Origin of the sequence: Nannocystis pusilla, assembly GCF_020073745.1 — a bacterium.
Taxonomy (GTDB): domain Bacteria; phylum Myxococcota_A; class Polyangia; order Nannocystales; family Nannocystaceae; genus Nannocystis; species Nannocystis radixulma.
Genome location: NZ_JAIRAU010000023.1, coordinates 1 through 115,343, shown reverse-complemented (window position 1 = coordinate 115,343; position 115,343 = coordinate 1). Strand labels below are relative to the sequence as shown.

At 71.3% G+C, this 115,343-nt stretch carries 80 protein-coding genes, 16 tRNA genes and 1 pseudogene (1 of these 97 running past the window's edge); 60 read left to right on the top strand and 37 right to left on the bottom strand.

Annotated elements, in window-relative coordinates:
- Together K7C98_RS17440 and K7C98_RS17435 are read right to left on the bottom strand one after the other, a co-directional pair.
- Positions 1–1,951: the 5' portion of a serine/threonine-protein kinase gene (locus K7C98_RS17440; RefSeq protein ID WP_224192802.1), read on the bottom strand. The gene continues 953 nt to the left of window position 1, outside the view; 1,951 of the gene's 2,904 nt are visible here — the first part of the coding sequence; it begins with the start codon at positions 1,949–1,951; its stop codon lies off the left edge, out of view.
- Positions 1,952–2,069: 118 nt separating this feature from the next.
- Positions 2,070–3,317: an OprO/OprP family phosphate-selective porin gene (locus K7C98_RS17435; RefSeq protein ID WP_224192801.1), complete on the bottom strand. Its 1,248-nt coding sequence runs from the start codon at positions 3,315–3,317 to the stop codon at positions 2,070–2,072.
- Positions 3,318–3,421: 104 nt separating this feature from the next.
- Here K7C98_RS17435 and K7C98_RS17430 point away from each other — a divergent pair, with 104 nt between their 5' ends.
- Entirely contained in the window at positions 3,422–4,426 is a 1,005-nt protein-coding gene (locus K7C98_RS17430; RefSeq protein ID WP_224192800.1) for an ABC transporter substrate-binding protein, read from the top strand.
- A gap of 225 nt (positions 4,427–4,651) precedes the next feature.
- Here K7C98_RS17430 and K7C98_RS17425 read toward each other — a convergent pair whose 3' ends face one another.
- Positions 4,652–6,040, bottom strand: a complete 1,389-nt coding sequence (locus K7C98_RS17425; protein ID WP_224192799.1) for a HAMP domain-containing sensor histidine kinase — start codon at positions 6,038–6,040, stop codon at positions 4,652–4,654.
- 234 nt (positions 6,041–6,274) lie between these two features.
- Here K7C98_RS17425 and K7C98_RS17420 point away from each other — a divergent pair, with 234 nt between their 5' ends.
- Complete coding sequence (locus K7C98_RS17420; protein ID WP_224192798.1) at positions 6,275–6,745, top strand: DUF1348 family protein; 471 nt, start codon at positions 6,275–6,277, stop codon at positions 6,743–6,745.
- A 25-nt stretch (positions 6,746–6,770) separates the two neighbouring features.
- Here the strand turns inward: K7C98_RS17420 and K7C98_RS44855 are convergent, their stop codons facing one another.
- Positions 6,771–8,771 carry an IgGFc-binding protein gene (locus tag K7C98_RS44855; RefSeq protein WP_224192797.1) on the bottom strand — a complete coding sequence of 667 codons (2,001 nt, stop codon included), beginning with the start codon at positions 8,769–8,771 and terminating at the stop codon, positions 6,771–6,773.
- 852 nt (positions 8,772–9,623) lie between these two features.
- Here K7C98_RS44855 and K7C98_RS17410 point away from each other — a divergent pair.
- The 4 genes from K7C98_RS17410 (at position 9,624) to K7C98_RS17390 (ending at position 14,448) form a co-directional block, all read left to right on the top strand.
- Positions 9,624–10,178 (top strand): superoxide dismutase family protein, encoded by a 555-nt coding sequence (locus K7C98_RS17410; protein ID WP_224192796.1) that lies wholly within the window; start codon positions 9,624–9,626, stop codon positions 10,176–10,178.
- 115 nt (positions 10,179–10,293) lie between these two features.
- Positions 10,294–11,982, top strand: coding sequence for a metallophosphoesterase (locus K7C98_RS17405; protein ID WP_224192795.1), 1,689 nt, complete (start codon positions 10,294–10,296; stop codon positions 11,980–11,982).
- A gap of 112 nt (positions 11,983–12,094) precedes the next feature.
- Entirely contained in the window at positions 12,095–14,140 is a 2,046-nt protein-coding gene (locus K7C98_RS43690; protein WP_263429579.1) for a chondroitinase-B domain-containing protein, read from the top strand.
- Between the two features lie 41 nt (positions 14,141–14,181).
- Positions 14,182–14,448, top strand: a complete 267-nt coding sequence (locus K7C98_RS17390; protein WP_224192794.1) for a hypothetical protein — start codon at positions 14,182–14,184, stop codon at positions 14,446–14,448.
- A 90-nt stretch (positions 14,449–14,538) separates the two neighbouring features.
- On the opposite strand, the gene K7C98_RS17385 is transcribed toward K7C98_RS17390, so the two are convergent.
- Entirely contained in the window at positions 14,539–15,519 is a 981-nt protein-coding gene (locus K7C98_RS17385; protein WP_224192793.1) for a hypothetical protein, read from the bottom strand.
- Positions 15,520–15,665: 146 nt separating this feature from the next.
- On the opposite strand from K7C98_RS17385, the gene K7C98_RS17380 reads away from it, so the two are divergent.
- From K7C98_RS17380 to K7C98_RS17360, 5 genes are all read left to right on the top strand, one after another.
- A complete protein-coding gene (locus K7C98_RS17380; protein WP_224192792.1) occupies positions 15,666–16,220 on the top strand; it encodes an RNA polymerase sigma factor in 555 nt (184 codons plus the stop codon).
- Positions 16,210–16,635 carry an anti-sigma factor family protein gene (locus tag K7C98_RS17375; RefSeq protein ID WP_224192791.1) on the top strand — a complete coding sequence of 142 codons (426 nt, stop codon included), beginning with the start codon at positions 16,210–16,212 and terminating at the stop codon, positions 16,633–16,635. Before K7C98_RS17380 ends, K7C98_RS17375 begins: the two co-directional genes overlap by 11 nt.
- 49 nt (positions 16,636–16,684) lie before the next feature.
- Positions 16,685–17,938 carry a S41 family peptidase gene (locus K7C98_RS17370; RefSeq protein ID WP_224192790.1) on the top strand — a complete coding sequence of 418 codons (1,254 nt, stop codon included), beginning with the start codon at positions 16,685–16,687 and terminating at the stop codon, positions 17,936–17,938.
- Between the two features lie 262 nt (positions 17,939–18,200).
- On the top strand, positions 18,201–19,493 hold the full coding sequence (locus K7C98_RS17365; protein WP_224192789.1) for a right-handed parallel beta-helix repeat-containing protein: 1,293 nt from the start codon (positions 18,201–18,203) through the stop codon (positions 19,491–19,493).
- Between the two features lie 183 nt (positions 19,494–19,676).
- Complete coding sequence (locus K7C98_RS17360) at positions 19,677–23,597, top strand: serine/threonine-protein kinase (RefSeq protein WP_224192788.1); 3,921 nt, start codon at positions 19,677–19,679, stop codon at positions 23,595–23,597.
- A gap of 39 nt (positions 23,598–23,636) precedes the next feature.
- Here K7C98_RS17360 and K7C98_RS17355 read toward each other — a convergent pair whose 3' ends face one another.
- Complete coding sequence (locus tag K7C98_RS17355) at positions 23,637–24,221, bottom strand: hypothetical protein (protein ID WP_224192787.1); 585 nt, start codon at positions 24,219–24,221, stop codon at positions 23,637–23,639.
- A 923-nt stretch (positions 24,222–25,144) separates the two neighbouring features.
- Between K7C98_RS17355 and K7C98_RS17350 the strand changes: the two genes are divergently transcribed.
- Together K7C98_RS17350 and K7C98_RS17345 are read left to right on the top strand one after the other, a co-directional pair.
- On the top strand, positions 25,145–28,498 hold the full coding sequence (locus tag K7C98_RS17350; RefSeq protein ID WP_224192786.1) for a protein kinase domain-containing protein: 3,354 nt from the start codon (positions 25,145–25,147) through the stop codon (positions 28,496–28,498).
- 175 nt (positions 28,499–28,673) lie between these two features.
- Positions 28,674–29,636 carry an ADYC domain-containing protein gene (locus K7C98_RS17345; RefSeq protein WP_224192785.1) on the top strand — a complete coding sequence of 321 codons (963 nt, stop codon included), beginning with the start codon at positions 28,674–28,676 and terminating at the stop codon, positions 29,634–29,636.
- A gap of 153 nt (positions 29,637–29,789) precedes the next feature.
- Here K7C98_RS17345 and K7C98_RS17340 read toward each other — a convergent pair whose 3' ends face one another.
- The 4 genes from K7C98_RS17340 to K7C98_RS17325 form a co-directional block, all read right to left on the bottom strand.
- Complete coding sequence (locus K7C98_RS17340) at positions 29,790–30,779, bottom strand: hypothetical protein (RefSeq protein ID WP_224192784.1); 990 nt, start codon at positions 30,777–30,779, stop codon at positions 29,790–29,792.
- Between the two features lie 65 nt (positions 30,780–30,844).
- Entirely contained in the window at positions 30,845–31,249 is a 405-nt protein-coding gene (locus tag K7C98_RS17335; RefSeq protein ID WP_224192783.1) for a hypothetical protein, read from the bottom strand.
- A 77-nt stretch (positions 31,250–31,326) separates the two neighbouring features.
- Complete coding sequence (locus K7C98_RS17330; RefSeq protein ID WP_224192782.1) at positions 31,327–33,630, bottom strand: hypothetical protein; 2,304 nt, start codon at positions 33,628–33,630, stop codon at positions 31,327–31,329.
- 15 nt (positions 33,631–33,645) lie between these two features.
- Positions 33,646–34,542, bottom strand: coding sequence for an SIR2 family protein (locus K7C98_RS17325; protein ID WP_224192781.1), 897 nt, complete (start codon positions 34,540–34,542; stop codon positions 33,646–33,648).
- Between the two features lie 148 nt (positions 34,543–34,690).
- Here K7C98_RS17325 and K7C98_RS17320 point away from each other — a divergent pair, with 148 nt between their 5' ends.
- Positions 34,691–37,990 (top strand): hybrid sensor histidine kinase/response regulator, encoded by a 3,300-nt coding sequence (locus K7C98_RS17320; RefSeq protein WP_224192780.1) that lies wholly within the window; start codon positions 34,691–34,693, stop codon positions 37,988–37,990.
- A 102-nt stretch (positions 37,991–38,092) separates the two neighbouring features.
- Here K7C98_RS17320 and K7C98_RS17315 read toward each other — a convergent pair whose 3' ends face one another.
- Entirely contained in the window at positions 38,093–38,269 is a 177-nt protein-coding gene (locus K7C98_RS17315) for a hypothetical protein (RefSeq protein WP_224192779.1), read from the bottom strand.
- A gap of 107 nt (positions 38,270–38,376) precedes the next feature.
- Between K7C98_RS17315 and K7C98_RS17310 the strand changes: the two genes are divergently transcribed.
- The 5 genes from K7C98_RS17310 to K7C98_RS17290 all read left to right on the top strand — a co-directional run bounded on the left by K7C98_RS17310 (position 38,377) and on the right by K7C98_RS17290 (position 42,593).
- Entirely contained in the window at positions 38,377–39,522 is a 1,146-nt protein-coding gene (locus K7C98_RS17310) for a hypothetical protein (RefSeq protein WP_224192778.1), read from the top strand.
- A 43-nt stretch (positions 39,523–39,565) separates the two neighbouring features.
- Positions 39,566–40,114: an RNA polymerase sigma factor gene (locus K7C98_RS17305; RefSeq protein WP_224192777.1), complete on the top strand. Its 549-nt coding sequence runs from the start codon at positions 39,566–39,568 to the stop codon at positions 40,112–40,114.
- Positions 40,092–40,802: a hypothetical protein gene (locus K7C98_RS17300; RefSeq protein ID WP_224192776.1), complete on the top strand. Its 711-nt coding sequence runs from the start codon at positions 40,092–40,094 to the stop codon at positions 40,800–40,802. The genes K7C98_RS17305 and K7C98_RS17300 overlap by 23 nt, the downstream gene beginning before the upstream one ends.
- Positions 40,803–41,011: 209 nt before the next feature.
- Positions 41,012–41,209, top strand: coding sequence for a PEP-CTERM sorting domain-containing protein (locus tag K7C98_RS17295; protein ID WP_224192775.1), 198 nt, complete (start codon positions 41,012–41,014; stop codon positions 41,207–41,209).
- Positions 41,210–41,327: 118 nt separating this feature from the next.
- Positions 41,328–42,593 (top strand): serine hydrolase domain-containing protein, encoded by a 1,266-nt coding sequence (locus K7C98_RS17290; protein WP_224192774.1) that lies wholly within the window; start codon positions 41,328–41,330, stop codon positions 42,591–42,593.
- A gap of 55 nt (positions 42,594–42,648) precedes the next feature.
- Here the strand turns inward: K7C98_RS17290 and K7C98_RS17285 are convergent, their stop codons facing one another.
- A complete protein-coding gene (locus K7C98_RS17285) occupies positions 42,649–43,179 on the bottom strand; it encodes a GNAT family N-acetyltransferase (RefSeq protein ID WP_224192773.1) in 531 nt (176 codons plus the stop codon).
- A 464-nt stretch (positions 43,180–43,643) separates the two neighbouring features.
- On the opposite strand from K7C98_RS17285, the gene K7C98_RS17280 reads away from it, so the two are divergent.
- From K7C98_RS17280 to K7C98_RS17270, 3 genes are all read left to right on the top strand, one after another.
- The gene (locus K7C98_RS17280; protein ID WP_224192772.1) at positions 43,644–44,888 is read left to right on the top strand and encodes an adenylate/guanylate cyclase domain-containing protein; all 1,245 of its coding nucleotides are present in this window, start codon (positions 43,644–43,646) and stop codon (positions 44,886–44,888) included.
- A 238-nt stretch (positions 44,889–45,126) separates the two neighbouring features.
- Positions 45,127–47,178: an NAD-dependent DNA ligase LigA gene (ligA, locus tag K7C98_RS17275; protein ID WP_224192771.1), complete on the top strand. Its 2,052-nt coding sequence runs from the start codon at positions 45,127–45,129 to the stop codon at positions 47,176–47,178.
- A 162-nt stretch (positions 47,179–47,340) separates the two neighbouring features.
- The gene (locus K7C98_RS17270) at positions 47,341–48,246 is read left to right on the top strand and encodes a LysR family transcriptional regulator (protein ID WP_224192770.1); all 906 of its coding nucleotides are present in this window, start codon (positions 47,341–47,343) and stop codon (positions 48,244–48,246) included.
- Here the strand turns inward: K7C98_RS17270 and K7C98_RS17265 are convergent.
- A complete protein-coding gene (locus K7C98_RS17265; protein WP_224192769.1) occupies positions 48,236–49,258 on the bottom strand; it encodes an MBL fold metallo-hydrolase in 1,023 nt (340 codons plus the stop codon). The two genes, K7C98_RS17270 and K7C98_RS17265, sit on opposite strands and share 11 nt — an antisense overlap.
- Before the next feature lie 307 nt (positions 49,259–49,565).
- Between K7C98_RS17265 and K7C98_RS17260 the strand changes: the two genes are divergently transcribed.
- From K7C98_RS17260 to K7C98_RS17250, 3 genes are all read left to right on the top strand, one after another.
- Positions 49,566–51,056 (top strand): hypothetical protein, encoded by a 1,491-nt coding sequence (locus K7C98_RS17260; protein ID WP_224192768.1) that lies wholly within the window; start codon positions 49,566–49,568, stop codon positions 51,054–51,056.
- Between the two features lie 178 nt (positions 51,057–51,234).
- A complete protein-coding gene (locus tag K7C98_RS17255) occupies positions 51,235–51,948 on the top strand; it encodes a molybdopterin-dependent oxidoreductase (protein ID WP_224192767.1) in 714 nt (237 codons plus the stop codon).
- Between the two features lie 265 nt (positions 51,949–52,213).
- A complete protein-coding gene (locus tag K7C98_RS17250; RefSeq protein ID WP_224192766.1) occupies positions 52,214–55,948 on the top strand; it encodes a serine/threonine-protein kinase in 3,735 nt (1,244 codons plus the stop codon).
- Here the strand turns inward: K7C98_RS17250 and K7C98_RS17245 are convergent.
- The 6 genes from K7C98_RS17245 to K7C98_RS17220 are packed head-to-tail and all read right to left on the bottom strand — an operon-like array spanning position 55,945 to position 63,092.
- Positions 55,945–59,577 (bottom strand): NAD(P)-binding protein, encoded by a 3,633-nt coding sequence (locus K7C98_RS17245; RefSeq protein WP_224192765.1) that lies wholly within the window; start codon positions 59,575–59,577, stop codon positions 55,945–55,947. The genes K7C98_RS17250 and K7C98_RS17245 overlap by 4 nt on opposite strands.
- On the bottom strand, positions 59,570–59,989 hold the full coding sequence (locus K7C98_RS17240; protein WP_224192764.1) for a hypothetical protein: 420 nt from the start codon (positions 59,987–59,989) through the stop codon (positions 59,570–59,572). Before K7C98_RS17240 ends, K7C98_RS17245 begins: the two co-directional genes overlap by 8 nt.
- Positions 59,979–61,007, bottom strand: coding sequence for a hypothetical protein (locus tag K7C98_RS17235; RefSeq protein ID WP_224192763.1), 1,029 nt, complete (start codon positions 61,005–61,007; stop codon positions 59,979–59,981). Before K7C98_RS17235 ends, K7C98_RS17240 begins: the two co-directional genes overlap by 11 nt.
- Positions 61,004–61,297, bottom strand: a complete 294-nt coding sequence (locus tag K7C98_RS17230; RefSeq protein ID WP_224192762.1) for a hypothetical protein — start codon at positions 61,295–61,297, stop codon at positions 61,004–61,006. Before K7C98_RS17230 ends, K7C98_RS17235 begins: the two co-directional genes overlap by 4 nt.
- A complete protein-coding gene (locus tag K7C98_RS17225) occupies positions 61,294–61,911 on the bottom strand; it encodes a hypothetical protein (RefSeq protein WP_224192761.1) in 618 nt (205 codons plus the stop codon). The genes K7C98_RS17230 and K7C98_RS17225 overlap by 4 nt, the downstream gene beginning before the upstream one ends.
- A complete protein-coding gene (locus K7C98_RS17220) occupies positions 61,908–63,092 on the bottom strand; it encodes a polyprenyl synthetase family protein (RefSeq protein WP_224192760.1) in 1,185 nt (394 codons plus the stop codon). The genes K7C98_RS17225 and K7C98_RS17220 overlap by 4 nt, the downstream gene beginning before the upstream one ends.
- Before the next feature lie 107 nt (positions 63,093–63,199).
- Between K7C98_RS17220 and K7C98_RS17215 the strand changes: the two genes are divergently transcribed.
- The 7 genes from K7C98_RS17215 (at position 63,200) to K7C98_RS44850 (ending at position 72,084) form a co-directional block, all read left to right on the top strand.
- Entirely contained in the window at positions 63,200–64,720 is a 1,521-nt protein-coding gene (locus tag K7C98_RS17215; protein WP_224192759.1) for a sigma 54-interacting transcriptional regulator, read from the top strand.
- A 159-nt stretch (positions 64,721–64,879) separates the two neighbouring features.
- Positions 64,880–65,572, top strand: coding sequence for a hypothetical protein (locus K7C98_RS17210; RefSeq protein ID WP_224192758.1), 693 nt, complete (start codon positions 64,880–64,882; stop codon positions 65,570–65,572).
- A gap of 37 nt (positions 65,573–65,609) precedes the next feature.
- The gene (locus K7C98_RS17205) at positions 65,610–66,776 is read left to right on the top strand and encodes a hypothetical protein (protein ID WP_224192757.1); all 1,167 of its coding nucleotides are present in this window, start codon (positions 65,610–65,612) and stop codon (positions 66,774–66,776) included.
- 11 nt (positions 66,777–66,787) lie between these two features.
- On the top strand, positions 66,788–67,954 hold the full coding sequence (locus K7C98_RS17200) for a hypothetical protein (protein WP_224192756.1): 1,167 nt from the start codon (positions 66,788–66,790) through the stop codon (positions 67,952–67,954).
- 740 nt (positions 67,955–68,694) lie between these two features.
- Positions 68,695–69,855 (top strand): sigma-70 family RNA polymerase sigma factor, encoded by a 1,161-nt coding sequence (locus tag K7C98_RS17195; RefSeq protein WP_224192755.1) that lies wholly within the window; start codon positions 68,695–68,697, stop codon positions 69,853–69,855.
- 305 nt (positions 69,856–70,160) lie between these two features.
- Positions 70,161–71,387: a PAS domain S-box protein gene (locus K7C98_RS17190; RefSeq protein ID WP_224192754.1), complete on the top strand. Its 1,227-nt coding sequence runs from the start codon at positions 70,161–70,163 to the stop codon at positions 71,385–71,387.
- A gap of 172 nt (positions 71,388–71,559) precedes the next feature.
- A complete protein-coding gene (locus K7C98_RS44850; protein ID WP_224192753.1) occupies positions 71,560–72,084 on the top strand; it encodes a DUF3565 domain-containing protein in 525 nt (174 codons plus the stop codon).
- A 20-nt stretch (positions 72,085–72,104) separates the two neighbouring features.
- Here the strand turns inward: K7C98_RS44850 and K7C98_RS17180 are convergent, their stop codons facing one another.
- From K7C98_RS17180 to K7C98_RS17160, 5 genes are all read right to left on the bottom strand, one after another.
- Positions 72,105–73,241: a hypothetical protein gene (locus K7C98_RS17180; protein WP_224192752.1), complete on the bottom strand. Its 1,137-nt coding sequence runs from the start codon at positions 73,239–73,241 to the stop codon at positions 72,105–72,107.
- 29 nt (positions 73,242–73,270) lie between these two features.
- Positions 73,271–74,011 (bottom strand): hypothetical protein, encoded by a 741-nt coding sequence (locus K7C98_RS17175; protein ID WP_224192751.1) that lies wholly within the window; start codon positions 74,009–74,011, stop codon positions 73,271–73,273.
- 5 nt (positions 74,012–74,016) lie between these two features.
- Positions 74,017–76,416: an SAM-dependent methyltransferase gene (locus K7C98_RS17170; RefSeq protein WP_224192750.1), complete on the bottom strand. Its 2,400-nt coding sequence runs from the start codon at positions 76,414–76,416 to the stop codon at positions 74,017–74,019.
- 25 nt (positions 76,417–76,441) lie between these two features.
- The gene (locus tag K7C98_RS17165; RefSeq protein WP_224192749.1) at positions 76,442–78,292 is read right to left on the bottom strand and encodes a hypothetical protein; all 1,851 of its coding nucleotides are present in this window, start codon (positions 78,290–78,292) and stop codon (positions 76,442–76,444) included.
- A 108-nt stretch (positions 78,293–78,400) separates the two neighbouring features.
- Positions 78,401–80,074 carry a hypothetical protein gene (locus tag K7C98_RS17160; RefSeq protein WP_224192748.1) on the bottom strand — a complete coding sequence of 558 codons (1,674 nt, stop codon included), beginning with the start codon at positions 80,072–80,074 and terminating at the stop codon, positions 78,401–78,403.
- 780 nt (positions 80,075–80,854) lie between these two features.
- Between K7C98_RS17160 and K7C98_RS17155 the strand changes: the two genes are divergently transcribed.
- Positions 80,855–81,931: a peptidoglycan DD-metalloendopeptidase family protein gene (locus tag K7C98_RS17155; RefSeq protein ID WP_224192747.1), complete on the top strand. Its 1,077-nt coding sequence runs from the start codon at positions 80,855–80,857 to the stop codon at positions 81,929–81,931.
- Between the two features lie 21 nt (positions 81,932–81,952).
- Here the strand turns inward: K7C98_RS17155 and K7C98_RS17150 are convergent, their stop codons facing one another.
- The 5 genes from K7C98_RS17150 to K7C98_RS17130 all read right to left on the bottom strand — a co-directional run bounded on the left by K7C98_RS17150 (position 81,953) and on the right by K7C98_RS17130 (position 88,435).
- Entirely contained in the window at positions 81,953–83,389 is a 1,437-nt protein-coding gene (locus tag K7C98_RS17150) for a DHA2 family efflux MFS transporter permease subunit (protein WP_224192746.1), read from the bottom strand.
- Positions 83,390–83,454: 65 nt separating this feature from the next.
- The gene (locus tag K7C98_RS17145; protein ID WP_224192745.1) at positions 83,455–84,162 is read right to left on the bottom strand and encodes a ubiquinone biosynthesis protein COQ4; all 708 of its coding nucleotides are present in this window, start codon (positions 84,160–84,162) and stop codon (positions 83,455–83,457) included.
- 29 nt (positions 84,163–84,191) lie between these two features.
- Positions 84,192–85,832: an SMP-30/gluconolactonase/LRE family protein gene (locus tag K7C98_RS17140; RefSeq protein WP_224192744.1), complete on the bottom strand. Its 1,641-nt coding sequence runs from the start codon at positions 85,830–85,832 to the stop codon at positions 84,192–84,194.
- A 29-nt stretch (positions 85,833–85,861) separates the two neighbouring features.
- Positions 85,862–87,652, bottom strand: a complete 1,791-nt coding sequence (locus K7C98_RS17135) for a flavin-containing monooxygenase (protein ID WP_224192743.1) — start codon at positions 87,650–87,652, stop codon at positions 85,862–85,864.
- A 72-nt stretch (positions 87,653–87,724) separates the two neighbouring features.
- The gene (locus tag K7C98_RS17130; RefSeq protein ID WP_224192742.1) at positions 87,725–88,435 is read right to left on the bottom strand and encodes a TetR/AcrR family transcriptional regulator; all 711 of its coding nucleotides are present in this window, start codon (positions 88,433–88,435) and stop codon (positions 87,725–87,727) included.
- A 493-nt stretch (positions 88,436–88,928) separates the two neighbouring features.
- Between K7C98_RS17130 and K7C98_RS17125 the strand changes: the two genes are divergently transcribed.
- Both K7C98_RS17125 and K7C98_RS17120 read left to right on the top strand, forming a co-directional pair.
- A complete protein-coding gene (locus K7C98_RS17125; protein WP_224192741.1) occupies positions 88,929–90,812 on the top strand; it encodes a TolB family protein in 1,884 nt (627 codons plus the stop codon).
- Between the two features lie 50 nt (positions 90,813–90,862).
- On the top strand, positions 90,863–91,603 hold the full coding sequence (locus K7C98_RS17120; RefSeq protein ID WP_224192740.1) for a 2OG-Fe dioxygenase family protein: 741 nt from the start codon (positions 90,863–90,865) through the stop codon (positions 91,601–91,603).
- Between the two features lie 57 nt (positions 91,604–91,660).
- On the opposite strand, the gene K7C98_RS17115 is transcribed toward K7C98_RS17120, so the two are convergent.
- A complete protein-coding gene (locus K7C98_RS17115; RefSeq protein ID WP_224192739.1) occupies positions 91,661–92,008 on the bottom strand; it encodes a hypothetical protein in 348 nt (115 codons plus the stop codon).
- A gap of 528 nt (positions 92,009–92,536) precedes the next feature.
- On the opposite strand from K7C98_RS17115, the gene K7C98_RS17110 reads away from it, so the two are divergent.
- From K7C98_RS17110 to K7C98_RS17085, 6 genes are all read left to right on the top strand, one after another.
- Positions 92,537–93,907 carry a DUF1552 domain-containing protein gene (locus K7C98_RS17110; protein ID WP_224192738.1) on the top strand — a complete coding sequence of 457 codons (1,371 nt, stop codon included), beginning with the start codon at positions 92,537–92,539 and terminating at the stop codon, positions 93,905–93,907.
- Positions 93,904–95,625, top strand: coding sequence for a DUF1592 domain-containing protein (locus tag K7C98_RS17105; protein WP_224192737.1), 1,722 nt, complete (start codon positions 93,904–93,906; stop codon positions 95,623–95,625). Before K7C98_RS17110 ends, K7C98_RS17105 begins: the two co-directional genes overlap by 4 nt.
- 68 nt (positions 95,626–95,693) lie before the next feature.
- The gene (locus tag K7C98_RS17100) at positions 95,694–96,110 is read left to right on the top strand and encodes a hypothetical protein (RefSeq protein WP_224192736.1); all 417 of its coding nucleotides are present in this window, start codon (positions 95,694–95,696) and stop codon (positions 96,108–96,110) included.
- Positions 96,111–96,247: 137 nt separating this feature from the next.
- The gene (locus K7C98_RS17095; RefSeq protein ID WP_224192735.1) at positions 96,248–97,348 is read left to right on the top strand and encodes a hypothetical protein; all 1,101 of its coding nucleotides are present in this window, start codon (positions 96,248–96,250) and stop codon (positions 97,346–97,348) included.
- 204 nt (positions 97,349–97,552) lie between these two features.
- Positions 97,553–98,176: an RNA polymerase sigma factor gene (locus K7C98_RS17090; RefSeq protein ID WP_224192734.1), complete on the top strand. Its 624-nt coding sequence runs from the start codon at positions 97,553–97,555 to the stop codon at positions 98,174–98,176.
- A gap of 10 nt (positions 98,177–98,186) precedes the next feature.
- Entirely contained in the window at positions 98,187–99,551 is a 1,365-nt protein-coding gene (locus K7C98_RS17085; protein ID WP_224192733.1) for a tetratricopeptide repeat protein, read from the top strand.
- Positions 99,552–100,052: 501 nt separating this feature from the next.
- On the opposite strand, the gene K7C98_RS17080 is transcribed toward K7C98_RS17085, so the two are convergent.
- The 3 genes from K7C98_RS17080 to K7C98_RS17070 all read right to left on the bottom strand — a co-directional run bounded on the left by K7C98_RS17080 (position 100,053) and on the right by K7C98_RS17070 (position 104,272).
- Positions 100,053–100,934 carry an OmpA family protein gene (locus K7C98_RS17080; protein ID WP_224192732.1) on the bottom strand — a complete coding sequence of 294 codons (882 nt, stop codon included), beginning with the start codon at positions 100,932–100,934 and terminating at the stop codon, positions 100,053–100,055.
- An 8-nt stretch (positions 100,935–100,942) separates the two neighbouring features.
- Complete coding sequence (locus K7C98_RS17075) at positions 100,943–101,278, bottom strand: DUF4398 domain-containing protein (RefSeq protein WP_224192731.1); 336 nt, start codon at positions 101,276–101,278, stop codon at positions 100,943–100,945.
- Positions 101,279–101,923: 645 nt separating this feature from the next.
- Positions 101,924–104,272, bottom strand: coding sequence for a serine/threonine-protein kinase (locus K7C98_RS17070; RefSeq protein WP_224192730.1), 2,349 nt, complete (start codon positions 104,270–104,272; stop codon positions 101,924–101,926).
- A 193-nt stretch (positions 104,273–104,465) separates the two neighbouring features.
- Here K7C98_RS17070 and K7C98_RS17065 point away from each other — a divergent pair, with 193 nt between their 5' ends.
- From K7C98_RS17065 to K7C98_RS43670, 18 genes are all read left to right on the top strand, one after another.
- On the top strand, positions 104,466–105,152 hold the full coding sequence (locus K7C98_RS17065; protein ID WP_224192729.1) for a DUF1264 domain-containing protein: 687 nt from the start codon (positions 104,466–104,468) through the stop codon (positions 105,150–105,152).
- A gap of 709 nt (positions 105,153–105,861) precedes the next feature.
- Positions 105,862–105,932: transfer RNA gene (locus tag K7C98_RS17060), tRNA-Ile, on the top strand.
- Positions 105,933–106,252: 320 nt separating this feature from the next.
- A tRNA-Asp gene (locus tag K7C98_RS17055) sits at positions 106,253–106,326 on the top strand.
- Positions 106,327–106,358: 32 nt separating this feature from the next.
- Positions 106,359–106,432: transfer RNA gene (locus K7C98_RS17050), tRNA-Asp, on the top strand.
- A 23-nt stretch (positions 106,433–106,455) separates the two neighbouring features.
- Positions 106,456–106,527, top strand: a tRNA-OTHER gene (locus K7C98_RS17045).
- Between the two features lie 22 nt (positions 106,528–106,549).
- Positions 106,550–106,620 (top strand) — tRNA-Gly (locus tag K7C98_RS17040).
- A 201-nt stretch (positions 106,621–106,821) separates the two neighbouring features.
- Positions 106,822–106,895 (top strand) — tRNA-Thr (locus K7C98_RS17035).
- A 20-nt stretch (positions 106,896–106,915) separates the two neighbouring features.
- A tRNA-Val gene (locus tag K7C98_RS17030) sits at positions 106,916–106,987 on the top strand.
- A 99-nt stretch (positions 106,988–107,086) separates the two neighbouring features.
- A tRNA-Thr gene (locus tag K7C98_RS17025) sits at positions 107,087–107,159 on the top strand.
- 14 nt (positions 107,160–107,173) lie between these two features.
- Positions 107,174–107,245 (top strand) — tRNA-Arg (locus tag K7C98_RS17020).
- Positions 107,246–107,265: 20 nt separating this feature from the next.
- Positions 107,266–107,340 (top strand) — tRNA-Arg (locus K7C98_RS17015).
- Position 107,341: 1 nt separating this feature from the next.
- Positions 107,342–107,417: transfer RNA gene (locus tag K7C98_RS17010), tRNA-Arg, on the top strand.
- 4 nt (positions 107,418–107,421) lie between these two features.
- Positions 107,422–107,497: transfer RNA gene (locus K7C98_RS17005), tRNA-Arg, on the top strand.
- Positions 107,498–107,527: 30 nt separating this feature from the next.
- Positions 107,528–107,599: transfer RNA gene (locus K7C98_RS17000), tRNA-Trp, on the top strand.
- Between the two features lie 81 nt (positions 107,600–107,680).
- Positions 107,681–107,752: transfer RNA gene (locus K7C98_RS16995), tRNA-Val, on the top strand.
- 12 nt (positions 107,753–107,764) lie between these two features.
- Positions 107,765–107,835, top strand: a tRNA-Glu gene (locus K7C98_RS16990).
- A 6-nt stretch (positions 107,836–107,841) separates the two neighbouring features.
- A tRNA-Pro gene (locus tag K7C98_RS16985) sits at positions 107,842–107,917 on the top strand.
- Between the two features lie 317 nt (positions 107,918–108,234).
- Positions 108,235–108,357, top strand: coding sequence for a hypothetical protein (locus tag K7C98_RS43670; protein ID WP_263429578.1), 123 nt, complete (start codon positions 108,235–108,237; stop codon positions 108,355–108,357).
- 174 nt (positions 108,358–108,531) lie between these two features.
- On the opposite strand, the gene K7C98_RS16980 is transcribed toward K7C98_RS43670, so the two are convergent.
- Together K7C98_RS16980 and K7C98_RS16975 are read right to left on the bottom strand one after the other, a co-directional pair.
- Positions 108,532–109,770 (bottom strand): sigma-70 family RNA polymerase sigma factor, encoded by a 1,239-nt coding sequence (locus K7C98_RS16980; RefSeq protein ID WP_224192728.1) that lies wholly within the window; start codon positions 109,768–109,770, stop codon positions 108,532–108,534.
- 230 nt (positions 109,771–110,000) lie between these two features.
- Entirely contained in the window at positions 110,001–110,600 is a 600-nt protein-coding gene (locus K7C98_RS16975) for a DUF4142 domain-containing protein (RefSeq protein WP_224192727.1), read from the bottom strand.
- A gap of 354 nt (positions 110,601–110,954) precedes the next feature.
- Here K7C98_RS16975 and K7C98_RS16970 point away from each other — a divergent pair, with 354 nt between their 5' ends.
- Positions 110,955–111,341: a hypothetical protein gene (locus tag K7C98_RS16970; protein ID WP_224192726.1), complete on the top strand. Its 387-nt coding sequence runs from the start codon at positions 110,955–110,957 to the stop codon at positions 111,339–111,341.
- Between the two features lie 74 nt (positions 111,342–111,415).
- On the opposite strand, the gene K7C98_RS16965 is transcribed toward K7C98_RS16970, so the two are convergent.
- Both K7C98_RS16965 and K7C98_RS16960 read right to left on the bottom strand, forming a co-directional pair.
- Positions 111,416–111,712 carry an ATP-binding protein gene (locus K7C98_RS16965; RefSeq protein ID WP_224192725.1) on the bottom strand — a complete coding sequence of 99 codons (297 nt, stop codon included), beginning with the start codon at positions 111,710–111,712 and terminating at the stop codon, positions 111,416–111,418.
- A 13-nt stretch (positions 111,713–111,725) separates the two neighbouring features.
- Positions 111,726–115,343 (bottom strand): annotated as a pseudogene (locus tag K7C98_RS16960) (hypothetical protein); the annotation flags it as partial.

The following is a 115,343-nucleotide window of genomic DNA, read 5'->3' as shown; positions in this document are numbered from 1 at the left end:
CGACCAGGGCCTCGGCCATCGGCAGGTCGGCCTGGGCGCGGGGGATCCCGCCGGCCTGGCGGGCATGGGCGAAGACCAGCAGGGCGGCGGCCTCGGCGGCGATCTCGTCGGCGCGCGAGCGGACCGCGGCGAGCAGGGCGTGCTGCAGGCGCGCGGCGGTGTCGCTCATGTCGTCGTGGATCCGCAGCTCGGCGCGGCGCAGCAGCGCCTCGGCGAGGGTCGGTTCGTGGCCGGTGGCTTCGGCCTCGAGCACGAGGGTGTCGGCGAGCTCGGTCGCGGCCTGGAAGCGGGCGACGCGGTCGAAGGCGGCGACCTTGACGAGGCCGTCGCGGACGGCGGCGACGCGGACGGCGGCCTCGGGATCGGCGGGCGGGGGGACGGCGGCGTCGAGGGCGGCGATGTCGCCGCAGCGCTCGAGCGGCGGCAGGCCGGTGACGAGCTCGAGCGCGTGCAGGGCGACCGCGGGGTCGCGCTCGCCGAGCAGGGTGGCGGCCTCGGAGAGGGCCGTCTTGCGCTCGGCGAGGCAGGTCATGCGGCGGTCGAACAGGTTGTCGGATTGTTCGCCGCGGCGGTGGGTGAGGCAGGCCGATTGATGTTGCGAGGACCACGAGCGGGCGTAGGCGTCGAGGTCGGAGGCGACGCGGGGCCACACCTCGGCGGCGAAGGCCGGGCCGGCGGCGTCGAAGTTGGCCTGGGCGGCGCGGCGCTGCGGTCCGGCCCAGGCGCCGGCGATCTCGGCGGCGCCGCCGGAGCAGGGGTCGAGGCGGGCCTGGTGGGCCTGAAAGGCGAAGAAGGTGGCGGTGGCGCTGAGGCAGGCGAATGCGAGGAGGACGCGCTGGCGCTTGAGCCACAGCTGCAGGCGCTCGGCGACGGAGTAGCTGTGGGCGGAGACCATGCGCCCGGCCTGGAAGCGGCGCAGGTCCTCGGCGAAGCCGGCGGCGGTGGGGTAGCGCGCCTCGGGGCGGGCCGCGGTGGCGCGCTGGGCGATGGCCGCCAGCTCGCGCGGGACGTCGGGCACGAGCGCGCGCAGGTCGTCGATCTGGGCCGCCATCACGCGGGCGGCCAGCGTCGGGCCGGAGGATTCGGCGTACGGCGGCACGCCGGCGAGCACGTGGAACAGCATGGCGCCGAGGGCGTAGACGTCGGAGCGGGCGTCGACGGCCTCGCCGCGGGCCTGCTCCGGCGGCATGTAGCGCAGGGTGCCGACGATTGCGCCGACCTGGGTGATGTTGTCGTCGATCGGTTGTTGGCCGGAGCGGGTGGTCTCGGCGGCCTCGGAGGAGCCGACGGGCCGCGACAGGTCCTTGGCCAGGCCCCAGTCGATCACCACGGTCTCGCCGAAGCGGCCGATCAGCACGTTGGCGGGCTTGAGGTCGCGGTGGATGATCTGCTGCGCGTGGGCGTAGGCGATCGCGTCGGCGACGGCGATCACGTGCTCGACGAGCCGCAGGCGCTGGGCCAGGCTGCGGGTCCGACGGATCTTGGCGTCGAGGCTGGCGCCGTCGACGAGCTTCATGCAATAGAACGGCTCGCCGGTGCTGCGGCGGCCGAAGTCGTACATCGGGACGATGCTCGGGTGCTGTAGGCGGGCGGTGATCGCGGCCTCGCGGGCGAATCGTCGCTGGGCGTCGGGGGTGTCGCGCAGCAGCTCCTTGATGGCGACGGTGCGGCCGAGCCGGCGGTCCTCGGCGCGGCGGACCACGCCGAGGCCGCCGGACGCGAACACCTCGCCGAACACGTAGCGCGCGTCGCTCTCGGCCGACCATTCGTGGTGGGGCCATTGCAGGCGGCCGGAATGGGCCGACTCGCCGGCGGCGGCGAGGGTCGGGTCGCGCGAGCCGACGATCCGGCGCTCGCGCGATTGATCGATCGCGCGGGCCATCATTGTAATGTCCTCGGGGACAGGTGCCGCAAAGACGCGGTCGCCCGGCCGGCCGGTCTCCGACGGCATTGCTGAATCGTACGACCCGCACATTGCGGCGGTCAAGGCGCAGGGGCGCGCGAGGGCAAATCTGACAGTGTTCCTCGGCGCTAAAATTATATCAATGCGGCCTTGGGGCCGCGAGGCATCACAGCGCGAGCTGAAGCTGCAACCGTACGAGGTCGGCGGCGAGATCGGCGGCCGCGCGGTCCCAGGTGCGGAACCAGTCGAGCTGCAGCTTGAGGTTGTGGCCGGCGAAGTAATAGTTGAGGCCGCCGCCGAGCTCGTTGCGGTCGAGCATCGAGGTGCGTCCGAGTCCGCGGATCCCGCTGGTGCGCACGGCCGGCTCGAGGCCGGTCCTGGGGATGAGGAAGGCCGCCTGGGCCATCCAGCCGTGGCCGTTGCGCGCGGCCTCGACGGGCAGCGGTACGCCGGTGTCGTCGAGCGCGTGTCCGGGGTTGCGCCGGCCGTCGCGCAATAAATACGCGGCCTCGAGGCTGAAGCCGGCCCACTTGAACATCATGTCGGTGGTGACGTTGTGGTAATCGGTGGTGCCGCCGTCGGTCGGCGGGGTGCCGAGCACACCGCGGTCGTTGCGGGCGCGGTCGTTGTAGGCGTAGGCAAAGCCGAGGCTGAGCCGGGGCTTGCGCAGGCGCGTCTGGTCGCTGGCCTCGTAGTCGTCGAACAGGCCGAACGGCAGGAAGTCGACGCGCGCGGTGTACATCAGGCCGGGATCGCTGAAGCGGTTCTGGTCGCGGCCGTCGCCCATGAACACGCCGGCGTAGTAGCGCAGCCTGCCGAGGCCGCCGAGGTCCTCCGAGCGGACGTCGAGGCCGATGTCGCGGTCGACGTTGAACTCGCCGTTGGCCAGCGAGCGGTCGATGAGCAGCGGGTTGATGTCGGCGATGTTGCGCTCGCGGGAGTACATCACCCGATAGAGGCCGATGCGCAGGTTGGCGTCGCGCAGGCGGTCGAACACGACGTAGTTGTCGAGCAACGGGCCCGAGCGCGCGACCCCGTCGACGACGTTGAGCTCGCGCGGGGCCACGGCCAGCTGCACGAAGTACTTGATGTGCTTCGAGAACACGTTGCCGGCGAAGACCAGGCGCAGGCGCCGGATCTCGAACGCGTGCTCGTAGCGGCCGGCGCCGACCCGCCGGCCGCTGTACATGAAGCCGGTGCGCAGGCTGATCGACAGGGCGTAGCGGCCGTCCTTGCTCCTGACCTCGAGGCCCTTGCCCGCGGTGAACTTCAGCGGGCCGTCCCCGACGGTCCCCGGCGCCAACAGGATGTACTCGCGCGCCGGCGGGTAGAAGCGGGCCGGATCGGGCGGCGGAGGTTCGGGCGGCGGGGGCGGCGCCGGGGCGAGCGCGGCGAGGAGGACGAGGTGGAGCATGGGGCGGACGGCGGGCGAGAGGTAGCCCAGGGCGGTCCAGGAGGACCCGATCGTGAGAATGTTCAGTATGCTGAAGAAGATCCAGCATGCTAGACTTTCCGCCCATGAATTTCTCGCGCCGCCGCTTCGCCGCCTGCCTCCCCGCCCTGGCCCTCGCCGGCGCGTGCCGCCCGTCGGGCGAGAACAACGGGGCGCTGCGGCTCGGCTACTTCCCCAACATCACCCACGCGACGGCGCTGGTGGGGGTCGAGCGCGGGCTCTACCGCGAGGCGCTGGCGGGGCAGGGGACCGCGCTGGAGACGTTCACGTTCAACGCCGGGCCGGCGGCGATCGAGGCGCTGCTGTCGGGGGCGCTCGACGCGACGTACGTCGGCCCGAACCCGGCCGTCAACGCGTTCGTCAAGTCGAAGGGCGCGGTCAAGGTGATCGCCGGCGCGGCCACGGGCGGGGCCTTCCTCGTCGTCCGCCCGGAGATCGCCGGCCCGGCCGATCTGCGCGGCAAGAAGGTCAGCGCCCCGCAGCTCGGCGGGACCCAGGATGTGGCCCTTCGGACATGGCTCATCGGCCAGGGCTTCAAGATCGACGAGTTCGGCGGCGGCGACGTCAGCGTGAGCCCGCAGGAGAACGCGCAGTCGCTCGAGAGCTTCCAGTCGGGCGAGATCGCCGGCGCGTGGGTGCCCGAGCCGTGGGCGACCCGGCTGATCCTCGAGGGCGGCGGCAAGGTGCTGGTCGACGAGCGCGAGCTGTGGCCCGACGGCCGCTACACCACGACGGTGCTGCTGGTGCGCAAGGGGCAGATCGAGGCCCGGCGCGAGACCATCAAGGCGCTGCTGCGCGGCCACGAGGCGGCGAACAAGTGGATCGCCGAGCACGCCGGCGAGGCCAAGGAGGTCGCCAACACGGCGATCAAGAAGGTCACCGGCAAGGCCCTGGCGGCGGCCACGATCGACCGCGCGTGGGAGAACCTGCAGTTCACCTCCGACCCCGTGCCCGCCGCGCTGATCCGCAGCGCCGAGGACGCGCAGAAGCTCGGCTTCGTCAAGCTCGAGGGCGCCGACCTGCAGACCCTGTTCGCGCCGGAGCTGCTGGCCGAGGCGGCGAAGGGCTGACTGCCCGTCTCACCGGCCTCGATGGTGGCCGCAGATGCGGCGGACGACGTCGGCCTCGTTACTCCGCGGCGGGCGCGGGTGTGGGCGAGGAGCCCTCTGCGGCGGGCGGCGGCGGAGTGGCCCCGGGGGCCGCGAGGGCCTTCGTGACGGCCTGCGAGAGCTCGCTGCAGAGCCCCTTCTTCGCGTCCTTGTCGGCGCCGTCGCGCGGCGATGGGTGGGAGCGCGTCACGGGGTCGGGCCCGCGCGCGCGAGGTGGACGCGGAAGGTCGAGCCGCGGCCCGGGGCGCTGTCGACCTCGACGGCGCCGCCGTGGGCGCGGACCAATTGCTGGAGCACGTGGAGGCCGAGGCCGACGCCGGGGATGGCGTCGCCGGACAGGCCGACGCGCGAGAAGGGCTCGAAGATCCGCCGCGTCTGCGACTCGGAGATGCCGACGCCGTGGTCGGTGACGGCGACGGTGACGCTGTCGCTGGCGGCGGTCACGGCGATCTCGACGGCGCCGCCGTCGGGCGAGTACTTGACCGCGTTGCTGATCAGGTTGACGACGATCTGGGTCACCCGCAGCGGGTCGCAGCGCAGCTGCACCGGCTCGGGCGGCAGGTCGAGGACGAGCTCGTGGCGCGGGTAGCCGTCGAACAGCTCGGCCGACTCGCGCACGAGCTCGCGGAGGTCGCAGTCGGCCAGCCGGAGCTCGAGCCTGCCGGCCTCGATGCGGGCGATGTCGAGGAAGTCGCCGACCATGCGCTCGAGGTGGGCCGTCTGGCGCGTGACGATGTCGAGGGTGCGGCGCGTGCGGGCGGCCGAGTCGGGGTCGCGGGCCTGGGAGGCGAGGGCCAGGCGCAGCGCGGCGAGCGGGTTCTTGAGGTCGTGGGCGACGCCGCCGAGGAAGGTCATCTGCGCGGCGCGCCGGGCCACCAGCGCCTCGGCCATGGCGTTGAATTGACGGGCGATGTCCTGCAGCTCGAGCGGTCCGACCGCGAGCGCGCGGGCGTCGCGACGGCCGTGGCCGAACGCCTCCATCGTCCGGGCGAGGGCGAGCAGCGGCTCGTAGGCGCGGCGGCGCAACCACCACAGCAGCAAGGTCGTGCTGGCCAGCAGGAACACGCCGGCGCCGATGCCGAGGATGTCGCCGATCCTGTCCCAACGGTCAGCCCGGCGGAGGGCCGCGGTCGCGTCGGCGATGTTGGCGGCGACGAACTCCTCGGTGGCATCGAGCGCCGCGACGCGCAGGCGGGTCCGCTCGGCGGGCGCGACGCGGGGATCGCGGGCGGCGTTCCCGTAGGTCTCGATCCGCCGGGCCGCCTCGAGCAGCGCGGCCGCCTCCTGCGCGGTCGTGACGTAGCGACCCGCCTCCTGCAGGGTCTCGCGCAGGTCGGCGCGGAGGCGCCGGGTGATGAGGTCGTCGACGTCGTCGCGGGCCAGCAGGTCGAGCGACAGCTCGATCTCGCGGGCGAGGCGGAGGCTCTCGACCGAGGCGAGCACGTGGAGGTTGGTCTGATGCAGGAAGGTGGTGAGCACGACGAGGGCGGTCGACACCACCAGCGCGACGCCGACGACGACGCCTGTCACGCCCCACGAGAGCGTGCGCAGGGGGATGCCCTGACCGTTCGCCATGGCCCGTGGGTGGTGACGCGGGTGCGGCGAGCCCGGCCGAGCGACCGCGGCCAGGCGGCGCGGGGACCGAGGTCAGGCGAGTCGCGGCCGCCGGGGCGCCGGCCGGGGCGCGGGCGCCGACGCCAGGCGCAGCGCGCGGGCGAGCGGGCGCGCCAGCCTCACGAGGCCGCCGGGCCGCGCCGGAGGCGGCGCGGAAAGTGGACAAACCGCGCGATTGCTCATACACGCGCGAGCATGTCCGACGAGCTTCCCCCGCTGCCTCCCTTCACCGCCGAGACGGCCCGGCAAAAGGTCCGCAAGGCCGAGGACACGTGGAACACCCGCGACCCCGACCGCGTGGTCCTGGCCTACACCGAGGACACGCGCTGGCGCAACCGCGCCGAGTTCCCGGTCGGCCGCGAGGAGGTGCGCCGGTTCCTGCAACGCAAGTGGGCGCGCGAGCTCGACTACCGGCTGATCAAGGAGCTGTGGACATTCGCCGGCCCGCGCATCGCCGTGCGCTTCGCCTACGAATGGCGCGACGACTCCGGGCAATGGTTCCGCAGCTACGGCAACGAGAACTGGGAATTCGACGCGCGCGGGCTGATGCTGCGCCGCCACGCCAGCATCAACGACCTGCCGATCGCCGCGTCGGCGCGCAAGTTCCACTGGCCGCTCGGGCGCCGCCCCGACGATCACCCCGGGCTGTCCGACCTCGACCTGTGAGGTCGAGGCCGGCGGGCCGACGGGCTCACTGCGGGTTGATCGGCTTGAGCGCGAGGCCGCCGGGGTAGGCGTAGCTGGCGGCGTAGGCCTGGCCGCTGACGCTGATGCCGAACGGCATGTTGCCGGTGGCCTCGTTGGTGCCGGGCCCGCAGTTGGCCTCGCCGGGGTTCATGTCGATCGTGGCCCACTGGTAGCCGCTGTTGCCGATGCTCGTCCAGCGATTCTCGGGCACGACGCCGAGGCAGGCGACGTCGACCTGCGCGCCGGTCGGGCGCACCAGCTTGGCGAAGTCCTTGGTGTACGACGAATCGACGAGGAACACGTACTCCGACTGGAACTGCTCGTTGGGGATCATGAGCAGCATGTAGGGGTCGCCGGGGTTGTCGGCCAGGCCGGTGGCGGTGCAGCCGAGCATGTAGCCGGCGACGAGGATCGGGTCGTCGGCGGCGATCGAGAAGTCGTTCTGGTCCTGGAACTCGACGATCTGGCCCTTGTTCATCACGATCTGGGCGCCGAGCGCCGTCGGCGGGTCGAAGTTGACGGTGGTGTTGTCCTCGGCGGCGAGGATCCGCCACAGCATCGGCTCGTTGCCGCGCTTGGGGTTGCGCGAGGCGATGTAGTTCTGCCCCCACGTCTCGAGCGGGAAGATCTGCTCCTCGACGTGGTCGCAGGCGCTGACGCCGGCGGGCACGTTGGCGCACGAGTGGCCGCCGAACACCGCGACCGGGGCGCTGCTCTTGATCGCCGTGCCGCTGAGGTCGGCGTTGCTGGGGCCGACGACCACCTGCATGTAATCGTAGCGGTTGAGCAGCACATTGGTCGGCTGATTGGCCGGCATCGCCGGCAGGCCGTTCTGACCGGCGGGGGTGTTGACCTTCGGCGTGACCGTGACGGTGGTGTTGTCCTCGGTGGCGGCGATCACCATCGTCGAGCCGTCGCCGGCGCCCTGGTTCCACGCCAAATGGAGGTAGTCGAGCGCGAGCACGTGGGTCGGCAGGAGCAGCGAGGCGTCGGTGGTGAACCCGGCGGCGCCGCCGATCGGGTTGAACTGGACGGCGACCACCGGGTAGTCGGAGGCGACGCGGAAGGCCCGGCCCTTGCGGATGCCGTTGCCGAGGAAGCCGGCGTCGCCGGTGTAGTAGCCGACCTGGCCGTTGCTGCTGCCCGAGAGGTTGAACACCTGGACCTGGCGCGGCGGGACGGAGCCGGCGACGATCATCTGCTCGTTGCCGCCGTTGTTGCGGTCGAAGATCTGGATGTTGGCGGCCTCGGTGAAGCTCGGGTTCGAGATAGCGACCGCGAATACGAAGGTGTCGCGCGGCGGCAGGTTGGTCATGTCGACCGCCCAGAACTCGCAGCCGATGTTCGACTTGACCGCGGCGGCCTTGTCGCACGCGCTGACGCAGAAGCCGGCGTCGCACACCTGTCCCTCGGCGCAGTCGACCGGGGGGTCGAAGCCGGAGCCCTGGGCGTTGCACTTCTGGGTGCTGTCCTCGTCGGCGCACTCGCTGCTGCCCGGCGCGCACACGAGCGCGACGCAGGCGCCCTCGAGGCAGATCTGGCCGCCGGCGCACGGCTGGGGCTCGAAGCCGCTGCAGTCGGCCGCGCACTCGCCGATGTTGCTGCCGTCGATGCAATCGCCCTGGGCCCCCGGCTCGCACGCGCACGGCTGGCACGATTCGGTCATCTCGCTGCAGAACTGGCCCGGAGCGCACGGAGCGTCGACGTACTCGCCGTTCTCGCACACCTGATGCGTGCCCCGCTTGCACTGCTCGGCGCCGGGCTGACATTGGGTCGGATCGGTGGTCGGCGACATCGTCGTGGTCACCGCGTCGGTGGTGACGTCAGAGCCCGTCGGCATCGCGGGATCCGTCGCCCCCATCGAATCGGTGCCGGTCCCCGGATCGGTGGGGCTGGCGGTGCTGGTGCTGCTCGGGGCGGTGACGCTGGAGACGCCGGTGACCCCCGAGAGCGTGCTCGTGTCCGTCCCCCCGTTGCCGACGTCGGCGCAGGCCGCGACGGCCACGGAGAGGAGGAGAAGCCGGGACGTGGTCGATGTAGGGGCGCGCTGCATGCGGGGCAGTAGGCCGGAGCGCCGCGGGTGCGTCAATGACGGGTCTGCGAGTCGCTGGTCGCGCGAGGTGGTGCGAGCGCGCTCTCGTCATTGTGGCTTCGCGCGTCCGTGCGCCGACGCGTGCATCTGCAGATGCGCGGGCAGTCGCGCGCTGGAGCTCACGGATGACCCAAGAGACATGTGCTGTGAACCCGCGCCGGCGGAACTCGCAAACGCCGACGTCCTCCCGCGTACGAGGTCGGCGTGTCGCGCCGGAGCCTTCGTCGAGCTCGCGGATGCACGGCGGCGGAGCGCGCGGGCTTGCGGGCGCGGTCGCTCCACGCGCAGGCTCTCCCGCGTGGACCCCGGAGATCCCCCCGTGCGCGGGCGTCGTGCCGATGTCGTGCGGTTGCCGCGGGGGCACGACGTGCGCGTTCCATGATCACCTGCGTGAGGAAGAGCCGGTCGATCCCACATGGTCCGCGGGATCGAGCCCGAGCGGCCGCGGAGATGCTGTCGATGAGGGCATGTTTGAAGGGACATGCCCGATCGACCATGGTGCGAGCGGCGGCCCCGGCGGCGCGGCGACGGCAAGTGACGATTGCGGCCGGGCGGCCGGTGTCGGCGCGGTCGCCCCGCCGGCGAGGTTCACGGCGGAGATCGATCCCTCCCGGCTCGGACTCGCGGAGCCGCCCCGGGCGCATAACCTGTCGGTCCGGACAGGTCCCGGCCGTGCGCGGCGGCGCTGCGCGGGTGGGCTCCTGTGTTGCCGTCGGCGGGGGATCGCCCACGCTTGCGGGCCGAGGATCCACCACCATGCGGCACATGTCCTGGTTCACGATCGCGTTCTCGCTGTGCTCGTCGGCGGCGCCGTTCGCCTGCTCCTCGTCGTCGAGGGGCGAGGAGGGGGCGGCGCTGGCGACGCTGGAGCCGCTGGACGGCAGCGGCGTCAGCGGGACGGTGCAATTCACGCGCGTCACGCCCAATCGTATGCGGGTGCGCGCGCAGGTCCAGGGGCTCACGCCCGGATTGCACGGTTTTCACATTCATGAATTCGGCGATTGTTCGGCGGCCGACGGCAGCTCGGCGGGCCCGCACTTCAACCCCGAGAACAGGTCGCACGGCGGGCCCGAGGGGCCCGAGCATCACCTGGGTGACATGGGCAACATCGAGGCCGCCCCCGGCGGGCGTGCCGCCATCGCCATGACGACCGACGTGATCACGCTCGACAGCGGCCCGCGCGGGGTCATGGGCCGCTCGGTGATCGTGCACGCCGACCCGGACGATCTGATGACCGATCCGTCAGGTAATTCGGGGGCGCGTCTGGCCTGCGGGGTCATCCGCGCCCTGTCGGGGGAGACCCATCCGATCCTACCGTAGTCGTAACATCGAGCGCCCGGGGATGGGGCCTGATGGCACCTCCTCGTGACAATCGCGCGCGAAAATTTGCCGCGGCTCCGCCCGGCTGATGCACGGCGCGGATATCCTCCGATTCATGGTGAATCGGCGGAGCGCGCGAGCGAACTTCATCCTCGGTGGATTCATCCTCTCGGCCGGCTGTCACGTGCCGATGCCGCCGGAGCTCGAGCTCGACCGGCAGCTGCCGTGCGGCAACGGCGAGCCGCGCGCGTGGGTGATGGCCCCCGACTACGCGGCCCTCGAGGCCCGCCTGTCCGCGGCCGGCTTCACCGTCGAGCCGCTGGCGCTCGACCAGTCGCCGTGGGGCCTCGACGGGCTGGTGGTGTTCGGCTCGGGCGCCAGCGAGATGCCCGAGTACGGCGAATACATGCAGACCTACGCCGACGACCTGTACTTCTTCGTCGACGAGGCGAACGTGCTGCTGTCGCTGGCGCAGCCGACGGACGCGGAGACGGTGCCGCCGTTCTTGCCGACGACGCACACGGCACGGCGCGGGGCGGCCAAGCTGGTCGAGCTGGAGGTGCTGGACCCCGACCACCCGCTGCTCGCGGGCGTGGAGATCGACGGCGGGCGCCTGGCCTGGCGCGGGGAGCTCGGGCACGACGCGTTCGTCGAGCAGGGCGGCTTCGAGGTGGTGCTGGCGGGCGCGGGCGACGGCTCGGACGGGGCGCTGCTCGAGGGCGCGTACGGCCAGGGGCGGATCGTGCTGACGTCATTGCCGCTCGACGCGCCGGAGGGCTCGGACCTGCAGCAGGAGGCGTTCATCGCCAACTTCTTCGCCAACCTCGCCAGCCACGTCGAGGGCGTGTGCGTGCGCGAGACGACGCCGATCAAGCCGACGCCGCCGCCGCAGCCGGTGCCGTTCACCGCCGGCTCGACGGTGTTCGCGGTGCTGCCCGACACGCAGGTCTACTCGCTGCGCTACCCCGGGGTGTTCGACGCCCAGACGACGTGGATCGCCCGCAACGCCGCGTCGCTCAACATCGCCTACGCGTTCCACCTCGGCGACATCGTCAACAACAACACCGAGCTCGAGTGGCAGCGCGCCAGCGGCTCGATGAGCATCCTCGACGGGATCGTGCCGTACGGGATCGTGCCCGGCAACCACGACTACGGCCCCTCGGGCGACGCCTCGACCCGCGACACGCTGATGAACGAGTGGTTCGACTTCGACGACGCGGCGCTGATGCCGAGCTTCGGCGGCGCCTTCGAGAAAGGCAAGCTCGACAACACCTATCATTTGTTCGAGGCCGGCGGGCAGCGGTGGATCGCCGTCATGCTCGAGTGGGGCCCGCGCGACGCCGTGATCGACTGGGCCAACGCGGTGATGGAGCAGCACCCCGACCGCCTCGGGATCTTCATCACCCACGCGTACCTCAACAACAACGACCGCCGCTACGACCACAAGGACACCTCGTCCCCGCAGGACTTCAACCCGCACGAGTACGACACGCCGGGCGGGGTCAACGACGGAGAGGAGCTGTGGCAGAAGCTGATCCGCCGCCACCGCTTCGTGCTCACGCTCAACGGCCACGTCCTCGGCGACGGCACCGGCTACCTCGAGAGCGTCACCGACCGCGGCAACGCGGTCCATCAGATGCTCGCCAACTATCAGATGCGCGAGCTCGGCGGCGAGGGCTACCTGCGCCTGCTCGAGCTGATGCCCGACGGCAAGACGATGCACGTGCGCAGCTACTCGCCGCTGTTCGACCGCTACCTGCTCGGCGCCGACCAGCAGTACACGATCGAGCTCGACGTCGAGTGACCGGCGCGAGCGCCGGGCATTCGCAGGAGGAGCGCAGGCCCCGGGCTTACCCACGCGCGCAGGGCCGCGCCGGAGCGCAACCGCCCGCGATTGTTGTCTACGCTGCCGGGCCATGCGTACGCTTCCGCTCCTCACCGCCACGGCGCTGGCCTTGACCGCCGCGCCCGCACTCGCGGCCGACAATCTGACGATCCAGGAGACCGTGCTCGACCGGCCGACGCTGGTCGCGCTCGGCGTGCAGGTGCTGATCGCCGACGACGACGATCGCGACGCGAGGATCGACGTGCGCTACCGCGTGGCCGGGGCGGCGGAGTGGAGGGTCGGGGCGCCGCTGTTCCGCGTCAAGCCGGAGAAGGTCGAGCTCGCGGTGCCGCAGCAGTTCGCCGGCAGCGTGTTCGACCTGCTGCCCGGCACGACCTACGAGATCGAGCTGCACGCGGTCGACGCCGACGGGCTCGACGAGACGTGGACGGTGATGGGGACGACGCGCGCGGTGCCGGGCGACCCGGCCGCGCCCAACGTGATCCAGGTCGGCGACGCGGGGGAGCTCGCCGACGCGCTCGGGGCGGCCGAGCCGGGCGACGTCATCGAGCTGGCCGATGGGACATATGGCGGCACGTGGTCGATCGACGGCAGCGGGACCGCGGAGGATCCGATCGTCATCCGCGGGGCCAGCACCGCCGGCACGATCCTCGACGGCGAGGGCGCCGCCGGCAACATCCTCGAGGTCTACGGCAGCCACGTGCACGTCGAGCGCATGACGTTCCGCAACGCCAACCGCGCGATCCGCTTCCAGGCGGCCGGCGCCGAGGGCAACGTGGTCCGCCGCGTCCACATCGAGGCGGTGAACCTCGGCATCGGCGCGCGCGAGGACCAGCTCGACTTCTACATCTGCGACAACACGCTGAACGGCCCGCTCGAGTGGCCGCACGTCTACTCCGACGACGGGGGCGTCAGCGCCAACGTCGACGGCATCGTGGTGTACGGCCACGGTCACGTGGTCTGTCACAACGAGCTGGTCGGCTGGGGCGACGCGATCAAGACGGCCCAGGACGGCGCGCGCGCGGTCGACTTCTACGGCAACATCACCCGCTCGGCCTACGACAACGCGATCGAGCTCGACGGCTCGGCCGGCAACACCCGGGCGATGCGCAACCTGCTGCTCAATTCGTACGCGCCGCTGAGCTTCCAGCCGATCTTCGGCGGGCCGGCGTACGCGATCCGCAACGTCGTCGTCAACGTCACCGACGAGCAGACCAAGCTGCACGCCAACAGCGACACCGGCGAGACCGTCGGCGCGATCATCGTCCACAACACCTTCGTCAGCCCGAACCGCGCCAACGAGGTCCACACCAGCGACACGGCGCACGACTTCAAGCTGCTCAACAACCTCTACGTCACCGGCGCCGAGCCCGAGGGCGGCAAGACCGTCGACCTCACCTGCCCGATCTCCGACGCCGAGATCGATTACAACGGCTACTGGCCCGACGGACAGTTCGACTTCGGCGCCGCCGGCGACTGGCCCGACTTCGCGGCGATGCAGGCCGCCGGGTTGTTCGAGGCCCACGGGACGCTGCTCGGCGCGGACACGTTCGCCGGCGGCCTCACGGCGCCCGCCAGTTATATGCAGGTGGTGACGGAGGCCGACGTGGCCCTGTCCCAAAGTTCACCTGCGATCGACGCCGGCCTGGCGCTGCCCGGGTGGATGGGCGGCTTCGAGGGCGCCGGCCCGGACCTCGGCGCGCTCGAGTTCGGCTGCGACGCGCCGCACTACGGCCCGCGCCCGGAGGGCGTCGACGAGAGCACGCCGCCGCCGGCCTGCGGTGATTCGGGCGGTGACACGACCGGCGATCCCGAGACGACCGGCGATCCCACCGGCGGTCCGGGCAGCGACGGCGATCCGACCGATGGACCCGATCCCACCGAGGGCCCCGACCCCACCGGCAGCGGCTCCGGGCCGACCACGTCGCCGACCACCGGTGACGACCCGAGCGGCGGCGACCCGAGCGGCGGGGTGGCGACCGATGGCACCGGCGATCCGGGCGCCACGGGCGGTTCGGAGCCCTCCGGTGAGGGTTGTGGCTGCCGCGCGGCAGCGCGCCCGCCGGCCTTCATGCTGCTCGTGCTGCTCGCATTCGCCCGTCGCCGCCGGCGCTGAGCGCGATGCAACACCGGCGCTTGTTCGGTATCGTCCGCGCCATGTCCGAGACGTACTACAAGATCATCGACGGCAAGAAGTACGACAAGCAGATGCTCGAGATCGCCGAGCAGACCACGGCCGGCAAGGGCGACGGCCGGATCTCGCTCGCCGACGCGCAGCGGCTGATCGGCGCGGTCACCGACGGGGGCCGCTATACCGATGTCGAGAAGGAGACGATGGCGTACATCCGCGAGAACTACAAGTTCACCGACGAGGCGGACTCGTGGTTCCGCGAGGAGATCCGCCGCTTCGCAGCCAGGGCCTGATCCACCCCCGGATCGACGATGACGCGGGCGCCGGACCCCGGCCCGCGTCATCGTTTTTTGATGAGTTGGATCGAATGATGGCAGTCGGACTCAGTTGTAGATGAACGCGTCGTCGCCGTCGGTGACGGTGATGACGAGGATCGTGTCGGCCTTGACGGCCGGGTCGACGGTCTCGTACGCGGCCAGCAGGCTCTCGAGGTGCATCGGCCCGTAGGCGACGACGCTCAGGATCTGCTTGACCCACGCGTCCTCGGGGGCCACGTTGGCGCTGCTGACGAGGATGTCGGCGAGCTTGTCGTCGAGGATCGTCTTGGCCTGGGCGACCGAGTACGGGGCGTCCTTGGGGAAGCCGACGGCCCGCACGACGCTGACGCCGACCTTGAGGCCGTCGATCTCGGCCAAAAAGTCGGTCTTCTTGCCCATGGGGTTGGTGTAGACGATCGTGCCCTCCGTCTTGAGCAGCGTGGCCAGCTCGCAGCGCGCGAGCACCTCGTAGGCGACGATCTCCGAATACAGCGAGCCGGGGTTGAGGTTGCCCTCGTCGTAGATCTGCTGGCCCCCGGGGGTCAAAAGGTCGTAGTCGTAGCCGAGCACGCCGAAGTCGATCGCGCCGCTGAACACGAACGGGTCCGGTGATTCGAGCTCCATGACGTCGAGCAGGCCGCAATCGCCGGAGATCGTGCCGAGCTCGCCCGGCTCGCCGGTGGTGCCGTCGGTGGTCGAGGTCGACGAGCTGGAGTCGCCGGTGGTCGAGGTGCCGTCGGTGGTCGAGGTCGACGACGTGGAAGTCGAGGTCGTGGTGTCGCCGGTGGTGAGGTCGCCGGTGGTGGTGGTGGTGGCGACGCCGGTGGTCGGACCGACGCCGGTGTCCGTGAGCTCGCCGGTCGAGGTCGTCGATTCGGTCGAGGTCGAGGTCGTCGAGGTCGTCGGTTCGGTGGAGGTCGAGGTGGAGGTCGAGCTCGAGTCCTGCGTGGTGCTCGTGTCGGCGTCGGTGGTCGAAGAACCGGAGCCGCCGCAGGCCAGCAGGAGCGCGAGGAGCGGCCAGGGGCGAGCGAGCGCGGGCACGGGCATCGGCGGCGACAGTAGCAGGACGACCGCGGCCGTGGCGCGGGGCCGGGCGGCCGCGACGAGGGTGTGCGATCTCGCACCAGTGATTCGCGCTCGCTGGCGCGAACCGGCGAACGAATCGGGCGGCTCGGGCATACCTGGCGAGGACGATGGCCGAGGTCCCGGACGAAGAGCTGGTGGCGGCGCTGCGCGGTGGGGAGCCGACGGCGTTCGACCGGCTCTACGTGCGCTACGAGCGGCGCCTCTACGGCTACATCCGCCGGATGCTCGGCGAGTCCGCAGCTGCCGACGATCTGTTCCAGGACATCTTTTTAAAAGTGCTGCGCGACCGCAGCTACGACCCGGCGCGCGGGCGGTTCGCGCCGTGGTTGTTCGCGGTGGCCCGCAACGCCTGTCTGGCCGCGCAGCGCAGCGAACGCAGCCAGGCGTCGCTGCGCGAGCGGGCCGAGGCGCAGCTGCGTCCGCGCGAGGCGCCCGGGCCCGACGCGCGGCTCGGCGACGCGGTGCGGGTGCAGGCGGCCATGGCCGCGCTGCCCGAGCCGCAGCGCCAGCTCATCCTGCTCAAGCAGCTCGGCGAGCTCAGCTACCGCGAGATCGCGGGGCTCATGGGCGTCGCCGAGGGGACCATCAAATCGCGCCTGCACGCCGCCACGCAGGCGTTTCGCCGCCTGCTCACCGAGGGAGGCTCCGCCGATGAATTGTGAAGCCTGCGACGCGTCGCTGATCGACCACGCCTACGACGAGCTCGAGCCGGAGCAGCGGCGCGCAGTGACGCGCCACCTGGCCGAATGTGCAGGTTGCGCGGTGAGCTACTGCCGCCTGCGCGCCGACCTCGACGGGGCGCTGCAAGCCGCCCACGAGGCGCCGCCCGTCGCGGTGCGCGAGCGCCTGCGGGCGGCGGTCGAGCGCGAGTTCCGGCCGACGTGGTGGCGCCGGGCGCTGGCGCAGGTGCGCCGGCCGGTGCCGGCGTACGCGGTGGTGGCGGCGCTGGTGATCCCGGCGGCGCTGTGGTTCGTGCGCGAGTCGACCCGCGACGGGGCGACCGCGGCCGCGACGGCGCCGCGGGTGCGCGGGTACGACGCCGCGGCGCCGCCGCTGGTCGACCGACCGATCCTCTGATGACGATGATCCTGGTGAATGTGTACACCTGACCCTGGAGACATGTGACATGCGCAGATTCTCGCTGCTGACCCTGGCCCTGTTCGCCTGCGACCCCGAGCCCGACGACGCGCCGGCGACCGAGGAGGCGGCGCCCGTCGAGGCGCCGGCGCTCGCGGCCGCCGCCGCGACGACGCGGACGAATTCGCCGCCGCCGCCGCGGGCCGCGGCGATGCCGGAGGCCGAGAAGGCGTTCGCAAAGGCGCGGCGGCTGATCGCCGAGCACTACGTCGATCCGGCGATCGACGAGGGGTCGCTGTACACCGGCGCGGTCGAGGGCATGCTGGCGCGTCTGGGCCAGCACCCGAGCGGCTACCCGATCAACGAGCTGCTCGCGCCGCGCGAGCTGGAGGAGCTGATCCACGGCACCGGCGGGACGGTCGTCGGCATCGGCGTGATGATCGAGCAGGTGGCGGACATCGTCGTGGTCCGCGGGGTCATCTCCGGCAGCCCGGCGGCGAAGGCCGGGCTGCGCCGCGGCGACCGGATCCTCGAGATCGACGGGGTGCGCGCGCAGGGCAAGCCGATGGTCGAGATCGTCGACCAGATCCGCGGCGCCGCCGGCACCGGCGTCGACCTGTTCGTCCAGCGCGACACCGAGGAGTGGCACGAGAAGCTGGTGCGCGCGACGGTGGCGATCCAGAACGTCGAGTCGAAGCTGATCGGCGACAGGCTCGGCTACCTGCGCCTGCGCGGGTTCGCCGAGACGACGCCGGCCGAGTTCGACGCGGCCGTGGCGGCGCTGCAGACCGCGGGCGCGCAGGCGCTGGTGCTCGACCTGCGCTCGTGCCCCGGCGGGGTGCTCGACGCGGCGGTCGCGGTCACCGGCTCGCTGCTGCGCGACGGGCAGGCGATCGTGACGACCACCGGCCGCGACGAGCCGGCGAAGGTGGCCGCGGCCAGCGGCGACGGGCGCTGGCACGCGCTGCCGCTGGTGGCGCTGATCGGCCCGGAGACGGCCTCGGGCGCGGAGATCCTGGCCGACGCGCTGGCGGCCCACAAGCGCGCGACGCTGATCGGGGCGCCGACGTTCGGCAAGGGCACGGTCGAGAGCATCCACGAGCTCGACAACGGCTGGGCGATCAAGATCAGCACGGGGCGGTTCGTCGGCGCCGGCGGCGAGCCGCTGCCCGGCCGCGGGGTCAAGCCCAACGTGCCCGTGCCGGTGGCCGCCGACGCGCAGCCCGACCCGATCGAGGCGGTGCCGGGCGAGTCCGACGCGGCGCTGGCGACGGCCATGACATGGCTCGAAAAGCATGGTTGAAAGAGCATGGTGAAAAGGGCATGTCGTGAAGGACATGTCCTTCACGGCATGCGCGGGCGCGCGTGAGGGCGGGGTCGGGGCCGTCGCCATGCGGCCGCGGCCGCCGGCCCGCACGACGTGGTGAACGCGCGTTGAACTGCCCCGACAGCTCGAAGGGCGAAGCGCGAGACGTGTGCAAGCCCGGGCGCGGTCACCAGCTGGGGACTGTCGGCGACACTGCATGGACGGCGACGACGCCGGCCGGCTCGAGCACAATGCCTGCATGTCGACCTCCTCCGCGCTGTCCCTCTCCGTCGCCGTCATGCTCGTGTGCGCGTGCGGGGACGCGAGCACGAGCACGACGGACACGACGGCCCTGGCGAGCACGACCGCGGCCGACACCGACGCGGCGACCGTCGCCGCGACCACGGACTCGCCGGGCACGAGCAGCGGCGAAGCGCCGACCAGCGGGGACGCGACCACCGGCAGCTCGAGCTCGGGCATCTCGCCCACCGACGGCACGAGCACGGACGGGGCGACCACGGAGCCCCCGGGCACGAGCACCGGGACCACCGGCAGTACCACCGGCGACGACGGGCCCTTCACGGTCTATCTCGATCCGGCGGGCGACGACGACAACGGTGGGTTGTCGCCGGACGAGGCCGTCCTGACCCTCGCGCGGGCCCAGGAGATCATCGTCGCCGCGGCCCCGGAGCGCGACGTGGAGGTGCGGATCGCCCAGGGCACCTATTTCGGTCAGAACGTGACCTGGACGTACTACCACCCCGACCACCGGATCTCGTTCATGCCGATCGATTACGCCGAGGGCGACGGGATCGACGACATCGCCGATCGCCCCGTGTTCGACGGCGAGGGCGAGGGCGTGCTCCTCACCCTCGACGTCTCGCCCGGGGAGGAGACGCACCTCGAGTTCTATTACCTCAAGATCCAGCATTACCTGCACTACGGCGTGTACTTCCGCGGCGACCGCCTCGATCCCGAGGGCGGCTGGAACGGGGGCAACCGGATCTTCGGGGTCTACTTCACCGAGATCGGCAGCCTGCACGTGGCCGGCGAGGAGGGCTACGGCGCGATCGACCTCGTCAACTCGCGCAACAACGACATCCGCAACAACCACTTCGTCGCGGTCGAGAACCACGCGCAGAAGGCCGGGTTGATGCACGGGGTGTACGTCGCGCATCACAGCAGGGGCAACCAGATCCGCGGCAATCAGTTCACCGAGATCAGCGGCGACCCGATCCGCGTGCGCGACGACAGCAACGCGAACATCATCGAGGAGAACACGTTCACGGAGACCGGCAGCGTCGCGTTCTACTCCGACTGGTACTGCGACCCCGACGTGAACCCGAACTGCACCAAGCCCGGCGGCGAGTGTCCGTCGTGGCAGAACGAGTTCCGCGACAACGAACTGCACTGCGGGTACGACGGCGAGCAGCTCCCGCCGTTCTCGTACATCCAGGGCGGCGCGGATTACGTGCCGCCGGGATGTCCGGATCACTTCGCCGACGGCTGGAAGCGCCTCTCCACGAGCGGCAACACCTCGGCGTGCCCGTGACGCCGCGCCTCGCATCGGCGCCGAACGGACAGCACTCGCCATTGCTCCGCGTCGGGGGCGGCACGAGTCGCGTCGTCGTTTGCCGGCGGGTGCAAGATCGCCCGGCGGCCTTCGATCAGAGCGGGCTTCGGCGCCCGGACGCGTCGTGTTGACACCGCGAGCCGCGTTCGCCACAGTCGACGCGTGCCGAATCGGCCGGGCGCATTCGGGCGGTACGAGATCCGCTCGCTCGCGGGCTCGGGCGGCATGGGCGATGTCTTTCAGGGCGTCGACGTCGAGACGCAGGAGCGCGTCGCCATCAAGATGCTCCGCGGCGCGTCGGAGTCCGACCGGGCCCGGTTCGAGCGCGAGGCGCAGGCCCTCGCCGAATTACGGCACCCGGCGATCGTCCGCTACATCAGCCACGGTCACACCTCCGACGCCCAGCCGTACCTCGTGATGGAATGGCTCGAGGGCGAGGACTTCGAGGCTCGATTGACGCGCAAGCGGTGCACGGTCGACGAGGCCGTCGCGGTGGTGCGGCGAGCGGCGGAGGGCCTCGCGGTCGTGCACGCGCTCGGGGTCGTGCATCGCGACATCAAGCCGAGCAACCTCTTCCTCGTCGACGGGCGGATCGACGAGCTCAAGCTGCTCGACTTCGGCATCGCCCGCATGGCACGGACGCGAATGACCCGCACCGGGGCGTTCCTCGGCACGCCGGGTTACATGGCGCCGGAGCAGGCCCGCGGCTACGAGTCGGTGACGCCGGCGGCCGACGTGTTCTCGCTCGGCTGCGTGCTGTTCGAGGCGCTGACCGGTCGGCCGGCGTTCCAGGGCAACAACCCGCTGGCGGTGCTGGCCAAGCTGATCTTCGAGGAGTCGCCGGGGCTCGGCGACGCCTGCCGCGAGGCGCCGGCGCAGCTGGAGGCGCTGCTCGGGCGCATGCTCGCCAAGCACCCGGAGGAGCGGCCGCGCGACGCGTCCGCATTGCTGGCCGAGCTCGCCGAGGCGGCGCCGCGCCGGGCCGCGGCCGCGGCCGTCACCCGCAAGATGGCCCCGCCCGGTCCGCGGCTCACCACCGCCGAGCGCCGGATCGTCTCGGTGGTGCTGATCCGCGAGCGCGGCGGGCTCGGCGAGGCCGAGGACGGCGCCGGCACGCTCCTGGCGGTGCCGCCCGCGCCGACCCTCATCGAACGCCTGGAGGCCACCGCCGAGGCCGCGGAGGGCCGCTTCGCCTACCTCGCCGACCGCTCGATGGTGGTGACGATCACGGGCCTCGGGGCGGCGAAAGATCGGGTCACGCATGCGGCCCGCTTCGCGCTGTCGCTGCGCGACCTCGTCGGCGAGCGCCAGATCGTGCTCACCACCGGCAGCGTCGAGGACACCGCCGGGAACGGCGTCGGTGACGCGATCGAGCGCGCGGTGCGGCGATTGGCGCGGTGCCCGACGGGGCCGGGCGACGGGCCGCCGCCGATCGCCATCGACAAGTCGACCGCGGCGCTCCTCGACCATCGCTTCGAATGGCACGACTCCGCCGCCGGCCCCGAGCTGTGGGGCGAGCGCGGCAGCGTCGACGTCGTGCGCAACCTGCTCGGCCGGCCGGCGCCGTGCGTCGGCCGCGAGCGCGACCTCAGCACGCTGACCGAGGCGTTCCGCGACTGCGTCGACGAGTCGCTGGCGCAGGCCGTCCTCCTCGTCGCGCCCGCCGGCGTCGGCAAGTCGCGGCTCAGCCAGGAGTTCGTGCGCTCGGCTCGCGTGCGCGGCCCGGTCGAGGTGTGGACGGCCCAGGGCGACCCGTTCCGCGTCGACTCCTCGCTGATGCTGCTGGGCGGAGCGCTGCGCAGCGCCGTCGGCATCGCCGGCGCCGAGCCGATGCCGGAGCGCCACGCCAGGCTGCGCGCCGCGGTCGCCGGCCTGCTGCCCGCGGCCGAGCAGCGCAGGATCGCCGAATTCATCGGCGAGATCGTCGGCGCGCCGTTCCCCGACGACGACAGCCCGCAGCTCCGCGCCGCCCGCCACGACGCCGCCGCCATGACCGAACAGATGCAGCAGGCGCTCGGCGAATTCGTCGCCGCGCGGTGCCGCCGCGGGCCGGTGATGCTCGTGCTCGAGGAGCTGCACTGGAGCGACGCCATGAGCGCGCGCTTCGTCGACACGCTCCTGCGCGACCTCGCGGAGCTGCCGCTGTTCGTGCTGGCGCTGGCTCGGCCCGAGGTCGGGGAGCGCTTCCCGACGCTGTGGTCGGCGCGGCGGCTGCAGCAGATCCGCCTGGGCCCGCTGTCGCGCCGGGCGTCGGAGCGGCTGGTCCGCCAGGTGCTGGGCGCCGACATCGACGCCGCGACCTGTGAGCGCCTGGTCGACAAGGCGGAGGGCAACGCCTTCTACCTCGAGGAGCTGATCCGGGCGATCGCCGAGGGACAGACGGCCCTGCCCGACACGGTGATCGCGATGGCCCAGTCGCGCATCGAGGGCCTCGAGCTCGAGCTGCGGCGGACGCTGCGAGCCGCCAGCGTGTTCGGCTCGGTGTTCTGGTCGGGCGGGGTGCGAGCGCTGCTCGGCGAGGACACGTCGACGCGCGCGGTCGACGGCTGGCTGACCCGCCTCGTCGAGCGCGAGTTTTTGGTCCGGCGCAAGCAGTCGCGCTTCGCCGGCGAGGACGAGCTCGAGTTCCGCCACGCGCTCCTCCGCGAGGGCGCCTATTCGATGCTGACCGACGAGGACCGGCGCCTCGGCCACGAGATCGCCGCCGCGTGGCTGCAGCAGTACGACGACGTCGACGCCCGCGTCCTCGCCGAGCACTGCGAGCGCAGCGAGCAGCGCGAGCGCGCCGTGCACTTCTACATGCTGGCCGCCGAGGAGTCGTGGGACAACAACGACCCCGACGCCGCCGGCCCGTGCGCCGAGCGTGGCCTCCAGCTCGGCGCCGACGGCGAGACGCGCGGGGTCCTGCTGTCCGTGCTGGCGGGCGTACGCTCGCGGCAGGAGCGTCACGACGAGAGCGAGGCGCACTGCACCGAGGCGCTGGCCCTGCTGCCACCCGGCAGCCGGCGGTGGGTACGGACGTTCCACGTGCTCTTCCCGGTGGTGGCGCGGACGCGGCCGGCGCGGCTCGGCGAGCTCCTCCACGCGTTCTTCGACATCGAGCCGGAGCCGGGCACGCGCGCCGAGCAGATCCACGCCGTCACCTGGATCTACGCGATCCTCACGATCACCGGCGTCCTCGACGCGTCGGCGACCCTGCTCGCCGACATGCGCCGGACCTTCCGCGCCATCGAGCGACCCGACGTGCTCACGCGCGCGTTCATGGACGCCGCGGAGAGCGTGCACGCCGACCTCGTCGCCGGCTCGCCGTGGCAGCACATGATCCGCAGCCGCGACTCGGCGCTCGCGTTCCAGGAGGTCGGGCTGCGCGGCTATCAGTGCATTCAGGCCAGCTTCTACGGCAAGGCGCTCGGCGAGCTCGGCGACCACGCGACGGCGACCTCGATCTTGCGCGACAACCTGGCGACGGCCGAGCGCTTCGGCGACCCGGTGTCGCTCAGCTACGCGCGTCTGTTCCTCGCGCGGCTGCTGCTGTCCGCCGCGGCCGAGCCGCCGCTCGACGAGGTCGTCGCGCTCGCAACGGAGGTCGTCGCCGCCAGGAACGAATCGCTGGTCGGCCTCGCCCTCGCGGCCCTCGCCGATTGCAAGCTGCGGCGCGGCGACCTCGCCGACGCCGAGGTCGACGCGCGTCTGGCCTGCGAACGGACGCGGCCGTTCGCCGGCTATTGGTGGGGCACCGCGGCGCTCCACGGCCGGATCCTGCTCGCGCTCGGCCGGCCCGCCGAAGCCCTCGCGGTCCTCGACGACGCGATGGCGCGGCTCGACGAGCTCGACATGGGCGGCTACGGCGACATCGAGCTCTGCCTCGTCGCCGCCGAGGTATGGCACGACCACCAGCGCCGTGAACCCGCCCGGCGCGCGCTCGCCCAAGCCGTTCAGCGTCTGCGCGCCCGCGTCGACGGGCTGCTGCCGGAGCACCGCCGCGCGTACCTCATGCACGTGGCGCCGCACGCCCGTGCCCTCGCGCTCGCCGGCGAGTGGCTCGGCCCCGACGCGCTCACCGGCCTCGAGGCGCCGGCCTGAGCGCCCGCCGATCCGTCGCGCGAGGGGCCGCAGCGGGGGTCAGAGCACGAGCTTGAACACCGGGCAGACGGCGGCCCCGCATTCGCCGAGCAGGCCGCACTCGCCGAGGACGTTGTTGATCGTGTTGAGCAGGTTCGGCAGGGCGATCTGGCAGCTGAGCGAGCACTGGAGGGCATTGTTGCCCATGTCCGCGCAATCCATGAGGCACAGACAGTCGGCGTCCTGGACGCACTCGATGTACACGTCGCAGCAATTCGCCTTGAGGCAGGCGTCGCAGTCGTCGTCCCCCGGGGCGGGCTCGCAGAGGCCGGCGGTGTCGCTGTCGGAGACGGTGCCGTCGGAGTCGGTGCCGTTGGAGTCGGTGCCGTTGGAATCGCTGACGGTGCCGCCGGAGTCGGTGCCGTTGGAGTCGGTGCCGTTGGAATCGCTGACGGTGCCGTTGGAGTCGGTGCTGTCGGAGTTGGAGCCGGTGCCGATGGTGTTGGTGGCCGAGTTGGAGCTGGCGGACTCGGTGGCGGAGTCGGTCGCCGAGATCTGGCCCTCGGTGGGGACGCTGCTGCTCGCCGAGTCGGAGTTCGAATCGGAGCCGCTCTGGCTGCCGTCGGTCGGCGTCGACCCGCTCATCGTCGCGGTGGCGCTTGCGCTCGCGCTCCCCGGCTCGGTGGTAGAGCCGGCGGAGCTGGAGTCGGATGCAGATTCGGAGCCGCTGGAGTCGATCGGCTGATCGCTGCTGCAGCCGTACGCGGCGAGCGCCACGGCGATCGCCAGAGAGCATGTGTGTACATAAGCCGGTGCCACGGACATACTCCGAGCTCGCACGAGTCACCGGCTCGATCCCGCGGACCCGCGATCGTCGATCCTCGACGTGCCGACCCTCTCACTGTCCATGACTTCGGTCAAGCGCCAATCGCGGGACTGGCCGGACATCGGTCCGCGGTTGCGCGACGAGCCGCGGAGCGCATGGAAAGTCGCAGTCGATGTGGGTTCGGTGGCAGCCGCGACCGGGCTCTGCCGGCGAGATGCGGCGGCAGACGACAGCGACGATCGACGCGCTCGATCATGACGATGTCATCGGTCGTGCACGAATGTGGATATGCAGGTAGGGCGCTGTCGAGTGAACAATCACCTGGGCGAGCCCGAATCTGATTGCATGGAGCAGCGCGGGGCGTCGGCGAGTGCTGATGGCAATTTCGGGGCAGGCGCGGCGGCGCGCGGCGGCGGCGGCGGTGTCCGGGGTGACCGGACCGTCGCGCGGACGGACGACCGTGCCGACATTTGATAGTACATGGTCCGCGGTATTGAAGTGTCCGACACGGCGAACGCGATCCGTGAACTCGATTGCCGACTGATGAATCGCAGTTCATCGTCGCGCCCGCCGTATTGCCGGCGAACAACGTTCCATTGCCTGGCAGAACTCGTTCTACGCGGGCATGCGCAAAATTGCCGGTCGCCGATCGACGCGAATGGCCGCGGAGTCTGACCGGCGGTCGCTTGATCTGCTGGAACGCGTCTTGTAAGACTGCCGAGGGCAGCCGGTCCAAAACGCCGTGAATTCACCTCATCGCCCGATTCCCGGCGCCTGGGATCATTTCTCGGAGCTCGATCTGCACCGGCTGGATCTGGCGGCGCGGATCCTGGCGCGCAAGGCCGCGCCCTGCGATTCGCGGGATCTGCTGGTCCAGGCCGGGGCAGAGATGACGCGCGGGGCCGACGAGCGGACGGTGCTCGCCGCCATCGCCGTGCTCATCCGCATCAGCGCATCGGGGGTCCTCTCGATGGAGGCTTCGACGGAGGCGAGGATCCGCGAGCAGGCGGCGCGGCTGATCGAGGCGCTCGACGATCCCGACGACGCGGCGCTGGTGCGAGGTTGGTTGCGCAACGTGCCCTGGCAGCGGGTCGGCATCACCACGCTGCGGCGGCTCCGTCGCGCGCTGCGGCGCGGGCTGGCGGCCGGGCCGGCGCGTGTGTCGGTGTCCGACACCGAGGGGTGGAGCGACCTGCTCGACGCCCTCGCGCGCTCGCTGGCGGTGGAGCGTGATAAAGAGGTATGGCTCGACACGGCGGAGGGCGAGGACGACTCGGCCGCGCTGACGCGGCGGGCCGAGGCGACCCGGGCGCTGCTGCGCGAGGGCGCGGCGATGGTGGTCGCGCGCACCAGGGCCCCGACCACCAGCACGATGAGCTCGCACGCGGGCCAGACGGTGCGCGTGCCGACGCGAATCGTCTCGTTCCAGCCGGGTGAGACGGTCGGCCGCTTCACGGTCCTCGACCGCCTCGGCACCGGCGCGATGGGGGTGGTCTATTCGGCCTACGACCCCGAACTCGACCGCAAGATCGCGCTGAAGGTGTTGCACACCCGCCATCAGGACAGCTCGGTCCGCGGCAACACCCGCCTGCTGCGCGAGGCGCAGGCGATGGCCCGCCTGTCGCACCCCAACGTGGTCGTGGTCCACGACGTCGGGACGCACCGGCAGGACGTGTTCCTCGCCATGGAATTCATCCGCGGCAAGACGCTGCAGGCGTGGGCCGACGAGCGCCAGCGCAGCTGGCAGGAGGTGGTCGCGGTGTTTCGCCAGGCCGGGGCGGGGCTGGCGGCGGCGCACGCGGCCGGGCTGGTCCACCGCGACTTCAAGCCGGCCAACGCGATCGTCGGCGAGGACGGGCGCGTGCGCGTGCTGGACTTCGGTCTGTGCGCCAGCACGACCACCCGCATCGAGCCGAGCGCCCGCGCCGGCGAGGGCGCAGAATTGCCATTGTGGGTAGGCCGCGAGTTCGTCGGCACGCCGGCGTACATGTCGCCGGAACAGTTCCGCGCCGAGGCCGTCGGCGCGGCCTCCGATCAATTCAGCTTCTGCGTCGCGCTCTACGAGGCGCTGTACGGCCAGCGCCCGTTCGCCGGCGAGACGACCCAGAGCATCGCCCTGTCGGTCGGCTACGGCGAATTGCGGGCGCCGCCGGCAGGGGCCCACGTGCCGGCGTGGCTGCACGCGGCGGTCGCCCGCGGCCTGCGGGTCGAGCCGGAGGACCGCTGGCCGGCGATGGAGGATCTGCTGCGGGCGCTCGATCGCAGCCGCTCGCGGGCCCGACCGACGCTGGCGGCGGCGACGCTGGCGGCGACGCTGGCGGGCGCGGGCGGCTACCTGGCAGCCACGCCGCCGCCGCCGGTCGACGATACGTGCAATGGCTCGGCGCAGGAGATCGCGGCGATCTGGGGCGCGAGCAGCCGCGAGGAGATCGATCATCGATTCGCGGGCCTGGGCCCGTATCATTCGGCCGAGCTGTGGCCGCCGATCGCGGCGGCGCTCGACGGCTACGCCGGCGACTGGATGACGGCGCACAAGTCGGCCTGCCTGGCCCACCGCCGCGGCGAACACTCGGAGGCGCTGCTCGACCGGCGAATGGTGTGCCTGGCCCAGCGCAAGGCCGGTCTGGGCGAGGCGATCGCGGTGCTCCGCGCGGCCGACCGCGAGGTCGCGGCGCGCGGGCTCGAGATCATCCGCGGGCTGCCGGCGGTCGAGGATTGCGCCGACCTGCGCGCGCTCGCCAGCGAGGCGCCGCTGCCCGACGACCCCGAGCTGCGGGCGACGCTGGCCGAGCAGCAGGCGCGGCTCGAGCGGGTCGGCGCCCTCGACCGCGCGGGCCGGCAGGTGGCGGCGATCGAGCTGGCGGAGATGGTGGTGGCGGCGGCCGAGGCCCGCGGCGACCGCCCGGCGCTGGCGGAGGCGCTGCTCGCCCGCGCGCGCCTGACCATCCATTCGAACGGCCACTGGTCGGAGGACGAGGCGCTGCTGAGCCGCGCCTATTTGACGGCCTTCGGCGCCCACGTCGACGAGACGGCCCTGGAGGCGCTGGCGCTGCGGATCCACCGGCGCAGCCGGGAGATCGGGCAAGCCGCGCAGACGCGCGAGGACATCGCGCTGGCGCGCGAGTTCGCGGCCCGCTTGCCGGCGCCGGCCCGACTGTCGGGATTGGTGCTCAACAGCATGGGCTCGGGCCTGCTGGCGATCGGCGACCTGCATCAGGCGGAGAAGACGCTGCGCGAGGCGCTGGCGGTGCGCATCGCGGCGCTCGGCCCGCGCCACGTCGACGTCGGCTACACGCTGAGCAACCTGGCGATGGTGGTCCCGGGCACGACCGAGCGCGAGACGCTGGTGCTGCGCGCGCTCGAGATCTTCGAGACCGAGCTGGGACCGGCGCACCCGCACAGCGCGGTCATCCGGATCGCCGCCAGCGCCGCGCTCACCGATCCGCGGATGGCCGCGGAGGTGCTCGACCGCGGCTGCTCGGTGCTCGAGCGATTTGCCGCCGATCGCGTGGCCCAGCGGGCGATGTGCCTGGCCCACCTCGGGCACCGCCGCGAGGAGTCCGGCGAGCCGGCGGCGGCCCGCATGGCGTGGCGACAGGCGGCGGCGCTGGTGCGACAGATGCCGCCGGAGGACACCGAATTGACGCGCCCCGAGGTGGCGCTGATCCGCGGTCACGCGGCGCTGCTGGTCGGGCCGGTCGGTGACGAGATCGCGGCGCTGCGCGCCACCCTCACGCCGTCGGTGGATAGTGGGGAATGGTGGCACGTGGTGCAGCAGGCCGAGTTGCAGCTGTGCCTCGGGCTCAACCTCGCGGCCCAGGGCGAGGTCGCCGAGGCGCGCGAGCGCATCGCCGAGGCGGTCGCAGGTCTGGCGACGATCGCCGGCGGAAGCCGCGACGTCTCGCTGCCGCGGGTGCTGGCGCGGGCCCGCCTCGAGCTGGCGGGCCTGCTGCTGGCCAGCGAGGACGAGGCCGACCGGCAGCGCGGGCTGGCCGAGCTCGACGCGGCCGAGCAGTGGTTCCGCGGGGCGGGCGAGGCGTTCGCCTGGCGCCTGGCGGCGATCGCCAAGCTGCGGGCGGGAGCGCGTGGCCGCTGAATCATGAATCATCGGTGTGCGTACGAGCTGGAGGTGAATTCATCACAGTCACTCTGAACACATTGTTCTTGACGGGAGAAGGGGCCGCGGATAGTGTCGCGGGGGTCGGGGTCGGGTGTTTATGCGGGGAATGATTTCGCGGTCGAATAGGGGTCTGCGTCTCGGGATCGCCGTCATGGGCGCGTGTCTGGCAGCAGGCGGATGCGACGAGGAGATGGCGGACGCGGAGCAGGACGAGGACGTCGCGCTGCGCGACGGCGGATCGACCACCTGTCCGGTGTGGCGCTGCGGGTTCAATTCGGCGGAGGTCAATGGGCGGGCGATCCGCGAGCTCAACCTCGATGGCCTCGCAAACGCCGACGGTATGCGGATCGTCGGCTTCGTCGCGCCGCTCGGGCTGCTCCAGCTGCAGCAGTTCAAGCTCGGGGTCGAGAAGGGCGAGCTGGTGGCCCGCTCGCCGCTCGGGACCACGCTGCGCGGGAATCAGCTGATCGGCGCGACGATCCTGGTCGCGCAGACGGGCTCCCTGCTGCCGCACGTGATCACGATCCTGGGTCACCAGAAGATCGATTCGTGGGCCGAGGGGGCGCCGCAGGTGTCCACGTATACGCTGGTGTACCCCGACGTCAACGCGCTCCTCGGTATGCGCAATGTGTGCACCGGCGATCTGCTCGACGCGGTCACGAGCGCGGTCACGGTGATCGGGGGTGAGACGTACGACCTCGAGACGAAGACGATCCAGCCCGACCGGCCGCGCTGGATGACGCTGGCGTGCGCGGGCTCGGCGGCGGCGAAGCTGCAATTGATGAACTACGGGCCGCAGTCGAATTTCGACGGCGCGGGCCACCCGGCCAGCCTGGCCCAGCGGCAGGCGACGCTGCGCATGATCACCGCCGACTACTGCGGCACGGGCCACAGCTACACGGAGAACGCTACGGCGCTGAGCTGGGAGAACGCGGGCGGGACGGTGGTGACGCCCGGCGAGATGGGCGCGGTCGAGGCGGTGTGGTCGGCGAACGGGGCGCTCTGCCTCGAGACGCCGCGCCTCGGCGACCCCGATGTCGCGTGCGACCTGCCGGCCTGCGACGGGTTCTCGCTCGAGGAGGGCGAGTGGGTCACCTACGTGCCGGGGGCGTGAAGGTCGTCGGGCCTGCGTTCAGTCCGTCGATTCGTGGGGCCTGAGTCCCGAGGCGAACTCGGGGGCGAGTGCCGGGTCGGGCCCGCTTTTTGCCGTGACGGCGGCCGCGGCTCGACCATCGCCCGCCTCGATACGGCGGACCATCTTTGCGGGTCAGATCGGCCCCTCGCCGCAGACACCGACATCCTCGAGCCCGGGCGGCGCGTCCCCCTGGGCCCACTGGAGGCACTCCAGGCCCATGTCGAGACAGGGGTCGGGCTCGACCGTCAGATCGCAGTAGGGCAGGCAGCACGCCCCGTCTGGATCGCCGCCGCACTCCGGGATCATGAACGACGAGGCGCACTGCAGGCCCGCGTCGCAGGTGTTGAGCTCCGTGCAGGGGTCGAAGACCTGGCCGTCATCGCCGCTGGCGTCGTCGATGCACATGAAGGCGCCGGCGTCGGGGTCGCCGACGTGGTCAGGCACGCACAGGTCGTCGCCGGGGCAGTCCTGCGCGAGCGGGTCGCAGGGGCGGATGCAGAGGTTTTCGACGCCCAGTGAATGGAGCACGCACACGAGCCCGGGTTCGGCGCAATTCGGGTCCGCCGGCGAGCCCGCGCACAGGGCCAGGCACGTGCCGAGGTTGGATGCGAGGTTGGAGCGCCAGCAGAACTGGCCCGCGGGGCAGGTATCGAGGCCCTCGGAGCTGGTGCCGAGCACGGTGCACTGCTCGCCGAGCGCATCCGGGTCGTCGACGACCGGACGGCACCGCGCGGCCTCGTTGCCGAACATGTCGTCGAGCGAGACGGGCATGCACTTCTGCCCTTCGGGGCAGTCTTGCGTCCAGATGTCGCACTCGCTCTCCGGGGGCGCGAGCGTCGTGCTCGACGCGTCCGACGTCGCGCCAGTGCTCGTGGTCGAGGTCACCGGGTCACTCGTGCTCGCGTCGGTGGTCGCGTCGCTGGTGGCCGAGCTCGTGGTCGCGTCCGGGCCGCTCGTGGGCGTGGTCGTGGGCTGTGGCGGCTGCCCGGGGGTCGGCGTGGCGTCCGTGGTCCCGGCGGTCGCGGGCTCGGTGGCGGAGTCGCCCTGCGGGCGAGCCGTGCACGCGAGTGGGAGCAGCAGGAGCGCGACGGGGACGAGCGGTGTGCGGGAGCGGGATGGCATGGCGGAGCTCGCGTCCAGAATATCTCGAAGGGCGCTCGCTCGCGGGCGGGCGCTGCCGGCAGCGCTCACGGGCAGTCGTACGGCTCGTGGTACGGCTCGCTGCACACCAGGCGGCCGGCGGCGAAGGTCGACATCTCGTGGGGGATGCTTCCGTCGCAGTGGGCCTCGCTGAGGCAGGTTGCGAGGTCGCGTTGGTGCTCACAATCCGCGGCGGGCGGCTCGCATCGCGAGGGAGGGGACCCGTAGCCCCAATCGTAGCAGGGGCCGGCGTCGGTCTCCGAACCGCCGGTGCCGTCCTCGCAGTCGACCTCGATCTCGATGCATTCGGGGCTCGGTTTGACGCACAGCTCGCCATCGGCGCAGAGCTGGTCGCCACATTCCACTCGCGGCCAGTCACCGAGTGAGTCCTTCGAACCGCAGGCGACGAGCAGCCCGCAGATCGCCGCATGTTTAAAAGAACAAATAGTCATGCGATGGGCACCGTCGCACGATGGACCGCGCGCGAGAAGGCTCGGGTGCGGCCGCTGGAGGGAGCGGTGCTTTGTCGTCACTCCGCGGGCTCGGCCTTGGCCTCGGCGGCGGGCGAGGGGGCGGCCGGGGTGCTCGTGGTCGCCGGGGCGGGGCCGCACGGGTTCTTCGGGCTCAGGCCCTCCTCGTCGCTCTCGACCTCGCTTTGGCGGCGCTGCTGGACGGCGCGGAGGACCACGCGGGCGGCCAGCAGGTCGGGCTGGGCGGCGAGGGCCTCGCGGGCGCAGCGCTCGGCGTCGAGGTACCACTCCTTGGCGAGGTAGAGCGAGGCCATGCTGCCGAGGCTCGGGCCGTAGTCGTGCGTCTGCGCCAGCGCCTTGCGGTACGACTGCTCGGCCGTCTTGAGGTCGCCGGTGGCGTGGGCGATCCGCCCGAGCATGTCCCAGGCGGGGGTGTAGGCGGGGTCGCGCAGGTGGGAGCGCTCGAACCGGCCGCGGGCGTCCTCGGTGCTGCCGCGCTGCAGCAGCACGAAGGCGTCGCGCCACAGCTGGCGGGCCATCTCGCGCGCGCGGGCGTCGCCGCTGGCGCCCCGCTGCGGCGCCTCGAAGGCGGCCAGCTCGGCGAGCACGCGCACGCGCTGGCGCGTCTGCTCGGCGCCGGCGGCGTCGAGCTCGGCGCGCAGGCGCTCGAGCTCGGGGGCGCGGGAGGCTGTCTCTTTGGACAGGGCCTTCAGGTCATCCGCGACGACGGGCCGGGCGCTCAGGGCGGCGCCGAGAGCGGCGCCGAGGTCGGTGTGGCGCTGGACCAGGCCGGTGAGGCGGCCGGACAGGCCGGGCAGCTCGGCGCCGACGGCGACGAAGTTGGTGAGGTCGGCGGGCTCGCCGTCGCGCCCGCGCGGGCTGAAGCGGCTCATCTCGGCGATGACGCCGCGGGCGGCCTGGACGTCGTCGGCGAGGCCGACGAGGTCGACGTCGAGGGCGCGCGCCTGGGCCCGCAGGCTCTCGAGCGCGTGGGCGCCCTCGGCCCTGGCGAGCGCGGCCGCCAGGTCCTGGCGGGTGTGGTCGAGGGCGGCGAGCTCGGCCTCGACGCCGGACTTCTCGCCCTCGAGGCCGTGGTAGCGGTCGAGCGCCCACTGCACGCCGAAGTAACCGGCGACGCCGAGGCCCGCGAGCAGCAGCAGCAGCAGCGCGACGCGGCGGGCGCTGCGGCGCCGCCGCTGGCTCTCGAACCATGTCGTATTGGACAGGCGCACCGGCCCCAGCAGGCGCTCGTGGGCGAGCTCGTACCAGCGCGAGCCGAGGCGCTCCTCGGCGCGGAGGATCCGCTCGTGCTCGAGCCGCTCGACCAGCTTGTTGGCCAGGCCGCCGGTGGTGCGCTTGCCGCGGACGACGGCGCTGCGGGTGCCCTCGGGGGTGACGAGCCGGTCGGCGACGAAGCGGCGGATCCGGGCCTCCGAACCCCAGCCGGAGCGGGCGCGGGCGACGGCGGCGTCGAAGTAGCGGACCAGCGCCTCGTCGGGGTCGCGCGGCTTGGCGAGCGGGCCGCTGCGGCCGCCGCGGCGCCACTTCTCGTCGCACGCGAGCTGCAGCTGGATCGGCTCGATGAACTCGCTCGGGACCAGCGCCAGCTTGCCGAACGCGCGCACGCGCCGGTGGGCCAGGTCGCCGGCCAGCTTCTCGGCGTCGGTGCGGCTGAACACGCCGCCGGCGGCGTGGGTCATGACCTCGACGGCGGCCGGGCGGCGCAGCGGGTCGAGGCGGAAGCGCACGCGCAGGAGGTCGGGGAGGATCGAGGCGTAGCGCTCGAGCTCGGCCAGGTCCTCGTCGCGGATCGCCAGGCACAGCCGCACCGGCCGCTCCTCGACGCCGCGCTCGGGCTCGGAGATGCACTCGACGAGCTCGCGCAGGAACGCCTCGCGCTGCTCGGGCTGGGTGGCGTGGGTGGTGAACAGGTCCTCGAACTGGTCGATGATCAGCGCCAGCGGGCGCTCGGGCCGCGGGTCCTGCATCGCCTCGAGGAACGAGGTGATGGTGTGCTTGGCGACGCCCTCGAACTCGCCGTGGTGCCAGTGCATCAGCACGTTGGCGCTGTAGACGTTGCGCAGGTGGAGCGGGTTGGTGCCCGGGGGCAGGAGGCCGCCGGGGCGCGCGAGCGGCATGACCATGAAGCCGGCGCGCTCGAGCTCGGGGACGAGGCCGGCGGCCAGCAGCGAGGTCTTGCCGGCGCCGGTCGGGCCGTAGAGCACGGTGAGGCGGTTGGCGATCACGAGCGCCGCGAGGTCGCGGCGCTCGCCGGCGCGGCCGTGGAAGCGGTCGCGCTCGCCGGCCTCGTAGGGGCGGGGTCCGGGGAAGGGGCTCTGCGGGCCTGATTTGGGTGCGGACATGGACCTCCGGGGCGCTCAGACGTGGTCGCGGAGCCAGCGCTCGCGCAGCTCTTGCAGGAACTCGCGAGGTGTCCCCCAGTACAGCTTGATGTGCTGCTCGCCGAAGTGACGCTCGAGGTAGCGGAGCGCGGCGTCGTTGCCCTCGGGGCGGACGTGGACCGAGAGCGTGCCGTCTTGCAGGCCGCGGTAGTCGGCGCCGCCGAGGCTGCGGGCGAGGGCGCGGAAGTTGGCGTCGGTCAGCGGCTGGCCGATGAACAGCAGCGGCCCGCCTCGCAGCGCCCGCTGCACCGGCGGGGGCACGAGGCCAGGGTGTCGCGCGGTGGCGACGAACAGGTCGTAGTGGTCGGTCTCCGTCAGCACCAGCGACTGCGGGAACGCGGCCTGGCCGAGCAGGTGGAACACGAACGGCTCGTCGGCCGAGGGCTGGTAGTGCGGGTCGGCCTCGAACGGGGTCGGCATCGCCGCGGAGCGCAGCGTCTCGTGCCAGCGACAGAAGTCGAGGCGCGGCCTCCGCGGCGTGGTCCGTTCGTCGCGGCGCACGACCGCGGCGCGCAGAGCTTGCGCGAGGAGGTCGTCGTGGCCGGTCGTGATGTACGTGTGGAACGGGATGTCGGCGAGCAGCTGCAGCGCGTCGCCGTCGGGCTCGGGCGCGGCCGCGTCCGCCAGCGCCTTGGCGAGCTCCTCGCGCAGCCAGCGGGAGCCCTTCTCGAGCTCGAGGTACTGGGCGACGCGCGGCAGGTTCCAGCGATCCTCGAGCGGGTATTGATGCTCGTCGGCCCAGCGCATCGCGAGGTCACCGGGCAACGGGAGACGGCCGAGGCTGACGCCGGGCCCGAGGAAGGGCGTGCACTCGCCCCCCTCGATCCGCGACAGAAGCTGGCTCCATTCGGCGTCGGTCAACTGCGAGGGCATGCTTCGGCTCCCGCGCCAACGTTACACGGACGCTCGCTGCGCCGCGAGCCCCCTGGCGGCCCCAAGGCCTCACCCGTCCGCCGCGGCCGCCGCTGCCGTGCCCCAGGCGACGAGCCGGGCGGCCGCGGGTTCGTGCTACGTTTGCCCGATGCAGCGCGAGTCGGGAGAGCCGCCGCGAACGGGGGCCGCTGGACCCCCATCGTCGCCGGACCTGACCCAAGATACAGGGACGCTGCGACGCTTCGCCGACGGGCTGCCCCACCTGCTGTGGACCCGCTGCGGCAGCGGGGACATCGAATTCGTCAACGCCGCCTGGTTCCGCTACGCCGGCGTGCCCGAGCAACTCCCCCCGGTGGAGGTGCTCGCCCGGGTGATCCACCCCGACGACCTGCAAGCGCTGGCCGGGCGCCACGCCGAGGCCCTCGGCACCGGAGACGCCTACGAGTGCGAGATCCGGGCCAGGCGCCGCGACGGCGACCTCCGCTGGCACCGGGCCCGCGTCGAGCCCGTCCGCCTGCCCGGCGGGCAGATCGAGCGGTGGGTCGGCAGCGCGACCGACGTCCACGCGGCCCGCGAGGCCCACGAGCGCCGCAGGCAGAGCCCGCAGCTGGCGTCGGCGCTGGTGGCCTTCCACGGCGACGACGAGGTGCGCGCCCAGCTCGACGCGCTGTTCGAGGGGGCGTCGGTGGGCCTGGCGCTGCTCGACCGAGAACTGCGTTACGTGCGGGTCAACCGGGCGCTGGCGCTGCTGAATGGGGCTTCCCCGGAGTCGCACCTGGGCCGCACGCCGTCCGAGATCTCGCAGCACCTGGCGTCGATGATGCCGGTGATGGCGGAGGTCATGCGCACCGGGGCGCCGTACGCGAGCGACCAGTTCACGCCGTACGGCGAGCGCATGTGGTACGTGTGCTTCTACCCGGTGCGCACGCGCGGGGTGGTCACCGGGGTGGCGGCGACGGTGCTCGAGCTGACCGAGCGCGTGCGGGCCGAGCAGGGCTACGAGCTGGTCAACCGCGCGACCAACGAGGCGCTGCGCGACTGGGACGTGAAGACCGGCGAGACGCGGTGGAACGCGGCGATCTCGACGCGGTTCGGCTACGGCGCCGACGAGGTCGCGGACGACATGAACTGGTGGCTGGCGCGGATCCACGTCGACGACCGCGCGCGGGTCGCGACCGGGGTCGAGCGCGCGATCAAGGAGGGCGCCGAGCGCTGGGCCGAAGAGTACCGGTTCGCCCGCCGCGACGGCACCTACGTCCGGGTGCTCGACCGCGGCTGGATCGCCCGCGACCCCGCCGGCCGGCCGACGCGCATGGTCGCGTCGATGTTCGACGTCAGCGAGCACCGCCGCGTCGAGACCGAGCTGTCGGCGGTCCTCGACGGGGCGCAGATCGGCTTCGCGGTGTTCGACCGCGACCTCCGCTACCGCCGGATCAACCGCGCGATGGCGCAGATCAACGACCTGCCGGTCGAGGTCCACCTCGGCAACCGGATGCGCGACATGGTCCCGTGGGTGGCGCCGCTGATCGAGCCGATGCTCGAGCGGGTGCGCGACCGCGGCGAGACGATCACCGACGTCGAGGTGTCGGTGATGCTGCCGCAGCGGCACGGGCTGCCGGGGCACTTCCTCGTCAGTTACTACCCGTGGGTGCTCGAGGGCAACATCGAGGGCATCGTCGAGACGGTGCTCGACATCACCGAGCGCAAGCGGGCCGAGGAGGCGATGGCGCTGCTGGCCGAGGCCGGGCGGGTGCTGGCCGAGTCGCTCGACGGCGACACGACGCTGGCCCGCGTGGTCGACCTGGTGGTGCCGAGCTTCGGCGACTGGTGCGTGATCCACCTGCGCCGCGACGACGGCTCGTTCGCGGTCCCGGCGGTGGCTCACATCGACTCGGCGGTGCAGGCCCGTCTGCGCACCTATGTGGCCGCGCAGGGCCGGCTGCCGCTCGACCGCGACGGCGAGCACACCTACGCGCGGGTGATGGCGAGCGGGCGCTCGCTGTTCGTGCCGGAGAGCGACGTCATCCTGCAGTCGATCGCCCACGACGCCGAGCACCTCGAGGCCCTGTCGGCGCTGGCGGTGCTGTCGTCGGCGGTGGTGCCGCTGCCGGTCCAGGGGGCGATCCTCGGCACGCTGTCGGTCGGCACGTGGAAGGGCTCGGGGCGCCGCTACGACCACCACGACCTCGCCCTCGCCGAGGAGCTCGGGCGCCGGATCGCGCTCGCCCTCGACAACGCCCGCCTGCTCGAGCTGTCGCGCCGCGAGCGGGCCCGCGTCGACGCGGCCAACCGGGCGAAGGACGAGTTCCTCGCGGTGGTGTCGCACGAGCTGCGCACGCCGCTGCAGGCGATCCTCGGCTGGTCGCGGGTGCTGCGGCGCAGCGGCCTGAGCGAGGAGCAGAAGCAGAAGGCGATCGACGCCATCGACCGCAACGCGTCGGCGCAGGCGGGGCTGATCAAGGACCTGCTCGACACCACGCGCATCATCACCGGCAAGCTGCAGCTGCGCGTCGGCCCGGCCGAGCTGGTCCAGATCGCCGAGGCCGCGCTCGACATCGTCCGCCCGGCCGCCGAGGCCAAGGGCGTGCGCCTGGCCTTTTGGCCGGAGCCGCCGGTCATCCCGCTGGTGTGCGACGCCGAGCGGGTGCAGCAGGTGCTGTGGAACCTGCTCAGCAACGCGGTCAAGTTCACCGAGCGCGGCGGCAAGGTCGACCTCACGGTCGAGCTCACCGGGCGCAGCCAGGTGGTGATCACGGTCAAGGACACCGGCCGCGGGATCGGGGCCGACTTCCTGCCGCACATCTTCGACAAGTTCCGCCAGGAGGACTCCGGCACGACGCGCCAGCACGGCGGGCTCGGCCTCGGCCTGGCGATCGTGCGCCACCTGGTCGAGGGCCACGGCGGGACGATCGCGGCCCACAGCGACGGCGTCGGCCACGGCGCGGAGTTCGTGGTCCGCCTGCCGACGCGCGCCAGCCAGGCCGGCCGCGTCAGCGCGGTGGTGCCCGGCGCCGCGCCCGGCCCGCTGCCGGCCGACGCCGGCCCGCGCGACGCCGACCTGCGCGGCCTCAAGATCCTCATCGTCGACGACGAACGCGACGCGCGCGAGCTGGTCGCGGCGTTCCTCCAGCCGACCGGCGCCGTCGTGCTGACCGCCGAGAACAGCGACCAGGCGCTGCTGCTGGTGGCCCAGCAGCGGCCCGACGTCGTCGTCTCCGACATCGCCATGCCGGGCGAGGACGGCTACGACTGGATGCGTCGCCTGCGGCAACGCCCGGCCAGCGAGGGCGGCCGCACGCCGGCGCTGGCGCTCACCGCCTACGCGCGGCTCGAGGACCGCACGCGCGCGCTGCTCGCCGGCTACCAGAAGCACCTCGGCAAGCCGTGCGAGCCGTTCGACCTCGTCACGGCGATCTGCGAGCTCGCCGGCCGCGACCCGATGCGGTGACGGCGAGGGAGCATGTCCGTACGGACATGCGGCCGCCCAGCAGGTGTCTTCAAGGACATGTTGCTCGAGACTGATGCGTCGTGACGTGTCCTCATGGACATGTCACCCGCATCGTGACGCGCCGACGACGCCGCTGGTCGGGCCCGGGCCCTCGCTGGTGTCCTCGGCGCCGGCGCTGTCGGTGTATTCGCCGAGGTCGCCGCTGGGCGAGCCACAGGCGACAACGCCGGCGAGGAGGACGATGAGCAAATTGCGCGCGTCGAAGCTGTGAATCGGCACGCTCCGGTGATTTCCCGGCAGGGCGTGAATTCCGTGAGCGCGGCTCGCGAAAATTCTCGTCGCCCCGGCACGCGCGTCCGGGGCGGCGGCGAGGTAATCTCCGTGGCGTGGGACCGGTCGTCCTCGCGCTCGTCGTCGCGCTGCCCGTGCAGGACGTCGACGTGCGCTGGCGCGGCGATCCGCGCTGCCCTGAACATGGCTTTCGGGACAGCCTCGCCCGCTACCTCGCCGGCGCCGCCGAGCCGCGGCCGGTCGAGGTCACCGTCGACGTGCGCCGCGACGGCGACGCGCGCTGGTCGGCGACGCTGGTCCTCGCCACCGCCGAGGCCCGCAGCACGCGGACCCTGCGCGGCCGCTCGTGCGCCGAGATCGGCGACGCCGCGGCGTTCGTGACCGCGGTGGTGGTCGACCCGGGCGTGCTGTCGCGCCCCGGCGGGGCGATCGTGCCGGCGCCGGAGGCCCCGGAGGCCGGGGGAACGGCCCTGTCCTCGGGGACACCTCCCGGTGCGGGCGGCGCGCGCCCCGGGGCGGTCGTGCCGGCGCCGGAGACCCTCGAGGCTGGTCGAACGGACATGTCCTCGGGGACACGGGATGACGCGGGCGGCGCGGACGCGGTGGACCTGTTTTCGGAGACATCTGCGACGAACGCGCCGAACGTGGCGCCGGCCGAGGCCGCGACGGACATGTCCGATGGGACAGGTTCCGGTGAGCCGGCGCCGTTCGAGCCGGCGCGGCCGCGCGGGTTCGTGCGGGTCGCCGGCGGGCTCGAGGCGCTGGGGATGCCGCGCGTCGGGCCTCAGGTCGGGCTGGCCGGCGGCCTCCTCGGCGAGCGCTGGCGGGTCGAGCTGACCGGCTTTTACCGCGCACCGACCACCCAGTACACGGAGGCCGACCCGCGAGCGGGGGCCCGGGTGCGCATGTGGGCGGTCGGGGCGCGCGGCTGCGGGGTGCTGCGCGGGGGGCCGGTCGAGTTTCCGCTGTGCGGCGGGCTCGAGGTCGGGCAGGTGACCGGCGAGGGCGTCGGGTTCGTCGGCGCGCGCACGGATCGCTTCGCGTGGGTCGCGGCGGTGTTCGGCCCGGCGATCGCGTGGGCGCCGCGGCCCTGGCTGGCGCTGTGGTTCGGCGCCGACGTCGGCGTGCCGCTGCTGCGCGGGACCTTCAGCGCGGCCGGGCTGGGCCCGATGTACGAGATCGCGCCGGTGTCGCTGCGGGCCGCGCTGGGGCTCGAGTTCCGGTTCGGGCGGGCAGGGTAGTTCACGGATCGGCGGCGAGCCGGGAAATCACAGCAGGTCCGCCGTGAAGCAGCCCCTCGAACCGAGCCCCCGGCCGCCGTCGGTCCCGACGCTCGAGCAGGTCTACCGCGACCACGCCGACTTCGTGTGGCGCCTGCTCCGCAACTTCGGCGTCGAGGGGGCCGGCCTCGACGACGCGTTCCACGAGGTGTTCCTGGTCGTGCACCGCCGGCTCGGCGACTACGACGGCCGCGCCAGTCTGCCGTCGTGGCTGTTCGGGATCACCCGCAACGTGGTGCTGCACCACCGCCGCAGTTACGCCCGTCACCAGCGGCGGCTCTCCGTCGCGCCCGAGCCGAGCGCCGGGCCGCAGCCCGACGAGGTGATCGCGCGGCTCGAGGCGCGGGCCCTCATCGACCGCTTCCTCGCCACGCTCGGCGAGGAGCACCGCGTCGTCTTCATGCTCGCCGAGCTCGAGGGCCTCCGCGTGCCCGAGATCGCCGAGCAGCTCGGCGTCAATCTCAACACCCTGTATTCACGTCTCAACAGCGCGCGCAGGCGATTCGCCAGCTTCGTCGCCGGAGGTCGCGATGGATCCGCAGAGTCTGAATGAGCAGAAGTGCCGCGACCTCGTCGCCGCCTACCGCGGCGAGCGCATGCCCGCAAACCGGCGCGCCGCCGCGTGGGCCCGGCTGCAGGCGGAGATCGGCGAGGACAGCGAGGATGTCCCGGGACGGGCGCGACGCGGCGATCGCCGGCGCGACCTGTTCTGGGGCGTGGTGCTGGTCGCGGCCGCGGTGGTGCTGGTGGTCGTCGGGGCGCGCGGGCGGGTGTCGCAGCGGGCGGACCGCGACGCGCACAGCCAGGCGGCCCATGGCGCGGCGGGGTCGACCGACGCGCTGACGCCGGCGAGGAGTCCTGCGAGCGCGAGCGCCGGCGCCGAGTCGGACGAATCGGGGTCCGTCCCCGAGCCCGCGCCCGAGCCGCGGCCGCGGGTCCCGGCGACGCGGGCCGCAGATGTCCCGAAGGACATGCCGGCCCTGGACGCCGAGCTGGCGCTGCTCCGCGCCGCCCGCGAGGCCCTGGCGCGCAGTTCGCCGGCCGCGGCGTTGCGGTCGCTCGAGCAGCACGCGCGCGAGTTCCCGGGCGGGCACCTGGTGGAAGAGCGGATGCTGCTGCGCGCACAGGCGCAGTGCGAGCTCGGCGAGCGCGTGGCGGCCCGCGCGACCGCGGCCGAGCTGGTGCGGGCTTTCCCGCGGTCACCCCACGCGGCCACGGTCGCGGGGCTGTGCGTCGATTGAGGCGAGGCGGCGAGCGCGGCGCAGGTCGGTCACCTCGCACACGGCGAGCGCGGAAGCGGGGAGGCGTGGGTGGCGTCCGCGGATGAGCTCGGCTTCGCGGATGGCGATCGAGTGCTCTCGTCCGGAGCTCGCGACGGTCGCGCGGGCCGCCCACGGCTCCGTGGCGGTCCGGCCTCGATCGGCCGGGCCCGGCGTAGTACGCTGGCGAGGTGTTCGGCCTCGCGCTCGCCAACCTCATCCTCGTCGGGGCGCCAGCGCCGGCGGACGACGTCATGGACCGCGGGACGACCTGGTACGTCGCCGGTGCATCGGTCCCCGAGCCGCCGATCGCCCTCGCGCTGGTGATCGTCGCCGCCGCCGGGATGCGGGTCCGCGAGCGCCGTCGCCAGCGCGCCGGCCGGGTCTGAGCGAGAGCATGCCGAGCTTCGCGAGCACGCGGATGTCGGCGAACGCGAGCGGGCGGTTAACGCACGGTTCGCGGAGGGGCGCGCAGCCGAGGCGCACCCCACGAGTCGCGCGCCTGACATGTTAGGATGCGCGCCGCCGAACCGGCGGCACATGAACAGTACGTATATAATGACTCGAGGCAGGCTTGCAGCCCGGCGAATGCTCGTGGGGATGCGAACGGCGGTGCTGTTCGCCTGCGCCTGCGCGGTGGGCTGTGGCGGGCGACAGGCCGACGCTGCGCAGGCGGAGCAGGCGACGGGCGAAACACCGGCGCTCGCGGCGGCGCTCCGCGTGGCGGTGGCCGAGGCGATGGCGACGGGCAGCCCCGGGATGGTGGTCGCCGTCGGACGTGGCGACCAGGTCGTGTTCGCCGAAGGTTACGGTCTTGCGAACCTCGAGGACGAGGTCGCGGTCGACGTCGACACCGTGTTCCCGATCGCGTCGATCACCAAGCAATTCACGGCGGCGGCGATCCTGCTGCTCGTCGAGGAGGGCAAGGTCGGGCTCGACGATCGGCTGTCGCGCTTCGTGCCGGAGGTGCCGCAGGCGCACCGCGTCACGGTCGCGCAAGCGCTCGTGCAGACGGCGGGGATCGCCGATTACGCGGAAGACCCGGCGGGGGAGCACCTCAAGTCGGTGCGGCGGACGCCCGAGGAGATGGCGCGCTGGATCGCGGGGTTGCAGCCGCCGTTCGTGTTCGAGCCGGGCTCGTCGTGGGGATACAGCAATTCCAACTACGCGCTGCTCGGACTCGTCGTCGCGCGCGCGAGCGGTGAGTCCTATCCGTCGTTCCTCGCGCGGCGCCTGTTCGCGCCGGCGGGTCTGAAGCACACGGCGTTCGACGATCCGGCCGACGTCGTCCCGCGACGAGCGCGAGGCTATCGCGTGAGCAAGACCGAGCCCGGGCGTTACCACAACGCCGACTGGATCAGCCCGACATTGCCGGGGCCGGCGGGAGGCCTGCGCTCGACGGCGGGCGATCTGTTGCGCTGGCAGGCGGCGCTGTTCGGCGGACGCATCCTGTCGCCGGCCAGCCTCGCGCTGATGACGACGGCGGGGCGACTGGCCGACGGGCGCACCACGCGAGCGGCGATGCCGGCGGCGATGCAGGCGGCGTGGGGCTCCGACTACGCGATGGGCGTGCTGGTCGGCTCGCCGGACGGACGGGCCCGGTTCTGGCACTCCGGCGACATCGACGGGTTCTCGTCGTGGGCCGCGTATTACCCGGACGAGCGGATCGGCATCGCCATCCTGCAGAACAGCCAGTCGGCAGAGCGCAACGAGGCGGCGATCGAGCGGATCGTGCTCGAGGCGCTGGCAACAGGGCGCCGCGCGGGCGAATGACGGTACCCGCTCTCCCGCCCTCTCCCTGGCGTGCGCGAGGAAGCGAGGCGGCGCATCACCCCTGGTCGCCGCGGGGCCTGACGATCGCGTGGACCACACAGTCCATTCCGCACAGGTGATCGAGGCGCTCGAAGGGCATGTGGATCTTCGCTAGCACCCGGATGGACGCCGTGTTGCGGCGGTCGGCGAACGCGATCACCCGCGGCAGATGCAGGACCTCGAGCGCATGACGCAGCCACGCCGACGCGACCTCCGTCGCCAGGCCCCGTCCCCAGTGCGCGCGCGCCAGGCGGTAGCCGAGCTCCAGCTCGCCTGTCTCCGCCAGGTGCAAGATCCCCGAATCGCCGAGGTACTCGCCCGACGACGCGTCGCGGACGGCCCACTTCGAGAAGCCGTGGCGGTCCTGGTGCTCGATGTACCGCTCGATCCGGGCGTGCGTCGCGGCCGGGGTCGGATCGGCAGCGCCGGCGGCGTAACGCATGACCTCCGGATCGCCGAACACGGCGAACGCGTCGGCCGCGTCCGCACGCAAGAATGGGCGAATCACGGTGCGCTGCGTGAGGAGTTCGTGCACGGGGTGATTCACCCAACGAGCATGCCAGCGCCGGGGCGGCGGGTCGATGCTCGAGAGGTGGCATTCGTCGCCGCGGGCGCGCCACGGGTGTCCGCCGCTCGCGAATGACACGCCGTGAATGACGTGAAGAGGCGTCTGTTCGGCGGCCAGCCCTGGCGGTCGAACAGGCGCTCATGACCTGTCTCATGGGACATGCTTCCATCGAAGTTCACGACGGTGTGTGGCCTCTCACGGCTGCAGCCGTGCCAGGGGTCCGGGAGCCGAGATGCACGTGTTGCCGTTGCTGCTCGCCGCTTGTCCGCCGGCCGGTCTCGACCGCAACGACACCGCCGCGAAAACCGCGATCGTGGCGATCTTCGACGCGCGGCCGCGAGCGCGCTGGCGGAGGCCGTACTTCCTCGTCGGCCGAGGTTGGCGCGATCGCCGCCCCGTGTCTCCGTCCTGACCTCGGCCTAAGCTGGGCGACGAGCGCTGCAATGACGGCAAGCACTGGCTCGCGCGACCGACTGCTCCTCGAGATCTCCTCCTTCATCACCGAGCACGCGCTTGCGGGCACCGGCGAGGCCGAGGTCGTGCTCGGCGTCTGCGAGCGGCTCGTCGCGGGTGGGGTGCCGCTGTGCCGGATGATCGTCGGGGTCGACACGCTGCACCCGCTCGTCGTCGGCAGGCTCCATACCTGGCGGCGCGGGAGCGGCATCGAAACGACCGAGTTCGGGCGGGAGGTGATCGACTCGACGATGACGTCGTGGGCGAGCAGTCCGTTCCATGACCTGTACACGGGCGGGACGTCGCTGTATCGCTTCCGGTATCCGCCACCGGACGGCCGCTATCCTTTCACGGTCCTCGAGGAGCTCGCCGCATTCGGGCTGACCGATTATGTCGCGTGCCTCCAGCGGCTCGGCGACGGCGTCAGGCTCGGGGAGCTCGACTGCGTGTATTCGTCGTGGGCGACCGACGGGCCCGGCGGCTTCTCGGACGCCGACGTCGCGCTGTTCGACGCGCTCGGCCGGTTCCTCGCGGCGTCGATCGTGTCTCGCACGGTCCGGCAGATCGCGTGCACCCTCGCCGAGACGTACATCGGCGCCGGGGCGGCCGAACGAGTCCTCGGCGGTGCCATTGTCCGCGGCGTGGCCGACCGGATCCGTGCGGTCGTCTGGTTCAGCGACCTCAAGGGCTTCACGAGCATGGTTGATACCGTCGACCCCGCGCTCGTCCTGCCGCTGCTCGACGACTACGCCGAACCGCAGGTCGCCGCGATCCACGCTCACGGCGGCACCGTGCTCAAGTTCATCGGCGACGGGCTGCTGGCGATCTTCCCGGTCGGGGAAGACGCCGCCGAGGCCTGCGAGCGCGCGCTCGCGGCGACCGACGCGGCGCTGTCCGCCCTCGCCGAGGTCAGCGCGCGCCGCTCGTCCAACGGCCTGCCGACGACCGGGGCCTACTTCGCGCTGCACGTCGGCGACGTGTTCTACGGCAACATCGGCGGCGCCGATCGCCTCGACTTCACGGTGATAGGCCCGGCCGTGAACGAGGCCGCCCGCATGTCGGCGATGTGTCGCCCGCTCGGGCGTGACGTCCTGGTGTCGCAGGCGTTCGCCGGCGCGCTGTCCCAGTTGCAGCGCCGCCTGTCGCCGGTAGGCAGCCACACGCTGCGTGGCGTCGCCCAGCCGCAGGCGCTGTTCGCGGTGATTCCCGAGTCGCGCAAACGCGACGACGTCTGAGTGCAGCGTCGAGTACGGCGCGCGCTCGCAGGCAGAGGTGCTCGCTGAGGGGCAGATGCGCCTCGATGTGTTGCTCGAGCGACCGCAGTCGAAGCATCCGCCCCCAGCTCCCGCGCTGGCAATTACCGCGAACAGGGCCGGCAGCTGGCCACTCGAGGTCGCCCGACATCCCGACGGCTGCTGCGCGAAAGCGAGCGGGCGACGCGCGGTCGCGGGCCTGTTAGCATCCCGGCGGCCCATGACTGCCTCGAAGACCCCCGCTTCCGACCTGCAGACCCTCGACGCCGCCGCGGTGAACGCCCGGCTGCCTCAGTTCACGGCCGACGAGCTCGAGGCGCTGATCCGGCGGGCCAACAAGGAGTACTGGGACGACCAGGCGCCGACGCTGCCGGACCCGCTGTACGACCAACTGGTCGAGCGGCTGAAGCGGGTGCGGCCCGACGCCGCGGTGCTCGAGGAGATGGGGCCGCAGGCGAGCGAGGCGCCGGCGCTCGAGGCGGAGGAGGCGCTGCGACTGGCGCCGGAGCAGCGGTTCGGCGCGGCGGTCCGCCACCAGCGGCCGATGCTCTCGCTCGAGAAGTGTTACAACGAGACCGACCTGCAGAGCTGGGCCGGCAAGTTCAGCGGCGAGATCCTCGTCATGCCGAAGATGGACGGCGTGGCCTGCAGCCTGCGCTACGACAAGAAGGGCAAGCTGGTGATGGCGGCCACCCGCGGCTCGGGCACCGAGGGCGAGGACGTGACGATGAACGCGCTCGAGGTGAAGGACATCCCGCGCACGGTCGCGTCGGGCGGGGTCGAGCTCGAGATCCGCGGCGAGCTCTACATGAAGCTCAGCGACTTCGCCAAGTTCAAGGGCGACTTCGCCAACCCGCGCAACCTGACGGCCGGTTCGATCAAGCAGAAGGAGCGCAAGAACTCCCGCAACGCGCACCTGAGCTTCTTCGCCTACGACATCATCGGCCCCGAGTTCGCCGACGAGCGCGAGAAGTTCGAGCTGCTGAAGCAGCTCGGGCTCGGCGGCATCGACCACGAGTTCGTCGACCGCGCGGGGCTGCAGGCCAGCTACGACCGCTGGGCCCGCATGCGGCCGGAGCTCGACTACGAGATCGACGGGGTGGTGTACCGCGCGTCGTCGGTCAAGGAGCAGAAGCGGCTCGGGCTGACCGGGCACCACCCGCGCTACGCGCTGGCCTACAAGTTCCAGGGCGACTCGGGCGTGACCGACCTGCTCGACATCCTCTGGTCGGTCAGCCGCACCGGGGTGATCACGCCGGTGGCCCTGCTCGAGCCGGTCGAGCTCAGCGGCGCGCGGATCGGCCGGGCCAGCCTGCACAACCTCAACATCTTCGAGTCGCTCGGACTGACCCACAACTGCCGCGTCGAGGTCACCCGCCGCGGCGGCGTGATCCCCAACGTCGAGCGCGTGGTCGAGTCGGGCCCGGCGTCGCGCCCGTTCGACCTGCCGACGCAGTGCCCGGCCTGCGGCGGGCCGATCGAGCGCCGCAAGAAGCGCGACGGCGAGAACCTGTGGTGCGCCGAGCCGAAGAAGTGCGTGCAGGCCCGCCTCGGCGAGCTCGAGCACTTCGCCAAGGTGGTCGACCTGCAGGGCTTCGGCCCGAAGGTGATCGGCGCGGCGGTCGACGCCGAATTGCTGAGCACCCCGGCCGACTACTACCGCCTGCGCGCGGTCGACCTGCAGGAGCTCGAGCGCCTGGGCGAGAAGAGCGCGCAGAACCTCATCGACCAGATCGAGGCCCACCGCGAGCTGCCGCTGGCGGTGTTCCTGCAAGCGCTGGGGATCGAGCACCTCGGCAAGCAGAACGCGCTGCTGCTGGCCGGCGAGTTCCGCACGCTCGAGCGGATCCGCGAGCTCACCCAGGCCGACCTGACGGCCGTCCGCGGGATCAAGGACGCGATCGCCGACGCGATCGTGAACGGCCTCAAGGCCCGCTCGGAGCTGATCGACGCCCTGCTGCAGCACGTCACGGTGCTCCCCGGCGAGGCCGCGCCCGCCCCGGTCGAGGGCGCGGCGCTGTCGGGCAAGAGCTTCGTGTTCACCGGCACGCTCGAGGCCTTCACCCGCGAGGTCGCCCAGGCCCGCGTGCAGGCGCTCGGCGGCGAGAACCCGTCCGGCGTGACGAAGGCCCTGACCTACCTCGTCGTCGGCGCCGGCCGCGGCGCCAAGTCGAGCAAGCAGAAGAAGGCCGAGGAGCTGATCGCCGCCGGCGCGCCGCTGCAGATCCTCAGCGAAGAGGAGTTCCTGGCGCTGGTCGGCTCGCTCGAGTGATGGCGCCTGTCCGTGAGGGCATGCCCTTGCGGGCATGTCCGATCGGGCATGGGCGTGAGGACATGTCCGAAGTCGCGCGCGGGGCCCCGGCGGCACCGGGGCCCCGCGCGGCGCTCGTCCGGCGGGCTGCGGCGCTCGGCGAGGCGCTGCTATCATGACGGCATGAATCGCCTGTTCGAGGCCGAGGTGTTCGTGCGGGTGGTCGAGGACGGCAGCCTCACGGCGGCGGCGCGGCGGCTGGGGATGACGACCTCGTACGCGAGCAAGCTGGTGACGCGGCTCGAGGAGCGGCTGGGCGCGCGCCTGGTGATCCGGACCACGCGCAAGCTGACGCTGACGGACACCGGGCGGAGCTACTACGAGCGCTGCACCGAGGCGATCCGCGGGCTCGAGGAGGCCGAGCGGATGGCGACGGAGGAGCAGCAGGCGCCGCGCGGCACGCTGCGCCTGACCGTGCCCAACGCGTTCGGCTCGCTGTACGCGATGGGGCTGCTGGCCGAGTTCAAGGCGCGCTTCCCCGAGCTCACGCTCGAGCTGGCGTTCCTCGACCGCCAGGTCGACCTGATCGGCGAGGGCTTCGACGTGGCGCTGCGGATCGGCGAGCTCGGCGACCCGCGGCTGATCGCCCGGCGCCTGGCGAGCACGGACCGGATCGTGATGGCGAGCCCGAGCTATCTCGAGCGGGCCGGGACGCCGCGCGAGCCGGAGGACCTGGCGGGCCACGAATGCCTGCTCTACGCCCACCACGCGGCGCCGGGGCGGTGGAAGGTGCAGGGCCCGCGAGGCGTGGTCGAAGTGGACGTGGCGGGGCACCTGGTCGCAAACCACGCGATGATGCTGGTCGAGGCGGCCAGGCAGGGGCTCGGCCTCGTCTTCGTGCCGGTGCTCCTGGCGGCCGCCGAGCTGCACGCGGGCCGGCTGCGCCGCGTGCTGGCGCCGTGGCACTGGCCGACGGGGGTGTTCGCCGTGTACCCGCCGGCGCCGCGCGTGCCGGCGAAGACGCGGGTGCTGGTCGACTTCCTGGTCGAGCGCATGCGCGTGCCGCCGTGGGCCGGGCTCATCGCTTGAGTTCGGCGTAGGTGTTGGGGACGTTGACCTGCTTGTGAATCCAGTCCCACAGGCGGTAGCCCTGATACTCGGGGAGGGCGACGGCGGCGACGGTGGCCTCGAGATCGAGGCCGTCGGCGACGGCGGCCTCGACCCCGGCGAGCATGGCGTGGAGGTAGGCGATCGAGAATTCCATGGCCGCGGGGGCCAGCGGGCGGCCGTGGCCGGGGACGACGATCGCGTCGGCCGGGAGCGAGTCCTTGACGGCGGTGAGGGTGACCTCGGCGGCGGCGCCGTTGCCGGCGAGCAGCCACGGGATCCCCGGCTCCTCGGTGACGAAGGCGTTGCCGGTCCACAGGACCTTCGCGTCGGGCACGTAGACGAACAGGTCGCCGGGGGTCTGGGCGAACCCGTAATGGCGGGCCTCGACGACGACGCCGCCGAGGTCGACCGACCAGCCGCCGTCGGCGACGCGGATGTCGGCGGCGACCGGCTCGATCTCGTCGATGCCCTGATCGACGCCGAAGTTGGCCTCCATGAACGCGACGTCCTCCTCGAAGTGCGCGGCGATGTACTCGGCGGTCTGCTCGTGCTGGACGACCTCGACGTCGTCCGGGAGGAAGATGTTGCCGAAGGTGTGATCGCCGTGGCTGCTGGTGTTGACGACGTAGCGGATCGGCCTGTCGGTCTCGGCCTGGACCAGCGCGACCGCCTGACAGAACAGCTGGCGATTGATCATGCTCTCGACCATCAGCACGCCGTCGTCGCCGACGACGAAGCCGCCGCTGGTGGCCAGCGGGATGCCGGCCGGGCCGTGCTCGGCGGCGTCGGCGTCGTAGATGGCGAACACGCCGGGCGCGAGCTCCTCGGAGACGAGGCGGATCGCGTTGGGGGTCCAGGCGTACGCCGGGTTCGGCTCGACGAAGGTGGGTGGCTGGTCGCAGGCGGAGAAGCTCTGGCGCGCCTCGGAGCCGCCGCCGCAACCGGCGACGAGGAGAGCGAGGAAAACAGGGGAGGGACGACGACGCTGCATGCGGCCACGATGAGGCCCACCGCGGCGCGGGAGTAGCCGGGCGCCGGGACAGGGACTGTTTCCACGGGGTCCACAGTCTCGGCCGCGCGGGCGCTGCCGCAGACGAGAGCAGGAGCCAGCGTCGCAGGCACGACCTGAAACGCCCGAGCGCGCATCCGGGCGATGCCCTGCCTGAACGACGCACACAGGTTCGCCGATTCGCTGGCGTGCGCGGGAGGCCGGGAGCGCCGGCACGGCGCGCCCGGCTTGCTCACCGCGAGCAGACTGGTACGCTGCCCGCGTGCGATCGAACGCGTATGTCGCGAGTGTGCTGCTCATCACGACCGCCTGTGGCCCCGATGCGCCAGCCGAGCCGGACGGCGAGGCTGCCTGCCCGATCACCGCTCCGACCCGCCTCGTCGCCGCGCCCGCGGACTTCGAGCCCGCCGAGGACGTCTGGTATGGGTTTCACGGCTTCGGCGAAGACATTCTCTACACCTTCGATCGCCACGACGACCCCGACCGCGAGTACTGGCGCCTGAATCGCTGCACCGGCGACGTCGAGCCCTACGCCCCGCTCGCGCCCGGTCTGCACAATCCATACCCGCTCGAGACGCCGAACGGTCGCGTCCTCTACGGCAACGACGCCGAGGGCCGACCGTTCGTGCTCGACCGATTCGACGTGGCGGGCGACGACGAGCCGCGGCCGGTGCTGGGCCTGCCGGACGGGGCGGCGTTCGTCACTCTCCCGCGCCTCGGCATGCGCTATAACAAATTCTTCGACCTCGGGACCTCCCAGGCGGAGCTTATCTATGACGCCGCCGGCCTCGGTGCTCGCACGTTCGGCCTCTACGTCCACCACGGCGAGCCTGACGTCCCGGCTGTTCGGCTCAGCGAGACCATCCTGGCGCACTTCGAGGTCGACGCCACTCAGCTCCTCATCCACGAGGACAGCGGCGAGGTCCACCGGGTCGACGCCATGACCGGCGAGCGCGAGCTCCTGCTGACAGGGGTCCGGTACGCCGCCTACGGGTACGATGGACGCACCCTCGTCTGGCAGGCGATCGGAGACGACATCGCCGAGCCGGTCTATCTGCGTGAGCTCGAGACCGGCAGCGACGTCCAGATCGCCGTCAACGACTTCGCCGCGCGGTCGTGGAATCGCGGGCCCGAATTCGAGACCGGCCGGTGGTACTACACCGACGATCACGCCGTCGCGGCGATGATCGGTCCTGATGGATGGTTCGTCGCCGCCGCGAGCACCGACACCGGCGAGGCCCTCGCCGTCCCGGAGCACATCGGCCACCGCGGCTCGGTCGCCGGCTATTTCGCGCTCTTGCTCGCGGACCCGGTCGACGAGGTCTGGGCGATCTGGGACCCCCTCACCGGCGACGTCCGCGAGTGGTATCGCGGCCCGCTGGCGAACCCCCGGCTGATCAAGGTCGACGGCGATCTCGTCGAGTACTACATCTACGACGCGGATGACTCCCTCAACGGTACCGTCTGGCGCGTCGACCTCCGCACCGGCGAGAGGGCCCAACGCTTCGCAGGCATCGGGTCCTATCCGCTCCAGCTCGATGACTCCCGCTATCTCGTGCACGTCAATCGCGGCACCCTCGAGGCGCCCCCGGGCGACGGTCATGGCACCATCTCTCCGGTCGCCCGCGACTGGTCCATCATCGATCTCGCCGCCGGCGCCTCGACTCCGATCGCCGCCCGGATCTCCGGCGCGTACGGGGTCCCGGACGAGGGTATGGTCTACCTCGACGCTCACGGCCCCGACCCGGGCGTGTGGGCCTATCCCTACGCGCGGCAATAGCAGCCGGCGGGTTGGCGGCACCGCTCGCGCTCGCGGAGGTCTCCGACGCGCCGCGTCCGCCTCACGGCGACGGGGAGGTCGATGCGCGTCGGGCCGGGCGCCGGGCCCGGCGCGCCGGGCGGAACGCGCTGGCGCGGGCGCTCGGTCGCGCGTTCGCGCTCGAGTACAATCGCAGGCGATGAGCGAGGACGCGGACGACAAGGAGCGGCGGATCGTCGAGGCCCGGCGCAAGCTGATGGCGCGGTGGGAGCAACGCATGCGTGACACGCCGGCGCTGTCCGACACCCGCCCCCAGGGCTCGGGCCCGCCCAATCGCCACGGGATGCCGAAGCTGCCGGTCGGACAGACGGTGACGCGCAAGTGGCCGGTGCTCGACCTCGGCCGCAAGCCGGTTGTCCCGAAGGACAGGTGGCAGCTGAAGATCGACGGCGCCGTCGAGCAGGCGATCACGCTCGACTGGGCGGCCTTCATGGCGCTGCCCCAGACCGAGGACACCAGCGATTTCCACTGCGTGACGTCGTGGTCGAAGATGGACATGAAATGGGTCGGGGTGCGCTTCAGCGACCTGATGGCGCTGGTCCACCCGACGCCCGCCGCGGTCCACGTGATGTGCCACGGCTACGACGACTACACCACCAACGTGGCGCTCGAAGAGGCGCTCAAGCCCGACGTGCTGCTGGCCCACACGGTCGACGGTCACGATCTGCCCGTCGAACACGGCGGGCCGGTCCGCATGATCACGCCGCAGCTGTACGCGTGGAAGGGCTCGAAGTGGATCTGCCGCATCGAGCTGCTGACGCGCGAAAAGCTCGGGTTCTGGGAGATGAACGGGTATTCGAGTACGGCGCACCCGTGGCGGGATGACCGCTACGGGCGGATCAGAGGGCTTTGACGGGGGGTTGACCCGCGCGCCGTGACGCCGCGGGTCGCGGGTGTCTCTGTCACGGTGCCACGCTCGTGGACGGAGGTCGCGCAGGTGTGGCGCAGCATGTGGCGGCTGGGCGGTAGGCCGATATCGGTCTTGGCGGGCGCGAGTCGTCGCGTACGCGTCCGCAGCTCAGGTGGCCGTCGAAGCGGCCCTCGAAGAAGGGGACTTCGGCGGGGCGATCTCCCTGTCGTCCCTCATCGCCTGCTCAACCTTGGGCGTGCGGGCGTGGATGTTCACGTCCCGGACCTCAGGGCCGAGAAGAAGGGGAACACGCTCAGGGGGCCGCCCACCTGCTGCCGGTAGGCTCTTGAGGCCCTCGTCTAGCGAGGCTCCACACACCACCGGGGATCGGGTATGCAGGGACATCGTCGCCGAGTCTGCACCAGGGCCGTTTCGGCATCCGCGCTACGAGCTGCGCGGAGAGCTGGGGAGTGGCTCGTTCGGCGTGGTCTATCGGGCATACGACCGTGAGCGGGCCTGTGACATCGCCGTCAAAGTGCTCAACCAGGTTCATCCGCGGTCGCTGCTCGAGCTGCGCAGCGAGCTGCGAGCTCGAGCCGACGTGCACCACCCCAACCTGCTGCAGATCTACGGGCTTGAGGTCGGACCCCGCCACGCGTTCCTGACGATGGAACTGGTCGAAGACGCCGTGAGCTTCGTGGAGCACGTCCGCGGCGGCCCGGACCCGCCGGTCGAGCGGCTCACGTCGGCGTCGATCGAGCGGCTCGTCCGCGCGACCCACGGCCTGCTGGCGGCGCTCCACCGCCTGCACGGCGCCGGGTTCGTGCATCGCGACGTGAAGCCGCAGAATGTCCTGGTCAACGCACGGACAGGGGAGCTCCGGCTGGCGGACTTCGGGCTGGCGATCCCGTGGGCGGGTCTGGCCGCGACGACGCGCGGCGGATATTTGTACGGGACGCCGGCCTACGTGGCCCCCGAGCTGTGGTGGGGTGCACCGGCGACCCCCGCCGCAGATCTCTACAGCACGGGTGTGATGCTGCTCGAGGCGCTGACGGGGCGCCGGCCTGAAGCCGCGGCGACCGGGCCGATGCCGATCCCCGAGCGGCTGCGCGAGACGCTCGGCGAGCTGATCCCCGGGCTGCTGGTCCGCGAGCCGCATCGCCGCCTCGACGCGAGCGCTGCCTGCTCGCAGCTGCGGACGCTCGCGCCGCAGCTGCGGCTCCCGCAGTTCGTCAAGATCGTCAGCCCGGTGTACGTCGGGCGAGTCGGTGAGCGCGCTCAGGTCACGGCGCTGCTGGACAGTTCGGCGAGCGCGCGCGTGTGGATCTGCGGGCCATCGGGGATCGGCAAGACGAGCTTCGTCGAGCACATCCTGTCCTCATGGACAGGCGCGGGCGACGGCGTCGTGCTCCGCGGTCGGTGCCACCCGCAGGAGCACGTCAGCTTCCGGGCCTGGGACGAGATCGCCGGGCAGCTCGCGCATCACCTCGGGCGGGAGCGAGTCGACCGTGAGCTCACGCCTGGCGAGGCCGCGGCCCTGCGCTCCCTGTTCCCCGTGTTCTTCCAGGAGCCGGCGACCGAGCCGCAGGAGGCCGTCGCCGCCCCGCGGGACGCGGACCTGCGGCGGCTCGCCGTGCGTGCCTTCCGGGGCCTGCTCGCCGTGGTCTCGCGTGCGCGACGACTGGTGATCTGGGTCGACGACCTGCAGTGGGCCGACCCGGACAGCCTCGCGCTGCTGTCCGACCTGCTGGAGCGCGGCGTAGGCGACACGGCGTGGCTATTGACGTATCGCCAGGACGACGACGAGCCGGCGTTCCGCGCGGGCCTTTGCGCGGCTCCGCTGGCGCCGGCGCAGGAGCTCGAGCTGCGACTCGGCCCGCTCGATCACGGCGACGTCGACCGGCTGCTGCACGACCTCGGTCTTCCCCAGGGGACGGCCGACGCGGAGACGCGCGAGCTGCTCGCGGTGCTGCCGATGTTCGCGCCGGAGCTCGCCGCGACCGCCGCGGAGGGCGAGTCCGCGACGCGGCCGTCGCTCACATCACTGGTCGCCCGGCGGATCGCCGACCTCGATGAGCGGCGGATCCGCGTGCTCGACACGGTCGCCGCCTCGCCGCGACCAATCCCCTGGACGTTGCTGGCGGAGGCCGTCGAGCGGCCGTCCGAGCTGTTCGACGACTTCCTCGCGCTGCGACAGGCCGGCCTGCTCCGCCGCAGTCAGGACGGCGCGGGCGCGCCCGTGTGGACGTACCATGACCTGATCCGCGAGGCCCGTCTCGGCGGTCTCACGCCGTCGGCCGCCCGCGACATTCACAATCGGCTGATTCACGCGTACGATCGCCTTGCGCCCGACGAGCACGAGGCGCTGGCACATCACCTCGAGCACGCCGGCGACGCCCCGCGTGCGGCTCAATCGCTGGTCCTCGCGGGGACCCGGGCGATCGGCCAGCTGGCGTTCGCGTCGGCGGCCTCGCACCTCGACCGGGCGTTCGCCCTCGACGCGGTCCATGCAACGTCCTGGCAACTGCAGACGCGGCGCGCGGAGTGCGACGCCAACCGGGGTCTCGCGCGCGCCGCGGGGGCTCGCTACGAGCAGGCGGCCCGCCTGCGCGAGGCGAGCGAGGGTCCGTCGACGACGGTCGAGCTGCGCAGCCGGGCTGCGCGCGAGCTGATCTGCTGCGGGCAGATCGACAGCGGCTACGAGATCCTGCGGCAGGTCATGCACGGCCTCGGCACGCGCCTACCCCGCAACCACCTCGGGACGCTGGCCTGGTCGGCCACGCTCCGCGGCCGTCTGTTGCTTCGCGAGCCGAAGCGCCGCCAGGGGCCGCCGCCGCCGGGCGCGTCGGCCCACCTCGACGCGCTGTGGACCGGCTGCACCGCGCTGTCGCATATCAACCACGCGCTGGCCGACGTGTTCCTGCTGCGTCACCTGATGCTCGCGCTGCAGGTCGGCGACGACTCCCACCTGATGAAGTCGCTGACCTTCGAAGCGGTCGCCGAGGCGACGATCGGCGGAGCGCTCCTGCTGCGCCGCAGCGATCGTCTCATGGCGCGCGCCCGCGAGCTCTGCGAGCGCCGCGACGACGACTACGACTGGGCGTGGTACTGGACGTCGCGGATGTCGCGGGCGGCGTTCGACTGCGACTGGCCCGCGACCGTCGAGCACTCGCTGCGCGCCGAGACTTACTACGACCGCCGCCGCTACGGCATCGCCTGGGAGCGGTCGATCGCCCGGATCTACCGCGCGATCGCTCTGTCGATGATGGGCGACATGACGGCGCTGCGCGAGGTCGTGCGCACGACCGCCGAGGACGCCCGCGAGCGCGACGATCCGGTCGCCATCAATGGCGTCCGCTCCGGCCACCCTGCGATCCTCCAGCTCTACGACGATGCTCCCGATGCGCCGCCCGACCCGCACGGCGGCCTGCAACGCGGCGCGCGCTGGCCCGAGGCCGCGTTTACGTCGCCGGACTACTACGATTTGATCGCCGACTCCGAGCGTTTGCTGTACGCCGGACGCGACGAGGAGGCGGCGGCGCGGGTCGACCGTGACTGGAAGGCGCTCGGTCAGTCGGCGCTGCTGCGTCTGCGGTTCGTGGGCATCGACGCCCGCTACCTGCGCGCGCGCTGCAACCTGCGCGTCGCCGCGCGGGCGGGCCTCGCCGCCCGCGAGCGCGGTCGCTTGCTCGCAGTCGTTGCCGACGACATGCGCCGCGTGGCCCGCTCGGGCGAGGCCCTGGCCGAGGCCTACGCCCAGGCGATCGCCGCGGGCCTGGCTCATGCGTCCGGCGATCGCACCGGCACGGTCGCCGCCCACGAGCGCGCCGCGGCCGCGTTCACCGCCCGCGGCATGCAGGCCCACGCGGCGGCCGCGAGCCGCGGGGCGGCCGTCGTGCGAGGAGATGCCGCGGCGGCCGCACGCGCCGAGGAGCGCCTCGCGGGCCTCGGCGTCGTTCGTCCGGCGCGCCTCGCCGGCGTGCTGGTTCCGTCGCCGGGCTAAGACGACTTGCGTCGGTTGACAAACAGTGCGTCGAAGCTGTCGATCAGGTTGAGGACGGACTTCACGGGCTCGGGGCCGCGGATCGCCTGCAGCAGCACGCCGCCGAGGCTGTAGAGCGTCCGAAGGGTGTCCTCGACCGAAAATTCGCCATCATCGATGCGGTCGGGGAGGGCATCGAGCTTGAGCAGGTCGAACAGGTGAGGCCGACGCGCGCGCGTCCGCCGACGCACGCGGTGGTCGTCGGCCGGGTACGGGTCTGCGGCCTCGCCCTGCGCCGAGTCGCGACGCGGACGACCCGAAGCGCCGTATAGCTCCTCGTCGATCTTCCTGAAGAAGTCGAGGAACGGAATTTCGTAGTCCTCGTGATCGCGGACCTCGCAGTAGTCGCCGAACCATGACGACTGCAGGATCGGTAAATCGCTCGGACGAGTGCGCGGTCGGCCGCTCGATCCCGAAGGGGAGCTCCAGCGGGTGGGGAAGCTCCCGCGGACTCTATTTACCTGACCAGATAGAGCTTTCAGCATGTGGGCTTCGTCGCGGAGGGTGTCCTCGGGGTCCTCCGCTTCGATCGGATCCCTTCCGGCGGACGCCGGTGGCTTGAATTCGGACTCGATCCTGGCGGACATGACGATCGACTCCGCGGCCTCGCGACGCATCGACAGGTGGCACAGCACGCTGTTCACCGCGTGACGCGCCGATTCATTGGCGGCCTCCATGGTCGCCATCCGCGTGAACGTGCGGGTGTGCGCCCCGGCGAACACGAGCGGCCGGTCCGAGCCGTAGACGCGGTAGCCCTGGCTGCGGATCGGCGGGGCGAGGCGGCCATCGCGGCGGTTCGGGTTCCACGGCTCGCCCGGCGGGCGGTTGTCCCAGTCGCCGCGCAGGTTGATGAGATACGGGCAGAGGTTCCACCGTGCTTTGCCGCCGCCGCTCCCACGGTATTGAATGCAGTCGTCCATGTGGTAGTAGGTAATCTCCGGGATATGAAGATCCTCGCGGAATTGAGCGTCGGTGCCCCGACACCATGCGACCTGCTCGCGCGTCCGCTCGGCCAGTTGCTCGCACGTGAGCTCGCCCGGCGAGGGCCAAGGCGCCCGCTTCGTTTCCGGCTGCCTTTCGCTGCCGAAGGGGTGCGCCTTCTGGGCGTCGACGATGAGCCGGCGGATGACGAAATCTCCGAGTCCGAGGTTCTCGGGGCGCCACGAGCCGTAGACGAGGCTCAGGTTGCCGCGGATCCCCGTATCCTTGGCGTTCCAGTTACGCCAGTGCTGCAACTGCGACATGCCCATGAGGCCCCACGGAGATTCCGCGAAGTAGATGTGCCCCTGTTCAAACGCGGTCGGCCGGCGGAAGAACAGCTGGATCCCCGAGAGCACCTGGAAGCGTGCATCCAGCCGGTCCGCTCCGCGTATAGACCCGAGCGGGTCCATGTCAGATGGCGGCGGCAGGTGCTGCGGGTCGGTCGAAGTGGTGAAATTATTCGCCGCGGCGGTTCTTCGCCGGTCGTAGGCCCAATCGCGGTACTTTTGGCAGAAGTTCTTGCTCTTGTCATCGGCAAGCATCCTGCTATTCCAGAGCTGGCGCGGATTTCTATATGACGGATCCATCAGGAGACGTTGCCGGATCTTGATGACGCGTTCGTCGGAAGAAGCGAGAATTCGTTTCCACGTGTCGACGAACAACTTCTTGAGCTCCGACGGGGGCTTCGCCGGGTCTTGCTGAGTCAGAGTCGTATTGACGAGAACCCCCAAACGCCCTGTGATGCTTCTCGTCTCCTTGGGCTCCTCCTCGGGCTCCTCCTCGGGCTCCCCCTTGAGTAGCCGCGCCACATTGACAGGATCCAGCGCGCAGATCGTGTAGTGTACAGTCGGAGCCTCCTTCACCGGTTCGCCCCCCAACTGGACATATTCGTATCGCCCCGTGGCAATATCGATGGACGTCACTTCTCCCGCGATGAAGTCGACGCCTTCGTCCACGAGGTAGCGGTGCCAGTGGCGAAACCACGCCTCGCTCGTCGGCCCGTTGAGCGTCGAGTCCGTCATGGAGTTCAAGCCGAGCTGATCCATCGCCAACTGGATGGCGAGCATGCCCTGGGTGTGGGCATCGGTGACCAGGCCGTCCATGGCGACGAGCGCTCGCGGCGAGTGGCGCAGCGCGCGACGGAACCGCAGGCCGTACGGGAGGCGTTTCGAGGAGTCGAGCTTGAGTTGCTCGTCGAGATCAGCGAGGAAGCTATCGTGGAAGAATCTTTCACGCTCGTCCCACGAGTCTTCATTCTTCGGCTTCCACTCGTCCCATGTTTCCCGATCCTTTTTGAGGAAATCGCCGCCATCCGCCTCCGCGGCACTTTCGGTCCGGGAGTCCTCGGACCTGTCGGCATCGCCTGGTTCGTCCTTGGCGCCAAAACCACCGCGCCGATCCGTGTGCAGGGGAGCGTCGTCGAGGTCGCGCAGCGAGACGAAGTCCCACCACGACATCCGCGCATACTGCTCGCGGCGGCGCGCCCTCGCGGACGCGGCGAAGCGGCCGAGGCGGAGCATGAAGCGCAGCATGTCGGACTCTCGGAAGCCGAGGTCATTGCGCAGCGTCTGCCACTGCTCGATGAATTCCTCGAGGCTCGACGGCGGCTTGCGGCGGAACGCGGTCGGGAAGGACCGGGTCGGGTCGGCCATGATCTGCCACTCGACCTCGTTGAGGTTGTCGTGGACCGAACGATGGGTGCGCACCGGCTCCGCCTGCGAGAAGTCGTAGACGGGCGTGCGCGCCATCGTGTCGCGGAGGTGCCAGTAGAAGCCGGGAAAGAAGCGAAAGCCGTGCTCCCCCGGCAGCAGGTGCGTCGATCGGTGAACGCGTAACAAGACGCCGGGGAACCCTCTGGTGAGCTCCCCCGTGTCGGTATACGTCTTCTTGTCGATGGGCACCGTGACGAGCGTCGAGGGCAACCACCGCACGGCGAAGCTCTTCAGCAGGGGGTCGAGCGCCTCGGCGCGCGCGCGCGCCGCCTGCGGTCCCCATACCTGCTCCTCGGGCGTCCCGCACGACGGCATGGGGTCTCGGCGATCCTCGTAGCTCAACACGACGACCTGCAGAGCCGTTTTCGGCGTCTGCAGACTGGGCCTGGACAACATCCACTTCGAGAGTCGTGTGTCATCACCATCGCTTATTGTGTTGTTCGCGTCGAAACGGATGGCGATGAAATCATCGGAATTCTTGCCCCCATAGATGAAATCTGGCTGTTCGTCTGGCCGGTCATTGACGAGCGTGTATTCACCGAGGCCCGACAGCGACCCCGTGGCCTTGCGCTCGGGGCCGGAACGATTCGTGTCGATCGGCACGGTGGCCCACTGCGAGCGCGCGACGCCACCAAGGTCGACGTTGGCGAGCCCATCCAGAGCTGCGTTGCTGGTCGTGGCCGGCTGATGGACGACGCCGACGGAGCGTTCGATGACGCGGACCTTGAAGCCGCGGCGGATGAGCTCGTGAGCCGCCGTGAGCCCCGCGATCCCGCCCCCGAGCACCGTCACGGTCACCTCCGCGGCCGTGGCGGGGGTCAGGGCGTCGATCTTGGCCCGCTCTTCTTTCGTTAACGTCCAGAAGTTCGAAGGATTGTTCGGATCGGGTTCAGTCATGGGTGATCTCGTCAATGTGAGGGACGGAGCTACGGAATTTTCGGAGGAGATCAGGGGCCGACCTGCAGCGAACCAGGCCGTGGATGAAAACCTGCATGGCCGCTTCGGCGCGAGCGAGGGCGCCGCGGGGACCGCGAGCTTTGAGGACGCCGGTCCGGATGGCGTCGAGGAGCGTGAGGCGGTCGTCGAGGAGGGCGAGCACGGTCCGCGCGTCGGTGTCGATGTGGAGGTCGGGGTGGTCGACGGTCGTGTCGGCCGCCGGGACCCGCGCGCCGCCGCGGGTGGTCATGCGCTCGCCATCGACGGTAAACGCGATTCGACAGCCGTCGAGGCGTTCGCGGAGCAGGCGCGCGTGGGTCGGGCTCTCGCGGGCGAGCACGGCGAGCGCCTCGTCGAGCAGCTCAGCGAGCACGGCCGGTTCCTTCGAGGACCTCGAACACGCATGGGCTCTCGCCGTCGTGTTGCAGGTGGCCGTGGAGGGTGTGACGGACGCGGGCGGTGCCGATGCACTCGTTGAGGACGACGACTGCCAGCGGATCGTGATCGTCGGGGATGAGGATCTGGCTGCGAGCCCCGAGGGTCACCTCCACGTCGACGCGGCGCGGGCCGTCGACGGCGGTGAACTCGAGCTCGCGCGGGGGCACCGAGGCGGAGCACGGCGTGGCGAGCGAGAGCACGGCCGGTAGCCGCGGGACGCGGAGCGTCGACCATCGCCCGCCAGCCTGACGGACGATCTCGGCGCCGCGAGCGGTCCACACGTGGGCGCCGCCGGACCACAGGAACAGCTGCTGGATGGCGGTCCGTGAACGCGTGCGGTTGGTGAGCGCGCTGCAGACGACGGTGGTCGCCGCCTCACCGCTCGGCGAGACGATGCCCCACTCCCACCCGAAGTCGTCGCCCCACGCGAAGTGACCCCAATTGTGATCGTGGTAGCCGGCGGCGCGGTCGAGGGTGTAGGTCTCGCCGCCGGCTCGCACGACCCCCGACACCGTCGCGGCCGGGTACATGACCCAGTGCAGGTTGCCGTCGGGGCCGACCTCGCGGTTGCGGGCGACCAGCGGCGGGGCCTCGGGTGTGAACCGGAGCGTGGCCGCGACGGAGCGGTCGCGGGTGGCGGTGCGGAGGCTCCAGCCCTCGTCGTCGATGTCGAGCTGGTGGCCGGCGATGCGGGCGTACAGGCCGTCGGGCGAGAACTCGGGGTCGGGGCTGCTGACCAGATCCTGCGACCAGGCGTCGTCGTGGCCGTGGACCAGGACGATCGCTCGGCCGAAGATCTCGCCGTCGACGCGGACCTCGCGGCTCAGGTTGACGAGGAGCGTGCCGCCCGCGAAGAACACGATGAAGTGATGCCACTCCTGGACCGGCTGGCGCGTCCACGCCGCCCGCGGATCGAGCCGCCAGCGGTCGACGACAGCGATGCGGCGAATCAACGCAGGAGGTCCTCTCGTGCGGCGCTGTCGGCGTCCAGCGGGGGGGTCGGAGCCTGGACGTCCTGCGGCAGGACCGGCAAGAACGTGCGGGCGAACGCGACCACACCGAGCAGCGCGTCGACCAGCGGCGCGGCGTGGGCGTCAGGCTCGGACGCGTCGGCGGTGCGCGCCAGCTCGTCGACGAGGTCGGTGGCGCGGGTCAACGCGGCGTGAAGGCCGAGCAGGAGGTCGACGAGACCGACAGGTCCTACGTCGGCGGCATCGGCCGGGAACACGCGGTCGCGGCTCACGGCCGACCTCCTGCTTTCATCTCGCCGAGGAGGCGCTCGAGGTCGATGTGCTCGCTGAGCTCGACCAGCACGTCGACGTAGGCCGAGGGCAGCGCGGTCGGCTCGGTGTCGTCGATGAGGCCCATGGTCAACGAGTTCCACAACAACGCCCCGCGGCGGACCAGGCGGGAGCGCAGCAGCCGGTCGCGCAAGGCCTCGCCGGCGGGCGTGCCCGCGAATCTGCGGCCCTCGGCCGCGAACGCCGACACAAGGGCCCGGGTCGCCACCGGGTGCTCGACGAGCAGCGCGTGCACGCGGATGGCGGCGTCGACGAGGCGCCGCTCGGGGGTGTCCGTGGGGCTCGACTGGGCCGCGGCGATGTTCGCGGCGTTGTCGCGGGCGAGCGAGCGGGCGCGCAGGGTCAGCGCCTGCAACAGCGTCGTGAGCAGCTCGACGTGCCGCCGCGTCGCGGCCTCGTCGAACGGCGCCGGCGCCTCCGGATGCGCAGCGAACGGCGGTGAAGCAGTCGGCGGTCGGGGCGATGCAATCGGTGGATCGGCGGCGTCCCGCTCGAGCAGCGCGCTCGCCACGGCGGCGGCGAGCTGGTCGGGGTCCATGGTGCGGGTGCCTGTCATTTCAACCGGTCGATTACGTAGTGGACGAGGTCGTGGAGGAACCTGCGGGCTGCGCCCTCGCACAACGAGGGTTCGACGCGGCGCAAGATGTCGGCCGCCGCCTCGCATTCACCGACTGCCACGGAGCGAGCCGCGGCGATGCTGCCACGACGATCGATCAGGGCGCGTAGCTCGGCGACGTCGGCCGTCGACTTGGAGGCGCGGCCGGGACCGATCGCGGCGGTCAGAGCGGCGTATGCGTCGGCATCGATCCGCCCGGTGTCGTGCAGGCGTTCGACGGTCGCAGACAGCCCGCGCAGCCGCTCGTCGGCGACGGACGGGCGCGGCCGTGCGAGGATCTCGAGGGCTCGCGTTCGCGTGACCTCGTCGGCCTCGTGGGCGATCGCGTGGAGGAGGATCAGGGTGCGCTTGCCCTCCCACAGGTCCCCCTCGCGCTCCTTTCCGTATGCGCCGCCGTCGATCTCGAGGTTGAGGATGTCGTCGGTGATCTGGAAGGCGACGCCGACGTGCCGGGCGTAGCGCTCGAGGGCGTCACGGACGGTCGACGGCGCGCCGGCGACGAGGCAGCCGATCGTGACCGGGGCGACGAAGCTGTAATGCGCCGTCTTTCGCAGCACGAGGTCGAAGTAGGCGCTGCGGTAGCCCTGGTCGGCGAACGACCAGCAGTTGTCGCGGATCCATGCCAGCTCGAGCGCCTGACCCTCGACGGTGATCCGCACGGTGTCGGCGATCGTCTCGAGCACCGCGAGCGCGGGTCCGACCCCGAGAAGCTCGCAGTTTTCGAGCAGCGGGTAGAGGCTGAGGGCGAACATCCCGTCGGCGACGTTGACCGCGGTCGGGATCCCATGGAGCTCGTGCAACGTCGGGCCGCCGCGGCGCTCGCGGCTCGCGTCCTCGACGTCGTCGTGGATGAGAAACGCGTTGTGCAACAGCTCCAGGGCCGCGGCACTCGGCAGCGCGGCTGCTTCGCCGGCACCGAGGGCCGCGGCGACGCTGAGACACAAGGTCGGACGCAGCGCTTTGGCCGGGCGCAGCGGATAATCGAGGAGCATCGCACCGAGATCGGCGACACCCGTGGCTCGCGCCGCGACGAAGCGGTGGATCTCCCCGAGCACCGCTTCGCGACCGGCAGCGCAGCGCAGCTGTAGCGCAGCGAACCGATCGACTCCGCGCTCGTCCATACCAGCTCAGGATATCATCGTCGACTCGGCATGTTCGGGGAACGAGTCCCCGCACGGGCGCGATTTCGTACCCCGATCCCCCCGGCCTCGAGATATGCTGCGTCGTGGTGGTGGACGCACCGGACGGTCTGCATACGCTCCTTCGTCAAGAGCGCGACTTGTATCGGAACCTGCTCGAGCTCGGTGCCAGCGAACAGATCGAGCCATTCATCCGCGAGGCGTTGGTGCTGATCACCAGCGCTGCCCGGGCGCAGCGGGGATACCTCGAGCTGACCGACGACCGCGACGGGCCGGAAGCGAGCTTCTGGGCCGTCCACGGCTGCACACCGGACGAAGTGACGGGGTTCCGCGCCGGCATCTCGCAGAGCGTCATCGCGGCAGCCCTGGCATCCCGGACCACCGTTGAGTCCAACTCGGCGTTGCTCGACCCGCGATTTCACGATCGCGGCAGCGTGCAGCGCCATCGCATCCAGGCGGTCCTCTGCGTGCCGATCCTCGGCGCCGGCCACCACGGCGTGATGTATCTGCAGGGGCGTCACGAGCCAGGGCCGTTCACGGACGACGATCGCCGGCGCTCCGAGATGTTCGCCCGTCACGTCGCCGCGTTCGCGGAGCGGCTGCTCTTGCGGCACCGCTACGTCCAGCGCGCCGATCCGACCGCACCGTTCCGCAGCCAGCTCAAGGCCGAGGAGCTCGTCGGCAGCAGTTCCGCGGTGGCCCGGGTATTGCGGGAGGCGGCCATCGCCGCCCCGGTCGATGCTGGCGTGCTGATCACCGGTCCCACCGGCACCGGCAAGAGCCTGTTGGCGCGGGTCCTGCATCGCAGCGGTCGACGCAGCCGCGGCCCCTTTGTGGAGCTCAACTGCGCGGCTCTCCCCGAGGCCCTGCTGGAGAGCGAGCTGTTCGGGGCTGTCGCGGGCGCTCACTCGACGGCGACGCGCCGCATCGAGGGCAAGGTCGCGGCGGCCGAGCACGGCGTGCTCTTCCTCGACGAGGTCGGCGAGCTCGCCCCCGCCGCGCAAGCCAAGCTGCTCCACCTGCTACAGAACCGCGAGTATTTCCCCCTCGGCGGTGCCAGCCCGGTCAAGGCCGACCTCCGAGTGATCGCGGCGACCAACGTGGATCTTCAGGCCGCCGTGGCGCAGCGGACCTTCCGGGAAGATCTCCTGTATCGCCTGCGGGTCCTGACGATCCGCATGCCTTCGCTATCCGAACGCACTGGCGACATCCCCGAGCTGGCCCGCCACGCGTGCGCAGCCGTCTGTGAATCGTACGGGTTCTCCTCGCTGACCATCTCGCCCGCCACGATTTACGCCATCCAGACGGCGGAGTGGCCGGGCAACGTCCGCCAGCTCGGTCACGCGATCGAGGCCGCGGCGATCCGGGCGCAGAGCGAGGCCGCGACGCACATCGAACCGCGCCACGTGTTCCCTGAACGACCGACGGAGCCAGCCTCGCAGATCCTCTCTTATCAGGAGGCCACGCGTCAGTTTCAGGCCCGGATGATCCGCCAGGCGCTCGACGAGGCCGGCTGGAACATCAGCGAGGCAGCGCGTAGGCTCGATATCGGGCGCTCCTACCTCCACCGTTTGATGGCGAGCTTCGGGGTCACCCGTCCTGACGAGTGAGCGATCCTGTCGCGGGTGTGCACTCCCGTGAACAGGTGAACACCGCGGATCGTGCACGACCGAGAACACGATCGGGGCGGTCAGCGCGGCCGCGTCGACGATCCTCGATGGCACGCGGGCTGCATTCCATGTACCCGAGCACTGGAGGATAGTATGTCGATGTCGGTTGCGTTCGTGATGAAGAGCTTTTGGTGGAATTTCAAGGGTTCGAGGCAGTTGGGATACGACCTGCGCCGGGTCGAGCCGTATGTGCTGGCCTTCTGCGCCGATGCCAGCGGCCAGATCCACCGCAGCGTGACGCCGATCTACGCCAACTCGCCCCGGGCCGGGCGCCAGCAGATGTCGGGGATGGGGCACATCTTTTACGGACCGCGCGACCCAGGAGGCGTGCTCGCGTTCGCCATCGCCGTGATCGAGTCGGACGCAGACATCCGCGGCGCCGGCGTGCGCATGGAGGCGATCCTCAGCCGCCCGGAGGTAACGACCGCGACGAAGGCAGCCAGCGATCTCATCGTCAACGCGGTCGCCGCCGCCGGCAACGCCACGCCGGTCGGCGCGATCGTCGGCGGTGTCGTCACCCTCCTCGAGAGCACGCTGCAGATCGTCGCCAGGGCGATGCAGAGCAACCCCGACGACGTCATGTGGCTCCACTCGGGGAGTTTCCTCGCCGATACGAGCCCGCCGTACCAGTGGGGCCGGCGCGGCGAGGTCGGCAGCGCGCTCGCAGTCCGCGGGCGCTCCGCGTTCGGACTCGAGTACGAGGTCGTGCGCACCACGGTGGCGCTGGCGAACGACATTCGAGTCGAGGCGGAAGAGAACCTGCGCAGTCTGCCGTCCGTGTTCGTCGGCTAGCCAGGCCGGCACCGCCCCTGCACGCGGAGGAGCGATCATGTTCAGCGATCGACCTGCACCCTCTGCCACCGTGCCGAAGGCCAAAGCCGAGGACGAGGAAGCCCTGCGCTACCTCGCCTGGGCGATCGCCATCGGCCTGATGGTGCTCGCAGTGGCGATGATCGGCGCGGGCGAAGCAGATAGGCGGATCTTCGCCGGGATCATGGGAGTGACCGCAGCTAGCGCGTGCGTCGCTGCCGGCGCTTTCCTCGGCTTTATCTTCGGAATCCCACGGACCGTGCAGCAGGGGACGGTGACGCCGGGGACGAGTTACGGGGCGAACACCAACCTCGAACAGGTCTCGGACTGGCTGACCAAGATCCTGGTCGGCGTGACCCTGACGCAATTGACGCATATACCGCCCGCGCTCTGGGAGGTCGCGGGGTATCTCGGTGAAGGGTTGACGGCCGTCGGCGCCGGGACGGCGGTGCGCGCCCTTGCGGTCGCTATCATCGTCTATTTCCTCGTGGTCGGGTTCCTGCTCGGATTCCTGTGGACACGCCTGTATCTCCCGCGGGCGATGCGGAGCGCCGATCAGATCGAGCGGATCGTAACCGCCGTGTCCGAACAGATCAGCGACCAGCAGGAGCGCAACGACGAGGTCAACAATCTGGTCATGCGTCAGCTCGCACTCGGGGCGAACGGCCCTTCCGTGACCGTGGAAGAGCTGGCGACGGCGATGCGGCAGGCGTCGCCGGCGGCCCGGCGCCGGGCATTCTACCTCGCCCAAACCCGGCGCCGGCGGGCCCTGTCGTCCGGGCGGACCGCGGAGATCGAGGGGTGCGTGGCGATCTTCCGCGCCTTGATCGCCGCGGACACCGCCGGGAAGTATCACCGCAATTTCGGCGAACTGGGCTACGCTCTGAAGGACAAGGAGAACCCCGACTGGCGCGAGGCCGAGGTCCAGCTGACACGGGCGATCGAGCTCCGCGGCACACAACGGACCCACGGATGGGGGTACTACGAGGCCAATCGCGCCCTCTGTCGAATCCACCTCGACACAGCGAACGACGCTCCATCGACTGAACCGCAGGTCCGTGAGCGGATCGTCGCAGACCTGCGAGTCGCCGCTGGGTGCCCCGATTGCGCCTGGATCTTCGGAGCGCCCGCTGTTCAGCAATGGATGCAGCGCAACAAGCTCACACGCGCCGACCTGGTCGGCTGAAGACGAGACCCTTGAAAGGATATTTCGGCATCATGCGTGCGTCGATTCGCTCCATCACCTCGCTCATCGCATTCCTCCTCGTGCTCACCGCGCCCGCGGTCAGTCACGGGTACAAGCTGTATCTGCGGAAGTCTCGGATTCACGAGACCATGACCGAATTGTCGGCGGCCTGCTTCGCGGACGCACGGGCCGCGGGGAGGGCTGTCGAATCCTGCAAGGGGTATCTGGAGATCGCGCAGGGGGCCGAGCGCCCCGAGCGCCAGGGCCTCGCAATCGGCGACCTCCGCATCACAGGCGCGCCGCTGATCTACCGCGACCTGAAGATCGCGGTGCGGTGGCCCGACGATCCGCAGCGGAAGCTCCGGGGCGTCCGCGGGGTCCGCAGCGGGGTGAACCTCGTGGCCGCCTTCGGGGCGCACGGGTACTGCTCCCGCTACCGCGGCAAGACCGTGGCCCAGGCTGGGCTCCTGTGCGCGTCTCACTACGGCGACATGCAGTTCCTCCACGCCATGGCCTCCTCGGCGACGGAGACGACGAAAGAGACGCGGGAGAAGGCGCTCGCGTGGGCGAAATTCGCGTACGACTACGCGCGCGGGGATATCCCCGACGATACGCTTCTGTGCGCCGCGCTCGAGAATTATCCGAGCATCCGCTTGGCGCTGAGCGGCGGCGAGGAGAGCATGATCTGCAAGGGCAACGATCGATTTTCTCCCCGCACGGTCGGTCAGTACTTCGGATTCGAGTGCCGCCGGATGTTCAGCTCGAGGCGGTGCCTCATCACAGTCCCGGCCCGCGAGCGGCGCTTGGCCGCGCTCGGCGCGGTTCTCCATCTGATCCAGGACTCCTATTCCCAGGGCCACGTGCAGCGAGGGCACTGCGGCGAGGCGTCGAAGGCGCCGCAGGCGACGATCCGCCTCGGGCCCGTCGAACGCTTCCTCGATTACGGGCGTCAGCGCGGCAAGGCCCACGCAAAGTCCGATGACTGGCCGACCACCGAGCTGTCTCCGCAGGCGACGGACCATCCCGTCGTCGCCGGCGCGCGCGTGCTCGAGATGTTCGCCGAGAACAAGAGCTCGGACGCGCTGGTCGGCTACCTGGGATCGCGTGTCCTGCCGCTCGCCGAGCCGCTCGAACACGAGGCGTCCGGGGCGGGCGATTGCTACGAGCGGCGGCGGTGAGCTCTCGACGAACCGCCCTCGTGCCGCTCACGTATCTCGTGCGCGAGCAGAGAACGGACGCGGTTCGCGTCGGCGTGGCACGCCGGCCAGAGGCAGCTCGAGCTCGGCGAATCGAGCTGGCCGACGAAGGTGCGGTCGTCCTCGCAGCGTGCGCGAGCCGGGCGACGCGGTTGCCGCTGGTGACATTCGTCCGCAGCGTGAGCTTGTGCGCGTTCGATGGCGCGTGATGGCCCGTCGCGTGGCGTGAGGCGGGTTTCGGGCGTGAAATCTTGTTGGTTCGGCCTTTTTTCTCGAACCAGGCCCTTCCCGACCGGTCTGCTCCGACTTATAAAAGGGGGCCTGATAAGTGCGGCCGGTTGAGGCGGCTATGCCGTGCGCCGCGCCCGCCGCGGCGGTTCAGCGTGCGGGCGGTGACGTCGACGCCGTGAGCCGCCCGGAGCCTGATCGCGCTGCGGAGGTCGCTACCGCGGCGGCCGCCGCTTCGGCCCTTCGGGTTCGAAGGTGCCAGTCCATGAACCTTGGCCCTGAGCCAAACGAGACCAATCATGACACAGCGCAAAGTCACACGTGGAACACCTCCCAAGATCGCCCGGACCGGGCCGCGGAGCCGGCCTGCCGGGGCCGGTTCTGCTCGCACGGTGACTTCGGCCGCGAGTCCCGCGCCCGAGCGAGCTCGTGGCGGCGCCGCGCCCGCCGCGAACGCGGAGCCGCCGAACTTTCTCGGCCTGTACTTCCGGGAGATGGCCGGCCTCGGCGTGATAGGCGCCGAGGAGGAGCTGCGCGTCGCCACACGAATCGCCGAGCTGCGTCGCGACTACTGGGACGCGATGCTCGCCCATGCGCCGTTCGTCGAGCCGATCGTGGCGCTGCTCGAGGCGCGCCACGGCGGCGAGGACCTGCCGCGCAACGAGCTCGAGGCGCTGCGGAACAGCGCGCACGACCTCCGCGAGCACGAGACCCGGGCCACCCGCCGCGAGTTCGCGACTGCCTGCCGCGCGCTCGTCGAGCGCGCGTCCGAGGTCGACCGCGACGGCGTCGTCGCCGACCTCGTGTACGCGGACCTCGAAGCGCTCGAGGCCGGCAAGCGCGACGGCCTCAACATGAAGGTCAACCCGCCACGGCAAGGCAGCAAGCCGTTCGAGGTCTACGTCCAGCGCGTCAAGCAGGCCAGGCGGTCCCTCCGCGAGGCGAAGGACGCGTTCGTCAAGGCCAACCTCCGGCTCGTCGTCTCGATCGCCCGGCGCTTCAACTACGGCCGCATGCCGCTCCAGGACCTGATCCAGGAGGGCAACATCGGCCTGATGAAGGCCGTCGATCGCTTCGATCCCCGCAAGGGCTTTCGCTTCTCGACCTACGGCTCGTGGTGGATCCGCCACGCGATCAGCCGCGCGATCGCCGACAAGGGCCTCGAGGTCCGGCTGCCGGTCCACATGCTCGACGCGCAGCACAAGCTGGCGCGCGCGCGCCGTGAGTTCGAGAGCCTGCACGGCCGTGAGCCGCAGCTCGACGAGCTGGCGAAACACACTGGCCTCGCGTCGGAGAAGATCGAGCGCATGGGCACGGTGAACTTCGGGCAGGCGATCAGCCTCGATCGCCCGGTCTCGGAGGAGGACGGCCGTCGCATGATCGACTTCCTCGAGGACGACGAGGCGGCCGCGCCGGGAGTCGGCCTCGAGGCCGAGGCGCTCAACGAGCAGGTCCGCGAGCTCATCGCCCAGTTGCCCCCGGTCGAGGCCGACATCCTGCGCAAGCGCTTCGGGCTCGACGACTCGGGCGACGAGCTGACGCTGAAGCAGATCGGCGAGCAGTACTCGCTGTCCCGCGAGCGGATCCGGCAGCTCCAGGAGCGGGCCCTGGGCAAGCTCCGGCACGAGCTCAGGCGCCGCGAAGTGGTGGTGTAGCTGCGTCGGCTGCGGCTCGCAGTCCTCGCTCCTCCGGTCGCATTCGCGCCTCGGACGATAGGGTCCGGGGCGCGCCGCGTGACACCGACGGAACATTGAAGCGGGCCGGGAAACGCTGGACCGGGGCGATGTGGCGTGACGATGTTCGTCCCCCGATGCGCCGCGTGACGCTGATTGAACATTGAATCGGGCACGCATTCTGCGTGGTCGGGGCCCCCCGCGGCGGGGGCCGAGCCAGGGTGAGCGGGAACTTGCGCAGGGCATTTCAGCTAAGGATTTACCCTGCATCCAGCCTGACCCGACCCATGCGATTCTGCGGTCCAGGGCTCCTTACAGAGCCTCTATCACCGCGGCGGCGCTGCCGTATGGGGGCAATCATGAGCGAATACGAGAATATCGTGCGCATTGTGTTCGACAATCTCGACGTCATTGCCTGGGCGACCGACGCCCAGGGCACGGTGAAGCTATCGGAGGGCGGGGCACTACAGGCGATCGGGATGAGACCTGGGCAGTTCGTCGGCGTCAACGTCCTGGACTTGTACAAGGATCGCCCGGAGACGCTCGGGCCCGTCAAGCAGGCCCTCGCCGGCGAGGCGCACACCTCCCTCTCCGTCGAGAACGGGAGGATCCTCGAGACGCAGTTCAGGCCGATACGCGGCCCCTCCAGCGAGATCCTCGGCATCGCCGGGCTCAGCTCGGACGTGACCGAGCGCGAGCAGGCGCGGCAAGAGCTGGCGCGGCAGACGGACGAATTGCGCCGGCTGGCCGAATTGCTCGACCTCACGCAGGACGCGATCATGACCCGGACCATTGATGGCACCATCACGTACTGGAACCGCGGGGCCGAGCGGCTCTACGGCCACGAGCGCGGTGCAGCCGTGGGACGGGACTCGCACGAGCTGCTGCGGACCTGCTTCCCGACCGAGCTCGCGGCGATCGACCGCCACCTCCGGGCGACCGGCTACTGGAACGGCGAGCTCACGCACGTCCGCGCCGACGGCCAGGAGATCGTCGTCGCCAGCCGCTGGGTGCTCAAGCGCGGGGAAGACGGCCAGGCCGACGAGGTGCTCGAGCTCAACACCGACGTCTCGGCGCGCAAGCGTGCCGAAGCCGAGGAGGCGCAGCGGCAACAGGTGCTGCTCGCCCAGGCGCAGGCGATCCAGGAGCTCTCGACGCCGCTGATCCCGGTCACGGACGACATCCTCGTGATGCCGATGATCGGCACGGTCGACTCGATCCGGGCCAAACAGATCATGGAGGCGATCCTCCGCGGCGTCGCGGACTCGCGCGCACGATACGTCATTCTCGACATCACCGGCGTGCTCGTCGTCGACACTGCCGTCGCGGGCGCGCTCCTGCGTACCGCTCACGCGACGCGGCTGCTGGGCGCCGAGGTGATCATCACCGGGATCCGTCCAGAGATCGCGCAGACCCTGGTGCAGATCGAGGCGAACCTCGAGCGCATCGTCACCCGCGGCACGCTCCAGAGCGGCATCGCCTTCGCGCTCGGGAAGCGGCAGCTCGACGTCTGAACCGCTCACGACGAACAGTCGATGCAGGCCGTTCGGTGAGCTGGCGGCGAGCGCGACCGGGCGGCGTCGACGCGAGCAACACCGCCGGGCCGTAGATCCCGCGTCGCCTTCCTCCTCGTGGGCGTCGGCAGGTCGGCGTGCGGCCGCGGCAGGTCTGCGATAGACTGACGCGGTGTCCGACTCGGCGAACACGCACAGCGGCGCGGGCCTCGCGGTGCCGCGGCGGATCCTCGGGTTCGAGCGCGACGCCGCCGGCGAGTGGATCGTCCATCTCGACTGCGGGCACCGCCGGCACGTCCGGCACCGGCCGCCGCTGTCCGACTATCCGTGGCTCGGCGACGCCGCGGCGCGGGCGGCCCGGGTCGGCGCGGAGATCGAGTGCGGGCGATGTGGTCGCGGCGAGCTGCCCGACGGCGCGGCCGTGTATCGCGCGACCGATGTGTTCGACGAGGCGACCCTGCCGGCCGGGCTGCGCCGCGATCATACGATTCGCGCCGGCAGCTGGGGGCGCGTCGAGGTGCTCGCGGGTCGGCTGCGCTTCGTGATGGCGGCGCTGGCCGTCGACCGCGAGCTGGCGGAAGGCGAGCACGCGATCATCCCGCCCGAGGTCCCGCACCACGTGGCGCCGCTCGGGCCGGTGCGCATGCGGGTGGTGTTCCTGCGCGCCCCGGCGCCCGACATCCCGCCCGGCTCGTGAGCGTGCCGGGGGCACCTGGCTCAGTAGCTGATGTTCGTGGTGCTCGCGCGGATACCGCCTTCGAACCTCGTCGAGATGACCGTGCCGCCCACGGGTTGGCCCGACATATCGAACTGGGCCGCCCGGTAGTCGATGTCGATGGTCCGAATCGGCGTGACGCCGTCGGTCGAAAATCCCGTGATGACGGAGCGCTGCGGGGTCGGGCTGCCGGCGCCCGGTACCAGCCAGTCCTGTCGCCGTTCGATCAGCGTCCCATCCGCCCGGGTCGTCTCGTGCGAGTGGTCGGCGGGTCGGTTCGGCGACCAGGGGCCCGGGACCGGCTTCGCCGGCGCGGGGATCATCGGCGCGATCACTTCGCCGGGCTTGAGCTTGCCGCGGGAGACCATCAGGCCGTCGCGGAAGCGAAAGACCGATGCGCTGCGCTCCTCGCCCTGCGGTGAATAGACCTTGACCATCAGCGCGCCGTCCTCGATCCCGCCGCGGGGGTCGAATGCGACGCCGCCGTAGTCGGAGCGGACGGTCTCCCGCACCGTGGTGCCGTCCGCGTCGTAGTTGGTCGACAGTAATTCGCTCGGCACGCCCTGGGCCGTGAGGAGCGAGCGCGACGCCGTGGTGAGCACCGACCCGGAGGTGAAGTACGAGATGCCGAGCTCGCCGCCGACCAGGCGCGTGCCGATGAATTTCGCCTTGGAGAACGCGATCTCGACGCGGCTGGCCTGGTCCGCCGGGCCCGAGCTCGTCAATTCGTAGGTGCTGAAGACCTCTTGAGCGTACGCGAGGGTGGCCGTGTGCGTGGGCTTGCCTTTGGCGTCGGCGATCGCGAACGCGACCGAGCCCGAAGCCGGCCAGCCTGCGGCGTTGAGCACCAGCCCGCTGTAATCCCCGCTGATCTGCTTGCGCGGCGATCCATCGGTGTTCAGGAGCTGGGTCGTCGACGACTGCACCTGACCCTGCGCGTCGATGACGATCTCGCTCTGCGCGTGCGGTGCACCGCCCGCCAGCGACGAGGTGTGCTGCAACTTGGCTCCGTGCTCGGAGACCTCGGCGTAGACCGCCGTGCCGGCGAGGGCGACCTGGGCGCCGTCAGGCCCGTAATGCACGAATGATACGGACTTGGGCATTTGCTTGCCGAGACGGGCGAGCGTCTCGGCGAACATTCGCGCCTCGTGGAGCGGCCATGGCTGCTTCATAGTACCTCCTCGTCGTCGCGGGTCTTCCCGTCGATCACCTGGATGATCCGGTTCATCAGCGACACGCCCTCGGCGCGCGTGGTCGCTTTTTTGTAGGAGAAGCGCATGTCGAGGCTGACCCGCGTCACCCCCGACGCGTTGTCGACCGAGCCGTGGCCCAGGTAGCCGCCGTCGAAGATGAGCACCTGACCGTAGCGCACGGGCACGGGCGCGAAGTCACCCTTGCCGTAGTCGCTCTCGAGCCAGATCGTGGCGGTGCCGTCGACATCGGTGAACGGGGCCCAGAAGTTGATCTGGTCGGGCCGCTTCGTGACGCAGATGTCGTGGTGGAACGAGCTCACGCTGCTCGTCCCGGACAGGTGAATCCGCAGCTTGGGGTGGCTGGTGTAGGAGATGCCCCGCCCGACCAGCGGCGCCAGGATCCGCAGCATGAAGCCGTGATAGAGCCTCCAGAACGCGGCGTCTGCGGGCTGGCGCGCCATCATGTCGCAGACCATCAGGTTGTCCTTCGCGCTCAGCCTGGGCGCCCGGCCATGGCGCGCCCGGTGCCGTCGCACGTACTCGTGCAGCCGGTCGAGGCGGTGCACCCTGAAGACGTCTCGACCGAGCACCGCCGCGAACGGGAACCGGGTCGTGTCGTAGGACAACAGGACATGGGTGCGTTGCGGCAGCGGCCCTGCCTCGCGCGCGAGCAGCGAGCGATCGATCTCGGCCAGAGCCTGGGCTGCCATCACCATGGTGATCAATCCGCGTCGTCGTCGTGCAGGCGCGCCAGCACCTGCCGCACACGGGCCAGGTTGGTCGAAGCGCGCTCGTAGCCCTCCCACAGGAAGAGGCCGCCCCTGGCGCTCGCTCCCACCATGATCGTGACGAGATGGCGCCACGCCCATTCGGGGAGGCCGAGCCGAGAGGAGCCAGCCAGCAGCACGCGAGCAGCGTCCTCGTCCATCACCCCCATGCCCCGGAGCGCCGCCGGAGCGCCGCGCTTCGACGTGGCACGCCCGTGGAGCAGCGGGCGCAGCGTGACCGGATCGAGGCCGAGGGTGACGCGACCTTCGACCAGCGCCGGCGGACCGCCGGTCCACACCAGATCCATCCCTTCGAGGCGGGCCGCGACCGCGTGCCCGGCGATCTCGAGGCCGTCGGCGCCGATGTTCATCGCCACGAGCTCGGCCTGCTCGCCCTGCTGCACGAGGAGGCGGCACGCGCCGTGATAGTAGGGCGCGGGCCAGGCCTCGTTGATTCGCGCCGACAGCGGGACCACCATGTCACCGACGCGGAAATGATTGGAGGCGATCGTGACGGGTCGATCGGTGGCGACGCCGTCCACCTCGAACACGATGGCGCCCGCCGGCGTCGGGACGACGGAGACCCGGCCTGCGTAGTCGCCCACGAGGGCGCTGACGGGCAGGCGCGGGCGCGGCACATGCTCGCGCGCGACCACCTTGTACTCGGACCCCGGCGTCGCATTCGCCGGCCACAACAGACCGACCCACCGCCGTTTGCCCGCCGGCGTGAGATCGGGCTGCAGGTAACCGGAGCAGGGGTTGCCGGCGTCTGCCGTCCAGCTGAGCACGCCCTTGTCGAAGCGCACCCCCGCGAGCCTGCGGCCGTCGAGATCGACGCGCGTCACCGCGGCGCCCACGTGCCCGTGGATCGACAGTGACGTGCCGGTGTCACGGATCAGGTACAGGCCACTCCAGGCGGCGAGGCTGCGGCGCAGCAGGTGTTGCAGGTCGCCCGCCATGGCCTGCCAATCGGCCGCCACGCCCTCGTCGCGGCTCCACGCCTCGGCCGCGGCGCGGGCCTGCCCGGGAGCCGCGCGCCTCATGGCCGCCAGCAGGCTCGCCGTGCAGGTCTTGCGATTCAGGAGGCGCTCCAGGAGCCGCCGGTTGCCCGCCTCGCCCGTCGAGCGCATGCCCTTCGCCGCGAGCTGGATCCCGCCGGGATCGCGTCTTATCAAAAGATCGCGCTCGCGGGCCGACAGCTGGCCGCCCCAGGCCGCCAGCGCGCCGGCCGGATCGGCCCGGTAGCGGTCGCGCAGGGTCTCGCTCTCACACAGGTCGAGGACGAAGCGCGCCGCCGGCGTATCGGGCTGCCATTGATAGCTCTGGGGGACGTCGAATGTGGCGAAGTCACGGAATGCGTGGCGCTCACGCGGGCCGTAGCGGTCGATCACCCGCAGCGGCTCGGTCGCGTCGCGGGTCGATTGACCGGGCCGGAGCAGGCCGAGACGCGCGAGCATGGCCGGGTCCGCCGGCGCCGCCTGCCTGGGGGGCAGGTAGAACGTCGAGATCCCCGTGATCCAGTTCTGGGTCGCGGGGTCGCGCAACGACGCGATCGTCAACCGGTCGATGACCGGATCGACGCCGGGGTACCGCGAGCCCACGTAATTCACCACCGGGTGCTCGGGGCCGTAGAGCGCCTCGAGGTAGTCGAGCAGGACGGAGAAGTTGCTGTTGAGATAGCCCTGCCGGCGATAGCCGAGCTCTCCGATCAGGCCGACCTGCCACAGCACCAGGTGCAGCCCGACATCGGGCCGGCGGTCGCGGATCAGCATGTCCGTGGCCTCGTACATCTGCATCCCCGGCTGGCTCGGGTCCACGCCGAGATCGGCGCACAGCGTGTCGAGGGCGCTGACGGCCGGTCGGATCTCGGCGCGATGGCCTTCTCTGCGCGCGATCTGGACCGCCCGGTGCGTCGCCAGCACGAAGATGCCGGGGTGCCCGTAGAACACCGCCGCCACCCGCTTGCCCTGGCGAACCGGGTGCAGCATGGCCTCGGCCATCTGCATGTACGTGAGGTACCGGCGCTTGGCGTCGTCGTACAGCACGTAGAGGTCGTAGGCGTCGGGGCGCTCCGTCAACAGCCAGACCTTGGTCGCCGGATCGGCGACGCAGAAGAACACGTGGTCGGCGGCGCGGATCCGGGCCTCGTCGGCGCGCGTGAAGCCCACCGCCTCGATCCCCGAGCCCAGGATCTCGAGCACGCCGGGATGCTCCGGGGGCGCGAGGGTCTGCGCGTCGTCGCTGATCGTCGCGGCCCGGGCGGCGATCTCGCGGGCCAGGAGGCGCCAGCGGCGGCGATGGGCCTCCGGATCGGGGTAATCAGGGGACGACGGCGGCGGGCGGCGTGCGGTCATGACATTCCTTCGCGTTTGCTGGCGCTCACGCCTTCAGATAGGCCATCGCCACGGACGCGCCGACCTTCACGGGCAGCGGCTTGCCCTCGAAGGTGGCGTCGGCGAGGGTCTGGAACGCGAGGTAGGCCTTCGCGCCGGTGTTCGGTGCCATCGACGCCACGACCTGCGCCTTGTCGGCGTCCGACCAGCGCCAGTCGTTCACCTCGGTGTCGGCCAGGCTGTTCTTGGCCTGGAGGATCGCCGACAACGTGACCTGGAGCGGCGACGGATCGCCGTTCACCTCCTGCACGTACTGGCTGAAGGTCGTCCAGCGGGTCGACGCCGGGATCGTGTCGTTGAGCATGTAATTGACCAGCAGACCGAGGCCCGTCGTCTGCCGCGGCTGGAGGTCCTCGAACGCCTCCTCGTCCTTCTGCTTCCAGGCGTTGAGGAGCGCCCCTGCGGACTGGAATGCCACGTAGATCGCCACGCCCTCGAGCAAGGTCGGCAGCGCCTTGGTCATGATCCAGTTGCCCACCGAGCTCAGGAGCTTCGAGATCGCGCCCGGCTGCACGTCGACGTCGGTGTCGACGTCCACGTCGACGTCGGTGTCGACGTCGTTGTCCGTCACCACGTCGATGTCGATGTCCACGTCGATATCGACGTCCACGTCGACCACGGCGATGAAGTCGACGTCGACGTCGATGTCCACGTCCACGTCGACATCGACGTCGATGTCGATGTCGACGTCGACGTCCACATCGATATCGACGTCGATGTCGATGTCGACGTTGATCGGGTCGGCGTCGTCACCGACGCCCGTGTCGGGGCCGGCGCTGTCGCCCAGGCTGTTCAGCGCGTCGCGCAGGTTGCCGGCCAGCTTGCCGATGTTCTCGCCCAGCCACTGCAGCCCCCCGGGGATCGAGGTGAGCAGGTTGATCGCGGCGTCGGCGGCCATGGCGAGCTGGACGGTGAAGAACGCGCCATAGACGAGGTCGTACAGGACCGAATACCAGGGCAGATCCGGCTCCTGGTAGGATTGGGCCATGAAGGGCTGACCATCCAGGGTACCGACGAAGCCCCAGGCGATCGTGTCGGGCTTCCCTTCCCACGACAGGTCGCGGATGATCGCCGTCAACATCAGCCCGCTCGTCGTCGTGGCGCCGGCGCTCGTCAACTTGTTGTCGGCGAAGGTCAGGGCCGTCGAACCGCCCGCGGCGGGCGCGAAGGTGGCCTCGCCGGCGGCGATGCTCAACGTGCCCGCCTGCGTCTTCGGCAGGATGAAGCCCATCGAGCTGCCGGCCGGCGGCTCATAACAATAATAGGTGCCGGGGAAGGCGTAGAGCTGGTTGGACGCCCAGTAGGCGAGCGCCGTGAACAGGCCGAAGGTCAGCCCCGGCGCGCCGTTCTGGGTGAAGAACGTCGCCGCCGCGGCGACCAGGCCCGTGACCGGCGTGTTCTCCACCAGGGTGCTGAACTCGAGCGCCACCGGCGAGAACGGCTGGCTCACGAAGGTCTGGTAGAAGGCCCAGCCGGCCTGGGCCGTCGTGACGTCGGCCGGAGCGACGCTGATCGAGCCCGAGCCCGGCGTCAGCGCGTTCGCCACGCTGACCTTGACCGGGAACTCGTCGGACTGGCGGGTCACCACCACCCGCGCGATCGGCTCGTCCGCGGCGAAATGACCCACGCCGTTGGCCGCGACGGTGCCCAGGAGGGTGTAGATCTGCTTGTAGTCGGCCGGATCCGACGAGGGAGGCTGCGTGGGCGCCTTGCTCGTCGTCGTGTAGACATTGAGCGCGTCGGGGCAGGTGCTGGTGACGTCGATCGGATAGGTGGTGCCCGCGTCGCGCGCGGGGAGCCGTCCAGGACCGGCGGGAGGGGCCTTGTCTGCAGTCATGAGTGCTCCTGGCTCACGCAGCGCGCCGGGTCGTACGATTCGCGCGACGACCGGAGGTTCCATACGCGGCGGTGAAGACACCGCCCTCATCCGGCTCGCGCCGGGGGTTCATTCGACGGGGATCTCGCCGTCTTCGAAGGGCGTCTCGTCGCCGCTCCCGGCCTCGTCGGCGTTGTCGCTGGTCTCGTCGGCGATCTCGGAGGCCTCTTCCTGCGCCTCGACGGCCTCCTCGACCTGCTGTTTGAGCTCGGCGCTGACCTGGTCGCCCATGTTCTCGACGATCTCGGGCAGCTGCTTGTTGACGCTGTCGAGGCTCTTGTTGGCGGCCGCGAGATCGCCGTCCGAGAGGCTCTGCTTGGCGTCCACCAGGTCGCTCTCGGCCTCCTGGATGTCCGGGGTGACCTCGATCTGGGCGAGGTCGTTGAGCTGCGAGCCGGCGCTCTCGATGGCGCCGTTGATGTTGTCCTCCGCGACCGCCTGGTAGGCCTCGCTCGCCTGCGGGCGGACCTCACTCACCGCCTGGCTGAATTCGCTGTCGGACTCGGGCAGCTTGACCTTGCCGCTGGGGTCGGCCGAGTCGATGAGCTTCTGATCCTGGGTGGCGACGGCGTCGCCGACCTTGTCGCTGGCTTCGTCGGCGTCGGCCTGCTGCTGCGCGTCGGGGTCGCGCCCGTCGTTCTTGTTGGCGCGGTCGTCGTTGAGCTTCTTCTCCTTGGCCGTCAGCTTCTGCTTGAGGAAGTCGAGCGCCATCCACACGCCCATCGCCTGCAGGAAGTAGTTCAGGAGCTTCTCGAAGGTGAGGCCCGACCAGAACTGATCCCAGTCCGAGTCGGGGGCCATCGGGATCGCTATCACCGGCTTGTCGAGCATGGTGCCGGTCAGGATCGCCCACGCCGTCGTGTCGGTGTCCTTGCCGGTGAACGTCCCCTTGAAGCCGAACGAGCAGTTGAGGGCGATGGCCCCGCCGGCGCTGTCGATGACCTGCCCGTCGGCGAATTTCAGCGCGGTGGTGGTGCCGCTCGTCGACTTGAGGGTGATCGTCATCGCGCTCTGGCGGTCGGTCGGATCGGCGGGCGAGGGCGCGTTGCCCTTCCTGGCGAACACGATCGTGCCCTCCGACGTCGCGCCGGTCTTGCCCGCGTCCGGCGCGGAGTACACGTAGTAGGTCTGCCCGACCTTGCCGCTCTCGTCCATGCCCCAGAGATAGGCGAAGCCGCGCATCCAGGTGCTGACCGCCACGTAGCTGGGGAAATCGAGCCCCTTGAAGGCGTCGTACTGATTGAAGAACGCGGCGATGGCCTGGTCGATGGCGGCCACCGTCTTGAGCCGCAGCGCGTCGGACATGGCCTCCTGGAACGCCACGGCCATCTTCGAGGTCGGCGAGGTCATGATGTTCTGGCAGAACGAGAAGGCCTTGCCCATGTTGGCCGCCGCCGCCGCGGTCAGCGTGATGTCCGGGTAGCTCATCGAGTCGAAGTTCAACGACTCGCCGACGACCATGACAGGGAACAGCGAATCGGGCTGCGAGAACAGCAGGTCGTAGATATAGGAGGTCTTGGTGTCCCCGTTCTCGTCGACGTACGTCTCGTCCAGCGTGAAGGTGTCGGACGCGCCGTCGGCCAGCACCGCGCCGCCGGACTTGCCGGTGAGGAGCGTCAGGTCCTGCAGATAGCCCTGTTGCGTCGAGTTCTGGGCGACGTTGGTCGATGAGTTGGCGGCGTTGAGCACGACGACGCTCTTGCCTGACGAGTTCGTGATCTTGCAGTCCGTGTTGATGGCCATTATCGCTTCCTCGGGTGACATCAGACGCCGGCGCGCGCCGGTGGCGAGACGCGCCGACCGCGGTTCCACGGGAGTCCGACGAAGACTCTCCGGGCCGCAGGTCGGGTGAATCAACCATCGACCGCCGGGCGGTAGCGCAGCTTTCTTTGTGAACGTGCTCGGGGGCGCGAAGGAGCGCCGCCTCATCTTGCCGTATTTCTGGCCAGAGTCCTTACCACCGACCCCCCAGACCGTCAACCAAGCTGGCCGACGATTAACACCGTGATTGTGACGGCGACTGCCCCTCGCGAAGCACCGTGATCGTTCGTGCGATTGGGCGTCGGAGAGCGGCCGAGTGTGCAAATGCTGCGAGGTCGTGCTCGATCGTGGCGAACCGCGTTACCGCGAACATTGTGGATCGCGATGGCAGCGCGGACGGGGTCGATCGGAGGCGCGCACGCTGTGCCGCTATTCACATGAGGCCTCCCGGGCGAAGGTATGGCGGCGGAGCGCGGGAATGCCCGGCCGGGAGAGAGGACGTGACGAGGAGCTCGTGCGCGACCTGCTCAAATCTCGAGGAGCGCGGCGATGGTGTGGCGTTCGCGCGGGCACCGGCGACGAGGCCCTGGCCAGGGCCCCCCAGGCTGGGGTGCGGGCAGGTGCGCTCGCGCTCGCACGCCACCGGATGGGGGAGCCGCCGCGCGGGCAACAGCAGGGCCCGCTGCGAGGTCCGGCGGTCGTGTCATGATCTGTCCTTCGGGGAAGGTTGAAACCATTCGCTGGATCGGATATTCGGCGAGTATGCGCCGTCGTGCACCGATCGCCTTCCTCCTCGCTGCCTCCTGCTCCGCGTCGCCGCCGGGCGGCGCCGGCGACGAGTCGTGGGGCGAGCTCTCGGGCACGAGCGGCGACCAGGTCGACGTGTCGACCGACGCGTCGACGGGCGACGCCTCGCCGACTTCCACTTCACTGACCTCCGCTTCGCCGACCTCCACCACCGGCTCGGCCGCCAGCGACGGCCCGCAGACGACCGGCGACGGCGGCACGACGGACACGAGCGGCGCAGAGCAGACGACCGGCTCGTCGGGCGACAGCACCAGCGACGGCGGGGTCCCGCTCCCGCCCGACTGCCCGCGGGTCAAGGTCACGGTGATGCCGGGCAACACGCTCAACGTCCGGCCGACGCCGTCGACCGCGGGCGAGCCGGTCGGCGCGCTCGTCCCCGGGGCGATCGCCGACGTGCTCTCGCTCGTGCACGGCGAGGTGATCGGGGACGAGGACCTGTGGTTCGAGATCGCCAAGGACGACATCAGCGGCTTCGTGCTGGCCACCTACGTCGAGTGCACGACCGAGGAGGCGCCGCAGCTCGAGCCGCCGGCCGCCTACTGGTTGCCGCTCGAGTGCGGCAAGCAGGCGAAGATCAGCCAGGGGAACTTCGGCAACTACAGCCACCAGGGCAAGGCCGCCTACGCGTTCGACTTTGCGATCCCGCTCAATACGCCGATGGTGGCGATGGCCGACGGCATCGTCCTGCACACCTACGCCGAGACGATGCCGGGCGACGCCTGCTACGACGGCGGCGGCGAGGAGTGCTTCCCGTACGCGAACCTGGTCATCCTGCTGCACGGCGACGGCTCGACGACGTTGTACAAGCACCTGAACGCGGTGAACGTGGTCGACGGCGAGTTCGTCCCGCGCGGCGACATCGTCGGGCTGTCGGGCTCGACCGGCTACTCGACCGGGCCGCACGCGCACACGATGCGCATGGAGAACTGCGGTGCCACCAATTGCCAGTCGGTCGCGCTCGCGTTCGCCGACGTCGCCGGCGACGGCGTGCCCGACACCGGGCAGACCGTCACCTCGATGAACTGCCCGTGACGGCCGGCTCCGGCGCTGCGATCACTTCGCGGGGAGGTTCGCCTTGCGGACCCCCAGGCTGAGCGGCACGGCCACCAGGGCGACGATCGTGGCGACCAGGTAGACGTCGTTGATGCCCGCCACGAGCGAGAGCGCCTCGATGGGGCCGCGCTCCGTCATCCCCTGCCGCGCCAGCGTCTCGGCCTCGCGGGCCGAGAAGAGGGACAGGAGCGCCGTGAAGATGGCGATCGAGAACGCCCCGAACACGTTGCGCAGCCAGTTGCTGATCGAGGACGCGTGCCCCGTCAGCTCGCGCGAGATCTCCTCCATGCCCGCGTTGCTGGCCGGCATCACCGCCAGCGAGATGCCCACGTTGCGCACCAGCATCCACGCCAGCAGGTAGGTCTGGGACGTCTCCAGCGTCAAGCGGCTCAGGGCGTACGTGCCGCCTGCGATCATCAGGACGCCGGTCGTCATCAGCGCGCGCGGCCCGAGCGGCGTGTACATGCGACCGACCGCGGGCATCAGCAGCGCCATGGCGAGGGACGCCGGGAGGAGGACGAGGCCGGTCTCGAGCGGCGTCACGCCCTGGATCGTCTGCAGGAACACCGGCACGAGGAACGCGCCCGAGTACAGGCTGATCGTGATGATGCACGAGATGATCAGGGTCACCAGGTAGCGGCGGTTGGCGAGCACCCGCAGGTCGAGCAGCGGATGGCGCGTCCGCAGCTCTCTGACGACGAAGGCGAGCAGCGACAGGGCCCCGAGGACGAACAGGGACACGGTGCTGACATTCGTCCAGCCCCAGTCTCTGCCCTGGCTGAGGGCGATCAGGAGCGACAGGGTGCCGGTGATGACGGTGAGCAGCCCGGGCAGGTCGAACGCCTGCGGGACCTGCAGGCGGTAGGAGGGGATCGTCCGCGCGGCCAGGGCGACGGCGACGAGGCCGAGCGGCACGTTGATGAAGAACAACCACCGCCAGTCGGCCAGGGTGATGAGCCAGCCGGCGAAGGTCGGCCCGAAGGCGGGGGCCAGGCTGGCGGCGAGGCTCCACAGGCTGGCGGCCAGCGCCTGCCGTTCGCGGGGCAGGAGCTGGTAGATGAGCGTCATGGTCGCCGGCATGATGGCGCCGCTGAACGCGCCCTGGACGAACCGGAAGGCCACGAGCGAGTGCGTGTCCCAGGCCAGGCCGCACAGCACGGACGCCAGGGTGAAGCCGACCAGGCTGGCCACGTACAGCGCCTTGAAGCTGAAGCGCCCGCCGAGGTAGCCGGTGAGCGGCGCGCAGGTGCCCATGGCGAGCATGAAGCCGGTCAGGGTCCACTGCAGCAGCGACAGCTCGGCGCCGAAGTACCGCTGCAGCTCGGGGATGGCGAGCGTGATCGTGCTCGAGCTCAGCACCGACATGAACGACCCGACGAACAGGGCGAACATGAACGGCCAGAATCGAACGACTCGCGGCTCTTCGGGCGGCTGCATCGGGCGGACCGTCCCCATACCAGCGGCGCGCTGCGTCGTCGTCGGTCGCGCGTGTGCGCTGTTTCTCAGTTCATGCCCTTCGCGGGCGCGCACAGCCGCGCGCGCAGCATGGCCACGGGGGTGTCCCAGTGGTGCTCGAACCAGAAGTCGAGGAAATGCGGCGACGCGCGGCCGCGGCGGTACGCCGCCCGCACCCGCCGCAGGTACTCGGACGCGCCGACGCCCGCGTGGCGGTCCTTGAGCTGCCCGAGCGTGCCGACCGCGAGGATGAGCAGCGCGGTCCGGATGCCCAGGTTGCCGAGAGCGTACGCCTGCAGCTCCATCTCGCCCATCACGTCGGTGCCGTAGCCCGTCAGCACGTGCATCAGGTCGTGCGTCTCGCGGTAGCGCTTGGCGATGAAGTCGACATCGCTCCTGAGCTCGAGCGTCGTCGCGAACGGCGAGATCTTGTTGTCGCGGTAGTAGCTCGCGTACGCCCGTCCGAGCGTCCCCTCGGGCAGGCGCTCCAGCGCGTCCAGGTCCAGATCTCCGGCCTGCAGCGACGGGTGCTCGGACAACATGCGGCGCCACGCCTCGCTGCCCCGCAGCTCGCGGGCGAGCGACGCGTAGACGTTGCCGTCGAGGCAGGCGTTGAGCAATTGACCGTACACGGGGTTGCCCTCGTCGCCCTTGATCAATTTCAGGAGCCGGAGCGACAGGCGCAGGCGCGTGAACAGCGAGGCGCCGTCGGGCAGCGACAGGGTCGCGGGATCGATCGTCGAAGCGGTGGTCATGATCGTGTGTGGGGCAGGGGGTCGCGCGCTCAGGGCACGGGGACGAATCGGTAGAGGGCGCTCTCGATGTCGGACGACACATAGATGGTCCCCGAGCGGCCGACGGCGACCCCGGTGGGCACGTAGCCCGGCGGCAGGCCCTCGCTCTCGGGCATGCCGATGGGCAAGCCGCCGGCGATCACGGCGGAGCGCCCGCTGGTCGGGTCGATGCGCACGAGTCGTTTGCGGCCGACCTCGGCGACGACGAGGCCGCCGTCGGGCAGCCGGGCGATGCCCTCGGGCGCCCGCAGGCCCTTCGCCACCGTGCGCCGCGCTCCGTCCGCCAGGCGCACCCGGGTCACTCGCCCCGAGCGCACCTCGGTGACGTACACCCGGGGCTCCGCGGCCTCCGTGTCGGCCACCAGCCCGACCGGCCCCTTGAGGCCCTCGGTCAGCACGGTGGTCTTCGGCGGCTCGGAGGTGTCGACGCGGACGAGCCGGCCCGTGCTGGCCTCGGCCACCAGCAAGGTGCCGTCGGCCAGCTCGAGCGCGCCCTGGACGCCGTTCGTGTTGGCGATCGTGCGCAAGATCTGTCCGGTGGCTCGATCGAGCACCTGCAGGCTGCCGAGGTACGCGCTGCTGAGCACCACGTGCCTGGCACCGAGGCTCACCTGCATCGGGAAGACCATCGGCGTCGACAGGACGCGGGTCGTCTGGTGGATCTTCCCGTCGCGCCCGCCGACCCGGCGAAGCGCGTAGACATCCGCCACGTACAATTGCTCGTCCGCGTCGTCGGGCGCGACGGCGAGGCCGGCAGGCACGGTGAGGCGCGCCGCGACCAGCGTCCGGACCGAGCCATCCGCGGGATCGACCACGCGGATGTCGTTGTCCACCATGTTCGACACGTACACCTTGTCGTCGGGGCCGAGCGCGAGGTTGTCGAGCCCGGTCGGCAACCTCGCCACGACCTCCTTGGCGCCGGTGGCCACGCGCACGCGCACCAGCTCACCGGTCGCCGCGTCGACGACGTAGAGGTGTTCGCGGCGCGCGTCGAAGTTGACCGCCGTCGGCATGGCGAAGCCGTCGGCGACGACGTCGATCTTGCCGCTGTCGACGTCCAGCCGCACGACCTGCCGCTTGAGCAGGAGCGGGCCGTACAGCCGATCGTCGGGACCGAATTCGAAGCCGTTGAGGAAGCCGGGATTCGCGAGGATCTGCTTCGGCTTCTTGTTGCCGCGCGGGTCGACCTCCCACAGCGCGTCGGCGCGGCCGAGCTGGGTGACGTAGAGCCGGCCGTCGCCGCGGAAGGCCAGCGAGTTGAGGCCCGGCAGGTCGTCGGCGATGACGCGCGTCTTGCCCTGGGGCGTGCGCCGCATGAGCCGGCCGGAGAAGTACCCGGTCCAGTAGACGGAGCCATCGGGGCCCAGGGTCACGTCATCGGCGCCGCCGAGCGGCGGCCCGACCAGGGTGGACACCGCGCCGCTCTTCAGATCGACGGAGTGGACCGACTGGCCGAGCAGGTTGCTGGCCAGCAGGTGCCCCTTGCCGTCGACGACGAGCCCGTGGACGCCCTGGAAGGGCGAGCCGGCGACCACGACCTCCTGCCGGTAGGTCGTCGGCGGCGCGGCCGCGGCCTGGCCGCTGCCGAGCAGCACGCCGGCGACCAGGAGCTCGCAGAGCGCTCGATGCATGGACGTCCTCCGGGACAGGTGCGAGCGACTCATGACTCGGCCGTCCTGGTGAGCTCGAGGCCGGCGAGGTCGTCGCCCTTGCGCCAATTTCGCAGGACCTCGATGAACTCGAGCGTGCCGCCGGCGAAGCCGGCCATGCGGATCTCACGCGGGCCGAACGCGGCGCCCTCGTTGTTGTAGTAGCCGGGCGTGCATTCGGGGCCGCCGAAGGCGACGCCGCCGCTCATGAGGTGGCTCATGATCACGCCCCACCACTCCTGCTGCGCCTGCTCGGTCGGCTCGATCGTGGCGATGCCGCGCTGCAGGCAGCGCTCGATGATGTAGGCGGCGTGTTGCGACTGCTCGTCGAGGATGTGCACGAAGTTGATCGCCCAGCCGCTCTGGGTCGTGCTGAACATCAGCAGGTTGGGGAAGCCGCGGGCGTGCATGCCGTGGAGCGTCGACGCGCCCTCGGCCCAGCTGTCGCGCAGGGAGGTGCCGCCGCGCCCGCGGATGTCGAAGCCGAGCCGGCGGGTGTACTCGCTCGAGACCTCGAAGCCCGAGGCGTAGATCAGGCAGTCGACCGGGTACTCCTGGCCGTTGACGACCACGCCGGTGGGCGTGATCCGCTCGACGCCCTTGCCCTCGGTGTCGACGAGCCGGACGTTGGGGCGGTTGAACGTGTCGAGGTATTCGTCGTGGAAGCAGGGCCGCTTGCACAGCTGATAATAGTAGGGCTTGAGCGCCTCGGCCGTGGCCGGGTCGCGGACGATCGCGTCCACCCGCGCGCGGATCTCCTCCATCTTGCGGAAGTCGGCCTGCTGGCGCAGCTCGGCCGCCTCCTCCGGGGTCTGCGCGCGGCGGCTGCCGTCGTCGGCGAAGATGTACGTCCAGCCGTCGCGCACCAGGTCGACCTCCTGCGGGCGGCCGGACACGATCGCGGAGAAGTTGCGGATGCGCTCCTGCTGCCAGCCGGGCTGGAGCGTCTGCTTCCACGCCTCGTCGGTCGGCTGGTTGTCGCGCGCGCCGATGCTCGAGGGCGTGCGCTGGAAGACGTACAGCTGCCTGGCCGCGGCGCCGAGGTGGGGGATCGCCTGGACCGCGGTCGCCCCGGTGCCGATGATGCCGACGCGCTTGTCGGCCAGCTTGTCGAGGCCGCCCATCGGGCCGCCGCCGGTATAATCATAGTCCCACCGGCTGGTGTGGAAGCTGTGGCCCTGGAACGTCTCGATGCCCGGGATGCCCGGCAGCTTGGCCTTGTGGAGCACGCCGCCGGCGATGATCACGAAGCGCGCCGCCAGCCGGTCGCCCCGGCTGGTCGTGACGATCCAGCGATTCGCGGCGTCGTCCCAGTCCATTCGCTCGACCAGGGTCTGGAACAGCGCCGCCCTGTAGAGGTCGAACTGGCGGGCGATCCGCTGGCAGTGGGCGAAGATCTCCGGCGCCTTGGCATACTTCTCGGTCGGGATGTAGCCGGTCTCCTCGAGCAGCGGCATGTAGATGTACGACTCGACGTCGCAGGCCGCCCCCGGGTAGCGGTTCCAGTACCAGGTGCCGCCGAAGTCGCCGCCCTTCTCGACGATGCGCAGCGAGTCGACGCCCGCCTGGCGCAGCCGCGTCGCCGCCAGCAGGCCGCCGAAGCCGGCGCCGACGACGAGCACGTCGATCGCCTCGTTCACGGCCGGACGGGTGAAGCCCGGCTCGACGTGGGGGTCGCGGTCGAAGTCCTTGTAGACGCCGCTGAAGTCGACATACTGCGCGCTGCCGTCGGGGCGCAGCCGCTTCTCGCGCTCGATCCGGTACTTCTCCCTCAGCGCCTCGGCGCTCTTCGTCGCATTCATCGCGTACATCCTTTCGGTTCGACAGGGCCCGGCCCGGACTGCGGGCTCACGGGCGCCTGTATGGTGATTGCTTCACGTCGATCGTTTCGTCCGTCCGGGCGGAGGTTTCGCGCGGGCGACGCGGGCCGATCTCGCCCGCAGGGGCGTGACGGGGGCGAGCCACAATCCGACGAGCGCGTCGACCAGCCCCGACGCCGTCGATTCCCAGGTCGAGCGGCGCGGGGCCGTGCCCTCGTGCAATGCACGCTCGCGCTCGGCGCAGATGTGCACGACCATCAACCGGCCCATGTCGTTGCGCTCCTGTCTCACGCGCTCGGGGAGCCGCGGGACCAGGCGGAACATGCCCCGGTGGCCCTGCTGCATCGACCGCGAGGCGAACGTCTCGTCGAACAGGAGCTTGCGAAACGAGGGGTGGGTGGTCACCTGGGCGATGCACCGCGCATACCAGGAGGGGACGCCCAGCGAGGCGAGGTGCTCGATGGACGGCCGCACGAGGCAGGCGACCCAGTCGCGCAGCTCGGTCGAGCCGGCGATCTCCGCGAGCATCTCGGTGCGCCGGCGCTCGATCGGCTCGGCGTGCCGGCGCAGCATCGCCACCACGAGGTCCTCCTTCGAACCGAAGTGGTAGCCGACGGCCGAGTTGTTCAACTGGCCGGCGGCCTCGCTGACCTGCCGGTTCGAGACGGCCTCGACGCCGTGCTCGGCGAACAGCCGCTCCGCGGTGAGCAGGAGCAGTTCGCGCGTCTCGCTGCTCCGGACCTGCTTGCTGTGGTCTGCGCACATCAGGACCTCTCGCCTCGCCCGCGAATCCTCCGCGGAGGGGATAAGTCGACTGACTTAGAAAGTCAACTGACTTAATTCACGCCTCGTGAGCGAATCCGTGGAGCTGCCGTTCAGGGCGAACGGGCGCGGGTTCGTCGCGGTGCGCGCGATCGGGCGGCGCCGTGCTCGCGTCGAGGCGAGCTCCTTCTCACGTCCGGCCGCACTGCTCGCAATTCCCATGTCCGCGATTCGTGGCAGTCGGTGTCTCCGTCACCCCTGCTCGTGCTCTTCGGCGATGACCCGGAAACGACACGCCCGCGACGCGTCGCACTGCCCACATTGCACGCGCCGGGCCGCCGACCCGACGAGCTCTCCCGCGGCGGCCCGGCGATCTGACGATTCACGACTTCGCAGGGCGTCGTGGGACGTCTCGGGCTGTCCGCAAGGTCCGCGCAGTGCCCGGCGCGCGCTGTTGCGCGTGCACGCGGGCCCGCGATTGTGCGAAGCTGCGGAGATGGTGGCCCACGAACACCCGGCGGCACGCTCCGCGAGCGAGCTCGAGGTGCTCCGCCGCGGCCACCACGGCAAGGTCGTCGCGCTGGTGGTGGTGCTGGTGGTGGTCCTCGGCGCGGTGTGGTGGTACGTCGCGCCGCGAGGCATCGGCCGCGCCGAGGCGGACGACCGCGTGCTGGTGGTGAACACCTCCGGGACCCGCTATCGGCCCAGGCTCGCGGCCTGGGGCTTCGACGTGCACGAGGGCCGGCTGCCCGAGCTGATCGAGGAGCTGCGCGAGGCGCTGCCCGACGCCGAGGAGACCGGAGCCGCGGCCGCGTTGAAGCTGGCCGACTGGTCCGGGTTCGCCTACGTGGCCTTCGAGGATCCGGCCGCGCTCGAATTCACCGGCGTCGACCTCGCAGGCGGCCCTCCGACCTTCGCGCCTCACCACCGCTTCGCGGTCGTCAGCGCCGGCGACCGGGGGTCGCCCCACGTGCTCACCGTCAACCCGCCACCGTCGCCCGCGCGACACGGCGCCGAGCTCGACCTGCTCACCGCGCTGTTCGCCCAGGAGGCCCTGGCGGCGACGCTGCGCGCCGACGTCACGGCATCGACCGAGGTGGTGCAGCTGCGCGAGCGCGTGCAGGGCGGCGTCCTCGCCGTCGAGGCGATCCCCGCCGCCGAGGCGGCGATCGAGGGGATCGAGCTGCGAGCCCGCGCGACGCTGAACGACCGCGAACGCGCCGAGCCGCGGCCGCGCCTGCTCGGGACGGTGCACGAGAGCGTGATCCCGACGCCGCTCGCCGACGGCGGCCTGCTCCTCCGCGCCCGCGCCGTGCGCTTCAGCGACAGCTTCAGCGGCGCGCTCGACATCGACGCGGTCGCCCGCTGGCTGTACGTCCCGCCGGGCGCCGATCCGGCGAGCGAACGCGTGCCCTGTGATTCGCTGTCCGGCGGCACGTTCGACGCTTCGATCGGGCGATCCGAGGTGGTGGCGTCGCCGCAGGGCGATGCGATCCTGATCGCCGCCGGCGGCCGCGGGCAGCTGTGGCGACTCGCAGGCGAGGGGTGCCGCTTCGAGCTCCTCGGCGACATCCAGGTCCCGCTGGCGCCGGCCGACCTGGGACAGCCGCACCGCTCCGGGGCGGTGGCCCGCGCCGACGGGCTCGGGAGCGAGGGCTTCGTGTACCTGGTGAAGCCGAACGACGAGGCGCCGCACGAGCTGGTGCGCACGCGGTCGATCCTCCGCTCGCCGACCTGGCTCGCGGACGACGCGCTGGCGGCGGCGGAGTCGCCGGGAAGACCTGGCCTTCGGGACAGCTTGATCTTGCTGGCCACGGCGCACCCGGACCGGGCGCTGCGCGTCGACGCGGCCGAGTTCGACGGCTCCTCGGGGATCTTGCACATCCTGGCAGCCCCACCCGGCCCGTCGGGGCCGCGCCTGCTGGTCACCACCACCGGCGATCGCGGGCAGCGGCTGTTCCGCGTCGACCTCCCGGGGCCGGTGCCCGAGCTGGTGGCGGCCGCGGTCGCGCGCGTGAACATGAAGGCCCAGCCGGCCGCGGTCCGCGACGGGTCGCAGTCGCTGGTGGTGACGCTCGCCAGGACGTCCGGCTGGACGTTCGCGCCGCTGACCCCCAACGTCGACGTGACGAGCCCGACCGTCGCGCCCGACGGCCGCCTCGTCGCGTTCGCCACCGACGCGAACCTCTCGGGCCGCCACGAGCTGGTGAGCGTGCCGCTCGCCGGCGGGCCGATGCAAACCCTGACGCACAACGACCTCGACGACCGCGACCCGCGCTTCTCCGCCGACGGCCGCACGATCGTGTTCACCACGACCTTCCCGATCGAGCGGACCCGCTGGACGCTCACGGCGGCGCGCTCGCTGCCCGCGCCGGAGTGACGCGCGCCGGGCCACCGACGGGCCGCGATGCTGGTACACCCGTGGCCGCGATGACCCCGCTGACCCCTCCCTACACCGACCCGGCGAACGTCGAGGCAGCCCTCCGCCGCGACGGCTACGCGATCGTGTCCGCCCCGGCTCTGGCGTCCTGGCTGCCGCAGGGGCTCGGGGGCCTGCAGGCGCTGCAGCCGGCGTGGGACGAGCTCCCGCCGGACACGTACCTGCGCGACGGCGGCCGCTACCGCCGGCGACGCCACTCCTGCTTCGTGGTCGAGGGGACGCAGGTCGAGATCACGCCGCACCGCGCGCACTGGCAGCCGCTCGAGTACAACGCGCTGCACGGCGGCCTCGAGCGGTCGTTCGCGCCGATCCTGCCGGTGGTGACGCAGCAGCCGGTGTGGTCGGCGCTGCTGCGCCGCCTGGGAGCGGTGTGCAGCGCCCTCGCGCCGCAGGTGCCGCGCTGGTACGTCGAGGCGCACCAGTTCCGCATCGACACCACCGACGGCATCGGCCGCCCGACCCCCGAGGGCGCCCACCGCGACGGCGTCGACTTCGTCGCGGTGCTGCTGGTCGGGCGCCGGGCGATCAAGGGCGGCGAGACGCGCGTGTTCGCGGCCGACGGCCCGTACGGCCTGCGCTTCATGATGAGCGAGCCGTGGACGCTGCTGCTGCTCGACGACGCGCGGGTGATCCACGAGACGACGCCGATCCAGCCGCTCGACGAACCCGACGGGCACCGCGACACGCTGGTGCTGACATTCCGCGCCGGCGGCTTTCAGGGCCCGGCCTGAAGCCGCGCTGGCTCGTGACTCGGCTTGCCACCGAAGGGTATCCGCGACCCGACGGGCTCACCGTCCTCGAGCGGCACCATCATCGCCGTCGTCTTCGAGGGGACGAAGCTCCGCGAATGCGGTGAAAAATTCCTCCGTTTCGAGCATGTCCTTGACGGATTTGTAAATCGTATCCTCGGTCAAGGTCTCAACGAGGATCATATTGGCGCTCCAGAAGTACAGACCATGCAAGCACTCTCCTGTGGCGCGGTTTCTCGTAAAGAGGAGTTGTACGTTCTTCAAGGTGAAGAACGTCGCTGCAAAACGTCTACCGTCCGGCAGCGTGACCACGACGTCCACGTTGTCCTCTTCTGGATCCCATGACGGGAGGCCCATTGTCTTCAGGGTGAATTCGAGGTCCTTCATGCATCATCCCCGAAGAGTTGCAGGATTTCAGCGATCACGGAGCGCCTTTCGAAGCTGACGGAAGTATAACGGGCACGGCCCCCGAACGCGCTTCCGGGGCGTGTGACTCGGCGGCCTCCGTCGACGCACTCTGGCTGCGCCAGGCACTCCGCCTCGCACCCCGTCTCCCGGACAGGCGAGCTCGACCTGGTGCGTCGGGTTCGCGCCCTCCTGCACACGCAGGAGGGGGCCTGCGCGAGCCGCACGAACTCATGGCCCGCGCGCGGTCGTGCGCCGGATCTGCCGCCAGATTTTTTCATCCACCCCGCTGCCCCTGCGCCACAGGGGGCGTGAGGCGTCGCCCGGCCGGCGCTCGCGAGGCGCGCTCCATGAATTTGACGACATGAACTTACAGACATGACCTTCGGGTCATCACCGCGAGGCGACCCCTCGACGCCGGCCGGGCGCCGTCCGGCTGCCACGATCTCCTGTCACTCTCCCTGACGAACATCGCGCGCGCGGGCAGCCTGCGCGCGCATGGAGGAACGCATGCACCGATCGCAGCACCGACTGATGCGCCGCACCTTCCTGGCGGCGCTGGGCCTCGGCATCGCCGCGCCGCTCGCGGCGAAGATGTCGCGCCTGGCGATCGCCGCCCCCGGCGACCGGCCCAAGCGCCTCTTCATCCTCTACATCCCGCACGGCATGCCGCCCGAGCACCTCGAGCCCTACGGCCAGGGGGACGGCTTCCTGCAGGGCTCGAACGTGTTGAGCCCGCTCATCCCGTACAGCAGCCGCGTCGCCGTCGTCCGCGGGCTGTCGATGAACGGCGGGATCTCCAACCACGTGGCGATCCGCGCGACCCTGACCGGTTTTCCCGAGGGCGAGGGCAGCGACTCGATCGATCGTCTGATCGCCGACGGCATGGGCGTCACCCCGCACGTGCTCGGCGCGATCCCGTACGACAAGGGGGCCGGCTTCTACAGCGACTGTTACCTCGTCAAGCACGGCTCGTGGGTGCGGCCGATCGAGAGCCCGGTGGACGCGGCGGCGCAGCTGTTTCAGGGCGTCGGTCCGGCGCCGATGCCGATGCCGGGCGTCGACGAGAACAAGTTCCGCGCCGCGACGCTCGGGCTCACCGAGAGCGAGCTCGAGGCGATGCAGACGGCGGTGTCGGGCCTGACGCGCGAGGAGAACAAGCTCGCGCTGCACCTCGACGCGGTCCGCAACCTCAAGGCCAAGGCCTCGGGCGAGGGGCCGCCGCCGCCGATGGTCAGCTGCGACAGCAAGCCGGCGCTCCCGGCCGTCGACGCGGTCGCCGGGCTCGACCCGCTCAACCAGAGCTACTTCGGCAAGATCCTCGACGCGCACCTCGAGGCGAGCGCCCACGCGTTCCTGTGCGGCTCGGCGCGGGTGATCACGCTGCAGAACATGTGGGTCAACGCCGGCCTCAACTTCGGCTTCGAGGGCGGGCCGGGGATCGCCAAGGGGCACCACGACCCGGTGTCGCACTCGTGGGACGCGGCCGGGCGGGCCGAGTTCGCGCAGTGTCAGAAGTGGTTCTTCGAGCGCCTCGCCGCGAAGTTCCTGGCGGTGCTCGACCAGCCCGACCCGCTCGACGTCGAGGACCCGACGCGCAGCGTGCTCGACAACACCCTCGTCTACGTGTGCAGCGAGGTGTCCGACGGCGCCAATCACAACTCCGACCATTCGGACGTGTGGATCGACGGTCAGCCGGTGAGCTCGAGCCTCCCGGCGATCTTGATCGGCGGCGGCGGCGGTTACCTGAAGACGCAACAGGTGGTCCAGGTCGAGCGCAGCCACATCGACATGCTGGCGACCCTCGCCGACGCGATGGACGTCCCGCTCGGCACGATCGGCGGTCAGGCGGTCTCTGCGATCCAGGAGCTCAAGGCATGACACGCATCAACCTCTCCTCCCGACATGTGTCCCTCGCGTGCAGTCTGGCTCTCGGGACAGGTTGCCCGGGCGGCGCCGCGAACGGCAGCGACACCGACGTCGGCGCCACCGACGGCGCCACCGCGGGTCCGACGACCGGCGCCACCGGTCCGGACGAGCCGACCACCGGCGCGAACGACACCGATGACCCGCCGCCGGCGAATCCGGCCGGGCGCTGCGAGGAGTCGCGGATCGGCCCGCGGGTGCTCCGGCGCCTGACGCAGGTCGAGCTCGAGCACACGCTCCGCGACATCTTCCCCGAGATCGACGGCACCTGGTCCGGCGTGCAGCTGGGGATCGATCCGGCGTCGAAGCACGGGTTCACCAACGACGCCGCGACCTTGCTCGTCGGCGACCAGACCGCCGCCGAATGGCTGGCCACCGCCGAGGGTGTCGGCGACGCCGTCACCGCGCCCGGGGTGCTGCCAGTGATCTTGCCGTGCGCGGCCCAGAGCCCGGACTCCGCCTGCGCCGCCGAGTTCATCGACGAGTACGGGCGGCGGCTGTTCCGCCGCCCGCTGACCGCCGACGAGCGGGCGCGCTACGAGTCGCACTTCGCGGCGATCGCCGCCGAGGTCGAGTTCCCGATCGCGCTGAAGTGGACGCTCGTCGGCCTGATCCAGTCGCCGCACGCGGTGTACCGCAGCGAGCTCGGCGAGGCGGTCGACGGCGGCTACGCGCTGACGCCCTACGAGGTCGCGACCGCGCTCGCGTACACCTACGGCGGCAGCACGCCGAGCCCGGAGCTGCTGGCGAAGGCCGAGCAGGGCGCGCTCGCCACACCGGAGGCCCGCCTCGCCGAGGCCGGCGCGCTGCTGTCGACCCCGCGCGGCAAGGACGTCCTGCACCTGTTCTTCCGCCAGTGGGCCAAGTACCCGCAGGTCGAGAGCAAGGTGAAGATCGACGTCGCCGCGTTCGAAGACATCCGCATGCGCATGATCGACGAGACGCGGCGCTTCGTCGACGAGGTGGTGTTCGCGCAGGACGGCGACGTCCGGGCCTTGTTGACGGCGCCCTTCACCGTGCTCGACGCGACGCTCTCGCAGTTCTACGGCTTCGGTCAGGTCGCCGGCGACAGCGCGGTGGTCGAGCGTCCGGCCGACTGGGGCGTCGGCCTGCTGGCCCAGGGATCGGTGCTCGCGGGGCAAGCCCACGCCGACAGCTCGTCGCCGACCAAGCGCGGCCTCCTGGTCTACGATCGGCTGCTGTGCGGGCCGCACATCCCGCCGCCGATGAACATCCCGGCGATCGATCCGCCGATGCCGGGCGCGCAGACCACCCGCGAGCGCTACGAGGTCGCGCACGCGGGCGACCCGGCGTGCCAGTCCTGCCACCAATACTTCGACCCGATCGGCTTCGCCTTCGAGCACTTCGACCGGGCGGGCCGCTTCCGCGCCGACGAGAACGGGCTGCCGATCGACGCGACCGGTCAGGCGCTGGACACCGACCTCTCGCCGCTGATCGCGTTCGACGGTTTGAGCGACATGTCGAGCAAGCTCGCCGAGCTGCCGCGGACGACCGACTGCGTCAGCGGCCTGCTGGCGACCTACGCCTACGGCGTCGAGGAGAACTGCCTCGCCGAGGAGGCCCGCACGGCCCTGCAGGACGGCGAGCTCGGCCTGCGCGAGTTCTACGTCGAGCTGGCGGCGAGCGAGCACTTCGTCCGCCGCGCCGAGTGAGGCGGCCGGCAGCGGCGCGGGTGTTCGCGCGCCGTTGCCTGCCCGTGGTCCGCCCGCTAGAAGAGGACATGCGCGCCGCCCCCCGAGCTCGACGTCGCCGCCCGCTGCTCGCCCTGCTCGGGGTCGCGCTGGTGCTCGCCTGCCGCGGCGAGGGCGAGGTCCTCGAGCTCGCGGACGGCGAGCCGGGCGACGGGCGCTGCGAGCTCGTCGTCGTCGATGCCTCCGCCGGGCTCACGGTCGCCCGCGTGCTCACCAGCGACTGGGAGACCGGCTCCTGCTACGAGCTCACGCTCACCAACACCGGCGCCGCGCGGGCGGCCTGGTGGGTGCACCTCGCCACCGACGCGGCCGTCGTCGACCGCTGGAACCACGCCGCGACCGACCTCGGCGGCGGCCTCCTCGAGTGGCGAGGGATCACCATGTCCAACAACATCGAGCTCGATCCGCAGGGCACCACGGTGGTCGGCACCTGCCTGGAGTGCTGAGCCGCGACGTCCTGTCGGAGCACCGTCCACGCCGCCCCTGTGACCGAGCCGCGAAGTCGCGCCCTGCCCCCGCAAGACCGCTCGGGCAGCCGCCCTGGCCTGGTCGGCGCTCGCGGGCCGGGATACAACTTCCGCCTGTGGTCGCCATCCCTCTGGCCCTCGCGCTCGTCGCCGGCGAACCGCCGCCCGTGAGCGCCCCCGCCGAGGTGACCGAGACCGTCACGGTGCCCCGGCGGATCGTCGTCGGCGTGATCGAGGGCGGCCGCATCGACGCCGTCGCGGTCGTCCAGGCCCTCCGCGGCCACCTCGCCGATCTCGAGGTCGGTCCCACGGTCGAGGCCCGACCCTCGGCCTCGCTCGCGGAGCAGCTCGGGTGGGCCCGCGAGCGCCTCGCCGAGGGCGTCGGCGCGGTCGTCTGGGTCGAGGCCACGTCGGGGCAGGGGAGCGCCGTCTATCTGCTCCTCGGCGCGCCCGAGCGGCTCTACACGCGGCACCTCGACACGCCCGACGATCCGCTCGAGACGCGGGAGATCCTCGGCGTGGTCATCCGCGGCCTGGTCGCCTCGCTGGCGACGAGCGAGGCGCCTGCCGACATGGAGATCATCGCCGTGCCGGTGCCCGAGGAGCGTCCGCCGCCGCCCGCGCCAGCGCCGCCCGCCGCCGCCCCGCCGCCGAAGCCGCCGTCGGAGCCGCGCCGGCGACTGTTGCTCGGCCTCGGTTACGCCGGTTCGAGCTACGCCGCCCAGCTGCCGTGGGCCAGCGGTCTCGGGCTCGAGCTCGGCTTCCTCGACCGCAGCGGCATGGTCGTCGCCGTGGGCGCCGCGGGCCTCCTCCATCCCGTGCTCACGCCGGAGGTCGGCCAGCAGACCCGCGACGACGCCCGCCTGCGGGTCGGTCGCGTCGGCTTCACCCTGCGGGCCGGCTTCCGCTTCCCGCTCGGGGCCCGCCGCCGCGTCTTCGTCGAGCCGACGGTGGCCGGTCGCGGCGAGGTGATCGTCTGGCGGCCGACCGCGGGCTCGCAGGCGAGCGGGGGCACGGGGTTGCGAGTCGGCGCCGCGCTGACCGTCGGCCTCGGTGTCGAGCTCGGGCGCGGACTCGCCCTGGCCCTCTCGGCCGGCCTCGATGTCTGGGTCCGCAATTTCGACCTCGTCGCCCGCACGCCCGTGGGCACGACCCCGCTGGTTCGCCCGCCGAACTTCGGGGCCACCGCCGGCCTGGGCCTGACCTGGGTGCGGTAGGGCCGCGGCGCCGGCCCATTTCGAGCAGTTCTCGCCAGCTCGCCGCCACGCCGGCCGCGTGATGCTCCCTCCTCGCGGCCTTGCTGTCGGAGCCCGGCGCGAGGGCGACTCGAGATGGCCCGGGTCGCGGCACCGGGGCCGCGGCGCCGGCGCCCCGTCGTTTTTTTCATCCGCCGTGGCGCCGCCGGGCCACCCTACCGCCGATTGCTCGCCAAGGCCCCCGCACCGGTGCTCGTGGCCGTCGCCGCCGACGAGCCGCCCGACGTCGCGCGCGAGTACGCCGAGGCTCGCGCGCTCGCGCGGGCGACCGCGGCCGGCGACCGCCAGGCCGCGACCAGCTTCGCCCGCCGTCTCCTGCCGGTCGCGCGCCGGGTGACGCGGGCGCTCCTCGGCTCCGGCACCGACGCGGACGACGTCTCGCAGTCCGCGCTGATCGAGCTGCTCGAGTCGGCGCGCACCTACGCCGGACAGGGGCCGCTCGAGGCGTGGGCCCGCCGGATCACCGTCCGCGTCGCCCTCCGCTGGCTTCGCCGCGGACGCCGGCTCTCGCTGGTCGCCCACGACGAGGACGACCTCGGCGAGTCCTCCGACCGCGGTGACGACCTCCGCGAGCACATCCCGCGCGCCGTCGCCGACTACCTCGCGCTCCTCCCCGAGCAGCAGCGGATCGCCCTCGTGCTCCGCCACGCGCTCGACCACACCTTGCCCGAGATCGCCGAGCTGACCGGAGCGCCGGTGCCGACCGTGAAGTCGCGGGTCCTCAAGGCCGAAGAGACCCTCCGCAAGCTCATCCGCCGCGACCTCAACCTCGGCCGCCCGGCCCCGTGACGGAGCCCCGATGCACCACGACCCCGAAGCAATCGACGACACCCCCGAGGACCGACGCTGGCGCCGGCTCGTCGACGCGTCCCTCGGCGGCGACCCGCTCTCGCCCGAGGACGCCGCCTTCCTCGCGGCGCACCGCGGCGACGGGGTGGCGACGCAGCGCGAGCGCGAGCTGCTCGACGCCCTCCGCCGCGGCGAACCCGAGGCGACCGAGGCCGCCGCCGACGACGCGCTCGTCGCGGCCGCCGTCGACCGCTTCCTCGCCGACCGGGCGGCCGCGGGCCAAACGCCGCGTCCCGCGGTCGGCCGCCGCTCGGCCCTCGTCATCGGTCTCGGCGTCGCCTTCGCCGCGGCGGCCGCCTGGCTCCTGCTCGTTCGTCCCCCGGGACATGTCCCCGAGGACATCTCATCGCCGCTCGCCGCCGCCTCACCTGACGCGAAGGACAGCCGCGGCGAATCACCACATGACCATCGGGACAGCCTCGCCGCCCGCTCGGCGGGGCCGGGCGATCCCGTCGAGTCTGTGCCTGTCCCCAAGGACATCCCCGTCGAGCTACGCCTGCTCCGCGGCGACGCCTCCGCCGGTGGCGCCCCGCTGGCGCTCCACCAGCCCCTCGCCGACGGCCCGCTCCGCCTCGGCGACGCCGCCTGCGTCGGCGCGGCCGACCTGCTCACCGCCTGCGCCGAGGGCGAGGCCGAGCTGCGCGCGCGCGGGGCCGTCCTCGCCGTCGAGCGCGGCCGTGTCCGCGTCGAGGTCGCGCCGGCGGGCGTCGGTATCGTCTGGATCGAGGTCGCGGGCGTGGCGATCGTCAGCGACGAGCCGGGCGCCGTCCTGATCGTCGCCGAGCCCCGAAGCTGGCAGGTCATCGCCCAGCGCGGCGCTCACCGCCTCCGCGACGGCGACGTCGAGCGCTCGCTCGCCGAGGGCGAGACGGCCGACTCCCGCGAGCAGGTCGTCCCCGACGGCGGCGGCCGACCCAAGCAGGCGAAGCCGCGCCCGGCGAGCGACCCCGGGCAGCTCATCGACGAGGCGCACGCCCTCCGCGGCGCCGGCAAATACCGGGCAGCCGCCAAGATCTACCGCCGGCTGCTGCGCGAGCACGGCGACACCTCGCTCGCGCGCACCGCCCAGGTCGCCCTCGGTCAGCTCTCTCTCGGCCCGCTCGGCGATCCCCGCGGCGCGCTGTCGGCCTTCGACGCCTACCTCCGCGACGCGCCGCAGGGCGCCCTCGCCGAGGAGGCCCTCCACGGCCGCGTCGAGGCGCTCCACCGCCTGGGCCGCGAGCAGGACGCCGCCCGGGCCGGCGCCGAGTTCCTGCGCCGCTTCCCCCGCAGCCGCTACGCCCAGGACGTCCGCCAGCGCCTCGGCACGGGCTGAGCCGACGGCTTCGAAGACGACTGCCGCGTGGAGAGGGCTGACCCAAAGAACATTCTTCGCACCCATGCGCGCTCCGTGGAGCCGGCTGCCCGCACGTGGCTCTCCGACCGAATGTCAAACTTCTCTCGAGAATCGGCCGACCTGGCGCGCGGAGATCGAACCGGCGATCCCTCGTTTCACCAGTCCTCGCGCCCGTCCGCGGCCCGTCGGCAATTACCTTGAATATCGAGCGCTCGAGAGCGAGATCGCGGACGCCGCCGTCCTCCCAGCGGCCAATTCAGCCCGGCGATTCGCTCGAAGCGCGCGCCCACGGCGAACGCGCCCGGGTCGCGGAGCGACGAGTGCGTCGCCTGTCCCGAAAAGCAGGAGCGGAGCGGCGCCGAGGCGGCTCCTGCGAGGACCCGCTGTTCCGCCGCCGGGCCGAGCCCGGCGATGACCCGGCCGTCCGACCACGAGCGGTGGGGCGCGTCGCCGGGCGGCGCGTGCGACGGAGTCGATCGCTCAGGACTTCTTCGGCGAGATGATGATCTCCACGCGCCGATTGTCCGCGCGGCCCTCCGCCGACGTGTTGTCGGCGACCGGGCGCGACGAGCCGTGGCCCTTCGCCGTGATGCGGTCCGCCGCGACCCCGTGGCTCACCAGGTAGTCGCGGACCGCCTTGGCGCGGTTCTCCGACAGGGTTTGGTTCAAGGCCGCCTTGCCCTGCGAATCCGTGTGGCCCTCGACCACGAAGGTCGACTCGGGGTCGTTCATCAACAGCGCCTCGGCGACCTGGTTGAGCTTGGCCTGGGCGGCCGGCAGCAGCTCGTACTTGTTGCTGCTGAACAGCACGGCGCCCGACAGCGTGATCACCGTGCCGCGCTCCTCCTGCTTGATCGCCGCGATGCGGGCGAGGTCCGCGTTGGCCTGGGCGGCCCGCTTCTCGGCCTCCTCACGCCGCTTGCGCTCGGCCTCGAGCTCGGCCGCCGTGTTGGCCGCCGTCGTCTTGCTGTCGGCCAGCGCCGCCTTCGTGCGGGCCAGCTCCTCCTTCGTGCGCGCGGCGTTGCGCTCCTTGAGCGACGCCTCCTGCTCCGCGGCCTCGGCGATCCCCTTCGTGAGCATGGCGATGCGCGCGAGCACCTCGGAGTACTCCGCCTTTCGCTGGGCGATGTACGCCTGGTCGCGCGTCAACTCGCCGTCGCCGTCGTCCTTGAACCGCTGCTCCGCGACGGTCAGCGACTCCTTGGCGACGTGCAGGTCCGCCGGGGCGTAGGTCGCCGCCGGGCCGCCCGCCGCCCGCTCGTAGGCCGCGCGGGCGTCGACCAGTTCGCTCGGGGGCGCGTGCGCGCAGGCGATGGTGAGGCTCGAGACGATGGATGCGACGATGATCCTGGGCGTGTTCATGGCTCGGCTCACTTGCTGTCACCGGCGACGGCTTCGACCTCGCGCTGGGCCCTCTTGGCCTCGGCGCGGGCCTTCTCTTCCCGCGCGAGCGCGTTGGCCAGCTCCGCGTCGTTGATGGCGCGCAGCGCCATGGAGTGCGCGAGCTCGTTCTCGCCGTCCTTGAGCAGCGCCTTGGCCTTGTCGAGCTGCTCCCGGGCGAGCTGCAGCGACAGCGCCGCCTTGGGCACCTGGGCCGCACCCGCCTCCTCGGCCCCGCGGATCGACGCCATCGAATTGGCCAGGGTCTCGTTGGGTGGGGGGAAACGCGCGCACGCGGTCGCAGCGCACACGATGCCGAGCAACAATTCGACGCGCATCAAATCCTCCTCCGCGCATTTCAGGGCGCTTTCGCAGCGCGGACATGATTAATGTAACAAGGGTCGAACGAGCCCTGCAACCACGATTTGCCGTCCGAATCGGGGGCTTCGGTCCCCCCGAAGCTGCGGCCGCGAGGCGCCATACGCAGGCCCGGCGCTCTCCTGACGCGTCGTATCGAGTCCGCACGCGATCTCGCCCGCGGAGCCGCGGGTGCCCCGGACGACAGGTGGACAATCTACGCAGTGGCCCTGGTTCGTCGCGCAGATCGGCGTTCGCCACTCCTCGCGCTCGTGAAGTCGATGCCGTGCAGACGGCCGCATCGATTCAGGCGGACCCCGAACGGGCCCGCGAGGCGAGGAGGCCGACGTCGCGCCCGCGTCATCGCTGCGCCGCTCTCGGCTCCGCGAATTCGCATGACTCGATCCTCGCAAGACGCGTGCGAAAGGTGTCCGAAGAGACAGGTTCGGCGGCGAGTCGATCCTCGCGAGGTTCATGATGATCCGAGTCCTCGCGGCGACGGGCTCGACAGACCACGCGGAGGATCTCGCGGCCGAGACGACGCGAATCACGGGTCATCGCTCTCGGGTCGGTTCGAGCAGGGAGGCACGTCCGCGATTCGGGGCGCGGCCGGCTCACGGCTTGCGCAGCGGGCCGGGCGGGGTGATCGGCTTGCGCGGGCCGGTCGCGCTGTCGCGGCCGGTCTCGGCGCGGGCGAGGTCCTGGCGCGGGAGCAGGTCGGGGGCGCGGCTGGCGAGGGCGACCGCCTCGGCGTAGTGGCGATGGGCCCGGCTGCGCTCGCCGGCGGCGGCGGCGAGGTCGGCGAGGGCGAGGTGGAGGCGGGCGAGCGCGGCCTCCTGGCCCGGCAGGGCGCTGCGGATCGCCAGGGCCTCGCCGAAGCGGAGGCGGGCGTGGGGCTTCTCGCCGAGGCGGAGGTGGAGGCGGGCGTGCTCCTCGAGCGCGTCGGCGACGGCGGGGTGGCGGGGCAGGCCGGCGAGCAGGGCGAGGGCGAAGTCGAGGTGGGCGCGGGCCTCGTGGTTGCCGCCCTGGATGGCGAGCATGCGGCCGCGCAGCAGCTCGATGCGGGCGGCGGTGGCCGGGCGGTCGTCGACGCGGGCGAGGGTGTCGCGCAGGAGCATCTGGGCGCTGGTCGGGTCGCCCTGCTCGGCGAGCAGCTCGGCGCGCAGGAGGGCGACCTCGGTGAGGCGCCTCGGGTCGCGCAGGCGCTCGGCGGTGGCGCCGGCGAGGCGGGCGACGGCCTCGTCGCGGGTGCATCCGGCCAGGTAGCGCAGGACGTCGGCGACGAGGTCGTCGTCGCGGTGGGTGATCGCCAAGTTGAGCGCGGTGGCGAGCTGGTCGCGGCCCTGGTGCTCGACGCCGCGCTCGCACGAGACGTGGCCGAGGAGCGCGGCCGCCTCGGCGCGCAGCGGGTCGCCGCCGACCTCCTTGAAGACGCGGTCGACCTGGCGGACGGCGTCGGCGTGGCGGCCGGCGAGGGCGGACACGCGCGCCTCGTCGAGGGCGGCGGCGAGGTCGGGGGCGGCGGCGACGGGGCCGACGAGGTTGTCGGGGTCGAAGCAGGGGGCGATGCCGGGCAGCGACTCGGCCATGCGCTCGGCCTCGCCGAGCTGCTCGGGGCGCAGGCGCGCGAGGGCGCGCGTGACGACGGCGAGGTCGCGGCTGCGGCGGTCGAGGCAGGCGCGGTGGCGCTCGCGGACCGGCTCGGCGGCGAGCGGGCCCGAGCAGGCGGCGGCGCGGGCCCGCGTCAGATCGGCGGCGTAGCGGTCGAGCTGCGCGCCGGCGCGCGCGGCGGTGGCGGCGGCGAAGGGCAGGCCGGTGGCCTCGAAGGCGCCGGCGAGGCTGCTGCCGGGGGCGGGGAGCTCGAAGCTGGTGGCCCACTCGCAGGCGTGGTCGGGGCGCGGGGCGACGAGGGCGAGGGCGACGGCGGCGAGCCCGGCCAGGCCGGCGGCCAGGACCACGCCGGCGCGGCGCCGACGCGGCGGGGCGGCGAGGTCGGCCAGCAGCGCCTCCATCGACGGGTAGCGCTGCGCCGGGTCGGCGTGGAGGCCGCGGACGAGCACGCCGTAGATGCCGGACGGGACCCTGGCGTCGCGCGGCGGGGGGGCGATGAGGCCGGCCATCACGCGCCGCTTGAGCTCGGCGCGGGTCTCGGAGGCGAACGGGTGCCAGCCGTAGAGGCCGCGGTAGACGGCGACGCAGAACGCGAACTGGTCGCTCTTCTCGGTCGCCTTGAGGCCCTGGAACTGCTCCGGGGACATGTACGACGGCGTGCCCATGAGCGCGCCGCTCTGGGTCAGCCGCGAGCTGCGCTCGAGGTCCTCGGCGGACACGTTGTCGCCGCCGTCGGCGCCCCCGACGTCGGGGTCGGGGGCGTTGCGGACGAGGCCGAAGTCGACGACGCGGACCCGCCCGTCGTCGCCGACGAGCACGTTCTCGGGCTTGAAGTCGCGGTGGACCATGCCGCGGCGATGGGCGGCGGCGAGGCCGTGGCCGGCCTGCAGGTAGGCGTCGAGCACCTGCCGCCAGGTCCTCGTGGCCGTCTCGAGCCAGCGCCGCATGTGTACGCCGCGGACGAACTCCATGGCGATGAACACCCGGCCCTCGAAGTTGCCGGTCTCGTAGACCTGGACGACGTTGGGATGCGACAGCTGGGCCAGCGCCTGGGCCTCGCGGATCAGCCGCGTCGAGGCCCGCTCGAGCCCGCCGTCGCGGTCGAGCCGGACCAGCTTGATGGCGACCTTGCGGTCGAGCTTGTCGTCGTAGGCGAGGTAGACCTCGCCCATGCCGCCGACGCCGAGCGACTGCAGGACCGCGTAGCGCGCGATCTTCTGCGGCTGCGCGCCGGGCTCCTTGCCGCCGAACAGCTTCGCGTGGGCCGCGGCCTTGATCCGGCGCACCTCGAGCGCGGCGGGGCTGGTCGGCGCGCGCGAGGCGTCGTCCGGGGCGTCGCCGGGGTCGGGCATGGCCGGCAGGATAGCCGAAGCGGGCCGGACCGGCGCGCCGCCGGCTTCACGGCGCCGCACGACCGGCGGACCGACCGCGGCGCCCCGCGGTCGCCGCGAGATGGCGGATGGGACATGTCTGAAGAGTCAGGCGACGCGCCGGTCGTGCCCCCGCTCGCTGGCGCGCGGCCGCTCCACGGGCCATGCCAGATGCATGCGACGGGCGCTTCATGCCCGGGCCGGACCGCCGCTGTGCGCGCTCCTCGGGCTCGTGGGCTGCAGCCGCGAGGAGCCACGGCCGGCGCCCGCGGTCACGAGCCAGGGAGCGGCCAGCGGCGGACCGGCGCGCCGCGACGACCGCGCCCGCTCGGCGACGGTGCGCGCGCTCGAGGCCGGCACGCTCGGTCCGCAGGACCGGACGCCGGTGGAGCAGCTGCTGCTGGTCCTCGACGGCTACACCCGCCCCAAGCGCGACGCGGCCGGGGCGCCGAACGAGCGCCACACCCGGGCGCTGTTCTTCTGCGCCCAGGAGAACGCGGACTTCAGCCAGTGCGTGGTGTTCGACGGCACCGAGGCGGGCGCCCACCTGACCGGGGTGGAGTACGTGATCTCGGCCGAGCTGTTCGCCACGCTGCCGCCGATCGAGCGCCAGTACTGGCACGCGCACGGCGGCGAGGTCGACAGCGGCGTGATGGTCGCCCCCGGCATCGACGACCCCGCCCACACCGAGCTGATGGGCGAGCTGCGCTCGACCTACGGCAAGGGCTGGCGCACCTGGAACGCGGAGACCGACCCGCTGCCGTTCGGCGAGCCGACCCTGATGTGGTCGATCGCGCCGGGCAAGCTCGAGCCGGCGGTGCGGGCCGAGATGCGCGCGCGCCGGCACCGCGAGGCCGAGTAGCCCCGGGGACTTGCGCAGCTCCGCGCCGGGGTCACAGTGCGTGAACGAGCCGCGGCCGCGGGGCCCGGCGGGCGTTGATACGGTGAGATAAGTGTGGCGGCTCCGAGATAAAGTTCCGCATCGGGCTGTCCCTGGTGTTTTGTGGACCGTCGTTGAGATCATTGAAGAAGCCGAGCCGAACCATGCGTGGCCCGTGTCGTGCTCAAGCCGGGGCAAGGACCTGCGTCATGGCACCGATCACGCCCACTCCGAAACATACGGAAGAGCCCGCGAAGGATACGCAGGGCCAACGTATGGGCTCGATGTGGCGCGTTCCGAGGCGCCGACGCTGAGCTCGACGTAGTCCGCGACCACGAAGTTGGCGGGCGTCCGACTGGCAGCAAAACAAACCGCTGCCAGACGCTCAGTTCGCGGCCGGCGAGGCTGTCGCCAGCCGATGAGCTGCTTCCACGTCGCTCTGTTCTTCCCCGGCACGGAAGGCCGCGGGTCCACCCGGTCGATGCTGTTCGACGCATCGACGCCAGCCAGGTCGGCTGGAAACCACGCGTCCGTCGACGCGCGCTGCTTCACAATTGAATCGTCGAAGAGGAAGAGAATGATTGCGTCGTGGGCGGCCCCGACCCTCGGTTCTGACCCGAGGCGAGCTGGATCGACACCAGCCGGCGCAATACCTGCCACGGACCACCGTCGACGGTGTCCGCGGCGAGCTGGTGCCGTGGCCGAGTGACAGGCGGCGCTCTCATAAAGCGCAAGACGCAGGTTCGTGACCTGCCGGCACCACGAAGATCGGGCTGCGAGCGAAGGCGCTGGCGAACCCTTGCAAGGTTCGTGTTCACACCGGGGGCGGTACCCGGGCGGTCCATGGCACTCGAACACACGACAATCTACTCCTGGGCCGATGGGACAGATGGATGTCCGGCGGATTCTTACCCCGCTTCAGGCTGGATCGTTACCAGCTCGGCTCGCTACATCGAGACAGGCTCTCGGGCTCCGGCCAGGACGGGAATGGGGCGGCCTTTTAATCCGCATGCCGAGCGTTCGCGCTCGACCGAGTTCGACTCTCGGGGAGCTCATTCAAGCTATTCTTATTCATGAAAATTGCCGCCATGGGGGAGCTGGAGTCCCCACCTCGTTGTCAGCGAGGGGACCGCGGGTTCAAGTCCCGCTGGCGGCGTCCGAGATATACTGAAGAAAATATAAGCATTTGCCGCCATGGGGGAGCTGGAGTCCCCACCTCGTTGTCAGCGAGGGGACCGCGGGTTCGAGTCCCGCTGGTGGCGTCCGCCGGAGCAACACGACGAACAGGGGCGCGCATGGCGTGCTACGCGAGGCTTTGACCCTCGTCACGAGAGTTCGAACCTCTCCGCCCCTTCCATCGCTCCGGGGATCGTCCTCTCGCCGGTGTGGCCTAGTGACCGGGTGTCACCCTTCCAAGGTGAAGACGCGGGTTTGATTCCCGCCATCGGCTCTCTCTTGCGTTTTTGCCAAAATTTGCAGCTCAGGTCTTGATAGTGAGACGCGTGGTTGCCATCCACGAGGGCCCGGTGCGACTCCGGGGAGTTGCTCTTCGTCTGCCCTTGCTCCAAGGGAGAGCGCTGCTTGGTATGTAGCGCTTGCCGGGAGCGTTACCCGGCGAGGGCTTCGATCGCGCCGGTCCGCAGGGACCTTCGCCCTTCAAGCATCAATGGTCGATGCGCCGCCCTCGTAGCGCGGAAACGCCGGGTTCGATCCCCGGGAGGGGCTCTTGGTGAGAGAGGACAGCCGGTCCAGGAGCTCCCCGGCCGAGCGCCTGCATGACACGCAGGAGGGACGAGGTTCGATTCCTCGATGGACCAATCCATTTCTGGCAAATATGCTCTCGTGGTCTAGAAGATAGGGCCCAGGTCTACGGAGCCTGAGACGGTGGTGCAATTCCACCCGAGAGTACTCCTCCGGCCCCTCAGGCATCAACGGTGATGCACCGCCCTTGTAGCGCGGGGACGCCGGGTTCGATCCCCGGGAGGGGCTCCTCAGACAATCATGCTCTCGTGGTCTAGTAGAAAGGGCCCAGGTCTACGGAACCTGAGACGGTGGTGCAATTCCATCCGGGAGTACTCCTTGTTTTTATACATATGGCCTCGTAGTGTACGAGACAGCACGCGACCGTCCGAAGGTCGAGGATCGGGTGCAATTCCTGGCGAGGCCGCCATGCTCACGTAACTCAGCCCAGACGAGAGTGCCGCGGTCCTAACGCGGAGGTCGCAGGAGCGAAGCCTGCCGTGAGCGCCGGGCTCGCGTAGCTCAGATGGAGGAGCGCTGGTCTTCTATACCAGGGGACGCAGGTTCGACCCCTGCCGCGAGTGCCACTATTTCATTTTTTTTATAATATTTCTCGAAGGGGGGAGGTGTTGGCGGTGACATACACGACTCCAAATCATGAGAACCGGGTTCGAATCCCGGCCCCCCTGTTGGGCTAAAGCTCGTGAGAAGAGCGGTGCTCTGTGACAGCACAGGTGAGGGGGCAGAACCCTCTAGCCCACCCAATTCATGCCCACGTAGCTCAACGGTAGAGCGGCGTTCTCACACATCGCAGGTCGGGGGTTCGACACCCTCCGCGGGCATCGAGAATCTTTGGCCCTGTAGTTCAACGGCAGAACGCTGCGCTCTCGACGCGGAGACCGGAGATCGTCACTCCGCAGGGTCATCTTATCGAGGTGAAGGCTTGTTGGTAAGCCGCATGCTCGGGGAGCATGAGACTGTGCGTTCGACTCGCACCACCTCGACCAATTTGTTCGAGACTCGAGAGAATACGGAGACGGATCGCGGAGTGCGAGGCGTGTTTCGGGAACACGTAGGCGGGGTGCGACGCCCCGGTCTCCGACCAATTTCATCCGGCTCGCCACGGCGCACGTACGCGTGCGCCGTGGCGGGCGCTCCCCGCGTCAGTGGAAGGTCCCACACCTCGTCTGATAAGCGAGCCTTTCGGAGTTCAATTCTCCGGGCGCGGACGACTTCTCTTCCTCTTCGGCGATGTCCGCCAGCGCTCCGGCCGTGGGTCGGACGTCCCGAGACTCTACACAGACCTTGTCGCGGAGAACGTGCCATGACGCCCCCCAATGCTTCCAAGCTGCCCCTCTACGTGCTGACCGGCATCTACTACCTGATGACGGCGCCGCGTTCGGTCCGCCGGCTGCAGAAGAAGCTGCTGGCGCTCGCTCAGGCTTGAAGCCCGGCGACGGCGGGGCCCGCGGCGTCGGGGAGAGACCGGTCGGCGACGCGAGCGGGAGATCGTTCCGCGGGCGAGCACCGTGGGCTTGGCCCGCGTGCTGCGAGGAACCGTGCCTCGCGTCGCGGGCGAGCGGGAGACCTCGAGGTCCGCACCGCGCCGCCGACCGCCGTGTCACATCAAGTGACGACGCGAGAATTCGGCGCGAAGCTTGGCCAGCGCACCTTCTTGGAGCTGGCGGATACGCTCGCGCGACAGCGAATAACCCGCGCCGATCTCCTTGAGCGTCATCTCCTCCTCGCCGTCGAGGCCGACGCGCTTGCGCAGGATGTCGGCCTCCAGCGGCGAGAGTTGGGCGAACACTTCTTGCAGCTGCTCGTGGAGCAGCTCGCGGTCGAGCACGTCGGACGGGGCGACGTAGTCGGGGTCGGCGACCGTGTCGACGAGGCTGGCCTCGCCGTCGCGCGAGGCGGGCAGCGCGAGGCTCAGCGGGCTCTCGATCAGCGACCAGCCCATGCGAGCGATCCGCTCGACGCTGACGCCGCTGGCCACCGAGAGCTCCTGGTCGGTCGGCTCACGGCCCTCGCGCGCCTCGAACTCGCGGCGGGCGCGGCTGACCTTGTTGCAGGCGTCGATCATGTGGACCGGCAGGCGCACGCTGCGGGCCTTGTCGGCGATCGAGCGGCTGATGGCGTGGCGGATCCACCACGAGCCGTAGGTCGAGAAGCGGCAGCCACGGGCCGGGTCGAACCGGTCGACGGCCTTCATCAGGCCGAGGTTGCCCTCCTGGATGAGGTCCTGCAGCGGGACGTTGCCGCGGTGAAAACGGCGGGCCAGGGCGACGACGAGGCGCAGGTTGGCGCGCACGAACGCGTTCCTGGCGGCCGCCAGCGCGGCGTGCTGCTTGCGCACGTCGGCGGCGTAGCGGGCGAAGGGGACGCTGCCGCGACGCGGCGGGTTGACCTTCAGCGAGACCCGGGCGCCGCGGTCGTTCTGCAGGCTGGTGAGGTCGGCGAGGATCGCGTCGGCGAGCTCGCCGTCGAGGTCGGCCGCGAGCATGGCGGCGGCGAGGTCGTTGCGCGCGGCGTGGAAGGCGTCGTGGTTGCAGCGCAGGTCGCGGTCGCGCAGCGTCCGCGAGGCCCGCTCCAGCGCGGTCAGGGCGGCGAGGGGGCAGGCCTCGTCGCCGAGGCGCTCGCGCAGGAGGGCGCAGATGGGCGCGACGTACGGCGGGTAATTCAGGATCGCGACCCACACGCGCTTGCGCAGCTCGCCGATCTTCAGGGCCGCGGCGGTCTCCTCGTCCTTGGTCATGACGTCGACCTCGGCGAGGTCGCGGAAGTACGCGGTGAGGGGCCGATGGGCCGTGTCGCCGGCCGGAGCGAGCGTGGGTTCAGCAGAGGTGTCACGCAGCATGGTGGTCTCCTTTCAGGCCGGTGCAGGATCCGCGGGGGCGAGCCGCGGACCGTAAGGAGTGTCCGTCCGCGGATCGAGGCGGTAAGATGATTGAGGCCGGTGCGGCCGGAGGGCGCGCGGATCCTGCCCGGCTCCGGGCGCGCGACAGGCGAGCCCAGGCGATCGTCGAGAGTGGTCGAAATGTTAATTCAAAGATTCGTCGTAGGCCAATCTATCGAGGCCGACCGGCTTCATTTGGTCGCGCCGGCCAGCTTGGTGCGCATGTCGATGGCCAGGTTGTAGTGGCTCTCGACGATCTTCCGCACTTCTTCCAGTTCGTCGCGCAGCTCGTCGGTCTGCGCGTAAGGGATGAGCTTGTTGTCGAGGGCGGCGAGCCAGCCGGCGTGGACGTCGATCTGGATGTCGATGTAGGCCTTGTCGAGCGGGTCGCCCTTGTCGATCTTGCCCATGGTGTCGAGCTTCTGCCGCGAATCCTGCTTGAGGTCGCTGGCCAGACGGCTGCTGGTGGCGCGCAGGTCGAGGGCGCCGCGGACCTTCAATTCGCGCTCGCGCACGAACTCGTGGTCGTTGATCATCATCGCCGCGAACTCCTTGACCTTCTGGGTCTTGGCCCACTTCTTCATGAATTCGCCGTGGGCCACGGCCTCGTCGTTGATGACGTCGAGGACGCCGAAGATCTCGTCATCGCTGGTGTTGCGCTCGGCCGGCGCGGTCGCGGCCGGTGAGGGTTCCACGACCGGCTCCGGGGCGCTGGTGTCCGGAGACGTACGCGAGCAGGCCGCGGCGAGCACGAAGGACATCATGTAGAGGGTCTTGTTGCGCGTCTGCATGCACCTTGGCTGATCCAGGCCGTCCAGCCGGGCAACGAGAAAATGTCCGCAGGGGCGAACCCGCGCATTCTCCGGAAATGTCGGTAGTTCCGGAAACGGGCAGATGAACGATGTTTGGGCGCGACCTGGCGCGATTTGACGCGGGGGCGCGGGGGCGCAGGGGCGCAGGTTTTTCTGACGGACGGATGTCCGAGGTGGTGCGCGAACTGCGGGATCTCACGCTCGCGCGCACAAGGCGCTGAGCGGTCGGACTCCTGCCCTCAATCCCGCCTGTGAGCAGGGGGGGCGCGTCGTGGCGGGGACGAGGTGCGCCAGGACGGTCGGCAGCCTCAGCAGATTGGCTTTCAACAGACGATGATCGCCGTCGACGAGGCGCCACCCGTCGTGCTGACAGACGACGTCGATCGGGTGCTGCACGCCAGGGCCGCGCATGCGCGCGAGGATGCAATTCCGGCCGATTCGCCGCTTCCGCCGGCGTCGCGGCGCCACACGGGGGCTGCGAGGATGCGCTGGAGGCCGAGCGAGCTCGACGCTTCGCCTGGGGGCGCCGCGTACGCGCCGAGGCGGGCGTTGCCCCCACACGAACAGCGGCAGGGCGTCGGCGAGACCGGCGGGGAGCTCGCTGACGTCGGCGAGGAAGCCGGCGATGCTGGCGCCGAGCGGCTGCCGATCTTCAAGGGTGTACATAACGGACGCGGGGTGCTGGGATTCGTCGCCCGGGCGAATGTACCAGTGGGGTGAATGGTGGTACTGTTCGCTGAAGACGCGCAGTTGGGGCACCGCCGGATCGACTGGTGACCTGGGCGCAGACCCTGTCACGAGCGGCGGGGTAGCAGGTGTGCCAGGCGCTGGGCGATGGCGTGTGCACGGAGGAGGGCCGCTTGTTGCGGATCCGCGAGGAGATGTCGCAAGAGGTACTCGCCCCACTCCAGCCGGGTGTGCAGCTCGAAGCCGCGAGCCGCCTTCGCATATCGGTGATTGACGCGATCGGCGATCCCGTTGTAGCGATCGCAGGCGGTATTGACGGTGCCGCGAATCGCGGCGTCGATCCACTGCAGGCCCTCGAGCAGGGTGCTCTTGCCGGCGCCGTTGCGGCCGACGATCGAGCCCAACAGTCCCTCGGGCTCACGGTGAGCCGCTGCGCTGGCGGAAGCCGCGGATGAGCCAGCCGCCCTTGGCGCGGCTGTCGAGGTCGCGCATGACGGAGGCGGCGCGGGCGTGGCTGATCCGCAGGCTCACGAGGTCGCGCATGACCTGGCGGGCGATGTAGTAGCGGCGGGCGCCGTCGAGGAATTCGACGCAGCTCTCGAGCCAGCCGAGCCAGGTGTCGTGGCGGCCGCCGCGGGTGGGGCCGGCGGAGAGGTTGCCGACGCGGGTCTGGTGGAGGGCGCGGGCGCGGCTGGCGGCGAAGCTCTGCAGCTCGGCCTCGCCGTCGTAGGCGACGCGCTGCTCGAGCTGGGCGGCGACGAGGCCGGCGTCGATGAGGCCGGGGTCGGCGGGCTGGGCGAGGCGCTGCAGGGCCTGACGGCGGACCTCGGGCTCGGCGCTGGCGAGGGCGGCGAGGTTCTGCTGGGCGATGTCGAGGGCGGTCCAGCGGTAGACGAAGTCGAGGCCGGTGCCCTTGATGTTCTGGGTGCCCATGAGGATCGCGCGCACGCCGGGCGGGACGGTGAGGGCGCAGCGGAGGATGACCTGGTCGCCGGTGGTCAGCGGGTCGACGACGACGTCGACGAGGTCCATGAACAGGAGGCGGTAGGCGTCGCGCACGGCGGCGTGGACGAGGCCGTGCGGCATGGTGGCGCCGGCGTCGAAGGCGGCGTCGACGCGGGCCCTGAGGCGCACGCACACCGCCGTGCGCGCGAGCTGGCGCAGGAAGTGGTCGGCGGCCTCCTGCGGGCTGGCCAGGCGCACGCACTCGGGCGGGTCGCTGTCCTCGAGGACATCCGCCGATTCGATCAGGCCGACCAGCCACGGGCTCAGCTCGTTGCGCACGACCGCCAGGACCTCGTCGAGGCTGATGCTGGCGCGCGGATCTTCGGCCAGGTAGGGCGCGCAGCGGCGGGCGATCTCGTCGCGCTCGCCGGCGAGCGAGCGGCCGGCGCCCTGGGCGTAGAGCACCAGCTGGCCGGGCAGGGCGTCGGGCGCGACCGGGCGCACGCGGGCGAGCAGGCGGGTCAGGCGCTGGTGGGCGCGGGCGCGGCCGGATGGCCCATCGGCCAGGTCGTCGCGGGTCACGATCTCCTGCGCGGCGAGGAAGCCCTCGAGCGCCTCGCGGATGTAGCCGACCAGGCCCTGGGTGTTGGTGCCGATCAGCAGGTGGCGGTCGGCGGCGACGTCCTCGACCAGCAGGCGGGCGAACACCTGCGAGCGGGCGACGCGGTCCTCGCGGTTGTTGACGACGGTGATGACGTAGCGGTCGGGCTCCTTGTCGAGGTCGAGGCGGTCGCAGCCGGTGCGGCGCCAGTTGGACAGGAAGCCGGCGCGCTCGTTGGCGGAGCAGCCGTTGATGAACTCGAGCGTGCGGCCGGCGACGCGGGCGGGGCCGTAGCGCTTGAGCACGCCGAGGTCGGGGACGACGTGCTCGGCCATGGTGGCGATCGCCAGGGTGCGGTCGAGGCCGAGGTGCTCGGCGAGGCGGGCGACGAGGGCGACGTTGCGCGGGTGTTCGTCGTAAGGGATCAGCGCGAGCAGGTCGGCGGGCAGGAGGTCGCCGGCGAATTCGTCGACGGCGTCGAGGTCGCTGCCGCGGCGGCCGGCGGCGTCGCGCAGGACCGGCAGGAAGTTGATCTCGCTGGTGACGGTGCGCGCGGCGGTCGGCACGAAGCGGGCGATCACCTCGGCCACGTCCATGCCGGCCGGGCCCTGGATGTCCTCGTGGTCGGGGTAACAATTGGTGATCGTCGCCGCGTCGTCGCGCATCCAGTGGTGCTGCAAGATCTCCACGTAGGCCGGGTTGAGCGCCATGCACTCCCACAAGAACACGTCGCTGCCTGTCTTTGCGGCCAGGTTGAGGAGCGTGCGCTGCTCCCAGATCGTGGCCTTGCCGTAGGGGCGGAAGGTGTAGATCTCCATGGCCTGGCCGCGCGGGGCGGCGTGGATGAACATGGCCTCGCAGCCGGTGGTCTTGGCGAACACGCGGTAGCCGAGGCCGTGGAACAGGCCGGCCTTGAGGCGCTCGGTGCCCGACTTGCCGCGCGTGCCCCAGCCGCCGATGACGAGCGGGATCCGGGCGCGGTCGCGGGCGATCGAGCGGGTGCGCAGGTAGGTGCCGACGAACAGCATCGCGGCCAGGGCGGCGAGGAAGTAGGCGAGCGCGGTCTGGCTGCTGCCGCTCAATGTGAAGATGTCCGCGAGGACAGGTTCGCCGAGGTCGGGCAGCTCGAGCGGGACGAGCACCGCGCCGAGGCCGGTCATGGCCGGGGCGGCGGCGGGCTGCGGGGCGGAGGCGGGGCCGAGGGCGGGGCGGGCCGGGGCGGCGGCGGGCTGCGGGGCGGAGGCGGGGCCGAGGGCGGGGCGCGCCGGGGCGGCGGCGGGCTGCGGGGCGGAGTCGGGCTCGAGGCCGGCGAGCGCGGGGGCGACGGCGGCCGGGTGCGAGGCGGAGACGGCGCGGGCGACCTCGGGGGTGAGCTTGATCGACTGCGTGACGGGGATGTCGATGCTGGTGTAGGCGGGCTCGCTGCTGCGGGCCTCGTTGTTGCCGAACAGCTGCAGCAGCTGGGCCGGGGCGGTGCGGGCGAGCGAGGCGCAGGGGGCCGGGTGGGGCACGAAGTAGAGCTCGACGCCGTACTGCTCGCGGAGGACGCGGGCGTAGGCGGCGCGAGCGGCCGGCTCCTGGGCGTCGAGGGCCTGGCGGCGCAGCTCGGCGAGCTGGCCGTAGCGCAGGCTGAGGCGCAGGTGGGCGGCGATCCGCCGCCACAGCGGGAGGTGCCAGCGCAGCTCGGTGGTGCCCTGGCTGCTGACGACGCGGACGAGCCGCGGGCGCAGGACGGGCAGGCCGAGGATGTCGTCGACGAGCGGGAGGTGGCGGCCCCAGCCGCCCTCGCGCTCGCTGTGGACGCGCTCGCCCGGGACCTCGGTGGCGACGACCTCGTGCAGGCGGCCCGAGTGGGCCCGCAGGTCGCCGCGGAGGACGCGGCCGCGGATGTGCGAGAAGCCCTGGCGCTTGTTGGGGCCGGGGTGGCGCAGCTCGTGCCAGGCGCGCCACAGGCGGGCGGCCCAGCGGTCGCCGCGGCGCATGAGGATGCTGTCCTTGCGGACATGTGCGTCGATGCCCCAGTCGTCGCGGGTGAGGGCGGCGAGGATCCGTCCGAGCCAGGCGGCGTCGCCGGGGGGCGGCAGGTCGGGCCGGCGCAGCGACACGCGCGCGGCCTTGCCGGGCGGGGTGCGGGCGAGGGCCTCGGCGAACACGGTGGTCCAGGCGCGGCGGGCCGGGTCGAGCGCGCCGTCGATCGCCTGCAGCGCGGCGGCGGCGGCCTCGTGCACGGCGGGCGTGTGGTCGTCGCGGGTGGCGATCCGGGCCAGGACGGCGCTGAGGGCCACGAAGTCGCCGGGGCCGGCGTGCCATGTCCCTTCGGACATGTTGACGATCTCGGCGCAGGCGACCCGGACCACCAGCGGAGCCATCTCGTCGGCGAGGAGCGTGGCGAGGGCCGGGGCGTCGGCGGGGCCGCGCAGGAGCCCGCGGACGGCCGCGGCGCGCACGCGGGGGCTCTTGTCGCCGGCGAGGATCGTCAGCAAGGCGGC

Coding starts and splice junctions, on each gene's coding strand:
- K7C98_RS17435 (WP_224192801.1), bottom strand. CDS start 3,317: ATGCTCCACCTCGTCCTCCTCGCCGCGCTCGCCCCGGCGCCGCCCCCG.
- K7C98_RS17430 (WP_224192800.1), top strand. CDS start 3,422: ATGAATTTCTCGCGCCGCCGCTTCGCCGCCTGCCTCCCCGCCCTGGCC.
- K7C98_RS17425 (WP_224192799.1), bottom strand. CDS start 6,040: ATGGCGAACGGTCAGGGCATCCCCCTGCGCACGCTCTCGTGGGGCGTG.
- K7C98_RS17420 (WP_224192798.1), top strand. CDS start 6,275: ATGTCCGACGAGCTTCCCCCGCTGCCTCCCTTCACCGCCGAGACGGCC.
- K7C98_RS17410 (WP_224192796.1), top strand. CDS start 9,624: ATGTCCTGGTTCACGATCGCGTTCTCGCTGTGCTCGTCGGCGGCGCCG.
- K7C98_RS17405 (WP_224192795.1), top strand. CDS start 10,294: ATGGTGAATCGGCGGAGCGCGCGAGCGAACTTCATCCTCGGTGGATTC.
- K7C98_RS43690 (WP_263429579.1), top strand. CDS start 12,095: ATGCGTACGCTTCCGCTCCTCACCGCCACGGCGCTGGCCTTGACCGCC.
- K7C98_RS17390 (WP_224192794.1), top strand. CDS start 14,182: ATGTCCGAGACGTACTACAAGATCATCGACGGCAAGAAGTACGACAAG.
- K7C98_RS17385 (WP_224192793.1), bottom strand. CDS start 15,519: ATGCCCGTGCCCGCGCTCGCTCGCCCCTGGCCGCTCCTCGCGCTCCTG.
- K7C98_RS17380 (WP_224192792.1), top strand. CDS start 15,666: ATGGCCGAGGTCCCGGACGAAGAGCTGGTGGCGGCGCTGCGCGGTGGG.
- K7C98_RS17375 (WP_224192791.1), top strand. CDS start 16,210: ATGAATTGTGAAGCCTGCGACGCGTCGCTGATCGACCACGCCTACGAC.
- K7C98_RS17370 (WP_224192790.1), top strand. CDS start 16,685: ATGCGCAGATTCTCGCTGCTGACCCTGGCCCTGTTCGCCTGCGACCCC.
- K7C98_RS17365 (WP_224192789.1), top strand. CDS start 18,201: ATGTCGACCTCCTCCGCGCTGTCCCTCTCCGTCGCCGTCATGCTCGTG.
- K7C98_RS17355 (WP_224192787.1), bottom strand. CDS start 24,221: ATGAGCGGGTCGACGCCGACCGACGGCAGCCAGAGCGGCTCCGATTCG.
- K7C98_RS17345 (WP_224192785.1), top strand. CDS start 28,674: ATGGGCGCGTGTCTGGCAGCAGGCGGATGCGACGAGGAGATGGCGGAC.
- K7C98_RS17340 (WP_224192784.1), bottom strand. CDS start 30,779: ATGCCATCCCGCTCCCGCACACCGCTCGTCCCCGTCGCGCTCCTGCTG.
- K7C98_RS17335 (WP_224192783.1), bottom strand. CDS start 31,249: ATGACTATTTGTTCTTTTAAACATGCGGCGATCTGCGGGCTGCTCGTC.
- K7C98_RS17330 (WP_224192782.1), bottom strand. CDS start 33,630: ATGTCCGCACCCAAATCAGGCCCGCAGAGCCCCTTCCCCGGACCCCGC.
- K7C98_RS17325 (WP_224192781.1), bottom strand. CDS start 34,542: ATGCCCTCGCAGTTGACCGACGCCGAATGGAGCCAGCTTCTGTCGCGG.
- K7C98_RS17320 (WP_224192780.1), top strand. CDS start 34,691: ATGCAGCGCGAGTCGGGAGAGCCGCCGCGAACGGGGGCCGCTGGACCC.
- K7C98_RS17300 (WP_224192776.1), top strand. CDS start 40,092: ATGGATCCGCAGAGTCTGAATGAGCAGAAGTGCCGCGACCTCGTCGCC.
- K7C98_RS17290 (WP_224192774.1), top strand. CDS start 41,328: ATGTTAGGATGCGCGCCGCCGAACCGGCGGCACATGAACAGTACGTAT.
- K7C98_RS17280 (WP_224192772.1), top strand. CDS start 43,644: ATGACGGCAAGCACTGGCTCGCGCGACCGACTGCTCCTCGAGATCTCC.
- ligA (WP_224192771.1), top strand. CDS start 45,127: ATGACTGCCTCGAAGACCCCCGCTTCCGACCTGCAGACCCTCGACGCC.
- K7C98_RS17270 (WP_224192770.1), top strand. CDS start 47,341: ATGAATCGCCTGTTCGAGGCCGAGGTGTTCGTGCGGGTGGTCGAGGAC.
- K7C98_RS17265 (WP_224192769.1), bottom strand. CDS start 49,258: ATGCAGCGTCGTCGTCCCTCCCCTGTTTTCCTCGCTCTCCTCGTCGCC.
- K7C98_RS17255 (WP_224192767.1), top strand. CDS start 51,235: ATGAGCGAGGACGCGGACGACAAGGAGCGGCGGATCGTCGAGGCCCGG.
- K7C98_RS17250 (WP_224192766.1), top strand. CDS start 52,214: ATGTTCACGTCCCGGACCTCAGGGCCGAGAAGAAGGGGAACACGCTCA.
- K7C98_RS17245 (WP_224192765.1), bottom strand. CDS start 59,577: ATGACTGAACCCGATCCGAACAATCCTTCGAACTTCTGGACGTTAACG.
- K7C98_RS17225 (WP_224192761.1), bottom strand. CDS start 61,911: ATGACAGGCACCCGCACCATGGACCCCGACCAGCTCGCCGCCGCCGTG.
- K7C98_RS17220 (WP_224192760.1), bottom strand. CDS start 63,092: ATGGACGAGCGCGGAGTCGATCGGTTCGCTGCGCTACAGCTGCGCTGC.
- K7C98_RS17210 (WP_224192758.1), top strand. CDS start 64,880: ATGTCGGTTGCGTTCGTGATGAAGAGCTTTTGGTGGAATTTCAAGGGT.
- K7C98_RS17205 (WP_224192757.1), top strand. CDS start 65,610: ATGTTCAGCGATCGACCTGCACCCTCTGCCACCGTGCCGAAGGCCAAA.
- K7C98_RS17195 (WP_224192755.1), top strand. CDS start 68,695: ATGGCCGGCCTCGGCGTGATAGGCGCCGAGGAGGAGCTGCGCGTCGCC.
- K7C98_RS17190 (WP_224192754.1), top strand. CDS start 70,161: ATGCGATTCTGCGGTCCAGGGCTCCTTACAGAGCCTCTATCACCGCGG.
- K7C98_RS17180 (WP_224192752.1), bottom strand. CDS start 73,241: ATGTTCGCCGAGACGCTCGCCCGTCTCGGCAAGCAAATGCCCAAGTCC.
- K7C98_RS17175 (WP_224192751.1), bottom strand. CDS start 74,011: ATGGTGATGGCAGCCCAGGCTCTGGCCGAGATCGATCGCTCGCTGCTC.
- K7C98_RS17170 (WP_224192750.1), bottom strand. CDS start 76,416: ATGACCGCACGCCGCCCGCCGCCGTCGTCCCCTGATTACCCCGATCCG.
- K7C98_RS17165 (WP_224192749.1), bottom strand. CDS start 78,292: ATGACTGCAGACAAGGCCCCTCCCGCCGGTCCTGGACGGCTCCCCGCG.
- K7C98_RS17160 (WP_224192748.1), bottom strand. CDS start 80,074: ATGGCCATCAACACGGACTGCAAGATCACGAACTCGTCAGGCAAGAGC.
- K7C98_RS17155 (WP_224192747.1), top strand. CDS start 80,855: ATGCGCCGTCGTGCACCGATCGCCTTCCTCCTCGCTGCCTCCTGCTCC.
- K7C98_RS17150 (WP_224192746.1), bottom strand. CDS start 83,389: ATGCAGCCGCCCGAAGAGCCGCGAGTCGTTCGATTCTGGCCGTTCATG.
- K7C98_RS17145 (WP_224192745.1), bottom strand. CDS start 84,162: ATGACCACCGCTTCGACGATCGATCCCGCGACCCTGTCGCTGCCCGAC.
- K7C98_RS17140 (WP_224192744.1), bottom strand. CDS start 85,832: ATGCATCGAGCGCTCTGCGAGCTCCTGGTCGCCGGCGTGCTGCTCGGC.
- K7C98_RS17135 (WP_224192743.1), bottom strand. CDS start 87,652: ATGAATGCGACGAAGAGCGCCGAGGCGCTGAGGGAGAAGTACCGGATC.
- K7C98_RS17130 (WP_224192742.1), bottom strand. CDS start 88,435: ATGTGCGCAGACCACAGCAAGCAGGTCCGGAGCAGCGAGACGCGCGAA.
- K7C98_RS17125 (WP_224192741.1), top strand. CDS start 88,929: ATGGTGGCCCACGAACACCCGGCGGCACGCTCCGCGAGCGAGCTCGAG.
- K7C98_RS17120 (WP_224192740.1), top strand. CDS start 90,863: ATGACCCCGCTGACCCCTCCCTACACCGACCCGGCGAACGTCGAGGCA.
- K7C98_RS17115 (WP_224192739.1), bottom strand. CDS start 92,008: ATGAAGGACCTCGAATTCACCCTGAAGACAATGGGCCTCCCGTCATGG.
- K7C98_RS17110 (WP_224192738.1), top strand. CDS start 92,537: ATGCACCGATCGCAGCACCGACTGATGCGCCGCACCTTCCTGGCGGCG.
- K7C98_RS17105 (WP_224192737.1), top strand. CDS start 93,904: ATGACACGCATCAACCTCTCCTCCCGACATGTGTCCCTCGCGTGCAGT.
- K7C98_RS17100 (WP_224192736.1), top strand. CDS start 95,694: ATGCGCGCCGCCCCCCGAGCTCGACGTCGCCGCCCGCTGCTCGCCCTG.
- K7C98_RS17085 (WP_224192733.1), top strand. CDS start 98,187: ATGCACCACGACCCCGAAGCAATCGACGACACCCCCGAGGACCGACGC.
- K7C98_RS17080 (WP_224192732.1), bottom strand. CDS start 100,934: ATGAACACGCCCAGGATCATCGTCGCATCCATCGTCTCGAGCCTCACC.
- K7C98_RS17070 (WP_224192730.1), bottom strand. CDS start 104,272: ATGCCCGACCCCGGCGACGCCCCGGACGACGCCTCGCGCGCGCCGACC.
- K7C98_RS17065 (WP_224192729.1), top strand. CDS start 104,466: ATGCGACGGGCGCTTCATGCCCGGGCCGGACCGCCGCTGTGCGCGCTC.
- K7C98_RS43670 (WP_263429578.1), top strand. CDS start 108,235: ATGACGCCCCCCAATGCTTCCAAGCTGCCCCTCTACGTGCTGACCGGC.
- K7C98_RS16980 (WP_224192728.1), bottom strand. CDS start 109,770: ATGCTGCGTGACACCTCTGCTGAACCCACGCTCGCTCCGGCCGGCGAC.
- K7C98_RS16975 (WP_224192727.1), bottom strand. CDS start 110,600: ATGCAGACGCGCAACAAGACCCTCTACATGATGTCCTTCGTGCTCGCC.
- K7C98_RS16970 (WP_224192726.1), top strand. CDS start 110,955: ATGATCGCCGTCGACGAGGCGCCACCCGTCGTGCTGACAGACGACGTC.